The sequence below is a fragment of the Undibacterium sp. WLX3042 genome, from assembly GCF_049544825.1.
Classification (GTDB): domain Bacteria; phylum Pseudomonadota; class Gammaproteobacteria; order Burkholderiales; family Burkholderiaceae_D; genus Undibacterium.
In genome coordinates, this window is the sequence record NZ_CP186698.1 from 3,169,612 (window position 1) to 3,284,954 (window position 115,343).

At 50.7% G+C, this 115,343-nt stretch carries 106 protein-coding genes, 2 tRNA genes and 1 pseudogene (2 of these 109 only partly in view); 55 read left to right on the top strand and 54 right to left on the bottom strand.

Features of this window, described 5'->3' with window-relative positions; translation table 11 throughout:
• The 3 genes from ACPAOP_RS14320 to ACPAOP_RS14330 form a co-directional block, all read left to right on the top strand.
• Positions 1 to 811, top strand: partial view of an efflux RND transporter permease subunit gene (locus ACPAOP_RS14320; RefSeq protein WP_423708467.1) — the 3' end only. 2,276 nt of this gene lie to the left of the window's left edge; only the last 811 of its 3,087 coding nucleotides appear in the window; its start codon lies off the left edge, out of view; the stop codon is at positions 809 to 811.
• Positions 812 to 963: 152 nt separating this feature from the next.
• Positions 964 to 1,341: a hypothetical protein gene (locus ACPAOP_RS14325; RefSeq protein ID WP_423708468.1), complete on the top strand. Its 378-nt coding sequence runs from the start codon at positions 964 to 966 to the stop codon at positions 1,339 to 1,341.
• 544 nt (positions 1,342 to 1,885) lie between these two features.
• Complete coding sequence (locus ACPAOP_RS14330; protein ID WP_423681771.1) at positions 1,886 to 2,197, top strand: high-potential iron-sulfur protein; 312 nt, start codon at positions 1,886 to 1,888, stop codon at positions 2,195 to 2,197.
• 129 nt (positions 2,198 to 2,326) lie between these two features.
• On the opposite strand, the gene ACPAOP_RS14335 is transcribed toward ACPAOP_RS14330, so the two are convergent.
• From ACPAOP_RS14335 to ACPAOP_RS14365, 7 genes are all read right to left on the bottom strand, one after another.
• Positions 2,327 to 2,968 carry a class I SAM-dependent methyltransferase gene (locus tag ACPAOP_RS14335; protein ID WP_423681770.1) on the bottom strand — a complete coding sequence of 214 codons (642 nt, stop codon included), beginning with the start codon at positions 2,966 to 2,968 and terminating at the stop codon, positions 2,327 to 2,329.
• Between the two features lie 6 nt (positions 2,969 to 2,974).
• Positions 2,975 to 3,304 carry a rhodanese-like domain-containing protein gene (locus ACPAOP_RS14340; RefSeq protein WP_423708469.1) on the bottom strand — a complete coding sequence of 110 codons (330 nt, stop codon included), beginning with the start codon at positions 3,302 to 3,304 and terminating at the stop codon, positions 2,975 to 2,977.
• Between the two features lie 14 nt (positions 3,305 to 3,318).
• Positions 3,319 to 4,593: an NAD(P)/FAD-dependent oxidoreductase gene (locus ACPAOP_RS14345; RefSeq protein ID WP_423681768.1), complete on the bottom strand. Its 1,275-nt coding sequence runs from the start codon at positions 4,591 to 4,593 to the stop codon at positions 3,319 to 3,321.
• A gap of 39 nt (positions 4,594 to 4,632) precedes the next feature.
• Positions 4,633 to 5,061 carry a thioredoxin TrxC gene (gene trxC / locus ACPAOP_RS14350; protein WP_423708470.1) on the bottom strand — a complete coding sequence of 143 codons (429 nt, stop codon included), beginning with the start codon at positions 5,059 to 5,061 and terminating at the stop codon, positions 4,633 to 4,635.
• Between the two features lie 87 nt (positions 5,062 to 5,148).
• Positions 5,149 to 5,358, bottom strand: coding sequence for a YgaP family membrane protein (locus ACPAOP_RS14355; protein WP_423681764.1), 210 nt, complete (start codon positions 5,356 to 5,358; stop codon positions 5,149 to 5,151).
• 10 nt (positions 5,359 to 5,368) lie between these two features.
• Positions 5,369 to 8,572 carry an efflux RND transporter permease subunit gene (locus tag ACPAOP_RS14360; protein ID WP_423708471.1) on the bottom strand — a complete coding sequence of 1,068 codons (3,204 nt, stop codon included), beginning with the start codon at positions 8,570 to 8,572 and terminating at the stop codon, positions 5,369 to 5,371.
• 10 nt (positions 8,573 to 8,582) lie between these two features.
• Positions 8,583 to 9,641, bottom strand: coding sequence for an efflux RND transporter periplasmic adaptor subunit (locus ACPAOP_RS14365; protein ID WP_423708472.1), 1,059 nt, complete (start codon positions 9,639 to 9,641; stop codon positions 8,583 to 8,585).
• A gap of 123 nt (positions 9,642 to 9,764) precedes the next feature.
• On the opposite strand from ACPAOP_RS14365, the gene ACPAOP_RS14370 reads away from it, so the two are divergent.
• The 5 genes from ACPAOP_RS14370 to ACPAOP_RS14390 all read left to right on the top strand — a co-directional run bounded on the left by ACPAOP_RS14370 (position 9,765) and on the right by ACPAOP_RS14390 (position 12,659).
• Positions 9,765 to 10,127, top strand: coding sequence for an ArsR/SmtB family transcription factor (locus tag ACPAOP_RS14370; protein ID WP_423681760.1), 363 nt, complete (start codon positions 9,765 to 9,767; stop codon positions 10,125 to 10,127).
• A gap of 117 nt (positions 10,128 to 10,244) precedes the next feature.
• Positions 10,245 to 10,436 (top strand): YgaP family membrane protein, encoded by a 192-nt coding sequence (locus ACPAOP_RS14375; protein ID WP_423708473.1) that lies wholly within the window; start codon positions 10,245 to 10,247, stop codon positions 10,434 to 10,436.
• Positions 10,437 to 10,579: 143 nt separating this feature from the next.
• Positions 10,580 to 10,960, top strand: a complete 381-nt coding sequence (locus ACPAOP_RS14380) for a rhodanese-like domain-containing protein (protein WP_423708474.1) — start codon at positions 10,580 to 10,582, stop codon at positions 10,958 to 10,960.
• Between the two features lie 22 nt (positions 10,961 to 10,982).
• Positions 10,983 to 11,843, top strand: coding sequence for an MBL fold metallo-hydrolase (locus tag ACPAOP_RS14385; RefSeq protein WP_423708475.1), 861 nt, complete (start codon positions 10,983 to 10,985; stop codon positions 11,841 to 11,843).
• A 15-nt stretch (positions 11,844 to 11,858) separates the two neighbouring features.
• Positions 11,859 to 12,659: a sulfite exporter TauE/SafE family protein gene (locus ACPAOP_RS14390; RefSeq protein ID WP_423708476.1), complete on the top strand. Its 801-nt coding sequence runs from the start codon at positions 11,859 to 11,861 to the stop codon at positions 12,657 to 12,659.
• A 102-nt stretch (positions 12,660 to 12,761) separates the two neighbouring features.
• Here ACPAOP_RS14390 and ACPAOP_RS14395 read toward each other — a convergent pair.
• The 5 genes from ACPAOP_RS14395 to ACPAOP_RS14415 all read right to left on the bottom strand — a co-directional run bounded on the left by ACPAOP_RS14395 (position 12,762) and on the right by ACPAOP_RS14415 (position 17,970).
• Positions 12,762 to 12,838: transfer RNA gene (locus tag ACPAOP_RS14395), tRNA-Arg, on the bottom strand.
• 104 nt (positions 12,839 to 12,942) lie between these two features.
• On the bottom strand, positions 12,943 to 14,280 hold the full coding sequence (gene glmM, locus ACPAOP_RS14400) for a phosphoglucosamine mutase (RefSeq protein ID WP_423708477.1): 1,338 nt from the start codon (positions 14,278 to 14,280) through the stop codon (positions 12,943 to 12,945).
• Positions 14,281 to 14,410: 130 nt separating this feature from the next.
• Positions 14,411 to 15,253, bottom strand: a complete 843-nt coding sequence (folP, locus tag ACPAOP_RS14405) for a dihydropteroate synthase (RefSeq protein WP_423681742.1) — start codon at positions 15,251 to 15,253, stop codon at positions 14,411 to 14,413.
• A 61-nt stretch (positions 15,254 to 15,314) separates the two neighbouring features.
• Positions 15,315 to 17,204, bottom strand: a complete 1,890-nt coding sequence (gene ftsH, locus ACPAOP_RS14410; protein WP_423708478.1) for an ATP-dependent zinc metalloprotease FtsH — start codon at positions 17,202 to 17,204, stop codon at positions 15,315 to 15,317.
• A gap of 121 nt (positions 17,205 to 17,325) precedes the next feature.
• Positions 17,326 to 17,970 carry an RlmE family RNA methyltransferase gene (locus ACPAOP_RS14415; RefSeq protein ID WP_423708479.1) on the bottom strand — a complete coding sequence of 215 codons (645 nt, stop codon included), beginning with the start codon at positions 17,968 to 17,970 and terminating at the stop codon, positions 17,326 to 17,328.
• A gap of 99 nt (positions 17,971 to 18,069) precedes the next feature.
• Here ACPAOP_RS14415 and ACPAOP_RS14420 point away from each other — a divergent pair, with 99 nt between their 5' ends.
• On the top strand, positions 18,070 to 18,543 hold the full coding sequence (locus ACPAOP_RS14420; protein WP_423681738.1) for a YhbY family RNA-binding protein: 474 nt from the start codon (positions 18,070 to 18,072) through the stop codon (positions 18,541 to 18,543).
• A 64-nt stretch (positions 18,544 to 18,607) separates the two neighbouring features.
• Here the strand turns inward: ACPAOP_RS14420 and greA are convergent, their stop codons facing one another.
• The 4 genes from greA to ACPAOP_RS14440 form a co-directional block, all read right to left on the bottom strand.
• The gene (gene greA, locus ACPAOP_RS14425) at positions 18,608 to 19,084 is read right to left on the bottom strand and encodes a transcription elongation factor GreA (protein WP_423681737.1); all 477 of its coding nucleotides are present in this window, start codon (positions 19,082 to 19,084) and stop codon (positions 18,608 to 18,610) included.
• A gap of 127 nt (positions 19,085 to 19,211) precedes the next feature.
• A complete protein-coding gene (gene carB / locus ACPAOP_RS14430) occupies positions 19,212 to 22,430 on the bottom strand; it encodes a carbamoyl-phosphate synthase large subunit (protein WP_423708480.1) in 3,219 nt (1,072 codons plus the stop codon).
• Between the two features lie 5 nt (positions 22,431 to 22,435).
• A complete protein-coding gene (gene carA / locus ACPAOP_RS14435; RefSeq protein ID WP_423710028.1) occupies positions 22,436 to 23,590 on the bottom strand; it encodes a glutamine-hydrolyzing carbamoyl-phosphate synthase small subunit in 1,155 nt (384 codons plus the stop codon).
• Between the two features lie 265 nt (positions 23,591 to 23,855).
• A complete protein-coding gene (locus tag ACPAOP_RS14440; RefSeq protein ID WP_423681735.1) occupies positions 23,856 to 24,263 on the bottom strand; it encodes a GlcG/HbpS family heme-binding protein in 408 nt (135 codons plus the stop codon).
• Between the two features lie 177 nt (positions 24,264 to 24,440).
• Here ACPAOP_RS14440 and ACPAOP_RS14445 point away from each other — a divergent pair, with 177 nt between their 5' ends.
• Positions 24,441 to 24,983 carry a C40 family peptidase gene (locus tag ACPAOP_RS14445; protein WP_423708481.1) on the top strand — a complete coding sequence of 181 codons (543 nt, stop codon included), beginning with the start codon at positions 24,441 to 24,443 and terminating at the stop codon, positions 24,981 to 24,983.
• Between the two features lie 124 nt (positions 24,984 to 25,107).
• Here ACPAOP_RS14445 and ACPAOP_RS14450 read toward each other — a convergent pair whose 3' ends face one another.
• Positions 25,108 to 26,004 carry a patatin-like phospholipase family protein gene (locus tag ACPAOP_RS14450; protein WP_423681733.1) on the bottom strand — a complete coding sequence of 299 codons (897 nt, stop codon included), beginning with the start codon at positions 26,002 to 26,004 and terminating at the stop codon, positions 25,108 to 25,110.
• A gap of 411 nt (positions 26,005 to 26,415) precedes the next feature.
• Here ACPAOP_RS14450 and ACPAOP_RS14455 point away from each other — a divergent pair, with 411 nt between their 5' ends.
• A complete protein-coding gene (locus ACPAOP_RS14455; protein WP_423708482.1) occupies positions 26,416 to 28,491 on the top strand; it encodes a bifunctional 2',3'-cyclic-nucleotide 2'-phosphodiesterase/3'-nucleotidase in 2,076 nt (691 codons plus the stop codon).
• Between the two features lie 136 nt (positions 28,492 to 28,627).
• Positions 28,628 to 29,365, top strand: coding sequence for a tetratricopeptide repeat protein (locus ACPAOP_RS14460; RefSeq protein WP_423681730.1), 738 nt, complete (start codon positions 28,628 to 28,630; stop codon positions 29,363 to 29,365).
• Positions 29,366 to 29,431: 66 nt separating this feature from the next.
• Here ACPAOP_RS14460 and ACPAOP_RS14465 read toward each other — a convergent pair whose 3' ends face one another.
• The gene (locus ACPAOP_RS14465) at positions 29,432 to 30,046 is read right to left on the bottom strand and encodes a LysE family transporter (protein WP_423681729.1); all 615 of its coding nucleotides are present in this window, start codon (positions 30,044 to 30,046) and stop codon (positions 29,432 to 29,434) included.
• Positions 30,047 to 30,693: 647 nt separating this feature from the next.
• On the opposite strand from ACPAOP_RS14465, the gene ACPAOP_RS14470 reads away from it, so the two are divergent.
• A complete protein-coding gene (locus ACPAOP_RS14470; RefSeq protein ID WP_423708483.1) occupies positions 30,694 to 33,813 on the top strand; it encodes a bifunctional diguanylate cyclase/phosphodiesterase in 3,120 nt (1,039 codons plus the stop codon).
• 18 nt (positions 33,814 to 33,831) lie between these two features.
• Here the strand turns inward: ACPAOP_RS14470 and bamE are convergent, their stop codons facing one another.
• Positions 33,832 to 34,347 carry an outer membrane protein assembly factor BamE domain-containing protein gene (gene bamE / locus ACPAOP_RS14475; protein ID WP_423708484.1) on the bottom strand — a complete coding sequence of 172 codons (516 nt, stop codon included), beginning with the start codon at positions 34,345 to 34,347 and terminating at the stop codon, positions 33,832 to 33,834.
• A 341-nt stretch (positions 34,348 to 34,688) separates the two neighbouring features.
• Between bamE and ACPAOP_RS14480 the strand changes: the two genes are divergently transcribed.
• Positions 34,689 to 34,943 (top strand): hypothetical protein, encoded by a 255-nt coding sequence (locus ACPAOP_RS14480; protein ID WP_423708485.1) that lies wholly within the window; start codon positions 34,689 to 34,691, stop codon positions 34,941 to 34,943.
• Positions 34,944 to 34,984: 41 nt separating this feature from the next.
• The gene (locus ACPAOP_RS14485; protein WP_423681723.1) at positions 34,985 to 35,203 is read left to right on the top strand and encodes a hypothetical protein; all 219 of its coding nucleotides are present in this window, start codon (positions 34,985 to 34,987) and stop codon (positions 35,201 to 35,203) included.
• Positions 35,204 to 35,382: 179 nt separating this feature from the next.
• Here the strand turns inward: ACPAOP_RS14485 and ACPAOP_RS14490 are convergent, their stop codons facing one another.
• The 4 genes from ACPAOP_RS14490 to ACPAOP_RS14505 all read right to left on the bottom strand — a co-directional run bounded on the left by ACPAOP_RS14490 (position 35,383) and on the right by ACPAOP_RS14505 (position 40,430).
• Positions 35,383 to 36,597: an SGNH/GDSL hydrolase family protein gene (locus tag ACPAOP_RS14490; protein ID WP_423708486.1), complete on the bottom strand. Its 1,215-nt coding sequence runs from the start codon at positions 36,595 to 36,597 to the stop codon at positions 35,383 to 35,385.
• Entirely contained in the window at positions 36,594 to 37,886 is a 1,293-nt protein-coding gene (locus ACPAOP_RS14495; RefSeq protein ID WP_423708487.1) for a DUF459 domain-containing protein, read from the bottom strand. The genes ACPAOP_RS14490 and ACPAOP_RS14495 overlap by 4 nt, the downstream gene beginning before the upstream one ends.
• 24 nt (positions 37,887 to 37,910) lie before the next feature.
• Complete coding sequence (locus ACPAOP_RS14500) at positions 37,911 to 39,302, bottom strand: MBOAT family O-acyltransferase (protein ID WP_423708488.1); 1,392 nt, start codon at positions 39,300 to 39,302, stop codon at positions 37,911 to 37,913.
• 168 nt (positions 39,303 to 39,470) lie between these two features.
• Positions 39,471 to 40,430, bottom strand: coding sequence for a 2-hydroxyacid dehydrogenase (locus tag ACPAOP_RS14505; protein WP_423708489.1), 960 nt, complete (start codon positions 40,428 to 40,430; stop codon positions 39,471 to 39,473).
• A gap of 177 nt (positions 40,431 to 40,607) precedes the next feature.
• Here ACPAOP_RS14505 and ACPAOP_RS14510 point away from each other — a divergent pair, with 177 nt between their 5' ends.
• The 6 genes from ACPAOP_RS14510 (at position 40,608) to ACPAOP_RS14535 (ending at position 48,674) form a co-directional block, all read left to right on the top strand.
• Complete coding sequence (locus ACPAOP_RS14510; protein ID WP_423681717.1) at positions 40,608 to 41,036, top strand: ribonuclease HI family protein; 429 nt, start codon at positions 40,608 to 40,610, stop codon at positions 41,034 to 41,036.
• Positions 41,037 to 41,212: 176 nt separating this feature from the next.
• Positions 41,213 to 43,456, top strand: coding sequence for a YgiQ family radical SAM protein (locus ACPAOP_RS14515; RefSeq protein WP_423710029.1), 2,244 nt, complete (start codon positions 41,213 to 41,215; stop codon positions 43,454 to 43,456).
• A 150-nt stretch (positions 43,457 to 43,606) separates the two neighbouring features.
• Positions 43,607 to 43,897 (top strand): hypothetical protein, encoded by a 291-nt coding sequence (locus ACPAOP_RS14520; RefSeq protein ID WP_423681716.1) that lies wholly within the window; start codon positions 43,607 to 43,609, stop codon positions 43,895 to 43,897.
• 108 nt (positions 43,898 to 44,005) lie between these two features.
• Positions 44,006 to 45,110 (top strand): peptide chain release factor 2 gene (prfB, locus tag ACPAOP_RS14525; protein ID WP_423681714.1). Its coding sequence is split into 2 segments (ribosomal slippage): positions 44,006 to 44,086 and positions 44,088 to 45,110, totalling 1,104 coding nucleotides; the frame shifts between segments, so codons are not numbered across the junction.
• 110 nt (positions 45,111 to 45,220) lie between these two features.
• Positions 45,221 to 46,759 (top strand): lysine--tRNA ligase, encoded by a 1,539-nt coding sequence (gene lysS / locus ACPAOP_RS14530; protein ID WP_423708490.1) that lies wholly within the window; start codon positions 45,221 to 45,223, stop codon positions 46,757 to 46,759.
• Positions 46,760 to 46,868: 109 nt separating this feature from the next.
• The gene (locus ACPAOP_RS14535) at positions 46,869 to 48,674 is read left to right on the top strand and encodes an ABC transporter ATP-binding protein (protein WP_423708491.1); all 1,806 of its coding nucleotides are present in this window, start codon (positions 46,869 to 46,871) and stop codon (positions 48,672 to 48,674) included.
• Positions 48,675 to 48,838: 164 nt separating this feature from the next.
• Here ACPAOP_RS14535 and ACPAOP_RS14540 read toward each other — a convergent pair whose 3' ends face one another.
• Together ACPAOP_RS14540 and ACPAOP_RS14545 are read right to left on the bottom strand one after the other, a co-directional pair.
• Positions 48,839 to 49,831: an NAD(P)/FAD-dependent oxidoreductase gene (locus ACPAOP_RS14540; RefSeq protein ID WP_423708492.1), complete on the bottom strand. Its 993-nt coding sequence runs from the start codon at positions 49,829 to 49,831 to the stop codon at positions 48,839 to 48,841.
• Positions 49,832 to 49,918: 87 nt separating this feature from the next.
• Complete coding sequence (locus tag ACPAOP_RS14545; RefSeq protein ID WP_186885470.1) at positions 49,919 to 50,368, bottom strand: CBS domain-containing protein; 450 nt, start codon at positions 50,366 to 50,368, stop codon at positions 49,919 to 49,921.
• A gap of 153 nt (positions 50,369 to 50,521) precedes the next feature.
• Here ACPAOP_RS14545 and ACPAOP_RS14550 point away from each other — a divergent pair, with 153 nt between their 5' ends.
• Genes ACPAOP_RS14550 through ACPAOP_RS14560 form a run of 3 tightly spaced genes read left to right on the top strand, consistent with a single transcriptional unit; the run spans position 50,522 to position 53,269 of the window.
• Complete coding sequence (locus ACPAOP_RS14550; RefSeq protein ID WP_423708493.1) at positions 50,522 to 51,832, top strand: O-acetylhomoserine aminocarboxypropyltransferase; 1,311 nt, start codon at positions 50,522 to 50,524, stop codon at positions 51,830 to 51,832.
• 1 nt (position 51,833) lies between these two features.
• Positions 51,834 to 52,643 (top strand): alpha/beta fold hydrolase, encoded by an 810-nt coding sequence (locus ACPAOP_RS14555; protein ID WP_423708494.1) that lies wholly within the window; start codon positions 51,834 to 51,836, stop codon positions 52,641 to 52,643.
• 8 nt (positions 52,644 to 52,651) lie between these two features.
• A complete protein-coding gene (locus tag ACPAOP_RS14560) occupies positions 52,652 to 53,269 on the top strand; it encodes a LysE family translocator (protein ID WP_423681707.1) in 618 nt (205 codons plus the stop codon).
• A gap of 81 nt (positions 53,270 to 53,350) precedes the next feature.
• Here ACPAOP_RS14560 and ACPAOP_RS14565 read toward each other — a convergent pair whose 3' ends face one another.
• Positions 53,351 to 53,719 (bottom strand): chemotaxis protein, encoded by a 369-nt coding sequence (locus ACPAOP_RS14565; RefSeq protein WP_423708495.1) that lies wholly within the window; start codon positions 53,717 to 53,719, stop codon positions 53,351 to 53,353.
• 116 nt (positions 53,720 to 53,835) lie between these two features.
• On the opposite strand from ACPAOP_RS14565, the pseudogene ACPAOP_RS14570 reads away from it, so the two are divergent.
• The 16 genes and pseudogenes from ACPAOP_RS14570 to ACPAOP_RS14645 form a co-directional block, all read left to right on the top strand.
• A pseudogene (locus ACPAOP_RS14570) lies at positions 53,836 to 54,453 on the top strand (EF-Tu/IF-2/RF-3 family GTPase); the annotation flags it as partial.
• 73 nt (positions 54,454 to 54,526) lie between these two features.
• Positions 54,527 to 54,602: transfer RNA gene (locus tag ACPAOP_RS14575), tRNA-Trp, on the top strand.
• 38 nt (positions 54,603 to 54,640) lie between these two features.
• The gene (gene secE, locus ACPAOP_RS14580; protein WP_423680566.1) at positions 54,641 to 55,024 is read left to right on the top strand and encodes a preprotein translocase subunit SecE; all 384 of its coding nucleotides are present in this window, start codon (positions 54,641 to 54,643) and stop codon (positions 55,022 to 55,024) included.
• Entirely contained in the window at positions 55,024 to 55,617 is a 594-nt protein-coding gene (gene nusG / locus ACPAOP_RS14585) for a transcription termination/antitermination protein NusG (RefSeq protein ID WP_423680567.1), read from the top strand. The genes secE and nusG overlap by 1 nt, the downstream gene beginning before the upstream one ends.
• 121 nt (positions 55,618 to 55,738) lie before the next feature.
• Positions 55,739 to 56,170 carry a 50S ribosomal protein L11 gene (gene rplK / locus ACPAOP_RS14590; protein ID WP_186886082.1) on the top strand — a complete coding sequence of 144 codons (432 nt, stop codon included), beginning with the start codon at positions 55,739 to 55,741 and terminating at the stop codon, positions 56,168 to 56,170.
• Positions 56,170 to 56,862, top strand: coding sequence for a 50S ribosomal protein L1 (gene rplA / locus ACPAOP_RS14595; RefSeq protein WP_423680568.1), 693 nt, complete (start codon positions 56,170 to 56,172; stop codon positions 56,860 to 56,862). Before rplK ends, rplA begins: the two co-directional genes overlap by 1 nt.
• 293 nt (positions 56,863 to 57,155) lie before the next feature.
• Positions 57,156 to 57,653 (top strand): 50S ribosomal protein L10, encoded by a 498-nt coding sequence (rplJ, locus tag ACPAOP_RS14600; RefSeq protein ID WP_423680569.1) that lies wholly within the window; start codon positions 57,156 to 57,158, stop codon positions 57,651 to 57,653.
• Positions 57,654 to 57,710: 57 nt separating this feature from the next.
• Complete coding sequence (gene rplL / locus ACPAOP_RS14605) at positions 57,711 to 58,088, top strand: 50S ribosomal protein L7/L12 (protein ID WP_423680571.1); 378 nt, start codon at positions 57,711 to 57,713, stop codon at positions 58,086 to 58,088.
• 215 nt (positions 58,089 to 58,303) lie between these two features.
• Positions 58,304 to 62,410 (top strand): DNA-directed RNA polymerase subunit beta, encoded by a 4,107-nt coding sequence (rpoB, locus tag ACPAOP_RS14610; RefSeq protein WP_423680572.1) that lies wholly within the window; start codon positions 58,304 to 58,306, stop codon positions 62,408 to 62,410.
• 228 nt (positions 62,411 to 62,638) lie between these two features.
• A complete protein-coding gene (rpoC, locus tag ACPAOP_RS14615; RefSeq protein WP_423680573.1) occupies positions 62,639 to 66,865 on the top strand; it encodes a DNA-directed RNA polymerase subunit beta' in 4,227 nt (1,408 codons plus the stop codon).
• A 187-nt stretch (positions 66,866 to 67,052) separates the two neighbouring features.
• Positions 67,053 to 67,895, top strand: a complete 843-nt coding sequence (locus ACPAOP_RS14620) for a biotin--[acetyl-CoA-carboxylase] ligase (protein WP_423708496.1) — start codon at positions 67,053 to 67,055, stop codon at positions 67,893 to 67,895.
• 41 nt (positions 67,896 to 67,936) lie between these two features.
• Positions 67,937 to 68,707 carry a type III pantothenate kinase gene (locus tag ACPAOP_RS14625; protein ID WP_423708497.1) on the top strand — a complete coding sequence of 257 codons (771 nt, stop codon included), beginning with the start codon at positions 67,937 to 67,939 and terminating at the stop codon, positions 68,705 to 68,707.
• 18 nt (positions 68,708 to 68,725) lie between these two features.
• Positions 68,726 to 69,409: an SPOR domain-containing protein gene (locus ACPAOP_RS14630; protein ID WP_423708498.1), complete on the top strand. Its 684-nt coding sequence runs from the start codon at positions 68,726 to 68,728 to the stop codon at positions 69,407 to 69,409.
• A gap of 180 nt (positions 69,410 to 69,589) precedes the next feature.
• Positions 69,590 to 70,396 carry an IclR family transcriptional regulator gene (locus tag ACPAOP_RS14635; RefSeq protein ID WP_423708499.1) on the top strand — a complete coding sequence of 269 codons (807 nt, stop codon included), beginning with the start codon at positions 69,590 to 69,592 and terminating at the stop codon, positions 70,394 to 70,396.
• A gap of 80 nt (positions 70,397 to 70,476) precedes the next feature.
• Positions 70,477 to 71,292 (top strand): N-formylglutamate deformylase, encoded by an 816-nt coding sequence (hutG, locus tag ACPAOP_RS14640; RefSeq protein ID WP_423708500.1) that lies wholly within the window; start codon positions 70,477 to 70,479, stop codon positions 71,290 to 71,292.
• Positions 71,289 to 72,650, top strand: coding sequence for a formimidoylglutamate deiminase (locus tag ACPAOP_RS14645; protein WP_423708501.1), 1,362 nt, complete (start codon positions 71,289 to 71,291; stop codon positions 72,648 to 72,650). The genes hutG and ACPAOP_RS14645 overlap by 4 nt, the downstream gene beginning before the upstream one ends.
• Positions 72,651 to 72,857: 207 nt before the next feature.
• Here the strand turns inward: ACPAOP_RS14645 and ACPAOP_RS14650 are convergent, their stop codons facing one another.
• On the bottom strand, positions 72,858 to 73,361 hold the full coding sequence (locus ACPAOP_RS14650) for a GNAT family N-acetyltransferase (protein ID WP_423708502.1): 504 nt from the start codon (positions 73,359 to 73,361) through the stop codon (positions 72,858 to 72,860).
• Positions 73,362 to 73,367: 6 nt separating this feature from the next.
• Between ACPAOP_RS14650 and ACPAOP_RS14655 the strand changes: the two genes are divergently transcribed.
• From ACPAOP_RS14655 to ACPAOP_RS14670, 4 genes are all read left to right on the top strand, one after another.
• The gene (locus tag ACPAOP_RS14655) at positions 73,368 to 73,547 is read left to right on the top strand and encodes a hypothetical protein (protein WP_423708503.1); all 180 of its coding nucleotides are present in this window, start codon (positions 73,368 to 73,370) and stop codon (positions 73,545 to 73,547) included.
• A 349-nt stretch (positions 73,548 to 73,896) separates the two neighbouring features.
• Positions 73,897 to 74,313 carry a BLUF domain-containing protein gene (locus ACPAOP_RS14660; RefSeq protein ID WP_423708504.1) on the top strand — a complete coding sequence of 139 codons (417 nt, stop codon included), beginning with the start codon at positions 73,897 to 73,899 and terminating at the stop codon, positions 74,311 to 74,313.
• 380 nt (positions 74,314 to 74,693) lie between these two features.
• Positions 74,694 to 74,819, top strand: a complete 126-nt coding sequence (locus ACPAOP_RS14665) for a hypothetical protein (protein ID WP_423680585.1) — start codon at positions 74,694 to 74,696, stop codon at positions 74,817 to 74,819.
• Positions 74,820 to 74,838: 19 nt separating this feature from the next.
• The gene (locus tag ACPAOP_RS14670; RefSeq protein ID WP_423708505.1) at positions 74,839 to 77,607 is read left to right on the top strand and encodes a M16 family metallopeptidase; all 2,769 of its coding nucleotides are present in this window, start codon (positions 74,839 to 74,841) and stop codon (positions 77,605 to 77,607) included.
• A gap of 114 nt (positions 77,608 to 77,721) precedes the next feature.
• On the opposite strand, the gene ACPAOP_RS14675 is transcribed toward ACPAOP_RS14670, so the two are convergent.
• Complete coding sequence (locus ACPAOP_RS14675; protein WP_423708506.1) at positions 77,722 to 78,777, bottom strand: 3-deoxy-7-phosphoheptulonate synthase; 1,056 nt, start codon at positions 78,775 to 78,777, stop codon at positions 77,722 to 77,724.
• A 143-nt stretch (positions 78,778 to 78,920) separates the two neighbouring features.
• On the opposite strand from ACPAOP_RS14675, the gene ACPAOP_RS14680 reads away from it, so the two are divergent.
• The 3 genes from ACPAOP_RS14680 to ACPAOP_RS14690 all read left to right on the top strand — a co-directional run bounded on the left by ACPAOP_RS14680 (position 78,921) and on the right by ACPAOP_RS14690 (position 81,310).
• Positions 78,921 to 79,673, top strand: a complete 753-nt coding sequence (locus tag ACPAOP_RS14680) for a phytanoyl-CoA dioxygenase family protein (protein WP_423708507.1) — start codon at positions 78,921 to 78,923, stop codon at positions 79,671 to 79,673.
• Between the two features lie 125 nt (positions 79,674 to 79,798).
• Positions 79,799 to 80,317 carry a superoxide dismutase [Cu-Zn] SodC gene (gene sodC, locus ACPAOP_RS14685; protein WP_423708508.1) on the top strand — a complete coding sequence of 173 codons (519 nt, stop codon included), beginning with the start codon at positions 79,799 to 79,801 and terminating at the stop codon, positions 80,315 to 80,317.
• A gap of 96 nt (positions 80,318 to 80,413) precedes the next feature.
• Complete coding sequence (locus tag ACPAOP_RS14690) at positions 80,414 to 81,310, top strand: alpha/beta hydrolase (protein WP_423708509.1); 897 nt, start codon at positions 80,414 to 80,416, stop codon at positions 81,308 to 81,310.
• A gap of 63 nt (positions 81,311 to 81,373) precedes the next feature.
• Here ACPAOP_RS14690 and lysA read toward each other — a convergent pair whose 3' ends face one another.
• A complete protein-coding gene (gene lysA / locus ACPAOP_RS14695) occupies positions 81,374 to 82,621 on the bottom strand; it encodes a diaminopimelate decarboxylase (RefSeq protein WP_423708510.1) in 1,248 nt (415 codons plus the stop codon).
• A 132-nt stretch (positions 82,622 to 82,753) separates the two neighbouring features.
• Between lysA and ACPAOP_RS14700 the strand changes: the two genes are divergently transcribed.
• Complete coding sequence (locus ACPAOP_RS14700; RefSeq protein WP_423708511.1) at positions 82,754 to 83,209, top strand: Lrp/AsnC family transcriptional regulator; 456 nt, start codon at positions 82,754 to 82,756, stop codon at positions 83,207 to 83,209.
• Positions 83,210 to 83,400: 191 nt separating this feature from the next.
• A complete protein-coding gene (locus ACPAOP_RS14705) occupies positions 83,401 to 83,922 on the top strand; it encodes a TlpA family protein disulfide reductase (protein ID WP_423708512.1) in 522 nt (173 codons plus the stop codon).
• A gap of 19 nt (positions 83,923 to 83,941) precedes the next feature.
• Here the strand turns inward: ACPAOP_RS14705 and ACPAOP_RS14710 are convergent, their stop codons facing one another.
• The 5 genes from ACPAOP_RS14710 to ACPAOP_RS14730 form a co-directional block, all read right to left on the bottom strand.
• Positions 83,942 to 85,546 (bottom strand): cation-translocating P-type ATPase, encoded by a 1,605-nt coding sequence (locus tag ACPAOP_RS14710; RefSeq protein ID WP_423708513.1) that lies wholly within the window; start codon positions 85,544 to 85,546, stop codon positions 83,942 to 83,944.
• Entirely contained in the window at positions 85,503 to 86,537 is a 1,035-nt protein-coding gene (locus ACPAOP_RS14715; RefSeq protein ID WP_423708514.1) for an HAD-IC family P-type ATPase, read from the bottom strand. The genes ACPAOP_RS14710 and ACPAOP_RS14715 overlap by 44 nt, the downstream gene beginning before the upstream one ends.
• A gap of 265 nt (positions 86,538 to 86,802) precedes the next feature.
• Positions 86,803 to 87,927 carry a beta-ketoacyl-ACP synthase III gene (locus ACPAOP_RS14720; RefSeq protein ID WP_423708515.1) on the bottom strand — a complete coding sequence of 375 codons (1,125 nt, stop codon included), beginning with the start codon at positions 87,925 to 87,927 and terminating at the stop codon, positions 86,803 to 86,805.
• 346 nt (positions 87,928 to 88,273) lie between these two features.
• Positions 88,274 to 89,143, bottom strand: coding sequence for an S-formylglutathione hydrolase (fghA, locus tag ACPAOP_RS14725; protein WP_423708516.1), 870 nt, complete (start codon positions 89,141 to 89,143; stop codon positions 88,274 to 88,276).
• Between the two features lie 17 nt (positions 89,144 to 89,160).
• Positions 89,161 to 90,267, bottom strand: a complete 1,107-nt coding sequence (locus tag ACPAOP_RS14730; RefSeq protein WP_423708517.1) for an S-(hydroxymethyl)glutathione dehydrogenase/class III alcohol dehydrogenase — start codon at positions 90,265 to 90,267, stop codon at positions 89,161 to 89,163.
• 193 nt (positions 90,268 to 90,460) lie between these two features.
• Between ACPAOP_RS14730 and ACPAOP_RS14735 the strand changes: the two genes are divergently transcribed.
• Positions 90,461 to 91,465 carry a GlxA family transcriptional regulator gene (locus ACPAOP_RS14735; RefSeq protein WP_423708518.1) on the top strand — a complete coding sequence of 335 codons (1,005 nt, stop codon included), beginning with the start codon at positions 90,461 to 90,463 and terminating at the stop codon, positions 91,463 to 91,465.
• On the opposite strand, the gene ACPAOP_RS14740 is transcribed toward ACPAOP_RS14735, so the two are convergent.
• Both ACPAOP_RS14740 and ACPAOP_RS14745 read right to left on the bottom strand, forming a co-directional pair.
• A complete protein-coding gene (locus ACPAOP_RS14740) occupies positions 91,466 to 92,098 on the bottom strand; it encodes a YitT family protein (RefSeq protein WP_423680602.1) in 633 nt (210 codons plus the stop codon).
• A gap of 135 nt (positions 92,099 to 92,233) precedes the next feature.
• Positions 92,234 to 94,261 (bottom strand): site-specific recombinase, encoded by a 2,028-nt coding sequence (locus ACPAOP_RS14745; RefSeq protein ID WP_423708519.1) that lies wholly within the window; start codon positions 94,259 to 94,261, stop codon positions 92,234 to 92,236.
• 291 nt (positions 94,262 to 94,552) lie between these two features.
• Between ACPAOP_RS14745 and ACPAOP_RS14750 the strand changes: the two genes are divergently transcribed.
• Positions 94,553 to 95,863: a hemolysin family protein gene (locus ACPAOP_RS14750; RefSeq protein WP_423680605.1), complete on the top strand. Its 1,311-nt coding sequence runs from the start codon at positions 94,553 to 94,555 to the stop codon at positions 95,861 to 95,863.
• 82 nt (positions 95,864 to 95,945) lie between these two features.
• Here ACPAOP_RS14750 and ACPAOP_RS14755 read toward each other — a convergent pair whose 3' ends face one another.
• Both ACPAOP_RS14755 and ACPAOP_RS14760 read right to left on the bottom strand, forming a co-directional pair.
• The gene (locus tag ACPAOP_RS14755; protein ID WP_423708520.1) at positions 95,946 to 97,055 is read right to left on the bottom strand and encodes a 6-phosphofructokinase; all 1,110 of its coding nucleotides are present in this window, start codon (positions 97,053 to 97,055) and stop codon (positions 95,946 to 95,948) included.
• Positions 97,056 to 97,102: 47 nt separating this feature from the next.
• Positions 97,103 to 97,441, bottom strand: coding sequence for an ArsR/SmtB family transcription factor (locus tag ACPAOP_RS14760; protein WP_423680608.1), 339 nt, complete (start codon positions 97,439 to 97,441; stop codon positions 97,103 to 97,105).
• Positions 97,442 to 97,629: 188 nt separating this feature from the next.
• Between ACPAOP_RS14760 and ACPAOP_RS14765 the strand changes: the two genes are divergently transcribed.
• The 3 genes from ACPAOP_RS14765 (at position 97,630) to mdcG (ending at position 101,207) form a co-directional block, all read left to right on the top strand.
• On the top strand, positions 97,630 to 98,910 hold the full coding sequence (locus ACPAOP_RS14765) for an HD-GYP domain-containing protein (protein ID WP_423680610.1): 1,281 nt from the start codon (positions 97,630 to 97,632) through the stop codon (positions 98,908 to 98,910).
• Between the two features lie 74 nt (positions 98,911 to 98,984).
• Positions 98,985 to 100,511 (top strand): biotin-independent malonate decarboxylase subunit beta, encoded by a 1,527-nt coding sequence (locus ACPAOP_RS14770; RefSeq protein WP_423708521.1) that lies wholly within the window; start codon positions 98,985 to 98,987, stop codon positions 100,509 to 100,511.
• 12 nt (positions 100,512 to 100,523) lie between these two features.
• Positions 100,524 to 101,207, top strand: a complete 684-nt coding sequence (gene mdcG, locus ACPAOP_RS14775; protein WP_423708522.1) for a malonate decarboxylase holo-[acyl-carrier-protein] synthase — start codon at positions 100,524 to 100,526, stop codon at positions 101,205 to 101,207.
• A gap of 129 nt (positions 101,208 to 101,336) precedes the next feature.
• Here the strand turns inward: mdcG and infA are convergent, their stop codons facing one another.
• The 4 genes from infA to ACPAOP_RS14795 form a co-directional block, all read right to left on the bottom strand.
• Complete coding sequence (infA, locus tag ACPAOP_RS14780; protein ID WP_423680613.1) at positions 101,337 to 101,600, bottom strand: translation initiation factor IF-1; 264 nt, start codon at positions 101,598 to 101,600, stop codon at positions 101,337 to 101,339.
• Between the two features lie 527 nt (positions 101,601 to 102,127).
• Positions 102,128 to 103,120, bottom strand: a complete 993-nt coding sequence (lipA, locus tag ACPAOP_RS14785) for a lipoyl synthase (RefSeq protein ID WP_423680614.1) — start codon at positions 103,118 to 103,120, stop codon at positions 102,128 to 102,130.
• 32 nt (positions 103,121 to 103,152) lie between these two features.
• Positions 103,153 to 103,821, bottom strand: coding sequence for a lipoyl(octanoyl) transferase LipB (lipB, locus tag ACPAOP_RS14790; protein WP_423708523.1), 669 nt, complete (start codon positions 103,819 to 103,821; stop codon positions 103,153 to 103,155).
• A 193-nt stretch (positions 103,822 to 104,014) separates the two neighbouring features.
• Positions 104,015 to 104,338: a DUF2917 domain-containing protein gene (locus ACPAOP_RS14795; RefSeq protein WP_423708524.1), complete on the bottom strand. Its 324-nt coding sequence runs from the start codon at positions 104,336 to 104,338 to the stop codon at positions 104,015 to 104,017.
• A 188-nt stretch (positions 104,339 to 104,526) separates the two neighbouring features.
• Here ACPAOP_RS14795 and ACPAOP_RS14800 point away from each other — a divergent pair, with 188 nt between their 5' ends.
• On the top strand, positions 104,527 to 105,417 hold the full coding sequence (locus ACPAOP_RS14800; protein WP_423680619.1) for a transcriptional regulator GcvA: 891 nt from the start codon (positions 104,527 to 104,529) through the stop codon (positions 105,415 to 105,417).
• Positions 105,418 to 105,538: 121 nt separating this feature from the next.
• Here the strand turns inward: ACPAOP_RS14800 and ACPAOP_RS14805 are convergent, their stop codons facing one another.
• The 12 genes from ACPAOP_RS14805 to ACPAOP_RS14860 all read right to left on the bottom strand — a co-directional run.
• The gene (locus ACPAOP_RS14805; protein ID WP_423708525.1) at positions 105,539 to 105,946 is read right to left on the bottom strand and encodes a hypothetical protein; all 408 of its coding nucleotides are present in this window, start codon (positions 105,944 to 105,946) and stop codon (positions 105,539 to 105,541) included.
• 204 nt (positions 105,947 to 106,150) lie between these two features.
• Positions 106,151 to 106,432, bottom strand: coding sequence for a DUF493 family protein (locus ACPAOP_RS14810; RefSeq protein WP_212677600.1), 282 nt, complete (start codon positions 106,430 to 106,432; stop codon positions 106,151 to 106,153).
• An 83-nt stretch (positions 106,433 to 106,515) separates the two neighbouring features.
• Positions 106,516 to 107,361 (bottom strand): D-amino acid aminotransferase, encoded by an 846-nt coding sequence (locus ACPAOP_RS14815; protein ID WP_423680620.1) that lies wholly within the window; start codon positions 107,359 to 107,361, stop codon positions 106,516 to 106,518.
• A 243-nt stretch (positions 107,362 to 107,604) separates the two neighbouring features.
• Positions 107,605 to 108,753 carry a D-alanyl-D-alanine carboxypeptidase family protein gene (locus ACPAOP_RS14820; protein WP_423680621.1) on the bottom strand — a complete coding sequence of 383 codons (1,149 nt, stop codon included), beginning with the start codon at positions 108,751 to 108,753 and terminating at the stop codon, positions 107,605 to 107,607.
• Between the two features lie 41 nt (positions 108,754 to 108,794).
• The gene (locus ACPAOP_RS14825) at positions 108,795 to 109,442 is read right to left on the bottom strand and encodes an alpha/beta hydrolase (protein WP_423708526.1); all 648 of its coding nucleotides are present in this window, start codon (positions 109,440 to 109,442) and stop codon (positions 108,795 to 108,797) included.
• 9 nt (positions 109,443 to 109,451) lie between these two features.
• A complete protein-coding gene (locus tag ACPAOP_RS14830; RefSeq protein ID WP_423680623.1) occupies positions 109,452 to 109,778 on the bottom strand; it encodes a (2Fe-2S) ferredoxin domain-containing protein in 327 nt (108 codons plus the stop codon).
• A gap of 99 nt (positions 109,779 to 109,877) precedes the next feature.
• Positions 109,878 to 111,050: a VanZ family protein gene (locus tag ACPAOP_RS14835; RefSeq protein ID WP_423680624.1), complete on the bottom strand. Its 1,173-nt coding sequence runs from the start codon at positions 111,048 to 111,050 to the stop codon at positions 109,878 to 109,880.
• A gap of 7 nt (positions 111,051 to 111,057) precedes the next feature.
• On the bottom strand, positions 111,058 to 111,672 hold the full coding sequence (locus ACPAOP_RS14840) for an ABC-type transport auxiliary lipoprotein family protein (RefSeq protein WP_423708527.1): 615 nt from the start codon (positions 111,670 to 111,672) through the stop codon (positions 111,058 to 111,060).
• Between the two features lie 31 nt (positions 111,673 to 111,703).
• On the bottom strand, positions 111,704 to 112,642 hold the full coding sequence (locus ACPAOP_RS14845) for an MlaD family protein (RefSeq protein WP_423708528.1): 939 nt from the start codon (positions 112,640 to 112,642) through the stop codon (positions 111,704 to 111,706).
• A gap of 7 nt (positions 112,643 to 112,649) precedes the next feature.
• Entirely contained in the window at positions 112,650 to 113,432 is a 783-nt protein-coding gene (locus ACPAOP_RS14850) for an ABC transporter ATP-binding protein (RefSeq protein ID WP_423708529.1), read from the bottom strand.
• On the bottom strand, positions 113,432 to 114,556 hold the full coding sequence (locus ACPAOP_RS14855) for an MlaE family ABC transporter permease (protein ID WP_423708530.1): 1,125 nt from the start codon (positions 114,554 to 114,556) through the stop codon (positions 113,432 to 113,434). Before ACPAOP_RS14855 ends, ACPAOP_RS14850 begins: the two co-directional genes overlap by 1 nt.
• Before the next feature lie 328 nt (positions 114,557 to 114,884).
• A protein-coding gene (locus ACPAOP_RS14860; RefSeq protein ID WP_423708531.1) for a phosphoethanolamine transferase crosses the window boundary here: on the bottom strand, positions 114,885 to 115,343 show its 3' portion. The gene runs 1,416 nt beyond the window's last position; the window shows 459 of its 1,875 coding nt (coding positions 1,417-1,875); the start codon falls outside the window, past its right edge — the gene reads right to left on this strand; it ends in the stop codon at positions 114,885 to 114,887.

Sequence of the window (115,343 nt, forward strand, 5' to 3'; positions counted from 1 at the left end):
TATCACGATTCGTCTGAAAGCGGCTTACCGCAATTCCATCGACAGCATCGGCACATTACAGGTTAACTTACCTAACGGCGCGGGAACCATAGACCTTGCCGATATTGCCAAAATCGTTCTAAAACAAGGCGCGAGCCGCATCAGCCGTGAAGCCGGCGGTCGCAATACGTCGGTGAAGGCAAACTTACTGGGTAGGGATCAGGGAAGCTTTGTTGCTGAAGCACAAAAGAAAGTCAGTGAACAAGTGAATTTGCCACCAGGTTACTTTATAACCTGGGGCGGTCAGTTTGAAAATCAACAGCGTGCTGTGAAGCGTCTGGCGATCATTGTTCCAGTGACTATTTTCATGATTTTCGCTTTGTTATTCTGGGCATTCAAATCAATCAGGATGGCCTTACTTGTACTGGTCATGGTGCCATTTACCATGGTTGGTGGCATTGCCGGTCTCGCTGTCGCAGGTCTGCATTTTTCAGTATCTGCTGCAGTCGGTTTCATTGCTGTTGCAGGTATTTCTGTGCAAAACGGCGTCATCATGCTGGAACAAATTCTTGATTTCGAAAGAAAGAACGATATGAATTTCCCCAGCGCGATTGAAGGTGCCGTTGCCCGTTTACGCCCTATTCTGATGACAGCCTTGATGGCAGGACTGGGATTATTGCCTGCCGCACTATCTCATGGAATCGGATCAGAAACACAGCGACCATTTGCGGTGGTGATTGTGGGAGGAATTATTACTGCGACTGTTTTCACTTTACTGTTGTTACCTCTGAGCTATTCGCTGTTTAAAGATAAAGCCAGGGAGGAAGAGTAAAGTTGATGAAGGCACCTCAGTTCACCGCTTTAAGCATTTCTGCTTTTCTTGGCTGTGTTGCTACTATACCTGCGTATAGTACGGATTCAATGGTCGCATGCCGCATATTTGGCTCATGGAGGGAATGTGCGTCCATTGCTCGGGCAGGCGATATGAAGGAAAAACAGGCTAAGGAACTGGGACCTCCATCAGCAGAGAAGGCAAAGCTGTATGTTGTTCGTTCAGGGTTGGTTGCGGCGAGCTTACCAACCAGCGTCAGTCTTGATCAGAAAGACATTGCTTCTCTGGCACCCGATACCTTCATCACACTGGAAATTTCGCCGGGCAAACATCAATTAGATGTTGTCACATTCAGTGGCGATCAGATAGAAAACGATTTCAAAGGTGGTGTAAGCTATTTCTATAAGGTCAACCTCGGGATTAACTTCCATAAAAGAAGCGAACACATTACAACGATAAGTCGATCAGAGATACAAGGTCTGATGGCACAGCTGTATATGGCAAAAATTAAACAACAGACTCCGGAGTGAGCAAGTGAAGAACATATTTAAAATTATTTCCCTGGCTTGTCTGTTGATGTGTGCAGCAGGATGCCAGAAAGCCGTCAGAGAACATGAGCTATTCACATACAAGATCCAAGGTGATAGCAATAGTAACTTGTACCCCCTCGAAGTCAGCGAGGTCAACGAAGATGTTGTGATCAAATTAAAAAAAACGCATCTCGCCCGCAGATATTTTCGCTTGATCAGGCAGGGAGAGCGTCAGAATTTAACTTTGAAGCTGAGGGAAAGACCTTAACTGTTCCGGCGAAATTCAGCCATATCGTTTTACGTCATGCTGGAGACAGTGAAGTCGGAATTATCAGAGAAAAAGCAAGAAATTAATGCCCGGAATTGTGCAAACTGAATTCGTCTTATCAGATGCCACGCATACAATAAAAAGTAAAAAAAATGCATAAGGCAACCACAAATTTTAATCTTTTGTTGATTCAACTCACATCCGGCTTTGATATTAAGAATAGACTTGCAAGAGTAGTTTCAATTTTTTTCTATGAACCAGCCAAAGGACATTGCCATGACGTCACGTCGCCAATTCATTTTCAAAACTATTCCGGTCGTTGCTCTTACCATGTCAGCCAGCGGACTGACGCAGGCGCAAGCGCAAAAGATCGCGGAAACTGATGCTGCTGCAGTAGCATTGGGTTATAAAAACGATGCAACGAAAGTCGATGCCAAGAAGTTCCCTGCCTATGCAGCAGGAAAAACCTGCTCCAACTGCATGCTGTTTCAAGGTAAAGCTACTGACAGCTGGGCTGCCTGTGGTGCCATGGGTAACAAGCTGGTCAACGCCAAAGGCTGGTGCGCAGCCTGGGCTAAGAAAGCCTAAGCAAGGCTGAATCTGCAGGTTTCCGGTTATACATCGGAAACCTGCCTGCATCGTATTGATGTCTTTGCTACATACGGTGCTACACATGGTTCCACTGTGTTTATCAACACCTGCCTTACCGAGCCTGCGCTATTCAGGTTTATAAGCCAGCATACCAACCAAGGCTGATTTGCCCGAGTGTTGCGTTCCTTCATTTAACACTTCTTCGTAAAAACACATCTCCCTGATATCCAGCGCAGAAAAAGAATCACGTAGCAATTCTTCTGTGTAAAGATGAGTAATGTCAGGCGGTCCACCAGTTTTATACTCAAGCTGAGCAGGGCTGTATCCCTGAAGAATCAGAACACCGCCGGGTTTCAGTGCGCGTATCATGTTCGAAAACAGACGTGCTCTCATTTCAGGATCAGCAAACTGGACAAAAATCGCAACGACCGCATCGTAATGTGCAGGCGTCCAGTCAAAGTGATCGCAATCAGCAACAACAAAATTAACATCGACATTTCTCTGCTGCGCCAATTTCTTTGCTTTACTCACGCCGACCGGCGAAATATCAAACGCCGTTGTGATTAAACCTTGCTCTGCAAGCCAGACGCTGTTGCGCCCCTCTCCGTCAGCAACAACCAGTGCATGCATGCCCGGATGGAGCGCACCTTGGCAACGGATAAGGAAATGATTGGCTTCAGTTCCGAAAATATATTCGTCGCAAGAAAATCGTTTGCTCCAAGTTTCCTCAGGGTTGTTGAATCGGGGGGCTGTCGTTTGTATCGTCATGATGAATTAAAAACGGCAAATTTGTTTTTGTAAACGGATCGCCAGACCACCCACTCCACCGCCATTGACCACATTGGTATACCCCATGTCCGACAGCATGTTTTTTGCAGAAGCAGAACGGGCACCTGACTGACAATACACGATAACGTGCGTCCCCTTGTCTGGTACAACGCTGCAAATCCGGTCACTGACCTCACCCAAAGGCAAAGAAACAGCACCAGCGATGTATCCCGACTGATATTCACCAACAGAGCGGACGTCGATCAGCATTGCATTTGTCGGCAATTCCTGCTCAGCACCGGCAAATGCGCCAATTAATTTACCAAATAAATTCATTTTTCAACTTTCCTTTATTTATCCAGACGTTCTATACCGAGTAGTTTCAACACATATTTCTCGTAAATTGGCTCGGATGTACCCGCTTTCATTTTATGCAGAAAATATTTTTCAAAAGCGATTTTAGCGAGATGTACCCATTGCCCTTTTTTAAACCAGGCGACATTCCGGGGGGGGATCTGCGGTAAAGCGACAAAAGCCGCTCCGGTATCCCCCATATCAGCCAGACAAATGGCATTCCAAGAACCCTTGGCATTTGCGGGCGTACCAGCTAGATCAGCCTCAATGTTGTGCACAATCGCGGTAATCATGCTTTCTATCATGTATCCCGTTTTCGGTGCACCTGTGGCCACCGGTGTCACTTCTACCGGTGGAATGGCGACACAGACACCGGCGGAAAAAATATTCCGGTATTTTTTACTGCGCTGATTTTCATCGATAATCACAAAGCCGCGCGGATTGCATAAACCTTCAACCGCCGCGACGGGATCAACGCCGCGAAACGCCGGCAACATCATGCTGTATTTAAACGGTAGCTCATGCTCTTTTTTAAGATTACCCATGTCGTCCATCTCGCTGACAAACATTTTTCCATCTTCAACACGGGTGGTCTTGGCATTACAAATCCACTTAATGTCATGGTTACGAAACTCGCTTTCCAGCATCGATTTTGAGTCACCGACACCACCAAGCCCCAGATGACCGATGTAAGGTTCGCTGGTGACATAGGTAATCGGAACTTTGTTGCGCAATTTACGTTTTTTCAAATCTCTGTTGAAAATAAATGCAAACTCATACGCAGGACCAAAACATGACGCTCCCGGCATCGCGCCAATAATTGCGTGCCCTGGATCTTCCAGGAATTTCTGATATTCCTGGTAAGCATGCTCTGCATGATCGACAGAGCAAATGGATTGAGTATATCCGTTCACCGGTCCGGCACCCGGCACCTCATCAAATGCGAGCTTAGGTCCCGTAGTGATGACTAAAAAATCGTACGCAACAACAGTGCCGTCACTGACGGTCAGCGTATTATTCTCAGGCTCAATACGCACAACAGCCTGCGCAATAAATTCAATACCTTTCTTTTCGAGATAGGGACGAATCGGGAATGTAATTGCATCACGCTGACGCCAGCCAACAGCAACCCAAGGATTTGAAGGTACAAACTGAAAATAATCAACCGCATTAATTACAGTAATGCGATGTGAAGCATCCAGTTTTTCGCGCAATTCATACGCTGCCGGCATACCGCCAGTACCCGCGCCCAATATAACGATATGTGCCATGGTGTCTCCTCCAGAGTGTCGATTATTAATGTGCGCTGATTACTTCTGCGGTAATATGCTGCGCACCCATGCAACTATTTGCGAAGCGGGCATCACTCCGCTCTGCCGTCCGATTTCCTGCCCCTGACACATCAGAAGCAAAGTCGGAATACTGCGAATGCCATAGCGCTGGCTGGCCATCGGTGCCGCATCGCTGTCGACTTTAATAAAACGGATGTCTGGCGCGCTTCTTGCCGCTTCAGCGAATTGCGGCGCCATCGCCCGGCAAGGACCACACCAGTCGGCCCAGAAATCAATCAAGACCGGCAATTCTGTCTTTTCGATGAATTTAGGTAAGGCCTGTTCACTGATTGCGACCGGCGCTCTCGCCATTAACTCGGTACCGCACTTGCCGCAGACCGGATGCTCCTGTAAACGTTCATCTGCAACCCGGTTAGTGGCACTGCATACAGGACAAACTAGATGCATACAATTTCTCCTCGTCAGATAAATGTGATGTCCGACAAACACGAAAATGACTGCCGGATTCGTTTGACATCACTGCACTCAGGGCAATCAGTTACCGCCTTTGACACCTAGTTTGCGCAGAATACTCTCCATCAGACACCATTTAGTCAGGCCGCTCTGAAATAAGTTAATACCGACAAAAGCTGTAAAAGCCAGCCACCACTGATTGACGAAAACGGGGCTACCGGGAATGCCCAGTGCCAGACTTAAGAGGATGAAAAAACCTGCGATAACGCGTACTGCTTGCCAGCTGTTCATAATAAGCTCCTTAGTGAGATTGAGTTTGCGATGAATATTGATGCTGATACGCCGTGAAATACAGCAATGGAATGATCACGAGGGTCAACAATGTTGAAACAAAAATACCGAAAATCAGCGAGATGGCGAGTCCGTTAAAAATAGGATCATCGAGAATAAAAAACGCGCCCATCATAGCGGCCAGACCCGTCAGTGCAATCGGTTGAGCACGGGTGATGGCAGAACTGACCACTGCGTCTTTAAACGCCATTCCCGCTGCAACCTGTACATGAATAAAATCAACCAGAAGGATGGAGTTACGCACAATAATGCCGGCCAGCGCGATCATGCCTATCATGCTGGTGGCGGTATATTGAGCACCAAGCAGCGCGTGCCCTGGCATGACGCCAATGATGGTGAGCGGGATCGGTGCCATGATAATCAGCGGCGTCAGATAGGAGCCGAACTGCGCGACCACCAGCAAGTAAATCAGCACCAGTCCGACCGCATAGGCTGCGCCCATATCGCGGAAAGTCTCATAAGTCACCTGCCATTCGCCATCCCACTTCAGACTGAAGCCGCGATAGGTGTCGGCCGGAGTACTGATAAAGTACTCGTTGATTGCACCACCAACCGGGGTCTGCACTTTGGCAATATCCGAACGCATAGCGAACATGCCATAGAGCGGACTGTCGATAGCACCAGCCATGTCACCGGTCACATAATTCACGGCAGCGCCGTCTTTGTGATAAACCGGCTGCTCTCTTACCGTATCGCTGATCGTTACCAGTTCACGTACCGGAACAATATTGCCCTGTGCATTCTTCACACCGAGAGACAATAGCTGATCAATATTACCCTGATCACTGACAGGCAAATGCAGATTAACGGATGCCGGATATTTACTTTCATCGTGAATATACGTCGTGGCATCACCGGCAAGGCCAGCACGCAGCGTGGTGACGATCGCCATTTGCGAGACACCGAGCTTGGAGGCTTTGCGTTTATCAATCAAAATGAATTTTCGCGGTGCATCAACGATACTCGTGTCATCAACATCGACCACGCCTGTTGTTTTTTCAAACACAGCACGAACAGATTTCGCCACCTGTCGGCGTCCCTCATCGGTCGGGCCATAAATTTCGGCTACGATCGGTGCCAGCACTGGGGGACCGGGTGGTACTTCGATGATTTTCACATTCGCGGAATAGCGTCTGCCGATCTCCTGTAAAGCCGGTCTGACTCGGGTTGCAATGACATGGCTTTTTTCGGTGCGATGATGTTTGTCAGCCAGATTAACCTGTATATCACCAAGCTCACCGGCGGCACGTAAATAATACTGACGTACCAATCCATTGAAATTAATCGGTGCAGCCGTACCGGCATAGGCCTGATAATCTGTGACTTCCGGCACGGTTTGTAAATATGCCCCCAGCTCGTGTAATACTGCTGCCGTTTTTTCCACTGGCGTACCGGCAGGCATATCGACGACAACCTGAAATTCGGATTTATTATCAAAAGGCAGCATTTTCAATTGCACTAAGCCCAGTACCGGCAACAGCACAGAAAGAGCAATCAGAATCGCAACCCCTGCACCCAATTTACGCCGGTTACCCGCACCAGTTTTTTCTTCCAGAAAAGGCCTGAAGGCTTTACTGAATACCGGTGCCAGTTTTGCCGCAATACCATCTCCGCCGTGATAACCCTCTTTCATCCACAATCTAGCCAGCCAGGGTGTGACAACAAAGGCGATCGCTAAGGACAACAGCATCCCCATACTGGCATTGATCGGTATCGGGCTCATGTACGGTCCCATCAGACCAGTCACAAAGGCCATCGGCAACAATGCTGCAATCACCGTCAGCGTAGCAAGAATGGTCGGTCCACCCACTTCATCGACTGCAGCAGGAATAATTTCCGGCAGCGTCTTAGCTGGGAATAAGGCCTGATGGCGATGAATATTTTCCACTACCACAATCGCGTCATCGACCAGTATCCCGATAGAGAAAATCAGGGCGAACAAGGACACACGGTTCAGAGTAAAACCCCATGCCCAGGAAGCGAACAGTGTTACTGTCAAGGTCAGAATCACTGCAGTACCGACGATTGCTGCTTCGCGACGTCCAAGGGCCAGGAATACCAGAGCAACAACGGATGCGGTAGCAAACAGTAATTTCTGAATTAATTTTTTTGCCTTGTCGTCTGCTGTTTGACCATAATTGCGCGTCGCCGTCATTTCTACGTCGCCGGGAATGACGGTATTACGCAAAGTCTCTGCTCGCGCAATTACGGCAGTCGCCACATCGACCGCGTTCTGCCCCGGTTTTTTTGTGACCGCGATGGTGACTGCCGGATATTCAGCTGCATCCTTACCGGCCACGCCATACCAAACAAATTTGCTTGCCGGTAAAGCACCGTCTTCCACTTTAGCGACATCCTGTAAAAACACAGGCTTGCCGGACCTCACCCCGACTACCAGTTCACCTACGCTCTGGGCATCACGCAGAAATGCGCCGGCATCAACCTGAATCGTATGATTGCCTGCGACAAGATCGCCACTGGGCATACCTGAATTAGCTGATTGCAGACTGTTGCGTAAATCAGCGATCGTCAATCCATTTGCCGAGAGTCTTGCAGGATCCAGTTCAACATTGATAGCCCTTCCCGGCCCACCAATCGTCATTACTTCACGCGTTCCTTTAACGCGCTTTAACTCCGCTTCAACACTATGCGCAACACGTTCGATATCAAACGCGCCGCTTTGTTGATTTTTACTCCAGAGTGTCAGTGAAACGATAGGAACATCATCAATACCTTTGGGTTTAATTAAGGGTTCAGACGTACCCAGATTAGCTGGCAACCAGTCGCGGTTACTATGCACCGTGTTATACAGACGCACCAAGGCGTCTGTGCGCGGCACCCCCACTTCGAACTGCACTGTCATAATAGCGATACCGGGACGCGACACCGATGTCACATGTTCGACATTTTCTATCTGGCTTAACACCTGCTCAGCAGGAATAGCCACCATCTGTTCAACATCTTTTACCGAAGCCCCGGGAAAAGGAATCAGCACATTTGCCATCGTCACATTAATTTGTGGTTCTTCCTCTCTGGGCGTTACCAGTACCGCAAACAGGCCGAGTAAAAATGCCACTAACGCCAGCAGCGGTGTGATTTGGGCAGTCTGAAAAAAAGCCGCGATACGCCCGGATATTCCCAATATCTTATTCATACGAAACTCCTTAGCGGGAGACTGCGGTACGTGTTGCGACCAGCGGATCCGCAGCGACTTGTTCGCCTGCCGACACACCGCTGAGTACCTCCTGCTCGTTACCACTGACCGGTCCTAACTTCACTTGTCGCAATATGGGCTTTCCCTTTGAATTGACGACATAAACAGCATTCAGCTCAGCGCGGCGAAACACTGACTTCAGCGGAACATATAAGCGGTTGACTTCGCCGCTCACGGACTTGCTTCTCAGGCTGACACGGGCAAACATTCCCGGCGCCAGACCAGAAATTTTCTGCGGCAATTCCAGCCGGATTTGCGCCGTATGCGTCGCCGCGTCCACCATCGGTAAGACGGTCAATTTGCTTGCGGGTATCAACCGCTGAGAAGCTGGCATCCCGGGAATTTCCACCATGATTTTTTGTTCAGCGGCGATCTCTGCAACTCGTTCCTGCGGCACCGTTGCAGTCACCCGCATCGCAACCGGATCGTAAACCGTCATCAGCGTACGACCGGGCATCGCCATATCCCCCAGCATGACCGGAACTTCAGAGACGACACCCGCATAAGGCGCTGCAAGGACGTAAAATCCAGACTGCGTCTTTACAGCTCCCGCCTGCGCTATTTGCGCACTTGCCTGTGCACTGGCGGTCTGGAATTGCGATTCGGCACGATCTAACTGCGCCTGACTAATATAATTCTTAGCAAAAAGTTGCTTTTGGCGTTCGTAGTCTTTCTGAGCAACAATTAAACTGGCACGTGCTGCATCAACCTGAGCTTGACTCGCTTTTGCCTCCTGGTTCGCTGCCCGTGCGTCCATACGGACAAGCAACTGCCCCGCTTTTACGGTGTCGCCGGCCTTCACCGGTAAGTCAACAATCGCACCGGAGATTTGCGCAGCAATTCCCGTTTGCCTGACAGCCTCAACCACTCCGTCTGCGACAAAACTTGCACCATCATTCGTTGCCCGCACAGGTACGGTCACCAGATTTCCCGCGAACACCCCGACTGGTGCGACACCGCCCGCCAGAGCAATACAAAGGGAAGCAGACATCCATGATTTTCCCATCATGATTCAATTTCCTCATCGAAGATATTAGTATTTGCATTAAGCTTTGATTGATCATATACTTATTTGCGCAGTTACACAAATAAAGATTTAAAACTGTAGCTTTCACTTAGAATTGATATAGCAATGAGCGATAACGAAAAAATATGTTCACAGCTGAATGGATTGCCGGATCAGGCATTGATGCAAATTGCTCAGTACTTCGCAGTACTTGCCGAACCAACCAGGTTAAGGATACTGAACGCTTTAAGAGTACGTGAGCAAAGTGTCGGAGAACTGGCAGTGCTATGCTCTTGCTCTCAGGCAAACGTATCCCGCCATCTTTCAAACTTAGCAAATCATGGAATTATTGCAAGAGAAAGCCGTAAAACTTCCGTGTATTACAAGATCGCAGATCCTTCCATCTACGAGCTATGTGATTTAGTATGCAATTGCCTTACCCGCCAACTGACGGAACAGGTCGCCGCATTGTCAGACCGGTTAAATTGACCTGGGCGCTTTACGCAGGATCAATACACAGCGACAAATTATTTTTTTGAGTTCGCGATAGTTAAAATAATTCTATAGCATTTCTAATATTTTCAAAAAACAAATAAGGAGTAAATCATGCTGAAAGTCAATGTAGGATCCACAGACCGTGTAATCAGAATTCTGGTTGGTTTGCTTTTATTAGCAGCGCATTTCACCGGATATATCGGTGCATGGGGATGGCTGGGTGTTGTTCCATTGTTCACAGGTATTTTCCGCATTTGCCCTGCGTATTTACCATTCGGTATCAATACCTGCAAAACAAAGTAATCACGGTAATTAGCAATATCAGGCCATTGCAGAGCATCAATCATCCATCACCAGGTCTTGCGGCAGAACTTGGTGATGTACATGATCATCTTGCGATGGCCTGTATAAAAAATACCCTTAGTTATTCTGGATTGAAAGAGTATATGAAAACAGCACATGATCTCGTTACCGCTGCAAAATCCCGCATACAGGAAATTTCAGTTACCGAGGCTGAACAGGCAATACAGCAAGCCGATATTCTGATTGACCTCCGTGAGCCGGATGAATATGCAGCTGGTCATTTACAAGGCGCGGTCAATATCCCGCGTGGACTGCTGGAATTCAAAATGAGCGGCAGTCCTGAACTATCCGCGCGTAATCTGGATATCGTGGTCTATTGCAAAACCAGTGGCCGCGCAGCACTGGCAGCAAATACTTTGCATGAGATGGGTTACTTAAAAGTGAAATCGATCGCAGGCGGCTTCGACGCATGGGTACAGAACGGTAACAACATCGTAACCCTTGCGCTTCCAGCGTTTGAGTAAACATTTGCAGTTAAAGAATAATATGAACGAAGCGATCATTCATTCCTTTTTTGATGAAGCGACAAATACGGTCACGCACATCGTCACCGACCCATCAACAAAAAAAGCAGCAGTCATCGACAGCGTACTGGACTTCGACGCGAAATCAGGAAGAACCTCCACCAGCAGTGCGGATAAGTTAATTCAGTATGTGGAGGCAGCAGGACTGACCGTAGACTGGTTACTGGAGACTCATGCGCATGCCGATCATTTGTCAGCTGCACCTTATCTCAAAAAGAAACTCGGAGGAAAAATCGGCATCGGCGCTCATATTTGCGATGTCCAGAAAGTATTCAAAAAAATTTTCAACGCTGAGGACATCAGTACCCGGGGAGAAGAATTTGATCATCTGTTTAATGATGGAGATGAATTCCTGATCGGTGAATTAAAGGTGCGGGTTATACATACACCCGGTCACACACCAGCTTGCGTCACCTATCTGACCGGTAAAGATGCCTTTGTTGGCGACACGTTGTTTATGCCAGATTACGGTACCGCGCGTTGCGATTTTCCGGGGGGAGATGCCGCAACACTTTATCAGTCTATACAACGGCTTTTTCAACTACCTGCAGACACCCGCCTGCATCTTTGTCATGACTATCCGCCAGACAGCCGCTCACCAATGTGGATAACCACGGTAGAAGCGGAGCGTAAACATAATGTCCACGTTCACGACGGCGTCTCACAGTCCGCGTTTATCAGTATGCGTGAAGCTCGCGATAAAACACTGTCTATGCCTAATCTGATTTTGCCATCCGTACAAATAAACATACGAGCAGGACAATTACCGCCAGCAGAAAGTAACGGCATCAGTTATATGAAATTACCAATCAATGCATTGTGAAGAACAACAGCAACTATGGACCTAAGTTTCGTCACAGTTATTTTGGGTAGTATCGTCGGCCTTGTACTCGCGCTGACAGGCGCTGGTGGTGGCATGCTTTCCATACCGTTACTTGTGTATGGCTTACATTTATCAGTACAACAAGCAGCACCGGTAGGTCTGATGGCCGTCGGTTTTGCCGCTGCGCTAGGTAGCATCAGTGGCTTGCGTAAAGGTATAGTGCGTTACCGTGCCGCGATATTAATGGGCATTGCCGGGATGCTGGCTGCTCCGATCGGCGTTTTCTCAGCACAGCACATCCCCAATCAACCACTGTTGCTTCTCTTCGCGTGTATTTTATTACTGATCTCTTTCCGATCATTTCGCAGTAAAAAAATTTCACGCAATGAAGAAGACGTCGCCTGCAGCTTGAATACAGAAAATCATCGTCTTCACTGGACAATGCGTTGCGCGCGAGCGATCGCGGGTACGGGCTTTATTTCTGGATATTTAAGTGGTTTAGTCGGGGTCGGTGGCGGCTTTATCATCATACCTTCACTGGTAAGGCATTCTCATCTCGATATACGCAGCATCCAGGCAACCTCTTTGGCTGTGATCACGCTCGTTTCTATCAGTGGCGTATCTTCAGCTGCACTTCATGGCAGTCTTTTGTGGTCAGTCGCACTGCCATTCACGATAGGCAGCACACTTGGCTTATTGGGCGGAATGCAAATCAGCAGACGATTAAATCAGGCAACAATACAACTCTTATTCGCATGGCTGGTGCTGTTAGTCGCAGTAAGTATGCTATTCAAAGGTAGTGGACTAATGTCCTGAACAGCTTCCGGAAGGGATTTGTGGCAGCTGAATTGCTACCGAACATAAGCCAAGATAAATATACCGGCGACGAATTAAGGATTTTTTTACGGTGCCGGAAGGTGGCCTGCCCAGCAGGAATCGAACCTGCGACCCCGAGCTTAGAAGGCTCGTGCTCTATCCAACTGAGCTATGGACAGCCTTGCTGAAGTCTTCATCAGAAGACATAAAAACTGAAGGCTGAATACTACATGGTATCAGCCAGAGTTTCAAGAATGACTGCACAACTAAAATCAAAATTCATTCAGATTTTATCAATGCAAGCAATCAGTCGGTGTGCGCATGCCGAGGCTAATTCATTATCATCAGCCTCGACCATGACCCGTATCACAGGCTCGGTGCCGGATGCCCGGATCAACACGCGTCCGCGCCCTGCCAGCTCAGCTTCAACTTTTGATTTTTCCTGAACCAGTGCCACGTTCTTTTGCCACTCAAATCCGGGATGCACACGGACGTTCAACAAGACTTGCGGAAATAACTTCAGTTTATCAAAACACTGATCCAGATTTTTCCCTGTGCGGCGCAATGCAGATAAAACCTGTAATGCCGAGACGATACCATCACCAGTTGAGTGCTTATCTAGGCACAAAAGATGTCCAGATCCTTCACCACCAAGTATCCAGCCGCGTTCACGCATTTGTTCAAGTACGTAGCGATCACCGACCTTTGCTCTGGCGAACCCGACACCCAGCTCCTTGAAAGCAATCTCTACAGCCATATTCGTCATCAATGTACCTACCGCTCCGGCGACAGGTCCAAGTGCAAGCCGGTCCTGAACCATTAAATATAATAACTGGTCACCATCGTAAATTACGCCGTGTCTATCGACCATCACCAGACGATCCGCATCTCCATCCAGCGCAATACCCAGGTCGGCATGATTCGCCCTGACTGCAACAGCTAACGCTTCGGGAGCAGTCGCTCCGACCTTATCGTTGATATTCAGACCATTGGGCGCATTACCTATTGCAATAACCTCCGCACCCAACTCATGGAACACATGCGGCGCAATGTCGTACGCTGCTCCATGCGCGCAATCCACCACTATCTTTAATCCACGCAAATCAAGTTCCGGAGGAAACGTGCTTTTACAAAACTCGATATAACGCCCATTTGCGTCGCGTAAGCGTCTTGCCTTACCAAGATACTCAGAACTAACACATTGCATCGGCCTTTCAAGCTCAGCTTCAATCGCCAATTCAACTTCATCTGGTAATTTATTTCCCTCTGCAGAGAAAAATTTAATGCCATTATCATCAAAAGGATTGTGCGAAGCTGAGATAACAACCCCGGCCGACAAGCGCAAAGCTCTCGTCAGATAAGCGATGGCTGGCGTCGGCATAGGACCGCATAGCATGACATCCACACCTGCTGCGGAGAAACCAGCTTCAAGAGAGGCTTCCAGCATATAGCCGGAAATGCGCGTATCTTTACCAATCAGCACGGTAGGTCGCAACTCGGAATCACTTTGCGCAAGCACCTTACCTGCGGCATAACCAAGACGCATGACAAAATCAGGTGTAATTGGCGCGACACCGACTTTGCCGCGAATTCCGTCTGTGCCAAAAAATTTTCTAGTCATTTTATTCATTTTAATTTTAATATTTACACAACTTTATCTGGACAAAGCATAATTGTAAAGTCGGCATCGACTAGCACGTCAGAATCATGAAAATTTTCAAAATTCTGGATAAGTTTCATTCTTTGCAAATTTAATCAGCCAGTGCCTGCCATACTTTGAAAGCGTCGACGGTTTCCTGAACATCGTGAACCCGGACAATTTTGGCGCCACGATCTGCCGCAGCGATTGCAGCAGCGAGACTACCCGCCAGACGACGCTCCACAGGTTTTCCGGTAATTTCTCCGATCACGGTTTTACGTGATATGCCGACCAGCATGGGGAAGCCCAGGCGATTCTGCATGTCGTCGATATTCCGGAACAAGGTTCTGTTATGTTCCAGCGTTTTACCAAACCCAAAACCAGGATCAATACAAATATTTTCTGGCTGTATTCCGGCACTCAACAAAGCATCAATTCGATATTGCAAAAAATCTTCAACGTCAGTGACAACATTTCGATAATCGGGATCCCTTTGCATATTCGCCGGCAGATTCTGCATATGCATCACGCATAACCCCGCATCCGTACCTGCAACAGCGTTGATGGCCTCAGGTGAATTAAAACCTTGAATGTCATTAATCATATCAGCACCGGCAAGCAAAGCTTCTCGCATAACTTCGGGCTTGTAAGTATCAATAGATAAAGGTTTGCCACAGTCGCGCAATGCAAAAATCGCAGGCATCACTCGGCTTAACTCCTCATCCAAAGACAAGGGAAGTGAACCTGGCCGGGTTGACTCCCCTCCAATGTCAATAATATCGACGCCATCATTGATCATCTGCTCCGCCCGTGAGAGCGCACTGTCGAGAGATAAGTAACGCCCACCATCGGAAAAAGAGTCCGGTGTAATGTTTAATATCCCCATCACCAGCGGTTTGACCAGATTGCCTTGAAAAGAAAACCGATAACGGCCACATTGAAAAAAATTAGTCATAAAAATAAAGGCGAGGATTTCTCCTCACCTTTTTATCCGATACCATTAAAAATTTAAACTATCAGGCAGGTGCTGCCGCATTTGGGGAGACCCCACCGGAATTATTATCTGAAGACGAACGGCCTGCAGATTGACCAACCTTAGGCGGACGAGGCTCAAGACCATTCATGATGTCGTTGACCTGATCAGCATCAATCGTTTCCCAGTCCAGCAATGCCTTAGTCATCATTTCGACTTTTTCTCTGTTTTCTTCTAACAACTTACGCGCAAGTGCGTACTGCGTATCAAGAATAGAACGGATTTCAGCATCTACTTTTTGCTGCGTTACCTCAGAAATCGTTTTCGACGATCCACCGAAATAACCCTCTTGCTGGCTATCTTCATAAACCATAACACCCATACTGTCTGACATACCAAAACGGGTAACCATCGAACGTGCGAGTTTAGTAGCGCGTGCAAAATCATTAGAGGCGCCAGTAGACATCTGACCAACGAAAATCTCTTCAGCAATACGACCACCAAATAAGATGGAAATCTCTTCCAACATCTTATCTTTATAGCCACTGATCTGATCATGTTCGGGTAATTGCCAGGTTAACCCCAGCGCAAATCCGCGCGGCATGATCGTCACTTTATGAACAGGGTCAGCTTTAGGCATGAGCTTCGCTACAACCGCATGTCCGGACTCGTGATAAGCAGTATTCCTACGTTCATCTTCACGCATCACCATAGACTTACGCTCTGGCCCCATGAAAATTTTATCTTTTGCATCCTCAAAATCGATCATTTCGACCAGACGCTTATTACGACGAGCAGCAAACAAAGCAGCTTCATTGACCAGATTTGCGAGATCTGCACCAGACATACCTGGTGTACCGCGTGCAAGAATATCTGCCTTCACATCACTACCGATAGGTACCTTGCGCATATGAACATTCAGGATTTGTTCGCGACCACGAATATCCGGTAGACCAACGGAAACCTGACGATCAAAACGACCTGGGCGGAGTAACGCCTTATCGAGAACGTCAGCGCGGTTGGTCGCAGCAATAACGATGACACCGGAATTAGCCTCAAAACCATCCATCTCAACCAGCATCTGGTTCAGTGTCTGTTCACGCTCGTCATTACCACCTCCCATACCTGCACCGCGATGGCGTCCAACAGCGTCAATCTCATCAATAAAGATGATGCAAGGCGCGTGTTTTTTAGCATTCTCAAACATGTCGCGAACGCGGGAAGCGCCGACACCCACAAACATTTCGACGAAATCAGAGCCGGAAATCGTGAAAAATGGCACTTTCGCTTCGCCTGCAATCGCGCGGGCCAGCAAAGTTTTACCCGTACCTGGAGGTCCGACCATCAGGATACCGCGCGGAATACGTCCACCCAACTTCTGGAATTTTGTAGGATCGCGCAGGAAATCAACAACTTCAGTAACTTCCTCTTTTGCTTCATCGCAACCAGCGACATCGCTGAAAGTGACGTTGTTATTTGTGTCGTCCAGCATACGGGCTTTAGATTTGCCGAAGGAAAACGCACCACCTTTACCACCGCCCTGCATCTGACGCATGAAGAAAATCCATACGCCGATCAGCAACAACATAGGGAACCAGGAGATAAATACTTGCGAGAGGAAAGATGGTTCTTCTGGTGGTTTATTGTCAAATTTAATACCATTATTAACCAGATCACCAATCAGACCGCGATCAAAAATCGTCAATTGCGATTTAATTTTCTTACCGTCGTTCGTAATCGCTGTCACTGTGCGGTTGGCATCATCAATCGTAGCCTCTTTAATATGCTTTGCTTTGACCTCTTCCAAAAACTCGGAATAAGGCACAGAAGCCATGCCAGCACCGATACTTTTCCCCTCAAACTGCTTGAAAAGCGTGAAAAGCACCAAGGCGACGACGACCCATATAGCTGCTTTTGAAAACATATTATTCACGAGAACTCCTTGGACGCAATAAACGCCATTTGACACTGTAATCAGTCATTCTACCCCCAATAGGTAGACCTTGCTAGCAAGCATATGCTGACGATATTGAGGATTATCAAGAGGAAAATACTCATTCAGGATGCTTCAGACCTTTTCCCAACAAAAAAATCTCCGATGATTTATCTTTGCTCGCCTTAGGCTTTTTGTTCATGACAACCTTAAACTCATCCTTGAACATATTCACTATATTATTGTAACTGGGTCCATGAAAGCACTTGACCAGCAAAGAACCGCCGGGTTTCAGATGTGCCTTGGAAAAAGCAATCGCCAATTCGATAATGTACTCAACTCTGGCAGCATCGACCGTAGAGTTACCAGACAAATTTGGTGCCATGTCAGATAAAACAAGATCCACTTTTCTGCCGACCAGTCTGCTCTCTAACTTATCCAGCACCTCGTCCTCGCGGAAGTCGCCTTGTATGAACTGAACATCAGCGATAGGCTCCATTGGTAGTAGATCGAGTGCAAAGATCTCGCCATTGATTCCGCCTCCCTCTCTTCCGGCAAGTTTGTTTCTAACATATTGCGACCAACTTCCCGGTGTCGCCCCCAAATCAACGACAACCTGCCCAGAACGAATCAGTTTTTCAGCTTCGTCAATTTCTTTCAGCTTATAAACGGCACGCGCACGATAGCCCTCTTTTTGTGCAAGTTTCACATAAGGATCATTAATATGATCGTGAACCCAATTTTGATTGAATTTATTCTTTGCCATTCGCGTAAAATACTGCTTTTAAAAGAAACTGTGTTTAACCTGGCTGTGCCAGGCGATGTATTTATCGTGCACCAAAAATAAAATGCACAAGGAAAATTTATGTTAAAACTTACACCCGCCGAAAGAAGCGAACTCCGATCCGAAGCTCACGGACTAAAACCTATTGTCCTCATCGGCGACGCCGGACTGTCGTCAGCAGTTCTGAAAGAAATTGATGCAGGACTGAATGCACACGGCTTAATCAAAGTACGCGTTTTCGGAGATGACCGCGAAGCCCGTAGCGCAATGTACGACACGATTTGCGCAGAATTGAATGCTGCTCCGATCCAACATATTGGGAAGTTGCTGGTTATTTACCGCCCGAAATTAGAAGGCATCAAAGAGACCAAGCTGGTTAAGAAAGGTAAAGGTCTGCGTGAAGTCACTATTGTCAAACCAAGTCCCAGCGGCACAAAAAAACCAACTGTTTCCAAAGTAATGGTCAAAGGTAATGAACGTGTCACCCAGGGCGGCAATGTCAAGCGCGCCAAACCCCGTCAGACCAGCGTAAAAAAATCTGCCTTAGCTAAATAATAATCCGGGGTAGTCACTACCCCGAGCGCTGCATCCGGTCGCACATGCGACCGGATAAAGGTTGTCAGATATAACTGACCTCTAAAATTTCATACTCACGCACCCCGGCCGGTGCCTGCACTCCAACGACATCTCCCGAATACTTACCAATCAAGGCGCGAGCTATCGGTGATGTGATTGATACTTTGCTTAATTTAATATCGGCTTCATCTTCCCCGACGATCTGATAACTAACTTTTTGTTCAGTTTCCAGGTCTTCCAGATGCACGGTCGCACCGAATACGACGCGCCCCTCGGCATCCAAAGTCGATGGATCAATAATTTGCGCCGATCCCAGCTTACCTTCTAATTCAGCAATCCGGCCCTCAATAAAAGCCTGACGTTCTTTGGCAGCATCGTATTCGGCATTTTCAGACAAGTCGCCTTGCGCGCGCGCTTCCGCAATTGCATTGATCACGTTTGGGCGCTCTTTTGTTTTCAGGTTGTGCAATTCTTGCTTCAACAACTCTGCACCGAATTTGGTAATAGGTACTGTACTCATATCGTTCACACTTTTAAAAGTAAAAATACAGAGGTCACATCCGACATCAGCTTAAGCAATGTCTTTTGTGACCTCTGTATCGAAGATGCAGTATTGGAAATGCGATTTACCAATACTGTGATTTTTATCAGTTTAAGGTCTTATGCAAACCTTGTAAATCATAAACATGCAATTCATTCAAATGACGCATCCCTTCGACTGCCGCTTCTGCGCCGGCAATCGTTGTGAATGTTGTCGCGCGCGCGATCAGTGCTGAGGTACGGATCGCACGTGAGTCAGTGATCGCGTTACGTTTTTCCTCAACCGTGTTGATGACCATCGCAATCTCATTGTTTTTGATCATATCAACAACATGTGGCCGCCCTTCAACGACTTTATTGACAGTGGAAACTGCAACTCCTTCAGCAGCAATCGCAGCAGCTGTACCACGTGTGGCGACAACAGAAAAACCAAGCTCAACCAGGTCTTTCGCTACTTTTACTGCGCGCGGCTTATCACTGTTTTTTACACTGAGGAAAACCTTACCAGATGTTGGCAATTTAACGCCAGCCCCCAATTGTGACTTTACAAAAGCTTCACCGAAGGTTTTACCAACACCCATAACCTCGCCGGTTGATTTCATTTCCGGACCAAGAATCGTATCGACTCCAGGGAACTTCACAAACGGGAACACTGCTTCTTTAACGCTGAAGTATGGCGGCACAACTTCAGCGCCAATGCCCTGTGAATCCAGAGACTGACCAACCATGCAACGTGCAGCGATTTTCGCCAGTTGTAAGCCTGTTGATTTAGATACGTAGGGCACAGTGCGGGACGCACGTGGATTCACCTCAAGAACGAAAACAACATCCTTGCCGTCTTGTTTTTGTATCGCAAACTGCACATTCATCAAACCGACCACATTCAAGCCCTTGGCCATCAGCGCAGTCTGGCGCTTGAGTTCAGCGATCGTTTCCTGAGACAACGAATATGGTGGCAATGAACATGCCGAGTCTCCGGAGTGCACACCCGCCTGCTCAATATGCTCCATCACTCCACCGATGAAAGTGCGCTGTCCATCAGATAAGCAATCAACGTCCACCTCGATAGCATCGTTCAGGAAGCGATCCAGCAAGACTGGCGAATCATGCGACACCTTGACGGCTTCGCGCATGTAACGCTCAAGATCACGTTGTTCATGCACAATTTCCATCGCGCGACCACCCAAGACATACGACGGACGCACCACCAGCGGATAGCCAATCTCCTGCGCCAGCGCGAGCGCTTCCGCTTCAGTACGTGCGGTACGATTCGGCGGCTGGCGCAAGCCCAATTCCTGCAGCATTTTCTGGAAACGTTCGCGGTCTTCAGCAGCATCAATCATGTCAGGCGAAGTGCCGACGATAGGCACACCATTAGCCTCAAGATCAAGTGCCAGCTTCAAAGGTGTCTGACCACCATATTGCACAATCACACCAACTGGATTTTCTTTGTCGACGATTTCCAAAACATCTTCCAGCGTCAGCGGCTCGAAATACAAACGATCTGATGTGTCGTAATCTGTTGAAACGGTTTCAGGGTTGCAGTTAACCATGATGGTTTCATAGCCATCCTCGCGCATCGCAAATGCAGCGTGAACGCAGCAATAATCGAATTCAATCCCCTGACCGATACGGTTAGGGCCACCGCCCAGCACCATGATTTTCTTCTTATCAGTCGGATTGGATTCGCACTCTTCTTCATACGTCGAATACATGTAAGCTGTATTCGTGGCGAACTCACCGGCGCAAGTATCAACGCGCTTATACACTGGACGCACACCCAGAGCACGGCGTTTTTCACGAATCGCAGTATCGGTTGTTTTCAGCAATTTTGCCAGACGACGATCAGAGAAACCTTTTTGCTTCAGTTGCAGCATCAGCGCTTTATCCACGCTGTCGAGCGACTGCTCATCGAGCCACAACTCAATATCCACGATATCCTTGATCTGCACGAGGAACCACGGATCGATATGCGTCAGCTGATGCACTTCTTCCAAAGTAAAACCCTGCGCAAAAGCGTCGCCAACATACCAGATACGATCCGGACCCGGCTCACCCAGCTCTTTCTCAAGAGTCTCACGATCCTGGGTTTTTTCATTCATGCCATCGACGCCAACCTCAAGTCCACGCAGGGCTTTCTGGAACGATTCCTGGAAGGTGCGACCGATCGCCATCACTTCGCCGACGGATTTCATCTGTGTTGTCAGGCGATTATCTGCCTGCGGGAATTTTTCAAATGCGAAACGTGGAATCTTGGTGACGACGTAATCAATCGAAGGCTCGAAAGAAGCAGGAGTAGCGCCGCCAGTAATTTCATTGCGCAATTCATCGAGCGTAAAACCAACCGCCAGTTTGGCGGCGATTTTCGCGATAGGGAAACCAGTTGCCTTGGATGCGAGCGCAGATGAACGCGACACACGCGGATTCATCTCAATAACGATCATACGACCATCTTTAGGATTGACCGAGAACTGCACATTAGACCCCCCGGTATCCACACCGATTTCACGCAACACTGCCAACGAGGCATTACGCATGATCTGGTATTCTTTATCGGTCAACGTCTGTGCTGGCGCCACCGTAATAGAGTCGCCGGTATGCACACCCATAGGGTCCAGATTTTCGATCGAACAAACGATGATGCAATTGTCGGCCTTGTCGCGCACGACTTCCATCTCATACTCTTTCCAGCCTATCAGCGACTCCTCAATCAGCAGCTCATTGGTGGGTGACGCTTCCAGACCGCGTTTGCAGATGGTTTCGAATTCCTCAGGGTTGTATGCAATACCACCGCCTGTACCGCCCATGGTGAATGATGGACGGATAATGACTGGAAAGCCGACATCTTTCTGCACGGCCCACGCTTCATCCATAGAGTGTGCGACGCCGGAACGTGCAGAACCCAGACCAATTTTGGTCATCGCATTTTTGAATTTCAAACGGTCTTCGGCTTTATCGATCGCCTCGGGAGTTGCGCCGATCAGTTCGACTTTATACTTGTCGAGCACGCCATTACGCCATAAATCCAGCGCGCAATTCAGTGCGGTCTGACCACCCATGGTCGGCAGGATCGCATCCGGTTTTTCTTTAGCGATGATGCGCTCAACCACTTGCCAGGTAATAGGTTCGATGTAAGTCACATCGGCCATTTCCGGATCCGTCATGATGGTGGCAGGATTACTGTTCACCAGAATGACTTTATAACCCTCTTCGCGCAAAGCCTTGCAAGCCTGTGCGCCCGAGTAATCAAATTCGCAAGCCTGTCCGATAATGATAGGGCCAGCACCGATAATTAAAATACTTTTTATGTCGTTACGTTTTGGCATTTTTATTATTCTCCTGTCTTTGCCGTGGTCATCAATGTGATAAAGCGATCAAACAGGTAGGCGATATCATGCGGACCTGGAGATGCTTCAGGATGCCCCTGGAAGCAGAAGGCTGGTTTGTCAGTGCGCGCAAAGCCTTGCAGCGAACCATCAAACAAAGACACGTGCGTGACGCGGCAATTTGCTGGCAACGAAGCCGCATCGACCGCAAAACCATGATTCTGTGATGTGATCAATACCTGTTTCGTATCCAGATCCTGCACCGGATGATTAGCGCCGTGATGACCGAATTTCATTTTCAGTGTTTTCGCACCGGACGCGAGTGCCATGATCTGATGACCAAGACAGATGCCAAAGGTAGGAATACCTTTTTCTATCAATTCTTTTGCTGCAGCAATCGCGTAGTCACAAGGCTCAGGATCACCAGGCCCATTCGACAAAAACACACCATCAGGATTCAGCGCCAGCACGTCGGCAGCACTGGATTGCGCGGGCAGTACCGTAACCTTGCAACCGCGTTCCGCCAGCATGCGCAGGATATTGCGCTTGACGCCGAAGTCGAAAGCAACCACGTGGAACTTTGGATCCTTCAACTGATCATAACCCTGACCCAGCACCCACTCTGCTTCAGTCCATTCATATGCCTGTTTGGCAGAAACGACTTTCGCCAGATCCATGCCTGACAGACCTGGGAACGATTTCGCCAGCGCGATCGCTTTTTCAGCATCTGCTCCAACCAGAATCGCACCACCCTGCGCACCATTTTCACGCAAGATACGTGTCAGCTTACGGGTATCAATACCGGCAATAGCGACAATGTTTTGGGACTGGAGGTAAGCAGAGAGGGATTGTTCAGAGCGGAAGTTGGAAACCAGTTGCGGTAAATCTTTGATAATCAGACCAGCGGCGTGGATTTTGTCGGATTCAACGTCTTCAGAATTAACACCGGTATTGCCAATATGCGGATAAGTCAGGGTGACAATTTGAGAACTATAACTGGGATCAGTCAGAATTTCCTGGTAGCCAGTCATGGAAGTGTTAAAAACGACTTCACCAAGAGTATGACCGGCAGCGCCAATAGAATATCCAGTGAAAATGGTTCCATCGGCAAGAGCAAGTATAGCGGTGTCCTGACCGGAACGAAGAAGGGACTGCGGAATGGGCAGCAAGGGCAACTCCTGTATTGTTACCGCCGCTGCGACGCCCCAAGTTGCGTTATCTCAGGCCGGACAATATACGAGCGGCCTGTCAATAAGAATGGAGCGTTGAGAATTTGGGTAGGCGCTACGGCGAGATTTCGAATTAGTTAAACCCTCGAATTATAGCCTAAAACCACCCCTCAGGCAAATCTTAAACCCACGAAAACCCCGTGTTTTATCTCAGTCTCTCGCCCATCCATGAATAAAAACACGGGAAGCCAGGCGCTTATAAACCCAGGGCGGCGATCCCTGCTTTGGCAATTTGTGCATCTTCCTGTGATTTCACACCGGAAACACCAACCGCACCAACACAATACCCGTCAACGAAAATCGGCACACCGCCTTCCAGCATACCCTCAATCAAAGGTGCGCTGAGGAAAGAATAACGTCCGTTATTAATCAGGTCTTCATAAATCTTTGATTCACGCTTACCCATAGCCGCCGTCATCGCCTTGGCAGGAGCGATATGAGCGGAAACAGGTGCAACACCGTCCAGTCGCTGCAACCACATCAGATGTCCACCGTCGTCAACAATGGCGATCACCACTGCCCAATTATTTGCTTTGGCTTCTGCCTCCGCTGCTGCCGCGATTTTTTTTACATCATCCAGCGTCAGAATAGGTTTGGTTTGCATAGTCAGCTCCGTGTTAAGTAGAGCGGCGATTGTACGCGATGCCAAATTTCACCGGAGTAAAAAGTGTTTTTCAATTTTTCAGCCGGAAAATGGACAAGCAATGAAATCAAGCCCTAAAGGTTTACATTATTGAAGACTTCGCTTAAAGTTGATCCGTTTTCTTCAACAAGTGCCAAGATGCTAATAAACGTTTCCAAATTAAAAAGAAATGCCACATTAGTGCTCGTTGCAGCGGCGTTGCAGTTATCCGTCTGCCATCAGGCTCAGGCAAGCGATAATCCCCTCCCTGAATCATCCACTGCGTTCAGCAAACTACAAGAAATCAAACAGCGCGCCTCCGATCTGACCATGAAAGCCATGGACTTCATGGGCATACGCTACAAACGTGGCGGCAGTACACCTGAAAACGGTCTCGATTGCAGCGGTTTCGTACGCCTCGTGTTTAAAGATGCTTTAGGCACCAATCTACCCCGTACCGCAGCTGAAATCAGCCGTGTTGGCGAAAATATTGATCAGAAAGATCTTCAGCCAGGCGATCTGGTGTTCTATAACACATTGCGTCGCGGCTTTTCCCACGTTGGCATTTATCTCGGGGATAATAAATTTATTCACTCTCCTTCTGCCGGCGGTCAGGTACGGATTGAGAGTATGGATATTGCCTACTGGAAAAATCGTTTCAACGGTGCCCGTCGCATTAATGAAAACGACGCCAAGCAATAATCGCAGAAACAGTCGCTTCCATATACTCCCCCTTATTTATCAATAAAAAAGCCTGGTGTCCGCATGAATACCAGGCTTTAAGAGATACTCCCCGGGAGTATCTTTACACTCAATACGGCTGCAGTTATCGCTCCTGCATTGCCCTTAATTTTTGCTTCAGTTCTGGCATTGCCGCCATCGCGGCACGTTCACCCGCCAGTATCGCCAGATTACGTCCGGCAAAATCACTACCCTTCATACTGGGCAATTCAGGGCGTATCACGACATCCGCCTGTTTCAACTCGAACTGATTGATGCTCTGCCCCATAATCGTCACTGTCTGCAGCAAAATATCAATGGTGCTACTGCCGTTTTGTGCTTCTGGCTGCTGAGAGATATTGACGGCAATCACCAGATCTGCACCCATATCCCTGGCAAAACGCACAGGCACAGGAGCCACTAAACCACCATCGACATATTGCCGGTCATTGATGCGCACAGGTTGAAACACTGCCGGCACTGCAGACGACGCACGCACAGCCGTTCCGGTATTTCCCCGCTGGAATAAAACGGCCTGCCCAGTCGAAAGATCAGTTGCAACTGCGCCGAATGGTTTCTTGAGCTTTTCGATAGGCGTCTGATGCACCATGCGATTCACGTACGCTTGCAAAGCATCGCCTTTCAACACGCCACTCGATTTGGCAAACAAAGGCAAAGACCAGTCAGAGATGGTTGCCTCATCCATTTCCAGCGCCATCTTCTGCAACGCGAATCCATTGTTGCCGGCAGCGTACATCGCACCCACAACGCTACCTGCACTTGTGCCTACGACGATATCGGCTTGTATTCCCTGCGATTCCAGCGCTTTAATGACGCCGATGTGAGCAAACCCGCGCGCAGCTCCACCGCCCAGTGCCAGACCGATTCTGACAGGGCGATTCACTTTCACCGCAGGCGTTGCCGTGACCGGCGCCGGCACAACAGTTGGCTGCGTGCTGATACAGGCAGTCAGCAGGCTCAGCGCCGGGACCGCTACAAGCATCGCTGTAAATTTTTTTAATGTTGAAAGATGTTGATTCAGTGCAGAGATGGGAAATGCTGAGAAAGTTGGCATGTGATCAGTCAAAAACAGAAAGGTGAATTACCTCAGAAAAACAATGAAGCAGAATACTTCAATAAATTTAAGTTTCTAGAGCAGAATTATATTTCCAAACGAGGGCTCACGTCCCCGCAACAGAAAACGAGTGAATGATGAACGGACTTCTGCCAGCAACCATAAATTAATAAAAAGAAATTGTTGCTCTGTCATATCATTGACATATTAACCACGGATAATTCCCCGGTCTTTTTGGGAATGAAGACAAAGAATAAAAATTTGTATCTTTGAATGAAATAAGCAATCTATTGCGCAAACGCTGGCAACCGTTTGGATAACTATATTGAGAAAGAGAACATGAAAACAATTTATTGGCTTCCGCCACTGACGGCACTGGCACTGACTGCCTGCGGCACCAGTTCAAATACAGTCAGCGTCATTCCGGAAGGAACTGTATTGAAAGTTGCCTTACTTGAAACGACAGATCTGCATCAGAATATTCTGAGTTATGACTACTACGGTTTAAAAGCAGATACCAGTCTCGGTCTTGAACGCACTGCCGCTCTGATCAATTCGGCTCGCGCAGAAAATCCTAACACCGTGTTACTGGATGACGGCGACGTGATTCAAGGCACCTTGCTGGGCGACTATCAGGCAGTTGCCTCTCCGGTTCCTTGCAGTGGCACAATGGCGATCCACAAAGTAATGAATGCGCTGAAATATGACGGCGCTGGTGTTGGTAATCATGAATTCAACTATGGACTGAACTTCCTCAGCCAGATCACCAACACCGATTTCGGTATGAGTGACGTCACAAAGCCAGTTAACTGCGGCGCGCCAAACTTTCCCGTCGTTCTTGCTAACGTTGTCGGCGTCAGCAGCCAGAAACCTATTTTCAATCCTTACTCCATCATTCCTAAAAAATTCACTGCCACGACACCGGATGGCTCGCCACTGAATGTCACACTGAACGTCGGCATCATGGGTTTTGTTCCGCCACAGATTCTGGATTGGGATCAAAAATATCTGGCAGGCAAAGTCATGGTCAATGGCGCAGTCGAAACAGCGAACAAATACATTCCTGAAATGCGCAACAAGGGCGCAGACCTCGTCGTCGCCTTGTCTCACGGCGGTCTGGACGCGTCTGCCTACAGCCCGAAAATGGAAAATGCGAGCCTGCATCTGACCAATACCGGTATTGATGCCTTAATGGTTGGCCACTCCCACCTGATCTTCCCGAAAGCCAAAGAAGCCAACGGCCCTGCGATCGACGCTTCATTAGCAGCGCTGCCAGCAAGTCAGGTTGATACAGTCAAAGGACTGGTCAATGGCGTTCCTACCGTCATGGCACAAAGCTGGGGACGTCGTCTCGGCATTATTCAGATGGTATTAAAATACCAGGGTGGTAAATGGGTAGTGCAAAAAGATCAGACAAATGTCGAAGCACGTGGCTTTAAATACAAAGACGGCACAACGATCGTTGATGCTGACGCTTCCGTCGCACCACTGGTCGATACTGAGCATAAAGCGGCATTGTCCTACGCGACTCAGCCACTGGGAACAACGACTGACTTTGAAATGTCTGCCTATTTTGCTTTAGTCGGCGACGTCAGTGCGATTCAAATCGTGAATCAGGCACAAATCGATTACGTCAAGAATTTCATTGCTAATTCGACTGACGCGACGATCGCCAGCTACAAAACGATTCCTGTGATTTCCTGCAGCGCGCCATTTAAAGCTGGTCGTAACGGCGCGACAGACTTTACCGATGTCGCACCGACAGCAACAGCCGCTGCACCAGTTGGCCTGCAAGTCCGTAACCCGGGCGACCTGTATTTGTACGGCAACAATAACATTCAGGCAGTCAAGATCAAAGGTTCCGATCTGAAAGCCTGGCTGGAAACCGTGGCAAAACAATTCGCACAAATTAATCCAGTCCTGACCACAGAGCAAGATCTGGTGCCATCTTATGGAACGATCTATAACTACGATGTGTTCTATGCCGAAAACAATGCGCTGACCTATCAGATTGACGTAACGAAAGCCGTTGGCAGCCGTATCGTGAACCTGACCTACGCAGGTAAGCCTATTGCTGACACCGATGATTTCATCGTTGCCACTAACGACTATCGTGCAGCAGGCGGTGGTAATGTCCCCGGCATTGACGGTAGCAAAACCATCATTAAATCACCAGACGCAAATCAGGCTGTCGTCAGTGACTATGTTAAAAAACAAGGCAAACTGACACTGGCTAAAAATGGTTCAGGGAAAAGCTGGAGTTTCGTTAAAACCACAACTGCTGGCCCTGTCATTTTGCGCTCTGCACCTGGCAAACTGGCAATCGCAAGCAATTCAGGTTTAAGCCTAGTGAAATCTGAAGGCGCGCTCGATGCTAATGGTTTCGCCAAATACACGATTGACCTCAGCAAATAATCTCCAGGTCATCTGCACCTGGCAGTATTGCGCGATATAAGCAGTTATGAGCAGTTATGAGCAGTAAGTATGAAGCTGTAATTTAAGCGCTAACCTGCTCCTGGCAACAGGAGCAGGTTTTAATGATCCGAACACCATGAAAAATATTTCCCCCCTCGCTGCCCTCGCCTGCTGCATCTTCCTCGGTGCATGCACACCCGGCATCAATTCCCATCCCGCGACTGCTGAAATTGAATCGACAGGCATGCGTGCGATACAAGCGCAACACCCTGATGCTATCAAAACCCTCAGAGCGTGGGCGAACCAGGGAATAGTCACAGCACAAAGAGAACTCGGCCTGGCGCTTGCAGTACAGGCGGACAAACAGGCAGAAGCAGCGCAATGGCTGGAAAAAGCGGCTCAGGCGGGCGATACCGAGGCGCAATTTGCGTTTGCTGAAGCTAATTACAAAGCCAGGCTCGGTCTTCCGCAAAACCTGAAGCTTGCCTGGAAATGGTATGAAGCGGCCGCAGCAAAAAACAATGCCAAGGCAAGCTTCATGCTGGCACGGATGGCAAAATACGGCGAAGGCACGACGCTGGATCTGCAAAAATCAGTGCACTGGTTACAAGTTGCCAGCAATCAGGGGAATGCACAGGCAATGTTTCTGCTGTCGAATGCATACGCGGATGGCGAGGGTATTGCCAAAGATCCGGTCAAAGCCAGAGCCTGGCTGGAGCGCTCAGCAGAAGGCGATTTTCCACCGGCGATACAGTCACTTGCAATGGAACTGGAAGGCGGGAAAGAACACCACGATCCTGACAAGCTCAGCGCGCGTCACCTGCTGAAAGAAGCGTCAGATGAACGCATGCTGCGCTGGAACAAATTCCAGTAAGCACTGCAAATATTTTCCGAAAAAAAAAGCCTGCAACATGCAGGCTTTTTAATTCACAGACAAAATCTAGCGCGAAGAAACAAGTTTCAAGCCAAAACCGATCAGCGATAAACCTGCCAGCTTTTCGAGAATACGGGTCACAGTCGGATTAGCACGCAGGCGCTCCGCCAGAAAATGCGTCAGCAAGACCGCGGTCAGGCCGTAAATAAACGTCAGAACGGCAATCGTCGTTGCCATGAATCCGAACGTGATGAGCCCCTGATGACGTACAGGATCGACAAATAAAGGGAAAAAAGCCATATAAAACACGATGGCTTTGGGATTCAGCAAAGTGATGGTCAGCGCCTGCTGCATGTAATGATGTGGCTTGATATTTAACACCGGTGCCACGCCCGGTTTTGCCAGCAACATCTTGCCGCCCAGCCAGACAAGATATGCCGCTCCAAGCCACTGCACCGCCTGAAAAGCGGCCGGATAGGAATGCAATACCGCAGCTACACCGGCAACAGCCATCCAGAGCAAGACCTGATCACCGAATATCACGCCAAACGTCGCCGCCAGCCCGCCTTTGATGCCGCCCTTACTGGTCGATGTGATCAAAGCCAGATTACCGGGTCCGGGAATAATCAGTAAGACAATAAATGCGACAACAAACGAACCATAATCAGTAACGCCAAGCATGATAAATCCTTAAATTGAACGAATCAGACCAATATTGCTCTGAACTACGACACATAAACTCATACAGTAAGAGAAAACCTGATCGGCAATCAAGTATTTCTTTGAAGGTCACACGTCACCGACTATCTTCAGGTATTACCTGAACGAACGAATACAGACAGGGGTTCCGCGAAAAAGAGAATGGATAGCCTAGGATAGTTATATGTTTTGTGAATAATTATTATCTAAATATTTGATTTTACGTATTTATTGCAGTGCAGTATAGTTACTCCTGTCTCCTCCAACACCGTCAAGGTTTGGATTTAAGCCCGCCGATGCGGGCTATTTTTTTATCTGCCGCGGTTCCCTCAGTCGTCAATCTTTTGCTGAGTTGCACACAGTTTGATAGCAGCGCAGCGTCCCTGCACTGAGCAATCGCAAAAAAAAAAAACACCCGCAGAGCCAAAGCGTAACGATGTGACCGATATCAGCCGCCCCCCCCCATATTGATTACGACTCAGGTTTTCTGAAAAAAATATCGGTTTGCTGGTTTCTTTCCCTTCTGATTCCACTACTATTCCTACTTTAATTAAATAACGTTAATCAGTCTTTCATCTGTTTTTATCGGAACCTGAGTTTATTTGTCGTACCGACATTACCGTTCACCCATGCCAAGCACTGTTAACTCCTATTCGTTTCAACGTCACATCTGGTACACCCTGTCCTTACTGGTTATTCTGGTCTGCACGTTCACCTTGTCTGTCATATCAGAGAAAACAATAGACGCAGAAAACGAACAGCGACTGATGTCATTTATGCTGGCAGATGAGTTGCGGCAGTCTTCCGATGACCTGACGCGCATGGCGCAGTTGTATGTTGCTTCCGGCGATCTGCGGGAGCAACAGTACTATCAGGACATACTCGATATCCGCGATGGTAAAAAGCCACGGCCGGTGAATTACGGTGGAATATATTGGGATCTCGTGCTTGCAACCGGGAAATCGCCGACACCGGACAGCCCCCAGAAAAAACCCCTGCTGGAACTGATGCGTGATGCGGGTTTCACGATCGAGGAACTGAATACTCTGTCAGAGGCCAAGGTTTTTTCAGACCGGCTGACACAAACCGAGCGCGAGGCGATGCGCTTACGTCAATCAGAGAACGGGAAAGAGAGAGCGATTCAGATGTTGCACGACGCCGCTTACCTGAATGCCAAGGCTGACATCATGAAGCCGATTGAGCATTTTTATGATCTGATGACAACACGAACAAATAATGCAGTCCGCAGTGCAGAGCGTCGTGCTTTATTCATCCGGATTGTATTCATTGGTCTGGCTCTGTTATTGCTTCTAATGCTGTACCGCACGTCACGTGCACTCAGAATCATTATGGGTGGCGCAGTCAGTGAGGTACATGCTGAAATCACACGTATCGGCACCGGCGACTTCAGCAAACCATTGTCTGTGAAGGAGCGAATTCCCGGCTCTGTGCTCAGCCGGCTGGCCGAAATGCAAAATAAGCTCAAACAGATTACAGATCAGCATCAGCAGGCGCAGGCAGAATTAAGTCAGAGTGAAGCCAATCTGAAAATCGCCCAGCAACTGGCTCAGATAGGAAACTGGGATATCAGCCGGGATACAGGGCTGGTTTTCTGGTCAGACGAGGTCTACCGTATTTTCGAAGTCAGCCCCGATACCTTTACTCCTTCGGAATCGTCCTTTGTTGAGGCTACCCATCCGGACGACAGGGCTTTGCTCAGCACTACTTATAACGATGTCATTCAAAACAAGACCGCGTATGAAATAACCCGGCGTCTGTTATTGAAAAACGGACAGATTAAGTACATTAACGAACGTGGTAAGCCTGTTTATCAGGAGGACGGGCATCTGCTGCGCCTCATCGGCACGGTACAGGATGTCACAGCCAGTAAGCTCAGTGAACTGGCGTTAAAACGACTCAATCGCGATTTGCGCTTGCTCAGCGACTGCAACATGGCGCTCGTGCGCGCCGAAGATGAGCATACATTGCTCAATGAAATCAGTCGCTTGTGCGTCGAGAGTGGCGGTTATCTGATGGCATGGGTTGGATACGCTGAGTATGACGATGCACGCACAGTGAAACCTGTAGCACGCTCTGGTTACGAAAATGGCTATCTCGACGGTATCACTATTTCCTGGGGCGACAATGCATTTGGCAGCGGCCCGGTCGGTTCTGCGATCAGAAACGGTTTGCCGACGACAATTCAGAATGTATTGACGGACGACAGAATGCAGCCATGGCGTTCAGCAGCGATGCAGCGAGGTTATCAGTCTAGTATCGGCCTGCCACTGATACATAACGAGCATACGATAGGCGCGCTCACCCTGTATTCCAGCGAGGCCAGTGCTTTTGACGCGGAGGAAATCCGGCTCTTGATGGAACTGGCGAACGATCTGGCATTTGGCATCATTAACCTGCGCACCCGCGCGGCGCATGCAGAAGCCAAGTTGAAACTGGATTTTCTGGCCAACTTCGACTCCCTGACCCACCTGCCGAACCGCACATTACTGCAAGACCGCTTTGAACATGCGGCGATCATCGCCGCCAGTGAAAACACGATCGTTTCGCTGCTGTATCTCGATCTGGATCACTTTAAACATATTAATGACAGCCTCGGCTACGCGACTGGCGACCGGGTACTGATCAAGGTCGTTGAACGCCTGCGTCAGTGCATACCGGAAACTGCCACCATCAGCAGACTGAGCGGGGACGAATTCGTTGTTCTTCTGACTGGCAAACGCGATGCGATCGGTATCGCGGGAGTGGCTAATGCGATCAGTGATATCTTTGTCGATCCCATCGATATCGACGGCAATGTGCTGAATGTTTCCTGCTCTATCGGTATCGGTCTGTTCCCTGAGGACGGCAAAGATTTTGACACCCTGCTCAAAAACACACATGCCGCGGTCGATAGCGCAAAAGATGCCGGGCGCAATACCTATTGCTTTTTCTCGCACGAGATGAATGCCGGTCTGACAGAGCAAATCAGACTGACCGGCGGATTGGTCCATGCGTTACGCAATCAGGAATTCCGCATTTACTATCAACCGCAGTCTGATATCCATAGCGGAAAAATCATCGGTGCTGAAGCACTGCTGCGCTGGCAGCATCCGGTCGATGGCTTGATTTCACCGGGTAAATTCATCAATCTGGCGGAGCGTAGTGGTCATATTATTCCCATCGGCGAATGGGTGCTGAATGAAGCCTGCCGTCAGGCCGCTACCTGGTTACGCGACTATCCGGATGCACCGGTCGTCGCCGTCAATCTGTCTGCCTTACAGTTTAAACGCGGCAAAATCCTCGATGTGGTTGCCAATGCACTGACGCAATCGGGTTTACCTCCACAACAACTGGAGCTAGAGCTGACGGAATCGATCTTATTGCAGGACGTGGGCACCACCATAAAAATCCTGCACGGCCTGAAAAATCTCGGCGTCAAACTCTCAATTGATGACTTCGGCACCGGTTATTCCAGTCTGTCTTACCTGAAGCAGCTGGCCGTCGATAAACTGAAAATTGATCAGTCGTTTGTCCGCGACATGCTGACCAGCAGCGACGGTGCGGCTATTGTCAAAACCATCATCCAGCTCGGACACAACCTGCAACTGACCGTCATTGCCGAAGGCGTTGAAACGCAGGAACAACTCGCATTCCTGACTGAATACGGATGCGACGAAGTACAGGGATATTTACTCAATCATCCTTTACCATTCAGCGAATTCAGCCGTTTGCTCGCCGGGCGTTCCTGATTCTGACGAATCAATCGCTCAGAAACGCCGGTGTTCACGCGGCTCAAACACGGGGTCCGGGCCGTTTTCCAGTTTGCGCACGATGCCATCCTGATCGAAATAAACCGCCATCAATGAATTCCAGACGCCGCTCTCCTTGTACGGATATGACCATGCTTCCAGCCCGACTCTGGAGTAATACACATGTTCGTACGGCGCCCCCAGAATTTTTAAGACCGCAGCTTTATCGGACACGCCCAGTTTGATTTCGGCAAATTTCTGCTCCGTCAGGACTTGCTCATAGGAGATCACTTTGCCATCAGCAGCAACCCTGACCATATGCGTCGCCTGCGCTCTGCGGCCATGCATATACTCGAGCAAATGCGTTGCACCATCCTGATAAACATCGGTCGGATTACCCAGTCTGGTCGTCACTTCGCTTTCCGTTTGCAACGCGGCGACATCCACCGAGCGCCAGCTTGCACAAGAACTTAAAACAGCGACAAGGCTGATTGCAGCGAGCCTGATCATGGTGTTCATTTTGAGTGTTTTCATCTTCAATCGAAAATAGTGAATCTGATTGCGGTGCTACTCAGCAAAATCATGCAACAGGTGAATCGTACACCTTTACGCCATTCGCTTCAGCTTGCCATTCCCCCGAGACACCGCTGACTCTGCGAGAGCGGCGCAATCAGCGCCGGATTTTTCGCTACTGATATGGCAAATCAATGTGAGAAAAAATCAACAACTGTAATAAAAATCCACAGATCACCGGCAAAAATGCTAATTTACCCAACTGAAGATCAGATGACATGATTTCAGTCTGCAAGAGATCAGTAACGACGGTATGCAGTATTTCAGAATGGCTCCAGTAGTTCATCATTCGGCGAGGTCATATGCAAATCGACATTTATCAAAGCGTCACTCAACCAAAAAAGCACCTGTCTGTCGCCGCGGATACCGACGTCAAGCTGCTCAATCTGGAAGATCATGACTATGCCAATGTCAGGCTGATACAACGTGGTTTTGACACGCTGGGGTTGGCCAGACCTGCCGGTCTCGATATTTCCGCTGCCATCGCGGGCATAGAGAGTGAAGGTTATTATCTGCACAGCGCCGATATCGAAATCGGCTGGGAACAGCAATCCTGACACTAACGCCAACAGGCTTGAGCACCTGAAAGGAGACCATCTTGAGAACGTTTAAAACCGGTAATTTCGAGATCACCTTTGAGCACGATATTCAGGATAACGCGATCATCGCCCCTTATGCCACGATCAGGAATTTACTGACCGGGGAAGAAGGCGGTGTGCTGGAGCTTGACATGATCTGTCAGACCGAGCCGCAAGCGGATGAAGAAGTCATCCGTGAAGCAAAACACAGAATCGCCACGGGTCAATGGCGTGACTGAGCCGGAACACATTTGATTGCCACCCGAAGTAAAAATGCAAAAAACAAGAAAATATACTGGGGGGAGTATATTTTCGTGCCCTTTATTTATGCAGACATGAAGCCGAAACCGGCGGATACTCCCCTGTTTTTACTAAATCGCTGATTCAGGCGATGTCTGTGGCAACGCTCTGAATACGATCATCTGGCAGCGCGGAATTGCTGATATTTCTGCATCAGGGCATCATATAACGCGCTGCCGCTGCGGGCGTAACCCTCTTCCGTAAAATGCACCAGATCAGGCCGCGCCAGTGGCGGGTTGGCCTCCGCATAGCGCTGTATCGCGCAATCACTGCCCATCGCCGCCGCCCAATCCCAGTACAATAATTTTTCAGCGACCGCGGTTTCACGCTGTATGGTTTGTACGGTACGTAATGCCATCGGTAATTTATAGCGGCACCCTGCACTTTCACCCGGCCCGATCTTTTTCGCTGAATTCGGCGCACCGATCAACAAAATCGCCGCCTCAGGCGCAGCGCTGCGTAATTGCCGTATGGTTGTTTGCAAATCCAATCGGTAAGCGTCAAAGTCAGGTTTGCTATCAAACGCTTCGTTGGTTCCATACGACAAAATCAACAACTGCGGACGACGCCAACGCAACTGATCGCGCACCGCCTCTGGTTGCCAGCGGCTGATTACCCGTTGCGTCGCCCCGACGATGCCCAGCGCATCAACACTGATTCCGGGCGCAATCGCATCAATCGCAATACCGCCCAGCTCCGCTGGATTGCCCTCGGAACGCAGAAATAAACTATTGAGTTCCGCTCCGCTGCCGATCACATAGCTGACCTGCCAATCATTGCCAACTGGTGGCGCCAGATCGCGGATATCGCCATCTGGAAAAGCCAGTTTCCAGCCGCCTGCGGCTTGATCAGACACTTTGCGTGACCAGATGCTGACGCGATAGATACCGTTCAGTGGCTGTTTCGGTACAATTTCCATGTAAGCACCTGAGGACGGCATGCTGGCAACACCGCCAAGCGGAAAATTTTCCGGATTCGCACGGCTGATACGGGTATTCCACTGTCCAGCCATTTTCATCAAGACCTGCGCAGAACGCTGGTTTTTCACATAACCTGGCGTGATCCAGCCTATGCCCGCGTTGCCGAAACGCTGCTGCAGACGCTCGCGATACGCCTGGGTAAAATAATCGCCGCCGGTATGAGAATCGCCCAGTTGCAGAATGTGAATGACATCCTTACTTTCGCCGCGTTCCAGCGCCGCCAGTTGACGCCACAGCCGCGCCGCATTCGGATCACCGTAATCATGCAAGACGCTGGCACTGGCCACGGATGACAAAAGAAAGAGCGGCAATAGTGCTGATGCCAGACGCCGCCATAAAAAAGGGATGATCACAAAGGCTTACTCACGATTGGTAGAGCAAATTGACGCAAAATCAGATCACTCAGAATTTTCTGTCCGGCACGGGTGAAATGGATGCCGTCTTCATTGCGGACAGTCACGGTTTTCCCGTCCTCTTTCGTAATCGATTTCTGATAGGTGTCGGCATTATCGCTTAATAGTTCACGGGTCGATAAATAACGCGAAGCACTGTCTTTGATCGCCGCAGAAAACAGCTGGTTCAGGACTTTAACACCACGGTTGATATTTTCCCGCCCCATATTCGGCGCACCCAGCCAGATCACGCGGATATGCTGAGCATGGGCGTATCTGATGATACTCTCCACTCTGGACGCGTAGGTCGATTGCCATTTCTCGCTGCCGAAGCGTTCATATTTGTTGCCAAACACCATATCCCAGGTATCGTTCGCACCAAGAAATACCACCAGCACCGAAATGCGCTCTTTGCTGATTGTGTTCTTAATCGTCGTTGGCCAGTCAAAATAACCAGGATAAGTCAGTCCGGTACTCTGACGACTCAGATCCAGTGACTTCACATTCCCATTTTGCAGCGCCCGCGCAACGTGCGGGGCCACGCCCTGCATCATGGAGTCCCCGACCAGCAGCACTTTATCGCTGGGGCTGAGTACAATACGCCCCTCCTCATCCAGAGACGCAAACTGACTTAAAGGCGTAACGCGATTTTCTTCCGTCCCAGCCTGGGCTGGCGCTGTATTCTGTGTATCCGGCTTTGCACCCTGTAACGCCCCAGTGCTCAGCCCCGCCGTTTTTTCTCTTTCTTTTGCACCCAGCCCGGCAAGGCTGTCAGGTTCCGCATCGCTATTCTTACCCGCTTTTCTGACTTCGTCTGGGGTGGTCGATAACCTGGATGAAATTCCATCAGTATGTGTCTTCAGAGCCAGTCCATTTGTTGCCTGTGCCTGTTGAACCGGCTCTTCCTTTTGTACGAGAGCAGATTTGCCCAGCCACAGCACATTCGTGGCAAGCATCAGACGCTCGTGCGTCTCCGCCAGTGTATCGATCTGCTGCTCTAAGGTTCGTGCCACGATGCGGGTGATGTCCATTCCGCTGCGCCATAATTCATGATCTGACATACGGCTCAGTCCTAATTCACTGTGCCGCGTCTGCTGCCAGTAGGTATCGAGCGCATCTTGCCGCAACCAGAATAATAAACCCAGTGTCAGCGCAATCACCGCCAGTGTCGGTACCGCAGCGGTATCGGCCTTCTTCGCTTTCAGCGGTGTGCCCGCTTGTGTTTTTATTTTTGTTTTCACCTTCGCCATCATGCGAACTCTTCTTCAGAATACTCAGTAGGAATAATATAAAAATGCCGGCACCCCTGATGGCCCAAGCAAATTGATCAGTAATACCAGAAACGCGAGTAGCACGGGTTTCAGGATCAAAGGCGTTTTTTCCAACAAACCCAGACTGCTGTCACGCACTTGTTCAAAGTAATACGAGCCCCAGAAAAAGAGCAATAACAAGGCACATCCGCCAAGCACATTGAGCTCGATAGCACCATCGTGACGGGTAAAGCCGGACAGATAATTCAGTGCTTCCTGCCAGCCATCGGCACGAAAAAATATCCAGGCGACGCAGACGAAATGGAAGGTAATCACACCACTGAGAAAGCCGTCCGCTTTGCGTTCGGTGATTTTCTCCAGCACGTTTTGTGCAACCATACCCAGCCCGTGCAATGCCCCCCAGATCAGGTATTTAATGGCAGCGCCATGCCATATGCCGCTGATCAGCATGGAAGTGAGAATCGTCATCTGCGTCATCCACCAGCCGTGACGATTACCTCCCATCGGGATATAAACGTAATCCCGTATCCAGGTCGAGAGTGAGATATGCCAGCGCCGCCAGAATTCACGCAGATTAACCGCCAGATACGGTAAATTAAAATTCTGATTCAACTGGTATCCCAGCAGCATTGCCATTGCAATCACCAGATCGGAATAACCGCTGAAATCAAAATAAATCTGAATCGCAAATGCGTACATACCTAACAGCAGCTCGATCCCCTGATATGCATCGGGGTTCGCAAACAAAGGATTGACCCAGGTTGTCGCAATCCAGCTTGCCAGCCAGACTTTTTTAATCAATGCGGAAAGTAATAACCAGAAGATACGGTCAGGCTGCCGGATCTGACGCACTGATTGTTGTTCAATCTGCGTCAGCAGTGTGCCCGGCCTACAGATGGGGCCCGCCATCAGTGTTGGGAAAAATGCGAGATACAGTGCGCTGTCGAGCGGACTCGCAGGTTCACGCTCACCGTGGCCAACGGCGACAATATAAGCAATGGCTTGAAACGTATAAAACGAAATACCGACCGGCAGAATAATATCGAGTGCAGGAATCAGCCAGTCTGACTGCAGGGCGCTGGCGGCGAGCTGAAAACCTTCGCGAAAAAAATCAAAATATTTAAAAACCGCCAGATTGAGAACAGAGGCAGTAATGCCGGCAACAGTCAGTTTTTTTCTATGCTGCGGCCAGCGCCGTACCACTGCAAACAGCAATAGTAACGACACCGTATAACACGTCAGCGTCGCGCTGAAACGCCAGTCCAGCGATGCATAAATGGCGTAAGAAGCGAGCAGCAAAGCGAATTTTTGTGCGGAACTCCAACGTGCCAGCGCCCAGTAAAGTAATAGAAACAACAAAAAGCAAACAGCAAATTCGGGCGACAGGTAACTCATGCTAGCTTAGGAGACAAAATACGCAAACGAAAATCAAACAACCGCCAGCAATGACAACAAGCAGCGGAAAACAAAGAGAAAGACTTTACATTATCTCAATATTTTTGCGCAATGCATTTCCCTCTGTCGATGCGCGAAATGAGGCAATTGTGTCTCATCAGGATTAAATTAATATCCCCGACCGACGTCCACCAATACCGGCAAACGCCCCTCATCACGATAACGGCGGATATTACCGGCAACAATCGCCGATGCGGTTTGCTTATCGGTCGGCGCGGAAATATGCGGCAACACCGTCACCTGAGGATGCTGCCAATGCCAGCTGGCGGCGGGCAATGGTTCCGTTTCAAATACATCGAGCACCGCATGCTGCAGATGACGGCAATCAAGTGCGGCCTGTAAATCGGCGTCCGACACAATCGCACCACGCGCAAAATTGATCAGCGACGCTCCCTTTGGTAACTGTGCCAGCCGCGCCGCATTCAGCAGACCTTTGGTGTCCGGCGTCAGAGGTAAGAGGCAAACCAGAATACTGGTTCTGGCCAGCATCTCAGACAAGCCCGATTCGCCCGAAAAACAATCAACTCCGGCAATATGTTTCTGACTGCGACTCCAGCCACACACCTGAAAACCGGCCGCCAGCAAGCGTTTCACGGCGGCTTCACCGAGTGCGCCCAGTCCCAGCAAACTGACCGTCTTAGATTGCGGCCGCACATATTCCAGTGGCAGCCACTGACTGCATTTTTGCTGTTGCGCGTAAGCCGGCATATTCCTGTGCAGGAACAAAGTCCAGGCGAGCACGGCTTCTGCCATCGTCTCCGCCAGCTGCGGATCGACCAGACGCACGATCTTTAAGTGACTCTGACCAAGGTCGGCTACCAGCCGCTCCACACCAGCCCAGACACTATGTACCCACCTCAACGCCGGCATTTGCTGTAAATTTGCAGGATCCGGATTCGCCACAATCGCTACCGTTACAAGTTGTTTTTCGAGCTCGGATAATTCATCAAATGCGACGATACGCTCGTCTGGCATCGCCTGCTGCAAGGCATGCACCCAGGCATGGGTTTGCGCGTAACCGGATGCGGCGACAAAAGGAACCGGCGTTCTGAGAAGTTCTTGTTTCATCGTATGGCACTTCTTTGAAATATTCAGAAGACGGGATCATACCCCGACCCGCTGCACTACAGCCGTAAGATAGCCTTAATAAACCAATTGCGTCGTAATGATCTGTCCGCAGAATATAATGAGCGATGACACGACCTTTCAGGCTTCAGCCTTATTTAGACACTCAGTTTCCTTTATATGCCCCCTACTTCTGGACTGAAAAATTCCCGCGAAGCCGACTGGCTGGCCTGGTTTGACGGTTCTGCAAAACCGAACCCCGGCAACTGTAAAATCGCCTGCGTACTGCACAGCCCCGACGGCAAAGTCACACAACATGCCGCCTCGATTGGTTATGGTGATAGCAGCGACGCCGAATATCAGGCCCTGATTGCCGCACTGACGATGCTGACCCAACAAGTGATGCAACCCGAAACACAAACCATACTGCTGCGCGGAGACAGTCAGGTCGTGATCAACGACGTACTCGCCGGCGAGTTACAGGCCTCCAGACTACTATCGGCTTATCGTCAACAGGCGCAAACGCTGATGTCGGCTTTACCGGGTTTGCGGCTGAAATGGGTTCCGCGCCATAAAAATACTGAAACCGATCAGCTTTTACGGGTCTGAATCAACGCTTAAGACACGCAAGCGTTTGATTATTCAGCATAAATTCATCTGACGCCAGGCAAGGATGAAGGCTTTCCGGTACAATCGCGCCCATGAATCCTTTGCCTAAAAATCTCTTCTCACGTCCTCGCTACCGACCTGAAGTCGGCGGCGATAACGCAGCTCCTTTTCTTCCCATGTCACGCGCCGAAATGGATGCACTTGGCTGGGACAGTTGCGACGTCATCCTTGTCACCGGTGATGCCTATATCGACCATCCAAGCTTTGGCATGGCCTTGATCGGTCGCGTACTCGAACATCAGGGTTTTCGTGTCGGCATCATCAGCCAGCCAGACTGGCATTCAGCCGAAGCATTCCGCGCTCTTGGTAAGCCGAATCTGTATTTCGGTGTCACTGCCGGCAATATGGATTCTATGGTCAATCGCTACACTGCCGACAGAAAAATCCGCTCGGAAGATGCTTACACGCCGGATGGTGATCGCAGCAAACGTCCGGACCGTGCGCTGGTTGTGTATGCGCAGCGCGCGCGCGAAGCTTTTCCGGATGCCAACGTTGTCATCGGCAGTATTGAAGCCAGTCTGCGCCGGATCGCACATTACGATTACTGGTCAGATAAAGTGCGGCGCTCTGTTTTGCCTGATTCTAAGGCTGACATACTGTTATTCGGTAATGCTGAAAGAGCACTGATCGACCTGACACACAGATTGGCAGAAGGTGAACCAATCAAAGAAATTCGCGATTTGCGCGGAACCGCGTTTATGGTGCCGCGCGGCTGGTTGCCAGATGAAGAATGGGTGGAAATCAACTCAGTTAAAATTGATACACCGGGAAAAATTGATGCGCACACTGATCCGTACGCGATGACACCCCAAGAAGGCGCGAAATGCGCGACTGGTGAAGGTGAAAGCGCAACGAACGCAAATGTGGCACAAACTGCGGCGACAACGGAAGTGAAGACGGATGTTGTTAAGCAGCAGGCAATTCGTATGATGAGCCGCGAAGAACGTCAATTGATGCTAAAGAATAAACAGCACAAATCGGTAATACGTCTGCCATCGTTCGATGAGGTCAAAGATGATCCAGTGATGTACGCACATGCATCGCGCGTGTTTCATCTGGAAGCGAATCCCGGCAATGCCAAAGCGCTTCGGCAAGGCCACGGGGACCGTGATGTCTGGCTGAATCCGCCACCGCTGCCACTGGCAATGGACGAAATGGATGGTGTCTATGACCGAGCCTACGCGCGTGCACCGCACCCGTCTTATGGTAAGGCGCGTATCCCTGCCTGGGAGATGATACGTTTTTCCGTCAACATCATGCGCGGTTGTTTCGGTGGCTGCACTTTCTGTTCTATCACCGAACACGAAGGCCGCATCATACAAAGCCGCTCAGAACCTTCTATTCTTCGTGAAATTGAAGAAATCCGCGACAAAGTTAAAGGCTTTACAGGCACGATTTCAGATCTCGGCGGTCCAACGGCAAATATGTACCGGCTTGCCTGCAAAGATAAAAAAATCGAAGAATCCTGCCGCCGGCTTTCCTGTGTCTATCCGTCAATTTGTACAAATCTCGGCACCGATCACAGCAAACTGATCTCGATTTATCGCAAGGCTCGTGCGATACCCGGCGTGAAGAAAATTCTGATCAGCTCTGGTCTGCGTTATGACCTCGCCGTCCGTTCGCCGGAATATGTCAAAGAACTGGTGACACATCACGTCGGTGGTTTATTAAAGATCGCACCGGAGCACACTGAAACGGATACTTTATCAAAAATGATGAAGCCCGGTATCGGCAGCTATGATGAATTCAAGCACATGTTTGACAAATATTCGCGCGAAGCGAATAAGGAACAATATCTGATTCCTTACTTCATCGCAGCACATCCTGGCTCTACCGATGAAGACATGCTGAATCTCGCGATCTGGCTCAAGAAAAACGACTTCAAGCTCGATCAGGTGCAGACGTTTATGCCAACACCGATGGCACTGGCAACGACCATGTACCATACGCGCAAAAATCCGCTCAAAAAAGTCACCGCGGATTCGGAAATTGTAGAAACTGCGCGTTCAGGAAAAATCCGGAAACTGCACAAAGCACTGCTACGCTATCATGCGCCGGAAAACTGGGAAATCATCCATGAGGCGTTAATACGCATGGGGCGGCGCGACCTGATCGGTAACAGCCCCCGTCATTTGATCCCGCCTCGCCAGCCTGTCATACCTGTCACCGTGGACGAAAGCGGTGTTGCCAACGGACGTCGCATTGCGGCTCCAAAAATCAATACTTATGGCAAAAAGCCCGTCGTACGCAGCAATGCAGCAACAACACCGAGAGCAACCTCATCGGCAGCACCGCGGCCGCCACTGGCGTACAAGTCAGCCAAGCCCAAGCTTAACCCGGCAAAGTCAGGCCGGCGCTAAGAGCCCGGTACAATTCTCAGTAAGGTAATTCAAAAGCCGCGGGCATTTCTGCATCGCGGCTTTTTTCTTTTTCTGACACTTCATCACAATCAGCTGTTGTAGAATCAACTGACCACTGCCTCGATTCCAATACTATCCGAAGGAGGAAATATGAAACACATGAAAACGGTTCTGATTCTCGAGCACACCGAAGAAGTATTTGACAAACTCACCTGTGATGTTTGTGGCGCCGAGTCTCTGTGGGATGAAAACTGGGGCACCAAAGAATACGAAAAAATCAATACCACCATTTCACTCGAGGAAGAAGAATCTTTTCCGAACGGCGGACAATCAAAGCTCACGCAATACCATATTTGTCCTTCTTGTTTTAAAGAGCATCTGACAAAATGGTTTGAAAGTCATCGTCAGGCAAAACCAACGATCACCACCTCGGTCTGGTAACCACAGCGCAAGCGCATCAGATAATGACCGGCAAGCAGGCAAATTCAGTATTCTTGGCGCACTACAAGGTATAATGCAAGGTTTGATTGCATAAGAAAAGCTAAAATTATGGAAGCCGAACGCCTCAACAGTCTGTCCTCCCTGCTCGCCGATCTGACGGTCCGTGAAGCTGAACTACGGAGGTATCTTTGACTTCGATATCAAGTCAGAGAAACTCGAACAAGTTAATGCTGAATTAGAAGATCCCGCCGTCTGGAACGATCCTAAGCGCGCGCAGGATCTGGGCAAAGAAAAAAAATCACTGGAAGCCGTCGTCAACACGCTGACCGAAGCCGAATCTGGCCTGCGTGATGCAAACGATCTTCTCGCCATGGCGAAAGAAGAAAACGACGACGATACACTGGAATCCATCGAGGCCGACGCACAGCATTTGCGCGGCCTGATCGAAGGCATGGAATTCCGCCGTATGTTCAATAATCCGATGGATCCGAACAACTGCTTCATTGACATCCAGGCCGGCGCCGGCGGTACCGAAGCGCAGGATTGGGCATCGATGCTGTTGCGTCAGTATCTGCGCTATTGCGAACGCAAAGGCTTCAAGGTTGAAATTCTTGAACAATCCGATGGTGATGTTGCCGGTATCAAGACAGCGACCCTGAAAGTCGAAGGCGACTATGCATACGGCTTCCTGCGCACCGAAACAGGCGTACATCGCTTGGTGCGCAAGTCACCATTTGACTCAAATAATGGCCGTCACACCTCGTTTTCAAGCTTGTTTGTTTACCCGGAAGTTGACGATTCATTTGAGATCGACATCAATCCGGCGGACGTGCGTACCGATACCTATCGTGCCTCTGGCGCCGGTGGTCAGCACATCAATAAAACGGATTCCGCTGTTCGTCTGACACACGGCCCATCAGGCATTGTTGTTCAATGTCAGAACGATCGCAGTCAGCATCGCAACCGCGCGGAAGCCTGGGAAATGCTGAAAGCGAAATTGTTTGAACTCGAATTGCGCAAACGCATGAGCGAAAAACAAAATCTGGAAGATTCCAAAACCGATGTTGGCTGGGGTCATCAGATCCGCTCTTACGTGCTCGATCAGTCTCGCATCAAAGATCTGCGCACCGGTTTTGAAACAGGAAATACCAAAGCAGTGCTGGACGGCGATCTGGATGAATTTATCGCTGCCTCACTAAAGCAAGGCGTTTAATTAAGACGAGCAATCACAACGACGTGATGTCGTCTGCAGGACATTGCGCCGACATACCAAACAGGCGGGCACGCTGCCCGGACAACTGAGAGAAATCTGAGAGAAATCTTATGTCAGAACTGAATAATCAAACTGCTGCCAGCGAATTGCCGGTTGATGAAAATTCCATCATCGCGGAACGCCGTGCCAAGCTCGATGCCATCCGCGCCAAAGGCGTCGCCTTTCCGAATGACTTCCGCCCGCAACATAAAGCCGCCAGTCTGCATGAACAGTATGGCTCCATCGGTCGCGAAGAACTGGAAGCCATGAATGTGGAAGTCAGCGTTGCTGGCCGCATGATGCTCAAACGCGAAGCGGGTAAAAAAGCTGCTTTCGCAACCTTGCAAGATGCATCCGGCCTGAAGGCTGATGGCCGCATACAGTTGTATGTGACACTGGATAAAACCGGCGAGGAAGCGATGGAAGCCTTCCGCCATTACGATCTGGGCGACATCCTCGGCGTTGAGGGCGTGTTGTTCAAAACCAAGACGGATGAGCTGACAGTTAAAGTCACAACTTTGCGTTTGCTGACCAAGTCACTGCGCCCTCTGCCAGACAAGTTCCACGGTCTGGCGAATCAGGAAACCAAATACCGTCAACGTTATGTTGATCTGATCATGAGCGAAGATACGCGCCGCACTTTCAAAGCGCGTACTGCAGCAATGACATCGATCCGTAACTTCATGGCCAGCCATGAATTCATGGAAGTCGAGACGCCAATGCTGCACGTGATTCCCGGCGGTGCAGCAGCCAAGCCTTTCATCACGCATCACAATGCGCTGGACATGGAAATGTATCTGCGTATCGCACCTGAACTGTATCTGAAGCGCCTGGTCGTCGGCGGCTTTAACCGCGTATTCGAAGTGAACCGCAATTTCCGTAACGAAGGCGTATCGCCACGTCACAACCCTGAATTCACAATGATGGAATTCTACGCAGCCTATGTCGATTACAAATGGCTGATGGATTTCACCGAACAAGTCATCCGCAAAGCCGCAGAAGACGCTCACGGCACGGCAGTGCTGACTTATCAGGGTAAAGAACTTGATCTGTCAAAACCTTTCGAACGTCTGACTATTGTCGGCGCGATCAATAAATACGCACCGCAATACACGCAAGAACAATTGCACGATGCTGAATTCATCAAAACTGAATTGCTGAAATTCGGCGTCAAACCGTTTGCGACCGCTGGCCTTGGCGCCTTGCAGCTGGCACTGTTTGAAGAAACTGCCGAAGCACAGCTTTGGAATCCGACTTACATCATCGACTATCCGGTTGAAGTGTCACCACTCGCGCGTGCTTCTGATACTGTTCCCGGCATCACCGAGCGTTTCGAGCTATTCATGACTGGCCGTGAAATTGCTAACGGTTTCTCGGAATTGAACGATGCCGAAGATCAGGCAGCACGCTTCCAGGCCCAGGTTGCCGCCAAAGATGCGGGCGATGAAGAAGCGATGTATTACGACGCTGATTATATCCGCGCACTCGAATACGGTCTGCCACCAACCGGCGGTTGCGGTATCGGTATCGATCGTCTGATGATGCTGATTACCGACTCGCCGAATATCCGTGACGTGATTCTGTTCCCGCATCTTCGCCGCGAAGATTGATCTCAGGGCAGCGAAGCGAAACCCGAAATAGCGAAAAGGGACTGTCATCTGCAGTCCCTTTTTTTGTTTCTTGCATTTACCTGATTTATTCAAATTGAGCCAAAACACTATGTCAGCAACACATCCGCTAAAAAAATTACTGCACTATGCCAGTGCTTACAAAACTGATTTACGGCTGGCGACACTGTATTCGATACTGAATAAATTCTTTGATGTGCTGCCGGAAGTGCTGATCGGTGTCGCGGTCGATATCGTCGTCAATGGCGAAAAAAGCTTTCTCGCCAAACGCGTGCTGGGCGGCTTCGGCATTACGGAAACCTGGCACCAGTTGGTGTTTCTGGGCGTGGTCAATGCGTTTATATGGATGGGTGAATCCTGGTTTGAGTATTTGCTGTCGCTGAAATGGCGCAAGCTGGCGCAGAATCTGCAACATGATTTACGGCTGGACACTTACGATCACGTACAAAAACTGGAAATGGCGTATTTTGAAAATCAGCGTACTGGCAATCTGATGTCGGTGCTGAATGAAGACATCAATCAGATGGAACGTTTTCTGAACGGTGGCGCGAACCAGATCATTCAGGTGATCTGCTCTTCCATCATGGTCAGCGCGGTCTTCTTTGCGCTGCAACCTTCGTTAGCAATCATTTCCCTGCTGCCGGTACCGGTAATTTTGTTCGGTGCATTCTGGTTCCAGAAACGGCTGGCACCGCGTTATGCCGAAGTCCGCGAGGCCGCTGGCGATGTCAGTGCCCGCCTGAACAACAACTTGCTCGGGCTGGCCACGATCAAAGCGTTTGCCACCGAAGATTTTGAAAAAAATCACATTGCCGAAGCCAGCAATATTTATCGCCAAGCCAATGCGCGGGCGATTGCGGTCAGCGCAGCCATTACCCCGGTTATCCGCATGGCGATCCTGGCAGGCTTTACCGCAACACTGGTGTACGGTGGCTGGCTAACCTTGCATGACGAACTGGCGGTCGGTGCATATTCTGTACTGGTCTATCTGACACAACGTCTGTTATGGCCGATGACCAGCCTGGCAGAGGTTGCGGATATGTATCAGCGCTCGATGTCAGCGATTGACCGCGCCATGAATTTGCTCGATACGAAAATCAACATTAGCTACGAAGGACAACACTTGCCGGCTAACAGAGTAAAGGGACATATCCGTTTCGATGCGGTCAATTTTTCTTACGGGGAGCAACAGACTTTGCACAATATCAGCCTCGACATACCTGCTGGCAAAACCATTGCCTTTGTAGGTTCGACGGGATCGGGCAAATCAACGCTGGTCAAACTTCTGCTGAGATTTTACACTCCACAAAGCGGCAAAATTTTTCTCGATAACGTTGCAACTGATAGTGTCAATCTGCAAGATTTACGTCGTCTGATCGGTTACGTTGCACAAGACAGTTTTTTAACCGATGGCACTATTGCTGAGAATATTGCCTATGGCTTGGACAACGTGCCGGAAGAAGCGATTGCCGCGGCGGCACAGGCGGCGGAAGCGACTGAATTTATCAGCAAGCTGCCTCTGAGTTTTGCCACCCGTATCGGCGAGCGCGGACAAAAATTATCCGGTGGTCAGCGCCAGCGACTGGCACTGGCGAGGGCCATCTTAAAAAATCCGCCAATTCTGATACTCGATGAAGCAACCAGCGCAGTGGACAATGAAACAGAAGCAGCGATACAACGCAGCCTTGATGTCGTCAGTCGTGACCGTACCACCATCGTCATCGCGCACAGGTTGTCAACGGTGAGACAGGCCGATTGCATCTATTTACTGGAAGCTGGTCAGATTATCGAAAGTGGCACCCATGACGATTTACTGAAATTAAATGCTGGCTATGCGGCACTGTGGCGTCTGCAAACAGGCGAACGCGCACAAGGTCAAACACAATCAGCCACGTAATGCTGTCTGCTTAAATTTAATTTTTTTTCGGCATGATGCATGCACCCAGCATTTGCGAGCAGCCGACTTTTTATTTGCAACAATAATGATGAAGTCACTTTGAAGCAGATTAGATATCGATATTGACAACCCTTGCAATAGGGGTTGTCAGCACTCTCAACACATCAGGAAATTGTTTTTGCCAGCGCAAGTGCACTGAGGAAAGCATGCTCTACTCTGCCATTGCCTTCCAGCCCGGTCGCAAACCAATCGCCACAGACACCGATTCCCAGTTTGGCATCCCATAGACAATCCCGCGCCAACGGATGCTCTGCCTGCGCAAAACGCCAGCGATGAACGACCGCATAAATAGGCTGTACCCACGAGCCTGTGGCTTCATGGAAGGCTTTTAATAATTTCTCTTTCGCACGCTCAGGATCTTCCTCCAGATGTTCCACACTCCATGCCGGCGTAGCGTGTGCTACCCAGCGTTCACCTACGCGGTGCTCCGGCTTGGAAGTATCTCTGGCAATCCAGCCCAGGCGCGAATGATTAACCCACGCGCCATCGTATGGCAATTCCAGGGAATTCTGGAAGCCCAGCATCATCGTCCAGCATGGTGCCAGCTTTGCCTGGTAAGCTTGTGTTGAGAATTCAGGAGCAACATCAAGTAAAGGCGCAGCCTGATCGGCCGGAATCGCCAGTACAACCGCATCAAACGGACCGGCAGTCGCTGGAATCACAACCGTATTTGACTGAATTTTGAGTAACCATTGTTTATCGTGACGCTCCAGCGCCAGCACTTGCTGTTCTTTCCTGACATCCAGGCCATGTGCGAGTTGCTTGCCGAGCGCATTCATACCAGGTACTGCGACATAGCGCGTCGAACTACGTCCTGCAGGTTTGGCAATACCCGCGTCCAGCGTCACCAGACGTGCATTCCAGGCGGCAATCCAACCCAGCTTTTTCCAGTCAGCGACTTCTTTTTTAAAGCGGTCAGATGTCGCCGTAAAATACTGCGCTCCGTGATCGAAACCGCCGACTTCCGTTTGCCGCGTACTCATGCGTCCGCTGACGCCCAGGCTTTTTTCGTACACGGTGACATGATGTCCCTGCGATTGCAATTGACGAGCTGCGGTGAGTCCGGATAATCCGGCACCTACGATGGCGATATGCATAATTTCCCCTTTTCCAGACAATAAAAAACGCCCGCATCTGATTATTTGCGGGCGTTATTTCGAATCAAACCGGCATCAGGCGGTTACCTATTCTTCATTTTCGGCAACAGGCCAATCGCGGATATACGCTTTCAGCATTTTATTTTCAAAACTCTGCGCTTCGAGCACTGCACGCGCCACGTCGTAAAACGAAATCACGCCCATCAGCGTTTTTGCATCCATGACAGGCAGATAGCGTGAATGTTTTTCCAACATCATGCGACGTACTTCGTTAACTTCGGTTTCCGGCGTGACCGTCATAGGATGGTCGTCCATATATTTACGTACGGTACCGCTTCCCAACGAACCCTTATTCGTATGAATCGCGCGAATGACTTCGCGGAAGGTCAGTATGCCAACCAGATCACCATATTCCATTACAACCAGAGAACCGATGTCTTTTTCTTCCATGACACTGATCGCATCTGCAATCGGCGTATCAGGTGTGATAGTGAAAAGGATGTTGCCTTTGACTTGAAGAATTTCCGAGACTTTCATGGGGCTCCCCTCCTATGTATTCTGTTTTTTTAAAACTGTTTTCAATGTATCGCAAGCCATGCAAAAAATCCAGCAAGTTCATCGTAAAAACGGCATTTCATTTTGCGATCTTAATGGTAGCATTGGCTGATCACAATACGGAGACCAGAGTTTATGAGTGCCCCCCACTATCCCGGATTCGACACACTTTCTTTGCATGCTGGCGCAACACCCGACCCGGCAACAGGTGCACGTGCGACGCCTATCTATCTGACATCCTCATTTGCGTTTAAAGATTCAGATCACGCCGCTTCACTGTTCAATATGGAACGCGCCGGACATGTCTATTCGCGCATCTCGAATCCGACCAATGCAGTCCTGGAAGAAAGGATCGCCGCTCTTGAAGGCGGAGTTGCCGGCATTGCCGTCGCCAGCGGACAAGCCGCATTGCATCTGGGTTTAACGACCATCGCCGGTGCCGGATCACATATCGTTGCTTCCCGTGCTTTGTATGGTGGCTCACAAAACCTTCTCGCCTATACTTTAAAACGCTTTGGCATAGAAACCACCTTCGTTGATCCGCGTGACCCGGACGCTTGGCGCGCGGCGATACGTCCAAATACTAAAGCCTTGTTTGCTGAAACTCTCGGCAATCCCGGACTGGATGTTCTGAACATACCTTTGATCGCAGAAATTGCCCACGCACACGATTTACCGCTGATGCTGGATTCAACGTTTACCACGCCGTATTTATTACGTCCGTTTGATCATGGTGCTGATCTGGTTTTTCACTCCGCAACTAAATTTTTGTGCGGGCATGGCACTGCGATTGGTGGCTTACTGGTCGATGGCGGCACATTCGACTGGCAGAAAGCGTATGACCGAACCGGACGTTTTGCCGAGCTTTGCGAACCCTATGACGGCTTTCACGGCATGGTGTTTGCCGAAGAGTCGACTGTCGGCGCATTTTCCTTACGGGCACGACGCGAAGGATTGCGCGACTTCGGCGCCTGCATGAGCCCACATAATGCATTCGCTATCCTGCAAGGCGTAGAAACACTGGGCTTGCGCATGGACAGACATGTCGCCAATACCCGTAAAATCGTTGATTTCCTGGTAAAACATCCTGCTGTTGCTGCCGTTTCTTACCCGGAATTAGAAACACATCCTGACTACGAACTCGCAAAAACCCTGCTGCCCAAAGGTTGTGGGGCGGTTTTCTCATTCAATCTGAAAGGCGATCGCGCCGCTGGCCAGCGTTTTGTTGAATCACTGAATGTGTTCTCGCATCTGGCGAATGTAGGCGATGCGAAATCGCTGGTGATACACCCGGCATCTACCACGCATTTCCGTGTTCCGACAGAACAGTTGCAGGCCTCCGGCATCACAGAAGGAACACTGCGCTTATCAGTCGGTCTGGAAAATGTTGAAGACCTGATTGAAGACCTGACACGCGGCTTGAAAGCTGCTCAGAAAGGAGCCTGAGATGCTGTTTCAGATTCAAGGAAAAGACGCTTATTGCTACACCGGAGGTAAAACCTTCAATCCTGCTCTGCCGAGCATCGTGTTCATACACGGCGCACAGAATGATCATTCTGTCTGGGCCTTACAGTCCCGCTATTTTGCCCATCATGGTTATAACGTCCTCGCTGTTGATTTACCGGGGCATGGCCGCAGCAAAGGCCAGGCGCTGAATAGCGTAGAGCAGATGGCGACCTGGCTGATTGCTTTGCTTGATGCTGCCGGTATTGAGCGCGCCGCTCTGGCAGGACACAGTATGGGCTCGCTGATTGCTCTGGAAGCCAGTTATCAGGCGTCGGACAGAGTCAGTCATCTCGCAATGATAGGTACAGCCTACCCGATGAAGGTATCAGACCTGCTTTTGAATGCAGCGCGCGACGACGAGCAGGCTGCGATAGATATGGTGAACATCTGGTCACACAGCAGTATTGCGCATAAACCGTCCTGCCCTGGACCTGGATTTTCCGTCCTTGGCGGCAGCAAGAGGTTGATGCAACGCATTTCTGCGATCAACCCCGATTTGGTTTTTTATACGGATTTCTTCGCCTGTAACGCTTACAGCAATGGCGAAATTGCTGCGCAATCAGTCAGGTGTCCGACCTTATTCCTGCTCGGCAAAAAAGATCAGATGACCCCGCCGAAAGCGATCGCCGGCTTGCGTAGTCTGATTTCTCATAGCAAAACTTCCGTTATAGACAATTGTGGACACGACCTGATGGCAGAACAGGCCGATGCCGTGCTGGATACCTTATTCGATTTCGTGCGAGGTAGCTGAGTGTGGCGATGAATCTTGAAAGCTGGGCCTTGTTCACCGCGACAGAAGCGGCAATGTCACTCTCTCCCGGCCCGGCAGTCATGATGGTGGTTGCGTATGGCATTGCGCGGGGCTGGAAAACATCCTTGTTTGTCACGTTGGGGATTTTAACGGCGAATGCGATTTACTTTGCGCTCTCGGCAACCGGTATCGGCAGCCTGCTGCTGACATCGCCGATGCTGTTCATGGGAATCAAGTATCTTGGTGCAGCCTATCTGGTCTATCTGGGCTTATCAGCAATACTGGGGAAACCCTCACCCATCAGCATATCCAGACTGGATGGGCCGCCACAAAAAGGAAGCCGCATCTTTTTCAGCGCTCTTAGCCTGCAATTGACCAATCCCAAGATCTTGCTTACCTTTGTAGCCATCCTGCCGCAGTTTATCGATCAGCATGAAGCCGTCGGTTTGCAAATGCTGATTCTGGCCATCTGCTCCATGATTCCTGAATTTTTTATTTTGCTGGGATACGGTGTGTTGGCAAGCAAAGCCAGCCATTGGGCGACACAAGAAAAATATGCAGTAATGACAGAGCGTATCGCAGGTGTACTGATATTGTGTGCTGCCACGCTGGTTGCCGCCGTCTGAAAAAAGGGAGAATACCCTCTCCCTTTTTTCAGACATCTATTTCAATTCATAATCAACTGATTCTCAACTGACTCCCGACCATCAAAACTCTTCCCAGGCATCTGATGCCGCTTTTTTCTCAGGAGCAGTATCATTCACCTGCCTGAGTCTTTTAATACTTGAGGTCTGCGCCCTCACCACAGCAGCTTTTTTACCAGGCAAAGTCGTTGTTACACGCTTTGTGACGGGTTCAGTGCCCGCAAGCGGGATCGCTGTCATATTAGCGAGCTGAAATGTACTGACAAGCTGGCTGAGATGATCCGCCTCATTCTGCAACGCCGACGCTGAAGCTGCAGCTTGCTCCACCAGTGCAGCATTTTGCTGCGTCACATCATCCATCTGAACGATTGCCTCATTGATTTGTTCTATACCTGAAGTTTGCTCTTGCGTTGCCATCATGATTTCACTCATGATGCTGGACGTGTAAGAAATTCTGTGTGTGCGGGGCCGGGTTTTAGTTAATCGCGTTGGTGAAGCGTTCGCCAAACATGATGGCAAACTGATTGGCCGCCAGCTTCCAAGTGCGCCTGAAACTGGCTGACGCACTGGATACTTACATCCCAACACCAGAACGCGCTGTTGACGGTGCCTTCCTGTTGCCAGTTGAAGACGTATTCTCCATCTCCGGTCGCGGTACTGTGGTAACTGGTCGTGTTGAACGCGGCATTATCAAAGTCGGCGAAGAGATTGAAATCGTTGGTATCAAAGAAACAGTAAAAACAACATGTACTGGCGTTGAAATGTTCCGCAAACTGCTCGACCAAGGTCAGGCAGGCGATAACGTTGGTGTACTGCTGCGTGGTACAAAACGTGAAGATATCCAACGCGGTCAAGTGTTGGCAAAACCAGGTTCGATCAAGCCACATGCACATTTCACTGGCGAGATCTATGTTCTGTCGAAAGACGAAGGTGGTCGTCATACACCATTCTTCAACAACTATCGTCCACAGTTTTACTTCCGTACAACGGACGTCACTGGCTCGATCGAGTTGCCAGCAGATAAAGAAATGGTGATGCCAGGTGATAACGTCTCTATCACAGTCAAACTGATCAACCCGATTGCGATGGAAGAAGGCTTGCGCTTTGCGATTCGTGAAGGTGGTCGTACTGTTGGTGCAGGTGTTGTTGCTAAAATTATCGATTAATTTTTAAAATTCATTCGAAATAAGTGGTGTGACTGGCCAAAGTCGCATCACTTATCAAATGGTTCTAAGATGTAGGGGTGTAGCTCAATTGGCAGAGCGTCGGTCTCCAAAACCGAAGGTTGTAGGTTCGATTCCTACCGCCCCTGCCACCGTCAAGGCCGCAGGGCACCGAAAGTAAATCAAAAGTATGTCTAATCATTCCGTACAAACAGTAAGTACCTCCAATGACAAATATAAAGTCATTCTGGCGGGTGCTGCAGTCGTTTCTGGAATTGCTGCTTTTTACATTCTTGCTGGTCAGTCAACCTGGATTCGCGTTGTTGCTCTGGTAGCTGGATTGATTGTTGCTGTCGGTCTGCTCGCGATCTCGGAGGTTGGTCGTAATTTTGTCGATTTTGCGAAGGAGTCTGTTCGCGAGACAAAAAAAGTAGTCTGGCCTACACGTAAAGAGGCTGGTCAGATCACGGCAGTCGTATTTGGTTTTGTATTGGTCATGGCGATCTTTCTCTGGGGAACTGATAAGTTTCTCGAGTTTCTGCTGTATGACGTAATCCTTGGATGGAAAAAATAATGAACGATAACATTCAGGAAAACGAGCAAGGTACAGCGCCTCAGGTGTCTGTACCTAAAAGCGCTAAAAAATGGTACGCCGTCCATGCTTATTCCGGTATGGAGAAAAGTGTTCACCGTGCTCTGGTGGAACGTATTGAACGCGCTGAAATGCAGGATATGTTTGGTCGTATTCTCGTGCCAACAGAAGAAGTGATTGAAGTTCGCAATGGTCGTAAAGTAGTTACTGAACGTCGTTTGTTCCCAAGTTATGTGTTCGTTGAGATGGATATGACAGACGACACATGGCATTTGGTAAAAAACACCAGTAAAGTGACGGGTTTTATCGGTGGTAAATCAAATAAACCTGCCCCGATTCCTCAGCATGAAGTGGATAAGATTCTGCAGCAAATGCAGGATGGTGTTGAGAAGCCAAGACCAAAAGTATTGTATGAAGTTGGCGAGGTCGTGCGCATTAAGGAAGGTCCGTTCACTGATTTCAATGGTAACGTTGAAGAAGTAAATTACGAGAAATCTAAAGTGCGTGTGACAGTGACTATTTTTGGTCGCGCTACTCCCGTTGAATTGGAATTCGCTCAGGTTGAAAAAGTCTGAGAGTAGTAATCGTCGATCAGTACGAAAAGACGCAATCTTTGAAACTGATAATCAAGCAGAGGAGCCTGACTTAGTGAATATTTTTGTCAGGCGCTAATACTCAATCAATGAAGGAGCCAACATGGCAAAGAAAATTATCGGTTTTATCAAGCTGCAAGTGCCAGCTGGTAAAGCAAACCCATCCCCACCAATCGGTCCAGCTCTGGGTCAACGTGGTTTGAACATCATGGAATTCTGTAAAGCATTTAATGCGCAGACTCAGGGTGTTGAACCAGGTATGCCAATTCCTGTTGTGATCACTGCGTTTGCAGATAAGTCTTTCACTTTCGTGATGAAGACTCCTCCAGCAACTTACATGATCAAAAAAGCTGCAGGTATCACTAAAGGTTCAGCTAAGCCTCACACTGATAAAGTTGGTAGCATCACACGTAAGCAAGCTGAAGAGATCGCGACTACTAAACGCGCAGATCTGACAGCAGCTGATATGGACGCAGCAGTGCGTACTATCGCTGGTTCCGCTCGCTCTATGGGCATCACGGTGGAGGGTCTGTAATGGCTAAGTTATCTAAAAAAGCAAAGTTGCTCGCAACTAAAGTAGATCGTCTGAAAGTGTACCCATTCGACAATGCGATCGCACTGATCAAAGAATGCGCTACTGCAAAATTCAACGAGTCTATCGACGTTTCCGTTCAACTCGGTGTTGATCCTAAGAAATCTGATCAGGTTGTCCGTGGCGCAGTAGTGTTGCCAGCGGGTACAGGTAAGACAGTACGCGTAGCAGTGTTTGCTCAAGGTGCGAAAGCCGAAGAAGCAAAAGCGGCTGGTGCGGACATCGTTGGTATGGAAGATCTGGCAGAGCGCGTTAAATCTGGCGATATGCCATTTGATGTCGTGATTGCATCTCCTGATACTATGCGTATCGTTGGTACTCTGGGTCAGGTTCTGGGTCCACGTGGTCTGATGCCAAATCCAAAGGTCGGTACAGTGACTCCAGATGTTGCGACAGCAGTTAAAAATGCAAAAGCAGGTCAGGTACAATACCGTACAGATAAAGCAGGTATTATTCACACAACGATCGGCCGTAAATCTTTCTCCGATGGTGACCTGAAATCGAATCTGGTTGCTTTGATCGATGCACTGAACAAAGCTAAACCTGCGACAAGCAAAGGTGTTTACCTGCGTAAGATTTCTATCTCATCTACGATGGGTGCTGGTGTGCGTGTTGATCACGCTAATCTCGGCTAAGTAAAAAATTAAGTCCTCATGCTGTATTGCATGAGGCGTATCTTTGGGCTAGATATGCTGAGTAATCAGTATATCCAGAGTGTCAAAGACCGTTGGGCTTGTGACTTTGTTTCAAGTTAAACATCTGTAAAGAAAATTAACAGAACCCAACGCAGATGGTGTACCCGAACAAGTTTTGTAGTGATTACTGGTCCCCCAGTGAAACTCCTAACTTCGGACGCCGTGTTCGAAACGATGTGAGGGAAGTGCATCATCCTGATGTGCAGACTGAATATCATTAATGGAGGTTGACCGTGAGTCTCAATCTGAATGACAAAAAAGCCGTCGTCGCTGAAGTCTCTGCAAAAGTAGCAACTGCTCAGACTATCGTCGTGGCTGAATATCGTGGCATCCAGGTCGGTCATTTGACGCAATTGCGTGCTAGCGCGCGTGCTCAGGGCGTATACATGCGCGTGTTGAAAAACACACTCGCACGTCGCGCTGTTGAGGGAACTGCATTTGCCAGCCTCGCTTCTGAAATGACAGGTCCACTGATCTATGCGATCTCGGACGATGCTGTTGCTGCTGCTAAAGTTGTTCAAGACTTTGCAAAAGGCAATGACAAACTGGTTATCAAAGCGGGTAACTATGCAGGCAAATCGCTGGATAAAGCTGGCGTTGTTGCATTGGCAAGCATCCCAAGCCGCGAGGTCTTGTTGGCGCAAGTCGTAGGTATGATGCAGGCTCCTGTATCTGCTTTCGCACGTGCTCTGGCAGCCGTGGCAGCAAAGAAAGAAGCAGAAGCTGCTTAATGCAGTGAAGTTTCCGTCAAATACCGTATCAATGTAATTAATTAATTGGAGTTTCAAATGGCAATTAGCAAAGACGATATCCTGGAAGCCGTAGGCGCGATGTCCGTAATGGACCTGAACGATCTGGTAAAAGCTTTCGAAGAAAAATTTGGTGTGTCCGCTGCTGCAGTTGCAGCTGGTCCAGCTGCTGCCGGCGGTGGCGGCGGTGCAGCTGCTGAAGAACAAACAGAATTCAACGTAATTCTGGCTGACGTTGGCGCAAACAAAGTTGGCGTCATTAAAGCAGTTCGCGAAATCACAGGTCTGGGCTTGAAAGAAGCTAAAGATCTGGTTGATGGCGCACCAAAAGCAGTTAAAGAAGGTGTTGCTAAAGCTGACGCTGAAGCTGCTAAGAAAAAGCTTGAAGAAGCTGGCGCTAAAGTCGAAGTTAAGTAATACAGTATTAAGGCAAATCTCCGGATTTGCCGAAGTCAAAGGCAGGAATCCTCTTGAAAGAGAGGGTTCCTCTTTGGCTTCTTTGTCGTTCAGGGTTGTTTAGCTGTTTATTAAGACCGAGGGCTGAGACTTGAGGTTTTTTGTCGCAGAGTTGAATGAATTTTGTGACAGGAATCCTGAATTCTCCATCCTTCCTTGTCACTCACGGAGTGTCCATGCACTACTCATTTACTGAGAAGAAGCGTATTCGTAAATCTTTTGCGAAGCGCGCCAACGTCCACAACGTTCCGTTCTTATTGGCGACTCAAATCGAGTCGTATCAAAGCTTTTTACAAGAAGACAGAACAGCGGCAAACCGTAAAAATGAGGGCCTGCAGTCTGCCTTCACTTCGATTTTTCCTATCGTTTCACACAATGGATTCGCTCGTCTTGAATTCTTGTCCTATGTTTTAGGTGATCCGGCTTTTGACGTCAAGGAATGTCAATTGCGTGGTCTGACCTATGCTTCCCCACTGCGCGCAAAAGTGCGTCTGGTGATCCTGGATAAAGAGTCTCCGACCAAGCCTGTCGTTAAAGAAATGAAAGAACAGGAAGTCTACATGGGCGAATTGCCTCTGATGACGACGACAGGTTCTTTTGTCATTAACGGTACCGAGCGTGTGATCGTTTCCCAGTTGCATCGTTCTCCGGGTGTGTTCTTTGAACATGACCGCGGCAAAACGCATTCTTCCGGTAAATTGTTGTTCTCTGCGCGTATCATTCCTTACCGTGGCTCGTGGCTGGATTTCGAGTTTGATCCGAAGGATATCCTGTTCTTCCGTATTGACCGCCGTCGTAAGATGCCTGTCACTATTTTGCTGCGTGCTATCGGCATGAGCAACGAACAGATTCTGGCGAACTTCTTCGTTTTTGATAACTTCAATCTGCATGCTGACGGCGCAGAGATGGAATTTGTCGCTGAACGTTTGCGTGGCGAGGTCGCCCGTTTTGATATTACGGATAAATCCGGCAAAGTCATCGTTGCGAAAGACAAGCGTATTAATGCCAAGCATGTGCGTGAAATCGAGGCAGGCGGAATCAAACATATTTCCGTGCCAGAAGACTATCTGCTCGGCCGTGTATTAGCGAAAAATATCATCGACGCTGATACCGGTGAAGTGATCGCGAATGCGAATGATGAGTTAACAGAAGAGTTGCTGACTCGCTTACGCGAAGCGCGCGTGACAGATATTCAGACGCTGTACACGAATGACCTTGATCAGGGTGCATACATTTCTCAGACTTTGCGTACTGATGATACATCTGATCAGATGGCAGCCCGCGTCGCGATCTATCGTATGATGCGTCCTGGCGAACCACCGACAGAAGATTCTGTCGAAGCATTGTTCAATGGTCTGTTCTACAGCGAAGAACGTTACGATCTGTCTGCGGTCGGCCGTATGAAGTTTAATCGTCGCATTGGTCGTGATGAGCTGACCGGTCCGATGACTTTGTCGAACGAAGACATACTGGCTGTAATTAAAATTTTGGTAGAGCTGCGCAATGGCCGCGGTGAAGTCGATGATATCGATCACTTGGGTAACCGTCGTGTTCGTTGCGTCGGTGAGCTGGCTGAGAATCAGTTCCGTGCCGGTCTGGTGCGTGTTGAACGTGCAGTCAAAGAGCGTCTGGGTCAAGCAGAAGCCGACAACCTGATGCCGCATGACCTGATTAACTCCAAACCTATCTCTGCAGCGATTCGTGAGTTCTTCGGTTCATCACAATTGTCCCAGTTTATGGATCAGACCAACCCATTGTCAGAAATCACGCATAAGCGTCGTATTTCCGCTCTGGGACCCGGTGGTCTGACACGTGAGCGCGCCGGCTTTGAAGTCCGCGACGTGCATCCAACCCACTACGGTCGTGTTTGCCCGATTGAAACTCCTGAGGGACCAAACATTGGTCTGATCAACTCGCTGGCTCTGTATGCGCGTCTGAACGAATACGGTTTCCTGGAAACACCATACCGCAAAGTGGTTGACAGCAAAATTACCAATCAGATCGATTACCTGTCCGCGATTGAAGAGGGTCGTTACATCATCGCTCAGGCGAATGCGACGATCGATGGCGAAGGCAAACTGATTGATGAACTGGTGTCCGCACGTGAAGCTGGCGAAACTATCCTGGTATCCCCGGAACGTATCCAGTACATGGACGTGGCAACTGGTCAGGTCGTTTCTGTTGCGGCATCGCTGATTCCGTTCCTCGAACACGATGATGCGAACCGTGCGTTGATGGGTGCCAACATGCAACGTCAGGCGGTTCCTTGCTTGCGTCCGGAAAAAGCATTTGTCGGTACAGGTATTGAACGTACTGTTGCAGTTGACTCCGGTACGACAGTACAGGCATTGCGTGGCGGTAAAGTTGATTACATCGACGCGGGCCGTATCGTTATTCGTGTGAATGATGCTGAAGCACAGGCTGGTGAAGTCGGTGTGGATATTTACAACCTCATCAAATACACACGTTCTAACCAGAATACCAATATCAACCAACGTCCTATCGTGAAGGTTGGTGATGTGGTTGCAAAAGGTGACGTACTTGCTGACGGCGCATCGACAGATATGGGTGAGCTGGCTCTTGGTCAGAACATGCTGGTCGCGTTCATGCCATGGAACGGTTATAACTTCGAAGATTCGATTCTGATCTCTGAAAAAGTAGTGGCTGATGACCGCTACACGTCAATTCATATCGAAGAATTGTCCGTGGTTGCGCGTGATACCAAATTGGGTGCTGAAGAAATCACACGCGATATTTCGAATCTGGCTGAAAACCAACTGGCTCGTCTGGATGAGTCCGGTATTGTCTACATCGGCGCTGAAGTCACCGCCGGTGATACTCTGGTCGGTAAAGTGACACCAAAAGGTGAAACTCAGCTGACTCCGGAAGAAAAACTGCTGCGCGCGATTTTCGGTGAAAAGGCGTCCGACGTAAAAGATACGTCTTTGCGCGTACCGTCCGGCATGGTTGGTACGGTCATCGACGTGCAAGTGTTCACTCGCGAAGGTATCCAGCGCGACAAACGTGCTCAACAGATTATCGACGATGAACTGAAGCGTTATCGTCTCGATCTGAACGATCAGCTGCGTATTGTTGAAGGCGATGCATTTGAGCGTCTGGAACGTATGCTCGACGGTAAGATTGCTGACGGTGGCCCGGCTAAACTGGCTAAAGGCAGCAAGATCACCAGAGAATATCTGGCAAGCATAGACAAATACCACTGGTTTGATATTCGTCTGGCATCCGATGAAGCCGCGAATGCGCTGGTTGCGATCAAAGATTCTATCGCTGAAAAGCGTCACCAGTTTGATCTGGCTTTCGAAGAAAAACGTACCAAACTGACACAGGGCGATGAATTGCCACCGGGCGTTCAGAAGATGGTTAAAGTTTACCTTGCCGTCAAACGCCGTCTGCAACCAGGTGACAAGATGGCTGGTCGTCACGGTAACAAGGGTGTGGTTTCCCGTATCGTGCCTATTGAAGATATGCCATACATGGCCGACGGTACACCGGCAGACATCGTGTTGAACCCATTGGGTGTTCCTTCCCGTATGAACGTTGGTCAGGTTCTGGAAGTACATCTGGGCTGGGCAGCTAAAGGTCTGGGTCTGCGTATCGGTGAAATGCTGAAGGCAAAAGCCAAAGTCGAGGAACTGCGTGAATTCCTGAAAAAGATTTACAACGAATCCGGTAAGACCGAAGATCTGGACAGCTTCACTGATACAGAAATTCTCGAACTGACGAATAACCTGAAAAATGGTGTTCCGTTTGCAACGCCGGTGTTTGACGGTGCAGATGAAGAAGAGATCCGTCGTATGCTGGATCTGGCTTTCCCTGACCATATCGCGCAGCATCTCGGTATGACACCATCAAAGAATCAGGTGACGTTGTATGATGGCCGCACCGGTGAAGCATTCGAACGTAAAGTCACACTGGGTTACATGCACATGCTGAAACTGCATCATCTGGTTGATGATAAAATGCATGCCCGTTCGACTGGTCCTTACTCTCTGGTTACTCAACAACCATTGGGCGGTAAAGCACAGTTCGGTGGTCAGCGTTTCGGTGAGATGGAGGTTTGGGCTCTCGAAGCGTACGGCGCGTCTTACGTCTTGCAAGAGATGCTGACCGTCAAGTCCGATGACGTGAATGGACGTACCAAAGTGTACGAAAATCTCGTTAAAGGCGATCACGTTATCGACGCCGGTATGCCGGAATCGTTCAACGTACTGGTCAAAGAGATCCGCTCTCTGGGTATCGATATCGATCTCGAACGCGATTAATTGTAATTAAGTAGTAAAACCATCGCCCGAACGAGTTTCGGGCGTTGGTCATTAAGCTGGCCAGCAGTTTAGAAGCGAGTTCGTTCCCGGTATGAGCGGAACCAGTGTCGTCAGACCTGGCTCTCCCGCTGATGCGAACAGGGTCAGGCGAAACCTTCTGTTGCAGCACCATTCAGCCACCAAGCGTGAATTTCAAAATGAATTGCGCGCTTTAATGGAGTGATATACATGAAAGCCCTGCTCGATCTATTCAAGCAAGTCCAACCTAACGAACAATTCGACGCGATCAAAATTGGTCTGGCGTCTCCTGAAAAAATTCGTTCCTGGTCCTACGGTGAAGTTAAAAAGCCGGAAACGATCAACTATCGTACTTTCAAACCTGAGCGTGACGGTCTGTTCTGCGCCAAAATTTTCGGACCGATCAAAGATTACGAATGCCTGTGCGGTAAATACAAACGCCTGAAGCACCGTGGCGTGATTTGCGAAAAGTGCGGCGTCGAAGTCACACTGGCGAAAGTACGCCGCGAACGTATGGGTCACATTGAGCTGGCATCGCCAACAGCGCATATCTGGTTCCTGAAATCCCTGCCATCCCGTCTGGGTATGGTGCTCGACATGACATTGCGCGATATTGAACGCGTTTTGTATTTTGAAGCATACGTTGTGACCGATCCAGGCATGACGCCGCTGAAAAAATGCCAGATCATGTCGGAAGACGACTACGCTGCTAAATACGAAGAGTACGGTGATGAATTCACCGCGTTTATGGGTGCAGAAGGCATCCGTGAACTGCTGCGTTCTATCGATATCGATCGTGACGCTGAAACTTTGCGTGTAGAACTCAAAGAGTCCAAATCCGAAGCGAAGATCAAGAAATATGCGAAACGTCTGAAAGTGCTGGAAGCGTTCCAACGCTCCGGCATCAAGCCAGACTGGATGATTATGGAAGTGTTGCCAGTGTTGCCGCCAGAGTTGCGCCCATTGGTACCACTGGATGGTGGTCGTTTTGCGACTTCCGATCTGAATGATCTGTATCGCCGCGTCATCAATCGTAATAACCGTTTGAAGCGCCTGATGGAATTGCGCGCTCCGGAAATCATTACGCGTAACGAAAAGCGGATGTTGCAAGAAGCGGTCGATTCATTGTTAGACAATGGTCGTCGTGGTAAAGCAATGACTGGTGCGAACAAGCGTCCATTGAAATCTCTGGCTGAGATGATCAAAGGTAAAGGCGGTCGTTTCCGTCAGAACTTGCTGGGTAAGCGCGTCGATTACTCTGGTCGTTCCGTTATCGTGGTTGGTCCGCAACTGAAATTGCATCAATGCGGTCTGCCAAAATTGATGGCCCTGGAACTGTTCAAACCTTTCATTTTCAATAAACTGGAATTGATGGGTCTGGCAACAACGATCAAGGCAGCGAAGAAACTGGTTGAAATTCAAGAGCCAGTCGTCTGGGATATCCTGGAAGAAGTGATCCGCGAACATCCGATTATGCTGAACCGTGCGCCAACTTTGCACCGTTTGGGTATTCAGGCGTTTGAACCAGTCTTGATCGAAGGTAAAGCGATCCAGTTGCACCCACTCGTCTGCGCGGCTTTCAATGCCGACTTCGACGGTGACCAGATGGCGGTTCACGTTCCTCTGTCTATCGAAGCGCAGATGGAAGCCCGTACGCTGATGCTGGCGTCTAACAATATTCTGTTCCCGTCTAACGGCGAACCGTCTATCGTGCCTTCTCAGGATATCGTGTTGGGTCTGTACTACGCATCGCGCGAAGCCATTAACGGCAAAGGCGAAGGCATGATGTTCCCTGATGTTTCAGAAGCGATCCGCGCCTGGGACAATAAGGAAGTCGAGCTGGCGACACGCGTGACGGTCCGTATTACGGAATATCCGAAAGATCCGGCAACTGGTGAATTCGTTAAAACGATCAAACGTTACGAAACTACCGTTGGTCGCGCCATTTTGTCAGAAATTCTGCCAAAAGGTCTGCCATTCACGGTACTGAACCGTCCGCTGAAGAAAAAAGAAATTTCCAAACTGATTGATACATCTTTCCGTAAGTGCGGTCTGCGCGCGACGGTTGTGTTTGCCGATCAGCTGATGCAAATGGGTTTCCGTCTCGCGACACGCGCTGGTATTTCCATCTGTATCGACGATATGTTGGTACCACCACAAAAAGTGACCTTGCTTGCAGCGGCTGAGCAGGAAGTCAAACAGATCGAGCAGCAATACGCATCCGGTCTGGTGACTGCGGGTGAACGTTACAACAAAGTGGTTGATATCTGGGGTAAGACCGGTGATGAAGTCGGTAAGGCGATGATGGAACAACTGAAAGTTGAACCAGTCACCCGCCGTGACGGCACTGTTGGTACGCAAGAATCGTTCAATGCGATTTACATGATGGCCGACTCCGGTGCGCGCGGTTCTGCAGCACAGATCCGTCAGCTTGCGGGTATGCGTGGTCTGATGGCGAAACCGGATGGCTCGATTATCGAAACACCGATTACCGCGAACTTCCGCGAAGGTCTGAACGTTCTGCAGTACTTTATTTCCACGCACGGTGCGCGTAAAGGTCTGGCCGATACGGCGTTGAAGACAGCGAACTCCGGTTACCTGACTCGTCGTCTGGTTGACGTTACCCAGGATCTGGTTGTGGTTGAAGACGATTGCGGTACAAGCAACGGCTCTTCCATGAAAGCGCTGGTCGAAGGCGGTGAAGTGAACGTTCCTCTGCGTGATCTGATTCTGGGTCGTGTCTGCTCTAACGACATCGTCAATCCTGAAACTCAGGAGACATTGTACGCAGCGGGCACTCTGCTGGATGAGGTTGCCGTAGAACGTATCGAAGCACTGGGCATTGATGAGGTGAAAGTCCGTACGCCATTGACATGTGACACACGTTACGGTCTGTGCGCGATGTGTTACGGCCGTGATCTGGGCCGCGGTATGATGGTCAATGCCGGTGAAGCTGTCGGTGTTATCGCTGCGCAGTCTATCGGTGAACCAGGTACACAGCTGACGATGCGTACGTTCCACATCGGTGGTGCGGCGTCGCGTGCTGCAGTGGCATCTTCTGTTGAGGCGAAATCCAACGGTACTATCCGTTTCACAGCAACGATGCGTTATGTAACGAATGGCAAAGGCGACCAGATCGTTATTTCCCGTTCCGGCGAAGTGCTGATTACGGATGATCATGGCCGTGAACGTGAACGTCATAAAGTACCTTACGGCGCGACGCTGATTGTGAAAGACGGCATGGTGATCAAGGCAGGTACTGCACTGGCAACATGGGATCCGCTGACACGTCCTATCATCACCGAATACACAGGTACCGTGAAATTCGAAAACGTCGAAGAAGGCGTGACTGTTGCGAAACAGGTTGATGAAGTGACCGGCTTGTCCACACTGGTAGCGATTGACGCGAAACGTCGCGGTGGTGCGGGTGGCAAAACACTGCGTCCACAAGTCAAATTGCTGAACGAGCAAGGTGAAGAGGTCAAGATCTCCGGTACAGAACACGCTGTAACGATCGGTTTCCAGGTTGGCGCGCTGATTACAGTGAAAGACGGTCAGCAAGTACACGTTGGTGAAGTGCTGGCGCGTATTCCGACTGAATCGCAAAAAACCCGTGATATTACCGGTGGTCTGCCACGTGTTGCGGAACTGTTCGAAGCCCGTTCTCCGAAAGATGCCGGTATGCTGGCAGAAGTGACAGGTACGGTTGCGTTTGGTAAAGAAACCAAAGGTAAACAACGTCTGGAAATCACCGACATGGACGGTCAGAAACATGAGTTCCTGATCACCAAAGATAAACAGGTTCTGGTGCATGATGGCCAGGTGGTGAACAAGGGTGAAATGATTGTGGACGGCCCGGCTGACCCGCAAGACATCCTGCGCCTGTTGGGTATCGAAGCGCTGGCACGTTATATCGTTGACGAAGTGCAGGACGTCTACCGCTTGCAGGGCGTTAAGATCAATGACAAGCACATTGAAGTGATCGTGCGTCAGATGCTGCGCCGTGTTGTGGTTGTGAACCCTGGCGATACTAACTACATCGTTGGTGAACAAGTTGAACGTTCTGACTTGCTCGGTGAAAATGATCGTGTGGTCGCTGCTGGCGGTATTCCTGCAACGTATGAAAATATTTTGCTGGGTATTACCAAAGCGTCTCTGTCGACCGATTCCTTCATCTCGGCAGCGTCCTTCCAGGAAACAACCCGCGTTCTGACAGAAGCAGCGATCATGGGCAAGAAAGATACCCTGCGCGGCCTGAAAGAAAACGTGATCGTTGGTCGTCTGATTCCTGCTGGTACCGGTCTGGCATTCCACCGTGCCCGCAAGTTGAAAGAAACCTGGGAAGCGGATGAACGTCATGCCCTGTTGGAAGCAGAAAAAGCGGCTTTTGCTCCTGCTCCTGAAGCAACAACGGATGTGCACGAAGGCGACGCGTAAGCGTAGCTGAAAGAACAAAAACGGCACCGAAGCTTAGTCTCCGGTGCCGTTTTTTTATAGAGAATCAGATATCGCACAGTTTACCGCTGTGCTGATAATCAGATGTCACTGCAATGCTTCAGAGATGATGTGTTGACCCGGTCACGCATCTACATCTACATCTGAATTGAAATGACGAAACGTATCTATGTCCGATCCATGTTTTATCCCAGCGCTGACAGCTTATCGCGCTGATGAAGTTACGGTGAATATCACCGCGGAACAGATACGCACTATGTGCGATGCATCTGGCATGCTGGCAGCGATCGAAGTGGTGGCTGAGACCGGTTCGACGAATGCAGATCTGTTATCCAGACTGAATGAACTGACCCGGCCGCTGTTGCGCGTGGCCTTGCATCAGACTGCGGGGCGGGGGCGTGCAGGTCGCAGCTGGCAGTCGGTACCCGGTGGCATGCTGATGTTTTCACTGGCGTGGCCCATGGCGCGGGCGGCACATGAACTGATGGGTTTTCCATTGGCCGTCGGTGTTGCGATCGCTGAAGTACTGCATGCGCTGGATCTGCCGGTGCAACTGAAGTGGCCGAATGATATCTTGCGTGATGGGAAAAAGCTTGCCGGTGTGCTGATAGAAAGTGCTGCGAACAAGGAGGGCGGCACCTGGATTGTCGCCGGCATTGGTCTGAATCTGCAACTACCGGACACATTCGAAGCCAGTCTGGGACGCACCGTTGCTGATGCGCCGTGGCTTGCCAGGATGGATAGAAATGTCCTGCTCGCACGCTTGCTGAACGCTCTCGCAAAAGCGTTCGGGCAATTTGACCAATATGGTTTTTCTGCGTTTCAGGTGCGCTGGAATACGCTGCATGCATACGCGAATCAGGAAGTGCAGATCCTCGATCATGGCCAGATATTGCAGCAGGGTATCGCGACTGGCGTCGATGTCAGCGGTCGTTTGTTATTGCAGACGCCTGCCGGGCAAATACCTGTTCTGGCTGGAGATGTTTCGCTGAGACCGGCTGCTACGGACTGATTTCCGCGCAGTGACTGTACAAAAAAGAAAGAAGAAGACCTATGTTATTACTGATTGATGCCGGCAATACCCGCATCAAATGGGGGGTTCCGCAACTGGCGACAGCATTGACTAATGCCTTGCCCGACTGGCAGCAAGTGGACTCTGTCACACACGCAGAAATTGCGACTCTGGGAGAGCGCTGGAAACAATATCCGGTCACCCGGGTGTTGATTTCGAATGTCGCCGGTGAAGCAGTGAAAGCGCAGCTCAGCGATATCTTAGCGCGTATTTTTCCAGCACTGCAGCCTTACTGGCTGACGTCGCAGGCGCAACTGGCTGGCCTGAAAAATCAATATCGCCAGCCACAGCGGCTCGGTTGTGATCGTTTTGCATCGGCGATTGCTGCGCATTACTTGTATCCGCAGCAGAATCTGATTGTGGCTACCTGCGGTACAGCAACGACAGTCGATGCGGTCAGCGCGGACGGGGTGTTTACCGGCGGCATGATTTTGCCGGGCCTGAAACTGATGGCGGAGTCGCTGGCACGTAATACCGCACAATTGCCACAGGTCGCAGAAAGTATCGGGGTCAATCAGCTGTTTGCGGACAATACCGATCAGGCGATTGTCAGCGGTTGCATACATGCGCAGACGGGTGCGATCACACTGGCTTATCAAGCCTTTGCCGCGGAACAGAAAACGGCAGTAACCTGTCTGATCTCCGGCGGTGCAGCGCCTTATCTGTTACCGCATCTGAGCTTTGATTCCCGGCATATCGCCAATCTTGTCTTGACTGGCTTGTACGTCGTGGCACAATCGAGCCCGGACTGAATTCATTTATTTATCATCATGCTGCGATTTTTTTTCTGGAGTTTGCTGGTCTTGAACGCATTTGTGCTAGCGTTTAATCTGGGCTGGCTGGGATCCTGGTCGTTGGATACGCGCGAGCCGGAGCGTATGAAAAAACAGTATCATGTTGATGAACTGGTACAGATTTCCGCAAGTGCTGCAATGACTGCAGCAGAGCCACCGGTGCCAGAAAAAAAAACTGACATCATCGCTTGTCTCGAAATTGGTAATTTCCCTCAGACTGAGGCCCCGAAGATAGAAGAAAAATTAAAAACACTGGCATTGGGTGACAGGCAGTCACGACTGAATGTCAGTGATGTCGGTACTCACATGGTCTATATTCCTTCGCAGGGCAGTAAGGAAGGTGCCGATAAAAAAGTGGGGGAATTACGTCGTATCGGCGTGACTGATTTTTTTGTCATTCAGGAGCAGGGAAGCTTGCACTGGGGCATTTCACTCGGTATTTTCAAGACAGAAGAAGCGGCAAAACAGCACCTCGCGAATCTCAATAATAAAGGCGTGCGCACTGCCCGTATCATGCCGCGTTCGGTAACGACGAGCAAATTTGCCTATCAGTTACGGGCTCTGACCGGAGAAGAGAAAAGCCGGTTTGATGCGATCAAGGCACAATTCCCGGCGCAGGAAACCCGCAATTGCCAGAACACTGCGTACAGCAAAAGCTGAACATTATCTGGATTCTGAGATAGCCGAAGTCACCAGATCAAGCGCCCCTTGTGGCGCTTTTTTTCTTGCTGCTAAAAATCTGACACTCTGTTCTCATGAAATGAGAATACCTGCTTGATATTCCGGAGTCTGCTGTTAGCATGGCAGAGCTTATGTTGAAACGTCTGCAATGAATCAGCGATGAATAATTTATCTTCCTCTGCTCCTGTATCCGCTGTCGTTAGCGGGAGTGATGTGCCATCCGGAGAACGTGTACTGCAGGTGCTGGCTTGCGTTGCACGCGCAGGGCAGGCTGTTACTGCCCGGGAATTGGTGGCACAGACCGGCATACCGCTGAGCAGTTTGTACCGGCACATTGCTCTCCTCAAAAAATGGGGACTGCTGCAGGAACATGCGAACAGCGGACAGAGAGCCCAGAACGGATTATATGAACCCGGCCCGATGGCGGTGCAGCTTGTGTGGGGCTTTGATCAGCATTCGTTCCTGATGCAGCAGTCGCGCGAAGAAATGCAGCAATTGCTGGAGCGTTCCGGTGAGAGCGTAGGCTTACTGATTTATCTGCATGGGCAGGTAATTTGTCTCGATATGCTGGAAAGCCCGCAGGCTTTACGCTGTTCGTTCACGCGTGGCAGTACAGGGCCGACGGCGCGCGGCGCATCGGCTAAAGCCTTATTAGCCAGCTTGCCGCCGGCCGTGCTGGATGCCGAACTGGCTGCTCAGCAATTAGATGAGGCCAGCGTGGCTGAGCTGAAACAACAACTGCAAGAGATCGCCCGGCAAGGATATGCGGTCAGTCAGGATGAAGTTGACCTTGGCGTCTGGGGCGTCAGCGTGCCGGTCATGTCGGCAACGGCCAAGGCCGAGGCGACCCTGTCACTGATGGCACCGACCAGCCGCGCCCTGCCGCGTAGCAATGAATTGATACGGCTGACGCAGGCGGCTGCGGCCAAGATCAGTCAGCGTCTGCGACTCGAAAGCCGCCTCTGAATCTGAACAAACTATATCGACAGTGCCCTTGCCATCGCTAACATTATTTCTATCGTCTTAGCCATTTTTGAAAGCGTCCCATGTATCCCGCATTCCATTTTCAACAAGGCCGCGTGCCCTTACTGATTTCCATGCCGCATGTGGGAACGACGATACCGGCCGACATCGCCGCGCAGATGCTGCCCGTGGCGCAAGAGAAAGCTGATACCGACTGGCATTTGCCTTTGCTGTACAACATGGCGCAAGAGCTCGGTGCATCAACGCTGATCGCGGAATATTCTCGTTACGTGATCGATCTGAACCGCGCACCGGATAATGCCAATCTGTATCCGGGGCAGGATACGACTGGTCTGTGTCCGGTGGATACGTTTTCCAAACAGCCTTTGTATCTGGCGGACCAGCTGCCGACGGAGAGGGAAATTCAGCGGCGCATCAGCGCATACTGGCAACCATATCACCAGCAATTGCAGGCGGAACTTGCGCGTTTGCGGCGACAGTACGGCAGAGCGGTGTTGTGGGATGCGCATTCGATTGCATCGGTCGTGCCGCGCTTTTTTGATGGCACATTACCTGATCTGAATTTTGGTACTGCCGATCAGAAATCCTGTGCGGCGGCACTGCAACAAAGGCTGGCCGATTGTCTGCAATCAGCAGGCGATGCACAAAGCTACAGCCATGTATTCAATGGTCGCTTCAAAGGTGGCTACATCACGCGGCAGTATGGTCAGCCAGCACAGAACATACACGCGGTGCAACTGGAAATGAGCCAGCGCGTATATATGAACGAAGCGGCGCCGTATGCGTATCGCCCCGATCTGGCGCAGCAGGTGCAAGGGCTGCTGAGGCAATTACTGCAGCAGTGCATAGACTGGGCGAATGAAACGGAGGCGGCATGACGACGCTGTTTGCGCACAACGCGTTTTTGCCGCAAGGCTGGGCAAAGAATATCCGCCTGCAGTGGGATGCGCAGGGCGATATTCAAAGCATAGAAAATGATGTCACCGTCAGACCCGGTGAGCCGCAGGCGACTTACGTTTTACCGGGCATGTGCAATCTGCATTCCCACGCATTCCAGCGCGCGATGGCGGGTATGACTGAAATCGCGGGCGACAGCAAAGACAGTTTCTGGACCTGGCGCGATCTCATGTATCGCTACGCGCTGCACATCACGCCGGAGCAGATACAGGCAATTGCCGCACAACTGTATGCCGAATGTCTGCGCCACGGTTATACCGCAGTGTGTGAATTCCATTATCTGCATCGCGACCCTGCAGGCAAGATGTATGAGCATCCAGCGGAAATGGCGCAACGCCTGATCGCTGCTGCCAAGCAGAGTGGCATAGGCATGACCATGCTGCCGGTGCTATACAGCTATGCCGATTTCAACGCGACGCCGCTGCGTGATGATCAACGTCGCTTTGCAACGAGTGTCGATGACATACTGCTGCTGGTACAAAATCTGGAAGCCAGCCGCAGTCATCAGGTGGAAGTTGGCGTGGCGCCGCATTCACTGCGCGCGGTCAGCATAGGCCAGATACGCGAGCTGCAACTGGCGCTGCCTGCCGGGCGGCCCGTGCATATCCATATCGCTGAGCAGATCAAAGAAGTCGAGGCATGTCTTGCTGCCAGCGGCCAGCGCCCGGTTGAATTGTTGCTCGATAGCGGTCTCGTCGATCAGCGCTGGTGCCTCGTGCATGCCACGCATCTGACGCCTGTTGAAGTGTCAGGCATTGCAAACAGTAGCGCCGTGGCCGGCATTTGCCCGACCACCGAAGCGAATCTGGGTGATGGCTTTTTCGATTTGCCGGATTACATCGCCGCCGGTGGACGTTTTGGTATCGGCAGCGACAGCCATGTTTCGCACAGCGTGGTCGAAGAATTGCGCTGGCTGGAATACGGTCAGCGTCTGCGTTTGCAAGGCCGCAATATTGCCGGCAATGCACAGCAAAAAAAGGTCGGTGATTTTCTGTGGCAGTCCGCGCTGCGGGGCGGCGCGCAAGCCAGCGGGCGCAGGCTGGGCAAACTTGCCCCCGGTTATCGTGCCGACTTCATTGTGCTGGACGATGCGCATCCGAATCTGGCCGGAATTTCCAGCAGCGATGTCCTCAATACCTGGATCTTTGCCGGTAACGATACGCTGGTGCGCGACGTTTATGTTGGTGGAAAACAAGTCGTCAGTAATGGCCGCCACTGCCAGCAAGCGCAGATAGAAAGCGCCTATGTCGACTGCATGCGCGAGTTGCGCAAGCTGTGATTTGGTATTTTCCGCGGTTTGAAGCGAAAAATATACTGGGGGGAGTATTTTTAAACCTCCTTATTTTCTGCTGAGATTAAGGCGATTTTTGTGCATACTCCCCTATTTTCAGAAAATAAATAAGGTCAGCGTGCAACCACTATGCCATTATTTTCCAGGGAAAATATCCTTGGCGGCAGGCGTTTGCTCCAGTACCAGACGCATTGTTTATGCCAGTAAAGCGGAATCCGGGCGCAGCGGTTCAGGTGTCCCGATAGCCCGAAATCCCTCGCGGAGGTAAAGTCGCATTGCGGCGCTGTCACCGCATGTCACCCCTAATTGAACCAGCTTGGCGCACCTTGATCTCGCCCAGAGAATTGCTGCTCTGAGCAGCTCCGTGGCAACACCTTGTCCGCGATATTCCGGTGCTACCCACATCTGAAAAATATGGACGATGGAGGTATCAGTGGCATCCTCTTTCACCCACAGCAAGCCAGCAAATTCATTACTAACGTCCGGAATTTCCGCTACTAACGGGTGATCTTTGCCTGAGCTTGTTGCCAGCAAGAGCCGTGTTGCCCACGCTTCGTCAGACCTGTCTTTTTCTGCTGCAAAGGTGCTGCCAAAGGCATTTGGAGAGTCAACAAGAGAACGCAGTCTGGTTTGCCGGTATTGTTGCCATTCGTCTGCTGTTAAATTCCGTACGGTGATAGATGCGGGCGAGGATGTCATTGGCTGATGTCAAAAAAAGGAAGCGTCATTGGCAGGATCGTCACAGAAAAAGTTGTGCAGGCAGAGGGAAATACTTTGCTGCCAGATACCAGTAATCTGATGGCAGGCAGTGCAGCCGAACTAAGGAAAAGTCCGGTAAATGAAGCCGCTGCCGGCTCACCTGTGACTCACTTGTTTCTTTGTTAAAGCTAAATATACTCCCTCCGGGTATTTTCAGACACCCTTATTTCATCGCGAGATAACAGTGAAAATCGCGGATACTCCCCTTATTTTTATAAAAAGGAATATGAATACCGGCTGCATTTGAAATGTCATGGCGACTGGAATACGCCGCGTACGAGTTGGGAAAAAGCCGATCATCTGCTACAGATCAGCGCGCGGATGTCATGCGTCATGGTGGGGTAAGACGATGTCAGCGCCGACATATCTGGCTGACCTCAGCGACCTTTTCCATAACTCTCTATAATCGGCGGCAGCTGCACTGTTGCCCTCTTGTTTCCGGACTGACTCTTGATGATGAAAGTGTTTGATTATTATGATGATTCGTTTAATTTATGCCAGCCGCGCGGTGAATCTTGGCCCAGCAGACGTGAAAGATATCTTGTCCAGTTCGCGGAAAAATAATCAGCAACTGGCCATTACCGGAGCGCTGAGTTTATCGAACGGCATCTTTCTGCAATGCCTTGAAGGCGAGCGTTCTGCAGTCAATGCGCTTTACCATCATATTCTCAAAGACAAGCGTCACACCCGGCCCGAAATACTGGTGCTCGAAGAGATCACACAACGCCAGTTCACCAGCTGGAATATGGGACTCATTGCTGCAACAGCTGAGAACTCGGCCATCTTCCTGAAGTATTCACCGACCTCTGAATTTGATCCTTTCCTGCTCCCCGCGCCGGCGCTGAAGGAATTTTTTACCGAGGTCATCAGTAACGCCAGGCTGTTAAGCTGAGGTTCTGCCAGCCTTCACGCTGAGCGGTGTTGTCCAGCCTGTGATGCGCACTGTCACACTCAGGAGCGCTCACACCACCGATGCGCGGTGAGCCTGCATTCGTTTCTGGCCTCGTAAGATACTCCCCGGAGTATTTTATGAGATCCTTATATCATCGGGACATCAGTGCGAAAATTTCACATACTCCCCGTTTTTATTGTTATTACCGGTGAACATCAGGGTTCTTGCCGCAAAGAATTCGTGTTGTTTCATCGACCATATTCTGCATTCCGTCGGTGTATTCATCATTTCGTCACAAACTCTCGCAAAACAATGAAAATTTGTTATGCTTCTTTTCTCGTTTAATAAGAGAACGATAATTTTCTTTCATAACGGGATACATGCAAAACAGCCTTGACGGTGTGATGGTGTCCGTTGTTCTGACTGCTGCGACCGGCCTCGGGCTGGTATCAGAGATCAAAGAAACAGAAGAGAAAAGTTCTGAAGTAGTGAAGCTGACCGTTTAACGACTAATGGAATAAATCAATGAAACTCAAACCAATCTGCCTTGCATTTGCCCTCGCGTTCACTGCTGCGACTGCAATGCCTACCCTTGCAGCAGCGCCAAAAGCGGTTGTTGCAGCAAAAGCGACTGCGTACACCAGTGTGGAAGGCATCACGGAATACCGTTTGCCGAACGGTCTGCGCGTCTTGCTGGCACCGGATGCATCAAAACCAACCACCACCGTCAATGTGACTTACCTCGTTGGTTCACGCCATGAAAGTTACGGCGAAACCGGTATGGCGCATTTGCTTGAGCACATGGTGTTTAAGGGGACCAAAGACCGTGGCAACATCATGCAAGAGCTGGGCAAGCGCGGCATGCAGTTCAATGGCACCACGTCTTACGATCGCACCAACTACTTCGAAACTTTTCCTGCCAGTGAAGATAATCTGAAATGGGCGCTGGAAATGGAAGCCGACCGCATGGTCAATTCCAAAGTGGCGCGGGTTGATCTCGATACCGAATTTTCCGTGGTCCGCAATGAAATGGAAATCGGTGAAAACAATCCGATTGGCGTACTCTGGAAGCAGTTGAGTGCCGCTACTTTCGACTGGCACAACTATGGTCACAGCACCATCGGTGCCCGCTCTGACGTCGAAGGCGTAAAGATCACTAACCTGCAGGCGTTTTACCGTAAGTTCTATCAGCCGGATAATGCTGTGCTGATGGTGGCCGGTAAATTCGATCCGGCAAAAACGCTGGCGCTGATCGAAAAATCCTTTGGTGTCATCGCCAAACCGACACGTGAACTGAGCAACACCTGGACCCGCGAAGCACCACGCGACGGTACGCGTGAGGTAACAGTACGCCGCGTCAGCGATCAGCAACTGGCTGCCGTACTGTATCCGACATCATCAGGCAGTCATACCGATGCTGTTGCAGTATCTGCGTTAGGCGAGATTCTTGGTTCGGCACCCAATGGCCGTTTGTATAAAAAACTGGTGGAAAGCAAAAAGGCGGTGAGTGTCGAAGACGTGCCTTTCCAGCTGGCAGAGCCTGGCTACATCATGTTCCTCGGTATCATGAGCAAAGATCAGAATGTGGCTGACGTTAAAGCAGGTCTGATTGAAACAGTCGAAGGGCTGGCGCAAGAACCAGTCACCGAAGCTGAATTGAAACGGGCGAAAACCAATCTGCTGAATACTTTGGAAAAAATCAACAATGATCCGCAACGTCTGTGCGTCAGTATGTCTGAATCGATCGCGCTGGGTGACTGGCGCATGTTTTTCGTAAAACGTGATCGCATTGAGGCGCTGACAGTGGCTGATGTACAGCGTGTCGCACAAAATTACTTCAAACCCGATAACCGCAGTTATGGTCAGTTCCTGCCAGTGGCAAAACCTGATCGCGCCGAAATTCCGGCGGCACCGGATGTCGCTAAACTGGTGGAAGGCTATAAAGGCCGTGCGACTGTGGCAGCAGGTGAAACCTTCGATGCGACTGCAGCGAATATCGATAAACGCACAGAAAAACTGACGCTGAAAAACGGTGCGAAAGTCGCACTGTTAAGTAAAAAAACGCGCGGTGAAACTGTGAACGGCAATCTGAGCCTGCATTTCGGCGATGAAAAATCCCTGTTCGGCAAAGTCGCTGTTGCCGATCTGACGGCTGATATGCTGATGCGCGGTTCGGGCAAATTCACCCGTGCCGAACTCGATACTAAACTTGGTGAGCTCAAAGCCAAATTACGTATCTCCGGCTCCGGTCAGAATCTGAATGTCAGCTTCGATACTGTGCGCGCCAATCTGCCGGCATTGCTGGATCTGCTGCGTGAAGTGCTGCGTGCGCCGACTTTCCCGCAATCGGAATTCGATTTGCTGGTCAAAGAAAATCTGACGCAGATAGAAGCCGGTAAAAATGAGCCTCAGTCGGTAGCAACACGGGCGATGGGCGCGTTGAAAAACAGCCTGTATAAAAAAGGGGATATTCGCTACCAGAATTCTTTCGATGAAGCGGCGGAAGAGTACAGCGCAGCGAAACTCGACAGCGTTAAAGAGTTCTACAAAACCTTCTATGGCGCAAACAGTGCCGAGTTTTCTCTGGTCGGTGATTTTGATGCAGCAGAAGTCAAAACCAAACTGGCGACCGTGCTCGGTGACTGGAATAGTCCGACGAAGTTTGTGCGCGTTCCAAGTCTGAATCTGAATGCAGTCGGACAAGCGAAGACCATAGAAACACCGGACAAAGCGAATGCGTTCTATCTCGCATCACTGCCGTTTGAACTCGATGACCAGTCACCTGATTATCCGGCGCTGCGTGTTGCCAATAATATTCTCGGTGGCGGTATTAAATCTCGTCTGTTCAATCGTCTGCGTCAGAAAGAGGGCATTAGTTACGGTGCCGGCAGTTCACTGAACGTGCCTAGCATCGACAAAAATGCTTCGGTTGCTTTATACGCAATGTACGCACCACAAAATCTGGCGAAATTACAAACCGGCGTGAAAGAAGAGCTGGCTTTGCTCGTCAAGGATGGTGTAACTGCTGCGGAACTGGCCGATGCAAAACAGTCTATTGCTCAGGAAAGCAATATTCGCCGTGCGCAGGATCCGGCACTGGCTGGCAACCTGCGCAGCCAGTTATTTGTCGGCCGCACCATGGCGTTTGACGCTGAGGTTGAAGCGAAAATTGCCGCACTGACGCTGGACGATGTCAATGCTGTGATTCGCAAATACGTGAAACCAGACAGTTTTGCGCATTTCTATGTCGGTGATTTTGCCGGTGCAGCGAAGAAAGCAGCGGCTGCGAAGTAATTGTTTTTGCAGGCACAACACGGCAGAAAATTTTGCTTGCGTTGATGTCTGCTGAAATATAAAAAAAGCGCAGTGTGATCATTCACACTGCGCTTTTTATTTCTACTGAATCGATTATTTCTGACGCAATCTCGCAGCGGCTTCTCGCAACATTGTCTCTGTCGTGCTCCAGTCCACACAGGCATCGGTCACAGAACAGCCGTATTTCAGTTGCGATAAATCGGCAGGAATTGCCTGATTGCCCGCGACGATATTTGATTCGATCATCACACCGACGATAGCATCGTTGCCATTCGCTATCTGGTTCACCACATCGGCCATCACCAGCGGTTGCAATTCCGGTTTTTTGAAGCTGTTGGCATGTGAGCAGTCAACCACGATATTCGGCGGCAGTTTGGCTTTCACCAGCGCCTGTTGTGCCATCGCGACCGACACCGTATCGTAGTTCGGACGATCACCACCACCACGCAACACGACATGGCCATACTGATTGCCACTGGTGCGCACTATCGATACCTGGCCCTGACTGTTGTAGCCGAGGAAGGAATGCGGATGCGAGGCGGACAGAATCGCATTAATCGCGATACTGATGTCACCATCGGTACCATTTTTGAAGCCCACCGGTGTTGAGAGACCGGAGGACATTTCACGGTGCGTCTGCGATTCCGTCGTCCGCGCGCCTATCGCCGTCCAGGCGATCAGGTCGCCGAGGTATTGTGGTGAAATCGGGTCGAGTGCTTCGGTACCGGTTGGCAAGCCGAGCTCGCAGACGTCCAGCAAAAACTGACGGGCTTTTTCCATGCCTTCATCGACACGGAAAGAATCATCCAGATACGGGTCGTTGATATAGCCTTTCCAGCCGGTCGTGGTACGTGGTTTTTCAAAATAGACGCGCATCACCAGCAACATCACATCGCTGACTTCCTCTTGCAATGCTTTCAGCCGGCGTGCGTAATCCAGACCGGCCACCGGATCATGAATCGAGCAAGGTCCGACAACGACGAACAGGCGTTTGTCTTTGCGGTCCAGGATATTGCGCAGGGCTTCCCGGCTTTGTTCAACGACATTACCTGCCGTTTCCGTGAGGGGCAAGCGGGCGTGCAGCTCTTCCGGCGCAGGCATGTGATCAAACGAGACGATGTTGATATTTTCGAGTGCGGTAGTGGTCATGTTGGGAGTCTGAAGTGAAAAACCTGGTTCCTATTATGACTTAATTTGCTGCTGTGCCGCAAAACTTGCCATTTTTTGCGGCAACGCGAAGTGGAGCGCGTGGCACAATAGCACTTTGCACTTTTTGAAAATTGGCAATAACAATGCTTAGTCTTGATCAGATTCAGGAGTTTCAGACTCAGGGTTTTTTAGTTTTACCAGGATTGGCCACGCCGGATTTTTGCGAACAGGTGATTCACTTTGCAGAGCAACAATTAACGGACGACGTACAGCCCATAGAATATGAGGCGGATACCCGCTATCCCGGCTCACCGGCGTCGCGCGAGGCCGAAGGTGGGCATACCGCACGCCGCTTGTTGCAGGCGTATGCACGTGATCCAATACTGGCAAAGTGGGCGACCGGCGCGGCACTGGCGCAGCCATTATTGCAATTACTCGGTGACGGTGCACTGATGTCGCAAGCGCATCACAATTGCATCATGACGAAGCAACCACAGTATTCCACCGCGACTGGCTGGCACCGTGACAGCCGCTACTGGCATTTTGCGCGGGCTGAGCTGATTTCAGCGTGGCTGGCTTTGCGCAATGAAACGGTAGAAAACGGTTGTCTGCTGGTGATACCGGGCTCGCATCAGCTTCCGATCGAGGCATCCCAATTAGACACTGCCCAGTTTTTACGCACTGATTTGCCGCAGAATCAAGCCTTGCTGGCACAGGCGCGACCGGTCGCTTTGCAGCAAGGCGATGTCTTGTTGTTCCACAGTAACCTGTTTCATGCCGCGGGGAAAAATCAGACCACGGCGGGCAAATTTTCTATGGTGTTCACTTACCGGGATGCGGCAAATGTGCCGGAAGCAGGTTCTCGTTCGGCGGGTTTGCCTGAAATTCCTTTGTGATATAAAAAGTGTATAGTCAGTCTTTGCTGTGTTTCATAGTCCATTGCAGATAAAGTTGCAGAACGTTGTTACATGCATGCGGGCAATGGTTTCGTTTCACCTGTCATTCAACCTGAGGAGACACCATGTTATCGAAAATGAAGCTGAGTCTGATAGCAGCAAGCCTGATCACTGGAATAGCGCAGGCACAAACTGTGGAATTGCATTTTGTCGATGCGAGCGGCAATCTAGGTTCTGCTGGCAAAGTGACACTGGAAGATACTGCCTACGGTTTGCTGATCACACCGGATTTAACCGGGTTACCAGCAGGTGTACACGGCTTTCACGTACACGCGAATCCTTCTTGCGCACCTGCGGCAAATAATGGCGTGGCAACCGCCGCTCTGGGTGCCGGAGGGCACTGGGACCCGGAAAAATCAGGTGCGCATCTGGGGCCGTATGGCAAAGGACACAAAGGTGATTTGCCGGCTTTATATGTGAATGCGGAAGGCAAGGCGAATTATCCGGTGCTGGCACCGCGTCTGAAAGCGGCCGATCTGAGCGGACATGCGCTGATGGTGCACGCGGGCGGCGATAATCACAGCGATCATCCTGCGATGCTGGGCGGCGGCGGTGCTCGCATGGCGTGTGGCGTGGTTCCATAAACATGCAAGCATGTGAACAGCTTTTGTGTCGTGATATAAAAACCTTGCGTCTGACGTGAGGTTTTTTTCTTTGTAGTTTATTTTTAATGGTTTTTTATGCTTCTGCGTCTTTGTTTCACTTTGTTGATTCTGATGATATTCATTTATCCGGCACAGGCTGTAACACCCGCAGCAATGCCTGTATTGCAAACCGTCACCGCTTGCGGCAATGACGTACCGCTGAAATTTGATGTGCTGCCGGCGACCAATGCATCGCCGCCGTACTCTGCGGTGGTGGTGGTGCATGGCGGTGGCTGGCTCGGTGGTTCCCGTACGGATTTACACGGTTTGTTGCAGCAATTATCACGCATGGGTTTTGTCGCGATGAGTGTCGATTACCGCCTGGCACCAGCAGCACGGTTTCCTGCGCAGATAGAGGATGTGAAATGTGCGGTGCGCTGGTTACGCAGCCATGCAGTTGAGTATCAGATCAATCCAGAGAAAATTGGTGCATTTGGTGTTTCTGCCGGTGCGCATTTGCTCGCACTGGCAGCGGTCACGCCGGGGAGGTGGGACAGCGCTGGTGGTTACAGCGGCGTCAGCAGTCAGTTGCGGTGTGCAGTGTTACATGCGCCCCCGCTGGATTTCCCCAATTGGTGGCAGACTGCCGACCCTGCAATACGTGGCCCCATGTCACCGCGGGTGATGCTGAAATCGTTGCTGGGTGAGGATTTTTCTGCGTCGGCGAAGATATTCCAAGACGCCAGTCCCATCAGTTATGTCCCGGCATCAGGTAAGCTGAAAAATAAGTTGCCGCCATTATTGCTGTTGCAGGGCGAGCTGGATGCGACGGTACCTGTGCAGCAGGCAAGGGATTTTACAAAAAAAATGAAAGCAGCTGGCGCATCGGTGGAGTTAATGACGATTGCCGATGCTGATCATTTTACTTTTGGTTCTCAGGGGCGTCAGGTGTCCGCAAAAATTCAGGAGTTTCTCAGCGCTTGTCTGAAATAAAAAAAGGCGCAACAGCATCAGCTGTCTGCGCCTTTCGTTTTCATCGCAATGGAATGTCAGGTATTACAGCTCTAAAGCGATGAGTTCCTGTATGGTCTGACGACGGCGGATTTGTGTGATTTTATCGCCATCGACCAGCACTTCCGGAATCAGCGGGCGTGAATTGTAATTCGACGACATGCTGGCACCATACGCGCCGGTATCGTGAAAGACAAACAGATCGCCGATCTCGCAGGCGGGTAAATCCTGCGTTGTCACGACGCCGCCATCTTCCTGCGTAAACACATCACCGGATTCGCACAAAGGACCCGCCACCACGGTTGGCTTCAATGCGGTCGTGCGCGGTGTTCCGTCTGCGGCGTGTGCCGAAATGCGATGGAAACTGCCATACATAGCAGGTCGTGCCAGATCATTGAAGCCGGCATCGACCAGTACAAAGAAATTACTGCCGACCTGTTTTTGCGCACGTAATTCAGAAATCAGGATGCCCGATTGCGCAACCAGAAAGCGTCCCGGTTCAATTTCCATACTGATTTTGTGGCCGAGATGCGCTTCAATTTCTTTGCGCGCTTTATCCCAGATCTGGAAATAATGATCGGTGTCGACCACAGCTTCGTCGCCACGATAAGGAATCGATAAGCCGCCGCCGATGGAGATCGCCTGCAAGTCACGATTTGCGGTTTTTACCTGCGCGATCATTGCATCGCAGACGCTTTGCAAATGATCATAATCAACGCCTGAGCCTATGTGCATGTGCAGACCCACCAGTTGCAAACCATACTGGTCAATGATGTCGAGCGCATCCGGCAATTCTTCAAACCAGATGCCGTGTTTGCTTTGTTCGCCGCCGGTATTGGTTTTGCGGCTGTGACCATGACCAAAACCGGGATTGATACGCAGCCAGACCGGATGCCCGCGATGTGCCTGTCCAAGCTGTTCCAGCATTTGCGGCGAACCGCAATTCACCGGAATATTCAGCTCGACCACGCGTTTCAATGCATTGCGATCCAGCAGGTCGGCAGTGAACACGATAGGGGCATGTGTCTGATCGGCATAGTCGGTTGGCGCATAACCGGCCGCCAGTGCCCGTTCAACCTCACCGAGAGAAACAGAATCCACCATCACACCTTGTTCGCGCATCAGGCGCAGCAGATGAATATTACTGGACGCTTTCTGTGCAAAACGGATCACGTCAAACTGTTTCAACCGGGCGATTTGCTGACGGATGATGCTGGCATCGTAAGCCCAGCATGGTGTGTGAAATTCGTTGGCGATCTGCGCGATCTGGGCATTGCTGATAGTGGTTGTCATGATGACCTCTTGAACCTTAGCGGGTATAGTGTAAGCTCTACTCTAACAAGCACTTCGTGATGCTTAAATAGGATTCCATAAGCAATTCAGCCGTGATGGATGGAATTCAACGGAAAATTCTCTTGTCTCCTTATGAATCCCAAAATAGATAATTTTGATCGGAAAATCCTGAATTTATTGCAACAGGATGCGCGCATGTCGCATGCGGAAATTGGCCGTCAGGTGCATCTGAGTCAGCCTGCCGTCTCAGAACGTATCAAGCGTCTTGAGGCCAATGAAGTCATACGCGGCTACCGCGCAGACGTGAATCCCAGGGCGCTTGGTTATCAGATCACGGCCATGATACGTTTATCGACACAACAGGGCAGACCTTATGCGCAGTATGTCGCGTCCTGTCCTGAAATTATCGATTGCTACACAGTGACCGGTGAAGACGGCGCAGTGATGCGAGTGCTGGCAACCGATGTCGAACATTTACAGCGCATTATCAATGAACTCAATGCTTTTGGCTCAACTTCGACAGCGATTGTGCTGACAACGCATGTGGCTGGCAAGACCATTACTGCGCCTGCCAGCGAAGACGTCTGACATGCCAGCGGCTGTTTTCTGATGACCTCTTTGTGTATACAAGTAGCGCTAAGCTTCTGTTGCCGGTGTCTGTTTATTTGATAAAAGTCAGGAGCCGGGCAGTCAGTGCGGCACGGCGAGAGTGGCTTGCTACCGCTGTCACGCATTAACCGTATAATGCGCGCTTATCACTGAACTAATGAGGAAGTCCTATGCTTGCTCCGTCTTCTCCCCGTAAATTCGCTATCTTTGCCGTCGTCGCAGCCATTGCACTGGCTGTGCTAGGGTTTCTTTTTTATCAGTCAGTTGTGGCCAGACCCTCCATGCCGCAAGTCACATTCACTAATCTGAAAGGCGATAAATTCTCGACTCAGGATTTGCGTGGAAAGGTAGTGATGGTCAATTTCTGGGCAACCTCCTGTTCTACCTGTATCGCGGAAATGCCGCGCATGATAGAGACCTACAAGAAGTACAACAAACAAGGTCTGGAATTTGTGGCGGTGGCGATGAGCTATGATCCGCCGAATTATGTCGTCAATTACGCAGAAACCCGGCAACTGCCATTTCATGTCGCACTGGATGTGCAGGGCAGGCTGGCGCAGGCTTTCGGCGATGTCAAACTGACGCCGACCACCTATGTGATTGACAAACAGGGCACTATTTTAAAACGCTATGTCGGTGAACCTTCGTTCACCGAACTGCACAGCTTGCTCGAAAAAGCTCTGGCCGCCTGAGGTTTATTCACAACCTCGCTCAGTAAAGACGGCGCTGGCGATAACGGTAAGCTTTGCCTGCGGCAATCAAGCAGATGCAAAGCAGAGCCGTTGCAGCGCTGATCAGCACTTCCGATAACGCAGGTTGCCCGAAGTGGAACAGTGCACTGATGGCCGGTACGGTCAGTGCCAGCAGTAAGATGACCGAGGCGATAGCAACCACCCACCACAATGCCGGATTCGGCAGCCGCAGATTGTGCATGATGTCCGATGACACGCTGCGATGAATAAAAATCAGACCGATATTTCCTATCACCATCGCCGTGAACGCCAGCGCGCGGGCTTCTCCGGTGTCTGGATAATGTTGCAAGGCATACCAGTAAATACCGGCAACTGTCAGCAGCAATGCAGTCCCATGCAGCAGGCCGGTGCGTAACACTGCGGTACCAAAAATACTGGCATTCACGGAACGTGGCGGTCTGCGCATCACATCAGGTTCTTCTGACTCCGCCTCAAACACCAGTGAACAGGTCGGATCTATGATCAGTTGCAACACCATGATATGCACGGGCATCAGCACCAGCGGCCAGCCTGCCAGCACCGGAATCAGTGACATACCGATCACAGGAATATGCACCGCAATGATAAAGCGTATCGTTTTGCGTAAATTATCGAAGATGCGCCGTCCTGAGCGTATGGTCGCAACAATCGCTGTGAAGTCATCATCCAGCAAGACCAGCGCTGCTGATTCGCGCGCCACATCCGTACCACGCTTGCCCATCGCAATGCCGATATGTGCGGCCTTTAATGCAGGAGCATCATTGACGCCGTCACCGGTCATCGCGACGATCTCACCATTTTTTTTCAGTACATTGACCAGCCTTAGTTTCTGCTCTGGCGATACGCGGCAAAAGATACTGCTTGTCTTCACACGTTCGCTGAGTACGGCATCGTCAATGGCGTTTAATTCAGCTCCGGTCATGATGCCGGTAGCTGCCGCAAAGCCACATTGCTGAGCAATATTCTGCGCGGTGGCCGGATAGTCGCCGGTAATCATGATCACGCGGATGCCGGCATTCTGGCAATCCTGTATCGCTGCTGGTACGCCAGCCCTGATCGGGTCGGCCAGCGCGATCAGACCGATGAACTCAAACTCGAAATCATGCTGGATAGGCGGCAGTTTTTTACCCGCATTTTCAGCCTCAGGCAAAGATATTGTTTCCGGGCTGAATCGTGCCTTGGCGACACCGAGCACACGCAAGCCCTGTTGCGCCAGCAAATCGACTTCTTTGTGTAAAGCGTTTATCTGCTCAGTACTGAGATGACAGAGATCCGCAATCGCTTCGGGCGCCCCTTTGCTGGCGATCACAAAATGCGTGTGATCGGCGGATTGCCATACACGTGACATCGCCAGTAGTTCTTTTGAGAGCGGATATTCATCGACCAGAGTCCAGCTATCGTGCAGGTGTTCAGTCTGCCCCAGCATTGATTTTCCGAATTCCTGAATCGCCACTTCCATAGGATCAAACGGCGAGCGATGACTGGCCAGAATCGCGTATTCCAGTACCTCGTGAAATTCCTCCGCCAGTTCCTGAGGCTGTTCATGGCCGGGCTTGATGGCATAGTGGCTGCCTTGCGCGAACAAGCGCGACCGCCATTTTATTTTGTGTCAGTGTGCCGGTTTTATCGACGCACAGCACTGTTGTTTCTCCCAGCATCTCGATCGCTGGTACGCGCCGGGTCAGCACTCGTTGCCGCGCAATTCTCCATGCACCTAAGCCGAGAAACAGTGCCAGCACGACTGGTAATTCTTCCGGTATCAGTGCCATGGCAAACGTGATACCGACCAGAATACCGTTCAGCCAGTCGTGGCGGCTGGCGCCGTAGAATATTGTGAGTAGCAGCGCAACGGCGAGACTGGCGGCGGCGATCATTTTGACGACCTTATCCGTCTCTGTCTGCACACGTGTCGGCTCCTGCTGCACGCTGGCCAGCGCCTGACCGATTTTTCCTATCGCTGTGCGGCTGCCGGTTGCCATCACGCGTGCGAGGCCTTTACCTTGCACCACCAGCGATCCGGAAAACACAAAGGGCATGTGTTCACCGCCAGCTTGTCCCATCGTCAGTGGTGCGGGGTCTGTCACTGCCTTCTCAACGGGTAAGGATTCCCCCGTCAGCAAGGACTCGTCGACACTCATGTTCATGCACGACAGTAATATGGCATCAGCGGCGATGCGGTCGCCTTCAGATAACACCAGCAGATCGCCGCAAACAACTTCCCTGCTGGGGATGTTTTGCTGTGTGCCGTCGCGTATTACGATGGCTCTCGGGCTGGATAAATCACGCAGCGCTTCGAGCGCACGTTCAGTTTTATGTTCCTGAAACAGACTGATGCTGACGATAATCAGGATAAAAAATACCAGTACGACAGCACCATGTGTATCGCCAAGAACCAGATAGATGCCGCCACACGCAAACAGCAACAGCAGCATGGGTTCACTGACGACTTTCCATATCATGCTGCCGATGTTGCGCGGTTGTGCCGACGCCAGTTCATTCGCTCCATCGGTCCGGAGTTTTTCCTGCGCGCTCAGTGTCGTTAAACCCGAGTTAATGAATGTATCTTCTGCAGCCATATTGTTGAACCTGTCACTGGTGGTCGTGCGCGACGCTGTACAAGCGAAACGGGATAAATCGCAATGCAGAATACAGTGTAACAGCCATACTTCAGTGGAAAAAAATGAAGATGCTGAACTTGATGTGGCGCAGAGAGCGGGCTAAGCCGTATCTCTGGCAAGCCACCGCAGAGTGTTTCAGTCAAAAAAATGGCTGCCGGTATCAGCGGCAGCCACGGATATTATGTCAGACAGCGCATTCCGCACCGGCAGACCTCAGTTGGCCTTACGGCAGTTTTCTGACCACAACACAACCAATCGAATAACCCGCACCAAATGAGCAGATGACGCCAACCGTACCAGCTGCCAGATCGTCCTGATATTTATGGAAAGCGATAATCGAACCGGCAGAGGAAGTATTGGCGTAGGTGTCGAGTATCGTTGGCGACTCTTCCGGTGTCGCATCACGACCCAGTATCATGCGGGAAATCAGCAGATTCATATTCAGATTTGCCTGATGCAGCCAGAAGCGCTTGACATCCGGAATTGCGATGCCGGACGCTTCTACGGTCGAGGTGATCATGGCTGCTGCCATCGGGCAGACATCTTTGAATACTTTACGACCTTGCTGACGGAACAGTTTGTCAGGTTTACCGATGCCGGATTCGTCAGCACGGTTCAGAAAACCGAAATTATTGCGAATGTTATTGGAGAACTGGGTTTTCAGTTTCAGTCCAACGATTTCAAACTGATGTTTCGATGTTGCCAGATCAGCGCGCTCCAGCAAAATGGCGGTGCAGGCGTCACCAAAAATAAAGTGACTGTCGCGGTCACGCCAGTTCAGATGACCACTGGTGATTTCCGGGCTGACAACCAGCACCGCACGGGCTTGTCCGCTTTGTATCGCACTGACTGCTGCCTGAATACCAAACGTGGCGGACGAGCAGGCAACGTTCATGTCAAAGCCATAACCGTCAATGCCCAGCGCATTCTGAATTTCGACCGCCATCGCCGGATAGGCTCTTTGCATATTCGATGCAGCACAGATGACGGCATCCACATCTGCCGCTGTGCGGCCTGCGCGTTCCAGCGCCTGCTGGCAAGCGTTGATCGCGATTTCGCACATGACGGAGGGTTCGTCGTCACTGCGCTCTGGAATACGCGGCACCATGCGGTCAACATCGAGCACGCCGTCTTTGTTGATGACATAGCGAGATTTAATGCCGGATGCTTTTTCTATGAATGCGACAGACGATTCTTCCAGCGCTTTGACTTCACCGGCAGCGATCGCTGCGGCGTTTTCCTGATTGAATTTTTGTACGTAGGCGTTGAAACAGGCGATCAGTTCTTCGTTGGAGATGGATTGGGAAGGGGTGTAAAGGCCGGTGCCGCTGATGACTACTTTGTTCATCGTTTTCTTTCTTGTGCCGGGCACTGCATTTCCGCTACGTGATCATGTACAGAGCGCACTGGGCGCACTGAACCGGTGACGTTGATCGGAATATGAGGGATAGCGGTGCCCTGATGTTGGTCATGTGATGCGCTGTCAGCGCCTCGTTGTCGCCCAATTTTACACAAAACTGGGCGGTATTGACCGAAGCGGCGACAGAAATAGCATTTTTATGCTGGTTGATGGTGCAAAAGCATAAACATGAAACAAGTATCTTCAAGCCGGAAATCGCACAGACTGACTACTCCGGGCCGCAGCTCAGGAATGGCTGAGGTAAGGATTTTGCCGTACCTCAGCCGCAACCGGATCAAGCCGAAAGCTGGTTTTTATGATGCAACAGATGATCTTCAATCAGGCTGCTGATGAAGTAATAACCGTGATCATAGCCGGCATGCCAGCGCAGATTCAGTGTCTGTCCCACTTGCTCGCAGGCTGCCACGAACAGTTGCGGGTATAACTGAGTCGCCAGAAACTGATCTGCTTCACCCTGGTCGATCAGGATGCCTTGCGGATACGGAGCGTGTTTTTGCTGTGTCATCAGCGCACTGGCATCATGTGCCGCCCAGCTTGTCTGATCGGAGCCGAGGTAAGCAGTAAACGCTTTTTGTCCCCACGGACATTGGCTAGGCGCTGCGATTGGTGCAAATGCGGACAGGCTTTTGTAGATGCCTGGATGACGCAAAGCCAGTGTCAGTGCGCCATGTCCCCCCATAGAATGCCCCATAATACCGATACGTTCCTGATCGACAGGCAAGAACTGATTCAGCAACTTGCGCAGTTCATGGACGATGTAACTTTCCATGCGGTAGTGTGCACTCCACGGTGCTTCGGTTGCATCCAGATAAAAGCCCGCGCCGACGCCGAAATCCCAGGCATCACTGTCACCCGGAATATTCGCACCACGCGGACTGGTATCCGGCGTGATCAGTATCAGCCCTTCACGCGCCGCGACGCGTTGCGCCCCGGCTTTGATCATGAAGGTTTCTTCGGTGCAGGTCAGACCTGCCAGAAAAAATATCGCCGGGCATACAGCGCCTGTCAGTGCCTGCGGTGGCAGAAAAACTGAAAAGCGCATCGGCAGCCCGATTTCTGTGGACGCATGACGATAAAACTGCTGCAGCCCGCCAAAACACGCGTGTTGGCTCAGCAGTTCCACACCTTCAGGCAGCGCCTTCATCGTGACGTCCGCCATCATCAGTACAGCACAACAGAACGGATAGATTCGCCGCTCTTCATCAGATCAAAACCTTCATTGATCCGTTCCAGCGGCAGACGATGGGTAATCAGATCGTCGATATTCAGTTTGCCTTCCATATACCAGTCAACGATCTTCGGCACGTCGGTACGACCACGCGCACCGCCGAAGGCAGAGCCTTTCCATTCACGTCCAGTCACCAGTTGGAAGGGACGGGTGCTGATTTCTGCACCGGCTTCCGCCACGCCGATGATGAAGGATTGTCCCCAGCCTTTGTGGCAGCATTCAAGCGCCTGGCGCATGACTTTGGTATTGCCTATGCATTCAAACGAATAATCGACACCGCCATCCGTCAGTTGCGTGATGTGATCCACCACGTTGTCAACTTCATTCGGATTCACAAAGTGCGTCATGCCGAATTTGCGTGCCATTTCCTGACGTTTAGGATTGATATCGACACCGATGATTTTGTCTGCACCAACCATTTTGGCTGCCTGAATCACGTTCAGACCGATACCGCCCAGACCAAATACGGCGACATTCGCGCCGGCTTCCACTTTGGCGCTGAATACAACAGCACCGACTCCGGTGGTCACGCCGCAGCCGATGTAGCAGATTTTGTCGAAAGGCGCGTCTTCGCGGACTTTGGCGACGGCAATTTCCGGCACGACGATGTAGTTGGAGAATGTCGAGGTGCCCATGTAGTGGAACAGCGGTTGGCCATCCAGAGAAAAACGTGATGTAGCATCTGGCATCAGGCCGCGACCCTGAGTCGAGCGTATCGCCTGACAAAGATTAGTTTTGCGTGACAGGCAGAATTTGCATTGACGACATTCTGGCGTGTACAACGGAATCACATGATCACCTTTGCGCACGCTGGTAACGCCCGGGCCGGTATCAACAATGATGCCGGCACCTTCATGGCCCAGAATCGCCGGAAACAGACCTTCAGGATCAGCGCCGGACAGTGTGTAGTAATCGGTGTGGCAGATACCGGTGGCTTTGACTTCAATCAGCACTTCACCTGCGCGTGGTCCTTGCAGATCAACTTCTTCGATGGTCAATGGTGCTCCAGCTTTCCAGGCAATGGCGGCTTTGGTTTTCATGTTAATCCTTTAAAGAGGGAACGCCGGGAATGGCGCTCTTCAGATGATGTGATGCCGCAGATTGTCGCGGATAGCACGTGCGCTTGCATCGCTTATCGCGTAGTGTGGCGCAAAACGTCTGAAGAATGGCTGAAAATGACGGGCGTCCTGATCGCGTTTATCATGTCGTTGTTAATTTAGCCGGATGTGTTTGATGAAATCAGAAAAGCACCACTTGCCGAGAACCGTAGATATTGTGATTTACCCCGGTTTTAAATCACTGGAGGCCATTGGTCCTATGTCCGTTTTTGAATATGCGAATATTCATTTGCAGCGCCAGGGCAAGCCCGCGGCATATGACGTAAAAATCGCTGCAACGCAGATCGGTATGGTGCGCTCCGATACGCTGATGTGTCTGGAGGCGACCAAGGCGCTGAGTACACTGGCGTTACCCGACGATGCGATTATCGTCGGCTCCCGTCACATCAATGCCGCATTGGCCGACAACCCAGAAATCATCGATTGGGTGTCGGCGGTCGCACCGAAAATTAACCGGCTGGCGGCCTTGTGTTCTGGTGCATTTTTTCTGGCGCAGGCGGGGCTGCTGGATCGCAAACATGCAACGACGCATTGGAGCGTTGCCGCACAATTACAGCAGGATTTCCCTGCGGTTCAGGTCGATGCAGATGCGATTTTTATCCGCAGCGGCAATCTCTGGACCTCAGCGGGCGTGACCGCCGGTATTGATCTGGCGCTGGCATTTGTTGAAGCCGATTGCGGCCATGCGCTGGCGCTGGAAGTCGCGAGTGACATGGTCGTGTATCTGAAGCGGCCGGGTGGACAATCCCAGTTCAGCACGCATTTATTGAGTCAGAAAACAGCGCAATCGAATATCCGCGATGTGCAGCAATGGATCATGGCGAATCTGCATCAGCGTTTGCCGGTGGTGCAACTGGCGAAAATGGCCGGCATGAGTCTGCGCAATTTCAGTCGCCTGTTTCATCAGGAAGTCGGTGTCAACACGCTGGAATTTATTGAAGCGGCAAGGGTCGAATTTGCCTGTCAGTTATTGGCAGACAATGCGGAAAAAAATGCGCCCGTTAAGGCCATTGCAGCGCGTTGCGGTTTTTCCAGCGATGATCATCTGCGCCGCGTATTTCAAAAACGTTTACGCTGCTCACCGACCGATTATCGCGCCAGATTGCGTGCGATAAAGTGATCACATCGCCATATAGCGACCGGGGCGGTGATTCAGGCTGATCGCCAGATTCAGTGCAAAAGCCCCGAGTATCGAGGCTGCCAGTGCGAGCGGTGTGACGACGGCGAGAGACGCCAGCACAATCACGAAGTCCAGCCCCATTTGTATTTTTCCAGCGCGGATACCGCGCGTCTGTTGCAGGTACAGCGCCAGAATATTAATCCCGCCCAGGCTGGCCTGATGGCGGAACAATACGATAAATCCAACGCCCATCAGTAAGCCACCAATCAGGGCAACATAAAACGGCGTCAGCATATTCACATCGACCAGATGTACCAGTTTCGGATGCAGCCCGGAAAATAAAGACACCAACGCGACCGAGCAAAATGTCTTGAGCGTAAAACGCCAGCCCATACGTTTCCAGGCGAGCCAGTAAAACGGCAAATTCACCAGAAAAAAGACTGTGCCGAACGACAAGCCTGTACGGTAATGAATCAGGAATGCCAGACCTGCCGTACCTCCTGTCAGTAAGCCGGCCTGATTGAAGAGCGCGACCCCGAGCGAGACAAATAGCGTGCCGGTCAGAATTGCCAGCACGTCTTCCAGCAAACTGTGCGGAATAAAGCGTTTGGATGGTGTGGGCTGCGTTGACATGATGGGAAGCGTCGGAACCGGAAAGGACGCTTATTGTACCTGTTGATCTGGCGCGCGCAGCAGCTTCACGATGCTTGGAAACTGCTGTGAGCCAGAGACTTGAGTTGCATCAATAACAGACCCAGAAGAGACGCCTTAATGTTGCTGATCGCGTTGTTCTGGCGCTGGATTTTCCGCATGTGGCTCTTTGCCGGGAAAGAAAAAATCCCTGCCACCGGAACGGAACCTGCGCCACAACAAATGTACCAGCGTACTGCCGCGACCAAAGCTGACGCGACGTGAGCGCAGAGCAACCAGCATCGCCAGACTGAAACTGACGCCAAGATTAACGACACCAATCAACAAAATGCCGAGTAATGAATACAATGCCAGTTGCCAGCTGATCTGATGATCCAGACCGACTAATGCAAAAGCAAAATTGGCACTGGAAAAAGTGATATGGCGGATATCGACCGGCAGTCCGAAGAAAACGCCTAACTGACCAATGGTGCCCAGCATAATACCGAAGAAAAAATTCCCCGCCAGAGCGCCCAGATTGTCGCCGATATAATCGGTAACGCGGTGCAGACGTTCTTCGCCCAGTATTTTTCCTGGCCAGGTGAGTTGTCGTAAGCGTGCGGGAATATGTCCGTAGCTGGCTTTGTTATCGTAGTAGCCTGAAATTAATCCCGATAAAAATAAGCAGACGCCGGCAATCGCGGCATGCGGCAGTGCAAGACTGTTGATCGGATCAAGATCGTGCAGAAGATGTTCAGCTTTTTCCGGCGTGACTAAATGGCTGCCGGTCATCCACAGCCAGACCCACGCAATGACGTAGGCCGTCGGTATCGCTAAGCCGATATTGCCTATGATGGCAATGAACTGTGAGCGGAACACGCGTACGATCAGTTCGACCAGTTCATCAAGTTTCTGCTTACCTTCATCGATTGCACGGGCAATCAGTGCGGCAGTCATCGCCGGTTGTTTGGTCGCAATCGTAAAATGCAGTACATGTACCAACATGAAACCCGTTGAATAATTCAGACTGAAGAGAACCGCATACCCAAATGGGGCAAGTGCTAATTTACTGAACAGGATTTTGATCGTTGCCATGAAGCCGACGATAAAGCCAGCACCGAGCGCCGAGCGCAGCATCGCCATCCATTCACTGCGATTATTGGTCACATAATGTTCACCGCTTTTCCCTGCACGCTCTGTGACTTGCAGCGATAGTAATTCGGTGTTGGTCTGCATCAGGTCGGTCAGGCTGTGACGTTTGTTGTCGGCACTGACGAGTTCTTTGAATAAGCATATGGCTATTGAGGACACTTCGTTGGCGTCCGTGCTGTCGAGTAAATCCAGCAGACTGCGTAACCTGTGCATGCTTTGCGTCAGGCGCAACAGCAAGCGGGTCAGGCTGACAGAAACCCCTGCAACAGCGGCGGTTTTGCGTATCCGGTTGACGATATCGTCACACTGCGACAATAAGACTTCGATATGTTTATTGTCTTCACGTGCTGTTGTGCAGTCGTTTAACCACGTGCGATAACTGATCACGTAATTATTGATCTCATCATTTTGCCGGAGAAACGGCGACTCGAATCTTTCGATCTCAGGATAATTGCGTACCAGCTCCGCTTCCAGTCCGATATTGGTTATCCGGTATGACAATACCTGTACGGCGCTCAGAATTTCGTTGGTCAACGCCGCATGCGCCTGTCGTGCTTTTGAGGTACGAAAACCGATACTGTCGATCAGATCTTGCCAGGTACTTTCATCCAACTCGTTGACCCAGATGTGATCGGAAGGGTGATCAAAGATTTGCCCGAAAATGTCTTTCACATAATCGTTATTGACTAAGGGCGGCAGAAATTTATTGATCAGTCTTTGCCAGGCAGCACCCCAGAAGCCATTGTTTAAGGTGATGCCGGTATCTGTCAGTAAATGAACCAGGGTGCGGGTGCTGATAACTTGCAGCATATATTCACGCAGCGCCTTGCGCCATGCCGGATGCTGGCGTAACACAAAGCACAATGCCCTTATGTTATCGGTCGCTCTTTGCTTGTCGGTCGCTTGCCGGGGCCGTATTTGTGCTACCAGACGGCGCAGAGGACTGATGTCGTTATATGCCGGTGTTAATGCAAGGCTGGACTTTATTTCTGCCAGAATCATATCGAAAGACATGTGATTCTCCTTAGTTTTTACTGACAACTTGTAGCGTACTTTGCACGATTTGTCATGGTGCCGGGTTCATTTCTTGCTATTCACGATGAACGCCAGGTTATGGAGGAGGAAGATGCCGGTGCCGGCTGCAGGTTCAATACCTGAATGAACCTGCTTTACCTGTGAGGTGTGACAAGATTGACCGGGGAAAACCAGGAAAAGTTCCAATTTTTGTCTCACTCACGGCCATTTACATGCAAATGTAAGTAAATTAGTCTAAAGTAATGCCGTGTTCATAACCAAGGTTTCGTGTTGGATAATTTATTGTTAGTGATCGCTGCGCTGTTACTGGTCCTGTTAAACGGTTTTTTTGTGGCGGCTGAATTTGGACTGGTGAAATTGCGCCAGACCCGTATCCGCAGTATCGCCAAAACGGCTGGCTTGCGCGGCAAACTGCTCATCAAAGTACATCAGCATCTGGATACATACCTTTCCGCGTGTCAGCTGGGGATTACTCTGGCCTCACTCGGCCTCGGCTGGATAGGCGAACCCGCATTTGCACGTTTGCTGCAACCCTTGTTCCACATACTCGGGGTGACTTCGGTTGATGTTATCCACGGCGTTTCCTTCTTTTTTGCATTCTTCGTTATCTCTTTCCTGCATATTGTGGTGGGCGAACTGGCACCGAAATCGATGGCAATCCGTATGCCGGAAAAAGTGTCTTTGTGGACGGCTCCCGCTTTATATGCATTCTACTGGCTGATGTATCCGGTGATCTGGGTGCTCAACAGCAGTGCGAATCTGGTACTGAAATGGGTGGGGCTGGATGTTGCTCACGGTAGTGACAGTCATTATTCACCGGAAGAGCTGAAGCTGATTTTGCGCGGCAGTCACGGCGGCAGCAAAGAAATCCGTGATGAATGGAGCATCATGGCGCAGGTGCTCGATTTCGGTGGCCTGGAAATTTCCGATCTGATGCGCCCGATCAATGAAGTGGTGGCGATGTACAAAAGCGCCAGCCTGGAAGAAAACATGGAGACGGCTGCACGCAACCGTTTCAGCCGCTATCCGTATTTTGATGAAGATGAAAAAACGGTGCTTGGCATGCTGCACCTGAAAGATTTATTTCTGGCGCAGCAATCTGGTAAGCCGTTGGATGATCTGAGTAAACATTTGCGCCAGGTAGAATTTGTGCCGCCGAATATGCCAGCGCTGGAGCTGTTCCGTCGCTTTCGCAAAGGGGCACCACATTTCGCGATTGTCGGACACAAAGGCAGTAAGCCAGTTGGTTTCTTAACGCTGGATAATTTGCTGGGTGCGCTGGTCGGTCAGATCCGTGACGAGTTCCGGCAGAATGAAAACGACTGGACATTGCTGGACGATGGCACCCTGATAGGCAAAGGCAGCTTACCTTTGTACACGCTGGGCATGGCGCTGCGCTTTGATCTGGACAGTGACGAAGTCGAATCAATCGGCGGTCTGATTATGCAGAAATTAGGTGACTTGCCGGTTGAAGGACAGAAAGTGGAATTCGACCGTTTTGACGCCGTGGTCAAAAAGATGAACGGCCCGCGCATCGTTCTGGTCAGGATTTACCCTAAAAAAGAAATAACAACGACCTAGTCTTATCGTCGTTCACTTTTGGGGACAGTGAGTCAGCATGCCGGGATGACATCTGATTCACTGCCGTCAGAGGCTTGAGCGATCAGTCGCCGAGACAGATATTCAGGTCGCGCGCGGTCTGCACAATATCACCATTGAGCGGCACACTTTTCATCCGTCCCGCCACGTCTTCCAGTGCGACATAATTCACGTCCGGATAGGCCAGTGCCACCATGATGCCGGAATGGCCTTCATCTAACGCCCTGACTGCGGCGGTACCAAAGCGCATTGCTGAGACGCGGTCAAAGGCACTCGGACTGCCACCGCGTAACAGATGGCCAAGCACGACGGCGCGCGCTTCTTTGCCGGTCTTTTTCTGTAATGCCTGCGCCAGGTTTTCTCCTATGCCACCAAGTCTTTCCACATAGCCTGCTCCGGCTTTTTCATGCAGCACACGCTCACCACCCAGCGGACTGGCGCCTTCAGCTACGATCACGATGGAATAGTGATGACCTGCGCGGTCTCTGGCAGAAAGATGGGCGGCCAGTTGATCAATATCGTAAGGAATTTCCGGGATCAGGATTGCATGTGCATTTGCCGAAATGCCGGTGTGTAATGCGATCCAGCCGGCATAGCGTCCCATGACTTCGACCACCATGATGCGCTGATGGCTGGCAGCAGTACTGTGCAGCCTGTCTGTACATTCGGTCGCAAAGGCAACGGCGGTATCAAAGCCAAACGTGGTAAAAGTTTTGTCGAGGTCGTTATCTATCGTTTTAGGAATACCGACAACACGCATTCCTTGCTGGTGCAGCACATTGGCAATCGTTAATGTACCGTCGCCGCCGATGCAGACCAAGGCGTCGATATCCATCGCCTTCAGTGCCGCGTGTATTTCGCTGCTGCGGTCTGTCTCCGTCACACTGCCATCTGGCATGGTGGTGGCGAACTTAAGAGGATTGCCGTGATTCGTCGTTCCCAGTATCGTTCCGCCGAGATGACCGATATGATCGACCTGCGCCATCGTCAGTCTGGTAATGCCATCCACCGGATAGCGATCGGGTCGCAATATGCCGTTGAAACCTTCGCGGATACCGAAGCATTCCCAGCCACGTTTGGCTGCAGCGAAAACGACGGAGCGTATGACCGCATTTAAACCCGGGGCGTCGCCACCACCGGTACTGATGGCAATACGTCGTATAGGATGTGACATGAATTCCTCTGAGTGATAGCAATGAAGCGGATCAGATTCCGCTCAGGTCACGATTTGCCTCTGATTGATCCCAGCAATGCGGCTTGCGCATCAAGTTGTCTGGCGACATTGCCGCAAACCAGATCGCATAGGTCGTAGACGGATTGATCGGCAATCCGGTAGAGCGCTGTTGTGCCACGGCTATGGCGCTCTACCAGGCCGTGTTTTGCCAGCGTCGATAAATGGCGTGACGCATTTGCCTGCGAGCACTGGCAGCGTTCTGCCAGTTCGCCGACGTTCAGTTCTCCCTCGCGCAGACAATTCAGAATACGCAAACGTGTCGGCTCAGCCAACGCCGAAAAATACTGCGCGACTTGCGTCAGCGCCTGATCAGACAAGCCTTCCATCAAAGTAGCAAGCTCCGCTTCTAAAGTATGAATAATACCATTTCAGCGCCTGGCTCAGGCACTGTTACAACCGTGTGACAGCTCCTGCGCGTTGTGGCTTGCATATTTCGCCACAACAAGATTGTGCTGCGGTCACTCACCTCCGACAGACTGTTAAAATAGTCCGATTCCTACTTTTCATCTGCAACATGTGTGCTACACCAATTACCGTGAACGTTCCCGTCGAGCAGCTGTGCGTCGGTTTGTATGTTCATCTCGATATTTCCTGGCTTGATCATTCGTTTGCATTAAATAGTTTTAAGATAAAAAACGAGCAGGAAATTCAGGCACTGCGTCAGCTGGGATTAAAAACGATCAGGGTGAATCCGTCAAAATCAGATCGCCGTCCATTGCCTCCGCCACCGGCCGACGCACCCGTTGTGGAAGTAGCGCAGCCGACCCCGCAAGAGCTCGAGAAAATCAAAGAAAAGCGCGAACGTATTGATCGACTGCTGAAAGAGCGTAACGCCATTGCCCAGTGCGAAAAAGAATTGCTGAAAGCAGCAGGCACTCTAAAAAATATTACCCGGAATCTATTTGCGCGTCCGCAGGAATCCGTTCGACAAGCAGACGAGCTGGTACAGCAGATGCTGGAGTCACTGCTCGTCGATAAAGATATCGCTATCCATCTGATGAATGACAAAATCGCTGGCGAGGAGGCGTATTACCATTCGCTGAATGTGACTGTACTGACGATGATGCTGGCGAAAGAACTCGCTTTTTCTGCCGATGATATCAAGCTGATGGGGATGGGATGCCTGTTTCACGATATCGGCAAAATCGAGATTCCTGACCGTATCATTCACAAAACATTCGAACTCACGCGCGCAGAGCAGAATTTATTCCGGCAGCATGTTTTTTATGGCCAGCAAATCGCCGAAAAATTACATTTGCCTAAACAAGTGGTGGACATTATCAATCAGCATCATGAATACATGGACGGCAGTGGTTACCCTGCTGCTTTGCCTGGCGATAAAATTTCTCCGCTCGCGCGTATCGTAACGATAACGAATGCTTACGATAATTTGTGTAATCGCCCTAACCCAGCAGATTCTATGAGCCCTTACGAGGCGATGGCACATATGTTTGGTCACATGCGCAAACAGTTTGACCCGGCTGCTCTGAATATTTTTATTCGCAGCATGGGTATCTATCCTCCCGGAACGATCGTCAGGTTATCTGACGGTACGTTCGGTATGGTTGTTTCCGTCAATTCCGGAAAACCTTTACGCCCCAGTGTCCTGATTTACGATCCCAGTGTACCTAAATCGGAGGCGATTATTCTCGATCTGATTCACGAGCCCGCGCTGGAGATTGAGGCGAGCCTGAAGCCTTCGCAGCTGGCACCTGAAATGTATGACTATCTGAGTCCGCGCAAGCGCATGACTTATTTCTTCGACACGCAAAAAAATCCCGGCCAGTCATCGTGATTCATTTGCACGGTAAGGCTGATTGACCATAGCTCTTATCGTGCAAGGAACGGCAAATTTATCCGGATAAGGACATGATCAGTTATCTGCAGGCGACTGCCCGGCAACGTATTGACGGCATCATCGAACATTTTCAGGAATGGTTGCCAGCATCGCCAGCATGGGGGAGTCCGCATTTGCCACTGCTCCATGCCCCGGTCGCATTTGATGACGGTGTCATTATTGGTTATGGCTATCTGTCCGGAAAAATAGTGTTTGCCGCCGCGCAGGATGGCAATTTCATGGGTGGTGCGATAGGGGAAGTTCACGGCGCCAAATTAGTTGGCTTATTGCGCAAAGCGCTGCAAGAGCGGCCCGCAGCGGTGATACTTATGGCGGAGTCGGGGGGGGTGCGTTTACACGAAGCCAATGCAGGCCTGATCGCAGTCTCTGAGGTGATGCGCGCCCTGATGGCTGTGCGTGCAGCTGGGATTCCAGTCATCATACTGAATGGCGGCAGGCATGGCTGTTTTGGCGGCATGGGCATCATTGCCAATTGTGCCGATACGCTCATCATGTCAGCAGAGGCAAGGCTGGGTATATCCGGACCCGGCGTCATTGAAACGGTGCATGGTGTTGCTGAATTTGACGCCAGCGATCGCGCATTGGTATGGCGCGTGAATGGTGGCCTTCATCGCTACCGGAGTGGTGATTGTCAGATGCTGGTGGCCGATACGATGGCCGCATTCAAAGTAGCTGCGGCGCAGGCAATGGCATTTTCGCCGCAGTCTGTTGCGGACGTAAACGCACTCGAAGCCGAACATGCAATGTTGACGCAGCGTTTGGCAACATTTCCTGCATCGGGCAGCGATACTGACGTTGCTGATACTGGCAGAGCAGAACAGCCTGCGCTGGAATGGCAGCCTCTGGCAGCACAGCTTTTCCCGGAAGGATATGACATCACCGAAGAAAATGCGGTGCTATCCGGCGCTGCGCAAATGCATGGCTCCACCATCAGCATTATCGGTACGACGAATCATACCGAGATCGGTGTGGAAACAGCGCTGAAACAAGCGCAATTGCTGCTGCGGACGATACGCGATTTTCCAGGGCGACCAATTTTTTTACTGGTCGATACGACGGGACAGCGTTTGCGGCAGAGGGATGAAAAGATGGGTATCCAGCGCTATATGGCGCATCTCGGAAAATGTATAGAATCAGCGCGGTGTCGCGGGCATAAGATCCTTGCTCTGGTTTACGGACAGGCATTGTCCGGCGGTTTTGTCAGTAGCGGAATGATGGCTGACGCCTGTTATGCATTGCCATCATCAATCATCAGAGTGATGGATTTGTCGGCGATGGCACGCATTATTAAGATTCCCGAGGAAACGCTGGTACTGCTCGCACAATCTCATCCGGTGTTTGCGCCCGGCCCGGAAAACTATCAACGTATGGGCGGCATAAAAGATATATGGAGGCAGGATCTGGCATCCTGCCTGTTCACCGCTTTCGCAGATCTGTCTGCCGAAGATGTACGGATGTCGCTAGGAGTAGCGAGAGGCGGGCGTGTCATGGCACAAAAGGTCGTTGATGCCGTATTATTCGCGGATATTAAACACTAAGGCAGTATTGAATTGGATCAGATTGAACAATTTCAGCGTCACGATCTGGTGTGGTTATCTGATCAGGCATGGCGCGAGATTTTTTCCAGAGAAAAGCAGAACAGCGAGGATTTACAACGCTGGCAACGCGAGGAGTGGCCAGCTGTGGTGTTACGCCGGGATGCAGAAGCTGGCGATGATGAAGTCTGCATAGGTTTTTATTTTTCTCAGGCAGACGGGCGTCAGTCTCGCTTATTTGCCCGAACCCGGGTCGAGAACATCATAGAGCATCAGTCAAGCTTGGCGTTGAGCACTGTGATTCCGGTCGCACCGGCTGACTGGCAGCCGGCATTACGGGAGCTGAACCTGGAAGCCACTGCTGCCGGCGTGCGTCTGCGCGTATACGGTGCACTTGCATTGCAGTTTCTGACGGGATTAAATTATCTCGATACGAATGCCAGAATTGATGTCCTGTTTCGACCACAGGACTACGAACATCTTGTTGCTGGCCTGACTTTATTGCAGCGCTATCGTGAGCGGATGCCACTGGACGGCGAAGTTATTTTTCCACGCGGGCAGGCGGTCAGCTGGAAAGAGTGGTTGTTATCTGATTCGGTACCTGAGCCGGTGCAGGAGCAGCTTGTTCTTGTCAAAGACATGTATCAGGCGCGGCTGCTTCCCAAACATCTGCTGACAGAAAGTCTGCGTGAACCTTAGCGCCGTTGTAGTGCACAAAAGACAGGCAGAGTGAAAGTCAGAGTGGCATCAGTATTGGACTCCTCGTCCGCAGATGAATTACTCATCCGGAGCAGTCCGGACTCTGGATACCGCTGCGCAGCCGAAGAACTAAGCGCGGCGCCGTGGTTGCGCAGAACCTGAACCACTGTGTTTTTCAATATGACGGAAAGTGATGCGACCCTTAGTTAGATCATAAGGCGACATTTCCAGCGTGACTTTATCTCCCGCCAGAATGCGGATGTGATGCTGACGCATTTTGCCTGAGGTGTATGCGATCAGTTGGTGTCCATTATCCAGATTCACTCTGAAGCGGGAATCCGGTAAAACTTCTTCAACCAGACCGCTCATTTCTAACAGTTCTTCTTTTGCCATTGTGGGTTCACATTCATGTTGATTGTTGGGCACTGCTGCTGTGGCGACAGTGGATATAGTCCCGCAACGTCATTGCGGGAAGTGATTTTACTTACTGTTCGTGCAGCACATTCGCCGCATGAGAGAGAAAAAGATCGTTTTGCTGATGGTATTTTTATATGGCATTCACGTCGTCGCGTAATGACATACACGGAAAATCAGCACAGGCAAGAGCCATCAATTGACGCAAAATTACTCAGCGGACGGAAGAGGACAACAGATGCCGGAATAATCGTTTGATAAGTAGATTAATTCACTTTAATCGCAAATTATACTCTGATTAAGCAATAGCCGTCGTTTTGTCTGCGAATGGATTGACTCGTTAGTACAGCATATGATGCTGCGTAACACAAAAAAACAGGTCTCGTTGATGTCTGGATGTCAGTCGCACAGTCGGCGACATTGCTTGCGTTGCAAATTTTTGAAGGACGTAAAATGACTGGTGCCGGAAATTCATGTCCGCCGACACCATGAGCTCCGCAGTATTTTTAACTCTTATCTGTACCAACGCCATGCGCCTGCTGATCTGCGTGGTACGAGGAGCGCACCATCGCGCCGACGGCGGCGTGGGCAAAGCCCATTTTGTAGGCTTCTTCCTCATACATTTTGAAGACGTCAGGATGCACATAACGGCGCACCGGCAGATGATGTCCGCTTGGTGCAAGGTACTGGCCTATGGTCAGCATATCGACATTGTGGGCTCGCATATCGCGCATGACCTGCAGCACTTCTTCATCGGTTTCACCGAGGCCCACCATAATGCCTGATTTGGTCGGTGTGTCCGGATGTTGTTCTTTGAAACGCTTGAGTAAGCTCAGTGAATATTCGTAATCTGAACCGGGGCGGGCTTCTTTGTAGAGGCGTGGTGCGGTTTCCAGATTATGGTTCATGACGTCAGGCGGAGCCATGTTCAGAATTTCCAGTGCGCGATCCATGCGGCCACGGAAATCCGGTGTCAGGATCTCGATACGTGTGGATGGTGATAGTTCGCGGATTTTTGTAATGCATTCAGCAAAATGGGCAGCGCCGCCGTCGCGCAGATCATCACGGTCCACCGAGGTGATGACGACATAACTGAGTTTGAGATCGGCAATAGTTTTCGCCAGATTCAATGGTTCATTGACGTCGAGCGGATCCGGGCGGCCATGACCGACATCGCAGAACGGGCAGCGGCGTGTGCATTTGTCGCCCATGATCATGAACGTTGCCGTACCTTTACCGAAGCATTCGCCGATGTTCGGGCAGGATGCTTCTTCGCAGACAGTGACGAGCTTGTTGGCGCGCAGGATGTCTTTGATTTCATAGAAGCGGGTCGTTGGCGAGCCGGCTTTAACACGTATCCAGTCAGGCTTGGGCAAGCGTTCCATCGGCACAATCTTGATCGGGATACGTGCAGTTTTACTCGCACCTTTCTGTTTTTCAGTCGGATCGTAAGCAGCAGTCGTGGTATCTGGAGATGCGGGTGTGTTGTCGGTTGTCATGATACGGATCAGTTCAGAAAATCAGAAAACGTTTATTGAGTAACAGTCAAAAGATGCTGCAAATGTTGTGCGAGTGCAGTTTGTACCTCAGCGAGTGGAACGCTGACTCCCAGCGTCTTCATATCCACCGTGGCCAGCCCCGCATAGCCGCAGGGATTGATCCATGAAAATGGTGTCAGATCCATAGCTACATTCAGTGAAACACCATGGTAAGTGCAGCCATTGCCGCGCACTTTAAGTCCCAGTGCGGCGATCTTCGCGTCTTTGTACTGGCCGTCGGAAACATAAATTCCCGGCGCGCCGGCTTTGCGTTCGCCGACGAGATTATACGCTGCCAGTGTGTCTATCACTGCCTGCTCTATCCGGTGCACAAATTCACGCGCAAACAAGCGCGCTTTCGGATGGCTGCGGCGCAGATCCATCATCAGATAAATCACGACCTGTCCCGGGCCGTGAAAGGTGACTTCGCCGCCGCGATCGGTCTGCACCACCGGAATATCATGCGCTGCCAGTACATGCGACTGATCTGCGCCGAGACCGAGTGTGAAGACGGGAGGATGTTCAACGATCCAGAATTCATCCGGTGTCTGCGCATCACGTGCATCGGTGAATGCACGCATCGCGTCAAAAGTGAGCTGATAAGACTCGACGCCGCGATGGATGACGCGAGGGGAGAGGGAAGTGGGCTGAGCTGCTTGCATAGAACGTTAGTGTAACATTGCTGCGGGTTGAATTCTGCTTTTAGCGTGGACTGCAGCGGTGCAATTCAGTGAGTGGCCTGGCATGCTGCGGCATCCCGGCGGGCGCGTTTGGGCAAGTTAATGTGTTCCCCAAAAAAATAAAGATCACGCGGATTTCCCGGTGATCTTTATGCTTGAACAATGGCGACCTTGATCAGGCGAAGACGTGGCTGATTTTTTGTGTCAGTTTTTGCCATTGGAACGGGAAGCTTGCATTTTTTGCTGGCGCTTGTTGTGGCTGGATTGCTGCCACGGAGGCGACGCTGCTATTCTGCTGATCGGCTTCTATCACGACCAGACGGTGTGCTGGCACCGTCACAGATTCGCCCGCGCTCAGCCAGAAATCTTCATCTTCCCCGGCGATCGTCAGCCAGACCCGGCCACTTGTGACGGTGAATGTCTGTGCCTGTTCGCTTTGTCCCGAAACGGTGCTGCCAGCAGCGACCGTGAATGATAGATTTGTGAAATTAATTGTCATTTCCAGACTCCTTGCCATATTTGCATTAATTGCCTGTGCAGCGATTTATCTCTCTGAAAGACACATACTGCATTACGATGTCGGAATTGTAGTCTTTGGTAATACAGAAACAAAATGAGTAATTTTGTCTTTTCTTGCTAATTAAATTCACAGTAATATGCGTTATCGAAATACGAGATATTACGCAAATGGATTTTCGTCGCCTGCCCAATCTTGCTGCTTTGCGTGCGTTTGAAGCGGCGTCCCGCCATGAAAATTTCTCGCGTGCTGCCGATGAGATCCATCTGACGCATGGCGCGATCAGCCATCAGGTCAGGTCGCTGGAAGAAGAGCTCGGCGTGGCGTTGTTCGTCAGACATGGCAAGCGCATCCGTATCACGCCGGATGGCGAGCGTTTTGCCAGCGCGATACGGCGTTCCCTGCAAGATCTGGCGGAGGCGGCCGATCTGCTGCGTGACCGTAACAAGCAAAAACGACTCGGGATTACTTCACTGCCTTCATTTGCGGCGCGCTGGTTATCGCCGCGGCTGGGGCGTTTCATCGAACATCATCCAGATCTTGAAGTCAGTCTGCAATCGAGTTCATCGCTGACCGATTTCAACCGTGAACAGGTCGATATCGCGATTCGTTTTGGTCTCGGTCATTATCCCGGGCTGGTCAGTGAATTACTGATGGGCGATGAATATTATCCGGTTATCAGTCCTACGTATCCGGCCGATAAAGTGCCGCAGACGCCGGCCGAGCTGGTGGGTGCACATTTGTTGCGTTGTGAAGAGGAACCCTGGCAACCCTGGTTTCGCGCGGCCGGTCTCGATGCCGATGAGCCCAGTGGCGGTCTGATTTTTCAGGATTCATCTATGCTCGCCAGAGCGGCGGTCGATGGACAGGGAATTGCGCTCGGCAGGCATGCGATCGTTGAGTCAGATATCCAGTCCGGTCTGCTCAGGCGCTTGTTCGACATCAGTATTCCTTGCCCGGTGTCGTATTACCTCGTATATCCGGCCAGCGCGATGGATAAGCCGCAGGTGAGGGCGTTCAGAGAATGGCTGCTGGCAGAAGTACGCTCCGCCAGAACCTGATTTCGGATACTCCCCCTCGTTTTAATGAAAAAGCCCTTTATGTCCTCAGAAATAAAGGGCTTTAAAATATACTCCGGGGAGTATAAAAAGCTTGTTTTCTGACCGGTGTCGAATTTTCATCTTATGCCGGTATCAGCCTTGATTTATGTCCTGATCGCTTTATATCGAAGAGGTAACCTGCACCTCCGTATATCAGGAACCAGAAAATGGCACTCAACTGCAGTGAATAGTAATAAGGCATCCCTTGGCTGATCACTTCATTGCCGCTATAAAGTCCAAGCCATATTCCTAACTGATAACCAGGCGCTTCATGAAATATCAATAACAGCATCCCGATAATTTCCATTGGCATACCAATCGAAAAGACAGGAATATGGTACGCGGCTATATTCATTCCATAGCTGATCGGCACAATCGTCAAACCGGCTATTGCTCCAAAAATACGCCAGCGCCAGCCTTGTTTTGAGCCAGTTTTTAATATCAGGACAGCAACTGGAACAGCGATTATTAACAGCGGCAATATCCACATATCCGGCCCTGTATTAGTTAAGTGATAATTTTTATCTCAGTATGCTTCATTCGTTGTTACCTCGCAAGAGACTATTGTCCGGCAGACGCGGAAGTCAGTTATAAGTACATACTCCCCCTGTTTTTAATTAAAAAGCCCTTTATGTCCGCAGAAATAAAGGGCTTTAAATATACTCCGGGGAGTATGTTTGATGCGAAAAACAGCTTACAGCACGACCTTGACCATAGGATGACCTGAGAGCTCGCGGTACAGATTGTCGAGCTGTTCGCGGCTGGTCGCGCGGACCGTGACGGTTAATGACAGATACGTGCCTTTACTGGAAGGGCGCATATCCATTTTACCGGCGTGAAACGTCGGGTCGTGCAGCGTGACGACTTCCACCATGGTCTGTGCAAAGGCGTCGTGCATCGCGCCCATGATCTTGATCGGAAAATCACTCGGATATTCGATCAGGCTTTCTTCTGGCGGGATAGGTCTCATTTCCATGGTCGTTCCATTTCTTCATAGTGCCGGCAGGCGCTGCGTATGTCGGTATTCCGGATTCATGCAGAAATGGAAATACGCTACGCTCAGGCTGCTTTGGCTAATTGGTATGCAGCATACAGTTTGTTGTAGATGGGGCCGGGCTGGCCATTTCCAATAGTCTGATCGTCAAGTTTGACCACGGCAAGCACTTCTTTAGTAGCGGACGACAACATGACTTCGTCTGCCGCGAATACTTCTTCACGCGTGATACGGCGAGCCTGGAACGGAATATTGTTGGCGGCGCAGATTTCTTCGATCAGCGCATAACGTATGCCTTCCAGAATCTGATTGTCTTTCGGTGGTCCCATCAGCACGCCGTCTTTGACGATCCAGACATTCGCCGACGAGGCTTCGGTCAGATAACCGTTACGGAATTGTATGGTTTCTGTGACGCCATGTTCAGCAGCATTCTGCGCCGCAAAAACATTGCCGAGCAAAGAAATCGATTTGATCTCGCAGTGCAGCCAGCGCAGGTCTTCCATCGAAACACAGGCGACGCCGTGTTCGCGTGCTTCTGCTGATGGCATCACGATAGGATTAGTCATGATGAACACGGTCGGTGTCACATCTTTCGGATAGGCGTGGGCGCGCTTGGCAACACCGCGTGTAATCTGCAGATACACCATCTGATCATCGGCGTCATGCGCATCCATGACCTTGGCGATCAGTGCCAGCCATTCTTCCTTGCTGTGCGGATTTTTGATGCCGATCGCATCGAGGCTGCGGAACAGGCGCGCCAGATGCTGGTCAGCGCGGAACATTTTGCGACCATAGACGGGAATGACTTCGTAAATGCCATCGCCGAAAATAAAGCCGCGGTCGAGTACGGAAATTTTAGCTTCGGAGAGGGGCGTCATTACGCCGTTCAGATAAACCAGAGGATCATTCATGATGACAGTGCCAGTGAGAGGAAAAAATTCATTCTTACACAAATTGTGCCGACAGATTATGCAAATATCGCATACAAGGATGCCTGAGGGTTATCTGTCAGCCGCTGTATTTGTCGGACTGGCAACGCAAGCGGCGAGGCTGCAGAAGTAAAAAAGCCACGCAAGCCGGGCTGGCAAACGTGGCTGGCGAATGTGGCTTTCGACAGGGCATGATGAACGATGCCCGCGTTGGCCTGATCCGGTTTATTTGAACATCAGGCGCACTGAATCCCAGGCGCGGCCAAAGATGCTGGCCTGATCAACTTTTTCTAAAGCGAGTACCGGGAATTCAGCAATCGCTTTACCATCGAGCATCATTTTCACGGTGCCGACCTTGCTGTTCTGGGCAATCGGTGCCACCAGTGGATCTTTGCGTTCCAGCGCTGGCTTCAGTTTAGCTGCCGAGCCTTTTGGCAGCGTCACGTACAGGTCGCGGTCGAAACCGATCTTGATCTGTGCCTGCGAACCTTTCCAGATCACCGGCGTATCGATGGCCTGACCTTTGGCATACAGTTTGACCGTATCGAAATTCAGGAAGCCCCAGTTCAGCAATTTCAGGCTTTCCTGTGCCCGCACCTGATCGCTGGCGGTGCCGGTGACAACGGAAATCAGGCGGCGCTGACCTGTGCCATTCGGACGATTCGCCGAAGAGATCAGGCAATAGCCCGCTGCTTCGGTATGGCCGGTTTTCATGCCATCGACGGTTGGGTCCAGCCACAATAAACGGTTGCGATTCGGCTGGGTGATTTTGTTGTAGGTGTAACTCTTGGTGCTGTAATAGGTTTTGTAATACTCAGGAAAATCGCTGATCAGACGTGCCGCTAAAGTGGAAAGATCGCGCGCAGTCGCATAGTTTTCAGGGCTGGGCAAACCATGCGGGTTACCGTAGTGGCTGGATTTCATGCCTATGCGTTCAGCTTCGCGGTTCATCTGTACGACGAAGGCTTCTTCGCTACCCGCGACGGCTTCCGCCAGTGCAACCGCTGCGTCGTTACCGGATTGCACGATCAGTCCGTACAGCAATTCATTAATGGTGACTGGCTTGTTCGGCTCGATGAACATCTTCGAGCTGCTGGCATCGACCTTCCAGGCACGAGTGGAAACATTCACAGTCTGATTCAGATCGAGCTTTTTCTCTTTGAGCGCAGAGAACACCAGATAGGCGGTCATGATTTTCGTCAGTGACGCCGGTTCTATGCGCAAATCAGCGTCCTGAGCGGCGATGACCTGATTACTGGTGGCATCCACCAGTATCCAGGATTTTGCAGCAACTGTCGGTGCGGGCAGTGTTTGTGCCATCGCCACGGACATCGTCAGCAGTGAGGCGGCAATAGTAGCAAGGAATTTTTTCATTGGATGAGACTTAAAAAAACAAAAATAAAAGCAAAAAGATATCAGCAACCGGCAGGCTTATCCCACATGCTGGTAACCAGCTGTTTGATATGGTGCAGGCGACGATGGAAAAAATGATCGGCACCGGGAATCACAGTGACCGGAATATCTTGCGGGCGCAGCCAGTCGAGCACGGCCGACAGCGGTATCGTGTCGTCCTGCTCGCCGTGAATCAGGATGGTGTTTGCCGGAATCTCAGGCATCGCCCATTTACCGGCGGCGGCACCGACTAACACCAGACGTTCGGCGGGCGTACCCGCCTGTATCAGCCTTTGTTGCAGACAGGCTTGTACGAAAGTACCGAAAGAAAATCCCGCCAGCGCTAATGGTAATGCAGGATAACGTGTGCGCATGTGTGCCAGTAACAATGCCATGTCATCGGTTTCTCCGATGCCTGCATCATGGGTTCCGGCAGACTGGCCGACGCCGCGGAAATTCATACGCACGGCGGCATAGCCCAAGCCAGTGAAGGTACGCGCCAGCGTTTGCGCGACTTTGTTATCCATCGTACCGCCGTACAGCGGATGCGGATGCGCGACCAGTGCCAGACCGACAGGCGCCGCAAACACTTCAGGATCAGGTAAATCGAGCGCACATTGCAAAGAGCCGACGGCGCCGGGAATCAGAAAATGTTCAGTTTGAGCGTTCATGCGGATAAATCAGGTGTTCGGTAATTGCAGGCGTTTGACGATGCCACCGCCGATCAGATCCACGTCTATGATTTCATCAATATCTGTCTGATCGACGAAGGTGTACCAGGTGCCTTGCGGATAGACCACCATCACTGGCCCTTCATCGCAGCGATCCAGGCAGCCGGCTTTGTTGATGCGGATTTTGCCCTGACCGTTCATGTCCATCTGTTTGATGCGGCGTTTGGCGTGTTCCTGCGCTGCTTGTGCGCCGTGATCGGTACAGCACGGCCGACCATCGTCGCGCTGATTCATGCAGAAAAACACATGTTTTTGAAAATAGAGAGGTTCAGACATGATGAGGACTTTATTCATTTCAGACAGTGGCTGTGACCCCGGAACGACATCGGTAAATGCTTGCCGGATGAGCGCGTGGGTCGCATTGCCGGTAAGCCGCTATGATACTGCAACTTGCGCAGCAGCCGGTTTCGGCTTTCGTAACAAAGTCCACAAGGCCATCCACGGCCAGCACAGCGATAAGAATTGCGCAGCACCGTTAAAGTTCAAAAATTTCCCCTGCACCCAGGTTTGCATGGTTGCGGCGAAGTAGGGATTGTCCGGTAACAGATTCAGCACCACGAGCGAAATCAGCAGCAGTAAAAATGCCAGTCGCTTCTGGGCCCGCACCGGCGCGAATGAAAAACCGTACAACATGATGGCGCTGATCAGTAAGCCGCCGATCGCGCCGGGCGTCATCCACGCATACGCATATTCGGGCTTGAACAGCAAAGCGCTGGCGAGTGTTTTGGCGATCAGTGTCATACTCAGCAGCAGCATACCCAGCGGGAATTTCGGCGCGTGACGATTGAATATGCTCAGGCAAATCAGTATCGCGCCGGTACAACCGCTGGCAGTGATGAAAGTTTCCGCCAGCAGATATTCATCGGCACTGAATTCCATGCCTTGCAGAACAAATGCACCTATGTCGATATCCATGTCAAACAAATCGCTGAGTTGTTGCGACAGGATGGGAAACAATTGTCCCAGCCCGAACAGATAGGCCTGCGGATACAGCTGTGCCATTGGCCATAAACCCAGCAAGACGATTTCCCAGCTCGAATCCTGATACGTCCATTGTTTGCGCAATAATTGCAGGCGTCCTTTTTCCAGTATCAGCGGCGTCAGCAGCGCACCTAAGATCGCGCCCAGCACCGCGCCGCTGGTATTGGTCAGAAAATCGAGCAGAGACGTGACCCGGCTCGGCAGAAAATATTGCACCAGCTCGGCCACCGCAGAAATCAGCGCGCCGCCAAAACAGGCAATCAGCGCCGCCCACCAGCGATTCACCAGCGGGTACAGCGCAAAGACGATCAGGGTTCCGAATGGGATATAACCAACAATATTGATACCGGCATCAAATTTGGTCCAGTAACGTGGCCACTGCCGTATCACGTCAGGCAATGCCGACAAATTATTTGCCTGCCAGCCGGTGAACGGATACCAGCTCGCGTACAGAATCAGTACGGTATAGGCGAGCAGGCATACCCGTGCAAAAGGGGAACTATGTAAGTGACTGGCCGCACCTGTGTCTGGCGACGCATCGCGGCTGGCCGGCAGGGGCTCACTCATGGCGGCGTTAATTCAGGGCTAAGCTGGTAAGCCATTGCTGCATGTCGCTGATCATATTGTCGACCGCTGTCTGCATAGCCTTTGCACCACTGGCAGCATCCGGGCTGGCAGCCGGTACCTGCAGAAGGAAATTCCGCGTGCCGATGATGTTGCGTCCTTTCACAACAATGCCGCGCGCATAAATGTGTGCATGGCTGGTGCTTGGCGTGGTGAATACCTGAGAAAATTCATCGAGTTCCAGGCGTAAGACCGGCAAACTTCCCGCGCTGTCAGCGGTGTTGGTGACGACAGCGCCGCGCGAGTTCAGCACCAGCTTGATTCTTTGCGCGACTAACTGTGCGGGCGGCATACTCCAGCGCGCCTGCGCATACGGCTTTAACTGCTGTGCGTTGTCGTATTGCAAGCGGTACAGCATGGCATTGCTGTCGAGCGCTGCCGGTACCTGAATTTCGGCGAGCGCAATTTGCATTTTTGTATTCGGCAGCGAGACCGTATTGAACGGGCCGAAATCGTATTGCTGGCGTTGTGCCGGAGCCGTGCTGCTGCAGGCGCTCAACAGACTGATACTGAATATCATCAGCGGCAGAAAACGGTAGTGAGTAATGCGGTAGAGTCGTTGCATACGATGTCCTCAGATAGTCTTCTCTGTGTCTTTATTTGGGCGCGACAAAACCGGCTTCGCCCGGGCCGGGCGCTGCTGGCGGATTGCCGAACAGGATACTTTGTGGCCTGTCGTTCAGATTTTCCGTTGCGCGATTCAGGGAGCGCATACTGCTGCGGGCTTCGCCGGTCAGACTCTGAATACGCGGCAGCGTTTCCACGGCGACACCGTTTGTCAGCTGGTCTATCGCCAGATTAAAGCGTGCGACAGGACCATCGACCGCCTGTAATTGTGTACTGAGTTGGTTCAGATTATTGGTGAAGCGTGATGCATCTTTGGATAAGACACCGACGGTGTTGAGCGTATTTTGGGTCTGATCGATCAGACCGGGCAACTTATCCAGGCTCGGGTTGAGTTTATTTGGCAATGCCTGCCACGCTTCAGCCGCTTTGTTGATATTTTCGACGGCGCTGATCATGGTCTGACGATTTTTCGGATCAAGCAGGCTATTGATACGACGCGTGAGTTCTTCTGTTTGTTTCATGATCGCCAGTCCGCGCTCTTCCAGATTCTGCATCACACCGGGACGCAGCGGAATCCGTTGCGTCGTACCGTCCGGCACTAACGGGACAGAAGTGCCCGCTGTTTTGTCTTCATCGAGCTGCACAAATGCAATCCCGGTCACACCCTGATAGGCGAGGGTGGCGAAGGTGGCGCTGGTGACCGGCGTATCCGGAATCACTTCCAGGCGCAGTATCAATTGTCCCGGATTTTTGTCATCAAAATCGATATCGGTCACATTGCCGACTTTAATCCCTTTGTAGCGGACTGCCGCTTGCAGGTTGAGGCCGGAGACCGCTGATTTGGTCACGATCTCATACGGCGTGCGCTGAATTTTGTCGCGTCCCAGCCAGATCGCGATAAAAATAGCGAGGATCAATAAGGCGATGGTGAAGAATCCGGCGATTAAGGCGTGCGATCGGTTTTCCATGGCTTTCCTATTGTGAGGCAGGTGTCAGCACTTCCATGGCGCGCTTGCCACGACCACCGAGGAAGAAGCTGCTGATGAACGGATGCTGGAAGCGGACGACTTCCTGCGGTGTGCCGACGACGATGACTTTTTTTTCAGCCAGCACCGCAATACGATTCGACAGTGCAAACAGGCTGTCGAGATCATGCGTGACCATGATGACTGTCAGGCAGAGTTGCCGGTGAAGTGACTGTATCAGTTCGACGAAACTGTCGGAACGATCCGGATCAAGTCCAGCGGTCGGCTCGTCAAGGAACAATAATTCAGGGTCGAGTGCTAAAGCGCGAGCAAGCGCGATCCGTTTGATCATGCCGCCGGATAAATCTGCCGGCATTTTCGGTGCATGTTCAAAGGCGATATTCACCATCTGCAATTTCAGATACACCAGATCGGTGATCAGCGATTCCGGCAATTTTCTGAGTTCGCGCATCGGCTGGGCGATATTATCGAACACGCTCAGCGCCGAATACAAAGCGCCATGCTGGAACAACATACCCGAACGTTTGCGCAGATAATCAAGATGACGGCTGTCGGACACCTGGATGTCTTCACCGAAGACTTTGATGCTGCCGCGACGCGGCGTTTCCAGCCCCAGCATCTGGCGCACGAGCACGGTTTTACCGGTACCGGAGCCGCCAACGATAGACAAAATCTCACCGCGCCTGACCGATAATTCCAGATTATCGTGAACGACGGCACGCCCGAACTGCGTGCGTAAGCCCTGAATTTCGATCACGTTATCGGTCGTCATCAATAGCCCACTTTACTGAAAATAATCGCAAAAATCGCATCGGCAATGATCACGACGGTAATCGCAATCACCACAGAATTGGTGGTGCCGTGGCCCAGGCTTTCCGTATTCGGTTTGATGCGCAAACCATAATGGCAGGCAATCAGTGCGATCAGAATACCAAAGGCAACACCTTTACCCAGACCTATCCAGTAATTCAGCAGCGGCACCGCATCCGGTAATTTAAAGACAAAAAATTCCGGACTCATACCGAGTAGCGCTTGCGCTGAAATCATGCCGCCTATCAGTGCCATCACATCGGTCCAGATCACCAGCAGTGGCATGGCAATCGCGAGTGCCAGCACCTTGGGCAGGATCAGGCGCGAACCATGCGGTATGCCCATCACCAGCATCGCATCGAGCTCTTCGGTGACCCGCATCACACCGAGCTGCGCCGTGATGGCTGAGCCCGAGCGACCGGCAACCAGAATTGCGGCCAGCAAGGGACCGAGTTCGCGGATGATGCTCATACCGAGTATATTGACGATAAATAAATCACCGCCAAACGTCAGTAATTGTTGTGCTGAAAGATAAGAAAGCACGATCCCGATCAGGATGCCGACCAGCGCGGTAATGCCCAGCGCCTGCGCGCCCATGCGATACAGGTTGGCGGATAATTCTTTCCACGGGCCTCGCAGCGGATGGCGTAGAAAACCGGCCAGATCGATCATCAGTTGACCGAGCAGGATGCTGAAGCCGTACAAATGCTCAAAGAAGCCGAGCACGATGTCGCCCAGTTGCATGATGCTGTAAAAGCGCGGACGTTTTGCTTCGACTAAATTGACCTGACCGGCTTCCGCCACGCGCTGAAACAGACCTTCATGTACCGGTTGCAGGATCAGGTGTCGCGGCTTTTTCTTGCCCCAGGCGCGCCACAATATTTGCGCACCGACGTGATCGAGCGCACTGATCTGGCTTAAATCCCAATGAATATCGTCGCGCTGGGCCAGGTGGCCCATTTCGGCCTGCAAATCATGCAGGCGTCGGCCTTCGGATAAGGCATGCACCAGCCATGCGCCTGCCACGCGGATCGTGGTCTGATCTGCATGATGGACGGTCAGAGTGGGAGGGCTAACTGAGGGCATGTCGTCAGTGTAAACGAGATAACTGTTTTGCTGCAATGAAGCAAAGCATACAGTGACTGATGTTGATCTTCATTAAAAGAATGGGCAGATCCCGCAACTGAGAGCGATTGTCAGCGGCTGTCTGAGGCAGACGTTTTGCAGTCGGTAAATGGCCTTATTTGGCCTGTTAAAAATGAGATATAGGGGGAGTATATTCAAAAATCGCGTTATTCTCACCATAAACATTGAGCTTTTAAATATACTCCACCCAGTATATTTTTGCTCCGCAGGCGCTCGTCAGTACATTCTGACAGGATGGTGCGCTGGCGTTTTCAGAGTTATGCCGCGCTTATTTTTCCTGCCGTACCGGTGTTTTTTTATCGATCACCTCGCGGCAATCGCCCTTCAGCGTCGCATTATCGTAATCTGACCAGCCGTAACTATCGACATAGCGCGTGTGTGCAACCAGTTGCGGACTAAGGATGCTCCAGTTCAGCCTTTCATCAGGATAGCGAATATTGCCCATGTCGAGCAAAGTATGAAAAACATTTTCCGTCGACAGGCGGAATTTCTGGTGGCGTTTGAGCTGGCGAATTTTCTCTGGAAATAATTGCTGATAGTCGTCCGAATACCAGATGAAGGCAGGGATATGGAATTCATATTGCGTATTGTGGCCATGAAACGCGAGGCCGCAACTGCCGTCATACAAGGTTTGCCCATGATCGGAGATATACATCATTGAGGTAATCTGTTTGCTCGCTTTCAGGCGCTGTATGACTTCCGACAACATCCAGTCGGTGTATAAAAT

What these genes read in the sequence shown, in the direction of transcription:
- ACPAOP_RS14325 (WP_423708468.1), top strand. Translation starts at nt 964, where the DNA reads ATGAAGGAAAAACAGGCTAAGGAACTGGGACCTCCATCAGCAGAGAAG.
- ACPAOP_RS14330 (WP_423681771.1), top strand. Translation starts at nt 1,886, where the DNA reads ATGACGTCACGTCGCCAATTCATTTTCAAAACTATTCCGGTCGTTGCT.
- ACPAOP_RS14335 (WP_423681770.1), bottom strand. Translation starts at nt 2,968, where the DNA reads ATGACGATACAAACGACAGCCCCCCGATTCAACAACCCTGAGGAAACT.
- ACPAOP_RS14340 (WP_423708469.1), bottom strand. Translation starts at nt 3,304, where the DNA reads ATGAATTTATTTGGTAAATTAATTGGCGCATTTGCCGGTGCTGAGCAG.
- ACPAOP_RS14345 (WP_423681768.1), bottom strand. Translation starts at nt 4,593, where the DNA reads ATGGCACATATCGTTATATTGGGCGCGGGTACTGGCGGTATGCCGGCA.
- trxC (WP_423708470.1), bottom strand. Translation starts at nt 5,061, where the DNA reads ATGCATCTAGTTTGTCCTGTATGCAGTGCCACTAACCGGGTTGCAGAT.
- ACPAOP_RS14355 (WP_423681764.1), bottom strand. Translation starts at nt 5,358, where the DNA reads ATGAACAGCTGGCAAGCAGTACGCGTTATCGCAGGTTTTTTCATCCTC.
- ACPAOP_RS14360 (WP_423708471.1), bottom strand. Translation starts at nt 8,572, where the DNA reads ATGAATAAGATATTGGGAATATCCGGGCGTATCGCGGCTTTTTTTCAG.
- ACPAOP_RS14365 (WP_423708472.1), bottom strand. Translation starts at nt 9,641, where the DNA reads ATGATGGGAAAATCATGGATGTCTGCTTCCCTTTGTATTGCTCTGGCG.
- ACPAOP_RS14370 (WP_423681760.1), top strand. Translation starts at nt 9,765, where the DNA reads ATGAGCGATAACGAAAAAATATGTTCACAGCTGAATGGATTGCCGGAT.
- ACPAOP_RS14375 (WP_423708473.1), top strand. Translation starts at nt 10,245, where the DNA reads ATGCTGAAAGTCAATGTAGGATCCACAGACCGTGTAATCAGAATTCTG.
- ACPAOP_RS14380 (WP_423708474.1), top strand. Translation starts at nt 10,580, where the DNA reads ATGAAAACAGCACATGATCTCGTTACCGCTGCAAAATCCCGCATACAG.
- ACPAOP_RS14385 (WP_423708475.1), top strand. Translation starts at nt 10,983, where the DNA reads ATGAACGAAGCGATCATTCATTCCTTTTTTGATGAAGCGACAAATACG.
- ACPAOP_RS14390 (WP_423708476.1), top strand. Translation starts at nt 11,859, where the DNA reads ATGGACCTAAGTTTCGTCACAGTTATTTTGGGTAGTATCGTCGGCCTT.
- glmM (WP_423708477.1), bottom strand. Translation starts at nt 14,280, where the DNA reads ATGACTAGAAAATTTTTTGGCACAGACGGAATTCGCGGCAAAGTCGGT.
- folP (WP_423681742.1), bottom strand. Translation starts at nt 15,253, where the DNA reads ATGACTAATTTTTTTCAATGTGGCCGTTATCGGTTTTCTTTTCAAGGC.
- ACPAOP_RS14415 (WP_423708479.1), bottom strand. Translation starts at nt 17,970, where the DNA reads ATGGCAAAGAATAAATTCAATCAAAATTGGGTTCACGATCATATTAAT.
- ACPAOP_RS14420 (WP_423681738.1), top strand. Translation starts at nt 18,070, where the DNA reads ATGTTAAAACTTACACCCGCCGAAAGAAGCGAACTCCGATCCGAAGCT.
- greA (WP_423681737.1), bottom strand. Translation starts at nt 19,084, where the DNA reads ATGAGTACAGTACCTATTACCAAATTCGGTGCAGAGTTGTTGAAGCAA.
- carB (WP_423708480.1), bottom strand. Translation starts at nt 22,430, where the DNA reads ATGCCAAAACGTAACGACATAAAAAGTATTTTAATTATCGGTGCTGGC.
- ACPAOP_RS14440 (WP_423681735.1), bottom strand. Translation starts at nt 24,263, where the DNA reads ATGCAAACCAAACCTATTCTGACGCTGGATGATGTAAAAAAAATCGCG.
- ACPAOP_RS14445 (WP_423708481.1), top strand. Translation starts at nt 24,441, where the DNA reads ATGCTAATAAACGTTTCCAAATTAAAAAGAAATGCCACATTAGTGCTC.
- ACPAOP_RS14450 (WP_423681733.1), bottom strand. Translation starts at nt 26,004, where the DNA reads ATGCTTGTAGCGGTCCCGGCGCTGAGCCTGCTGACTGCCTGTATCAGC.
- ACPAOP_RS14455 (WP_423708482.1), top strand. Translation starts at nt 26,416, where the DNA reads ATGAAAACAATTTATTGGCTTCCGCCACTGACGGCACTGGCACTGACT.
- ACPAOP_RS14460 (WP_423681730.1), top strand. Translation starts at nt 28,628, where the DNA reads ATGAAAAATATTTCCCCCCTCGCTGCCCTCGCCTGCTGCATCTTCCTC.
- ACPAOP_RS14465 (WP_423681729.1), bottom strand. Translation starts at nt 30,046, where the DNA reads ATGCTTGGCGTTACTGATTATGGTTCGTTTGTTGTCGCATTTATTGTC.
- ACPAOP_RS14470 (WP_423708483.1), top strand. Translation starts at nt 30,694, where the DNA reads ATGCCAAGCACTGTTAACTCCTATTCGTTTCAACGTCACATCTGGTAC.
- bamE (WP_423708484.1), bottom strand. Translation starts at nt 34,347, where the DNA reads ATGAAAACACTCAAAATGAACACCATGATCAGGCTCGCTGCAATCAGC.
- ACPAOP_RS14480 (WP_423708485.1), top strand. Translation starts at nt 34,689, where the DNA reads ATGCAAATCGACATTTATCAAAGCGTCACTCAACCAAAAAAGCACCTG.
- ACPAOP_RS14495 (WP_423708487.1), bottom strand. Translation starts at nt 37,886, where the DNA reads ATGGCGAAGGTGAAAACAAAAATAAAAACACAAGCGGGCACACCGCTG.
- ACPAOP_RS14500 (WP_423708488.1), bottom strand. Translation starts at nt 39,302, where the DNA reads ATGAGTTACCTGTCGCCCGAATTTGCTGTTTGCTTTTTGTTGTTTCTA.
- ACPAOP_RS14505 (WP_423708489.1), bottom strand. Translation starts at nt 40,430, where the DNA reads ATGAAACAAGAACTTCTCAGAACGCCGGTTCCTTTTGTCGCCGCATCC.
- ACPAOP_RS14510 (WP_423681717.1), top strand. Translation starts at nt 40,608, where the DNA reads ATGCCCCCTACTTCTGGACTGAAAAATTCCCGCGAAGCCGACTGGCTG.
- ACPAOP_RS14515 (WP_423710029.1), top strand. Translation starts at nt 41,213, where the DNA reads ATGTCACGCGCCGAAATGGATGCACTTGGCTGGGACAGTTGCGACGTC.
- ACPAOP_RS14520 (WP_423681716.1), top strand. Translation starts at nt 43,607, where the DNA reads ATGAAACACATGAAAACGGTTCTGATTCTCGAGCACACCGAAGAAGTA.
- lysS (WP_423708490.1), top strand. Translation starts at nt 45,221, where the DNA reads ATGTCAGAACTGAATAATCAAACTGCTGCCAGCGAATTGCCGGTTGAT.
- ACPAOP_RS14535 (WP_423708491.1), top strand. Translation starts at nt 46,869, where the DNA reads ATGTCAGCAACACATCCGCTAAAAAAATTACTGCACTATGCCAGTGCT.
- ACPAOP_RS14540 (WP_423708492.1), bottom strand. Translation starts at nt 49,831, where the DNA reads ATGCATATCGCCATCGTAGGTGCCGGATTATCCGGACTCACCGCAGCT.
- ACPAOP_RS14545 (WP_186885470.1), bottom strand. Translation starts at nt 50,368, where the DNA reads ATGAAAGTCTCGGAAATTCTTCAAGTCAAAGGCAACATCCTTTTCACT.
- ACPAOP_RS14550 (WP_423708493.1), top strand. Translation starts at nt 50,522, where the DNA reads ATGAGTGCCCCCCACTATCCCGGATTCGACACACTTTCTTTGCATGCT.
- ACPAOP_RS14555 (WP_423708494.1), top strand. Translation starts at nt 51,834, where the DNA reads ATGCTGTTTCAGATTCAAGGAAAAGACGCTTATTGCTACACCGGAGGT.
- ACPAOP_RS14560 (WP_423681707.1), top strand. Translation starts at nt 52,652, where the DNA reads ATGAATCTTGAAAGCTGGGCCTTGTTCACCGCGACAGAAGCGGCAATG.
- ACPAOP_RS14565 (WP_423708495.1), bottom strand. Translation starts at nt 53,719, where the DNA reads ATGAGTGAAATCATGATGGCAACGCAAGAGCAAACTTCAGGTATAGAA.
- secE (WP_423680566.1), top strand. Translation starts at nt 54,641, where the DNA reads ATGTCTAATCATTCCGTACAAACAGTAAGTACCTCCAATGACAAATAT.
- nusG (WP_423680567.1), top strand. Translation starts at nt 55,024, where the DNA reads ATGAACGATAACATTCAGGAAAACGAGCAAGGTACAGCGCCTCAGGTG.
- rplK (WP_186886082.1), top strand. Translation starts at nt 55,739, where the DNA reads ATGGCAAAGAAAATTATCGGTTTTATCAAGCTGCAAGTGCCAGCTGGT.
- rplA (WP_423680568.1), top strand. Translation starts at nt 56,170, where the DNA reads ATGGCTAAGTTATCTAAAAAAGCAAAGTTGCTCGCAACTAAAGTAGAT.
- rplL (WP_423680571.1), top strand. Translation starts at nt 57,711, where the DNA reads ATGGCAATTAGCAAAGACGATATCCTGGAAGCCGTAGGCGCGATGTCC.
- rpoB (WP_423680572.1), top strand. Translation starts at nt 58,304, where the DNA reads ATGCACTACTCATTTACTGAGAAGAAGCGTATTCGTAAATCTTTTGCG.
- rpoC (WP_423680573.1), top strand. Translation starts at nt 62,639, where the DNA reads ATGAAAGCCCTGCTCGATCTATTCAAGCAAGTCCAACCTAACGAACAA.
- ACPAOP_RS14620 (WP_423708496.1), top strand. Translation starts at nt 67,053, where the DNA reads ATGTCCGATCCATGTTTTATCCCAGCGCTGACAGCTTATCGCGCTGAT.
- ACPAOP_RS14625 (WP_423708497.1), top strand. Translation starts at nt 67,937, where the DNA reads ATGTTATTACTGATTGATGCCGGCAATACCCGCATCAAATGGGGGGTT.
- ACPAOP_RS14630 (WP_423708498.1), top strand. Translation starts at nt 68,726, where the DNA reads ATGCTGCGATTTTTTTTCTGGAGTTTGCTGGTCTTGAACGCATTTGTG.
- ACPAOP_RS14635 (WP_423708499.1), top strand. Translation starts at nt 69,590, where the DNA reads ATGAATAATTTATCTTCCTCTGCTCCTGTATCCGCTGTCGTTAGCGGG.
- hutG (WP_423708500.1), top strand. Translation starts at nt 70,477, where the DNA reads ATGTATCCCGCATTCCATTTTCAACAAGGCCGCGTGCCCTTACTGATT.
- ACPAOP_RS14645 (WP_423708501.1), top strand. Translation starts at nt 71,289, where the DNA reads ATGACGACGCTGTTTGCGCACAACGCGTTTTTGCCGCAAGGCTGGGCA.
- ACPAOP_RS14650 (WP_423708502.1), bottom strand. Translation starts at nt 73,361, where the DNA reads ATGACATCCTCGCCCGCATCTATCACCGTACGGAATTTAACAGCAGAC.
- ACPAOP_RS14655 (WP_423708503.1), top strand. Translation starts at nt 73,368, where the DNA reads ATGTCAAAAAAAGGAAGCGTCATTGGCAGGATCGTCACAGAAAAAGTT.
- ACPAOP_RS14660 (WP_423708504.1), top strand. Translation starts at nt 73,897, where the DNA reads ATGATGATTCGTTTAATTTATGCCAGCCGCGCGGTGAATCTTGGCCCA.
- ACPAOP_RS14665 (WP_423680585.1), top strand. Translation starts at nt 74,694, where the DNA reads ATGCAAAACAGCCTTGACGGTGTGATGGTGTCCGTTGTTCTGACTGCT.
- ACPAOP_RS14670 (WP_423708505.1), top strand. Translation starts at nt 74,839, where the DNA reads ATGAAACTCAAACCAATCTGCCTTGCATTTGCCCTCGCGTTCACTGCT.
- ACPAOP_RS14675 (WP_423708506.1), bottom strand. Translation starts at nt 78,777, where the DNA reads ATGACCACTACCGCACTCGAAAATATCAACATCGTCTCGTTTGATCAC.
- ACPAOP_RS14680 (WP_423708507.1), top strand. Translation starts at nt 78,921, where the DNA reads ATGCTTAGTCTTGATCAGATTCAGGAGTTTCAGACTCAGGGTTTTTTA.
- sodC (WP_423708508.1), top strand. Translation starts at nt 79,799, where the DNA reads ATGTTATCGAAAATGAAGCTGAGTCTGATAGCAGCAAGCCTGATCACT.
- ACPAOP_RS14690 (WP_423708509.1), top strand. Translation starts at nt 80,414, where the DNA reads ATGCTTCTGCGTCTTTGTTTCACTTTGTTGATTCTGATGATATTCATT.
- lysA (WP_423708510.1), bottom strand. Translation starts at nt 82,621, where the DNA reads ATGACAACCACTATCAGCAATGCCCAGATCGCGCAGATCGCCAACGAA.
- ACPAOP_RS14700 (WP_423708511.1), top strand. Translation starts at nt 82,754, where the DNA reads ATGAATCCCAAAATAGATAATTTTGATCGGAAAATCCTGAATTTATTG.
- ACPAOP_RS14705 (WP_423708512.1), top strand. Translation starts at nt 83,401, where the DNA reads ATGCTTGCTCCGTCTTCTCCCCGTAAATTCGCTATCTTTGCCGTCGTC.
- ACPAOP_RS14715 (WP_423708514.1), bottom strand. Translation starts at nt 86,537, where the DNA reads ATGGCTGCAGAAGATACATTCATTAACTCGGGTTTAACGACACTGAGC.
- ACPAOP_RS14720 (WP_423708515.1), bottom strand. Translation starts at nt 87,927, where the DNA reads ATGAACAAAGTAGTCATCAGCGGCACCGGCCTTTACACCCCTTCCCAA.
- fghA (WP_423708516.1), bottom strand. Translation starts at nt 89,143, where the DNA reads ATGAAGGCGCTGCCTGAAGGTGTGGAACTGCTGAGCCAACACGCGTGT.
- ACPAOP_RS14730 (WP_423708517.1), bottom strand. Translation starts at nt 90,267, where the DNA reads ATGAAAACCAAAGCCGCCATTGCCTGGAAAGCTGGAGCACCATTGACC.
- ACPAOP_RS14735 (WP_423708518.1), top strand. Translation starts at nt 90,461, where the DNA reads ATGAAATCAGAAAAGCACCACTTGCCGAGAACCGTAGATATTGTGATT.
- ACPAOP_RS14740 (WP_423680602.1), bottom strand. Translation starts at nt 92,098, where the DNA reads ATGTCAACGCAGCCCACACCATCCAAACGCTTTATTCCGCACAGTTTG.
- ACPAOP_RS14745 (WP_423708519.1), bottom strand. Translation starts at nt 94,261, where the DNA reads ATGTCTTTCGATATGATTCTGGCAGAAATAAAGTCCAGCCTTGCATTA.
- ACPAOP_RS14755 (WP_423708520.1), bottom strand. Translation starts at nt 97,055, where the DNA reads ATGTCACATCCTATACGACGTATTGCCATCAGTACCGGTGGTGGCGAC.
- ACPAOP_RS14760 (WP_423680608.1), bottom strand. Translation starts at nt 97,441, where the DNA reads ATGGAAGGCTTGTCTGATCAGGCGCTGACGCAAGTCGCGCAGTATTTT.
- ACPAOP_RS14765 (WP_423680610.1), top strand. Translation starts at nt 97,630, where the DNA reads ATGTGTGCTACACCAATTACCGTGAACGTTCCCGTCGAGCAGCTGTGC.
- ACPAOP_RS14770 (WP_423708521.1), top strand. Translation starts at nt 98,985, where the DNA reads ATGATCAGTTATCTGCAGGCGACTGCCCGGCAACGTATTGACGGCATC.
- infA (WP_423680613.1), bottom strand. Translation starts at nt 101,600, where the DNA reads ATGGCAAAAGAAGAACTGTTAGAAATGAGCGGTCTGGTTGAAGAAGTT.
- lipA (WP_423680614.1), bottom strand. Translation starts at nt 103,120, where the DNA reads ATGACAACCGACAACACACCCGCATCTCCAGATACCACGACTGCTGCT.
- lipB (WP_423708523.1), bottom strand. Translation starts at nt 103,821, where the DNA reads ATGCAAGCAGCTCAGCCCACTTCCCTCTCCCCTCGCGTCATCCATCGC.
- ACPAOP_RS14795 (WP_423708524.1), bottom strand. Translation starts at nt 104,338, where the DNA reads ATGACAATTAATTTCACAAATCTATCATTCACGGTCGCTGCTGGCAGC.
- ACPAOP_RS14800 (WP_423680619.1), top strand. Translation starts at nt 104,527, where the DNA reads ATGGATTTTCGTCGCCTGCCCAATCTTGCTGCTTTGCGTGCGTTTGAA.
- ACPAOP_RS14805 (WP_423708525.1), bottom strand. Translation starts at nt 105,946, where the DNA reads ATGTGGATATTGCCGCTGTTAATAATCGCTGTTCCAGTTGCTGTCCTG.
- ACPAOP_RS14810 (WP_212677600.1), bottom strand. Translation starts at nt 106,432, where the DNA reads ATGGAAATGAGACCTATCCCGCCAGAAGAAAGCCTGATCGAATATCCG.
- ACPAOP_RS14815 (WP_423680620.1), bottom strand. Translation starts at nt 107,361, where the DNA reads ATGAATGATCCTCTGGTTTATCTGAACGGCGTAATGACGCCCCTCTCC.
- ACPAOP_RS14820 (WP_423680621.1), bottom strand. Translation starts at nt 108,753, where the DNA reads ATGAAAAAATTCCTTGCTACTATTGCCGCCTCACTGCTGACGATGTCC.
- ACPAOP_RS14825 (WP_423708526.1), bottom strand. Translation starts at nt 109,442, where the DNA reads ATGAACGCTCAAACTGAACATTTTCTGATTCCCGGCGCCGTCGGCTCT.
- ACPAOP_RS14830 (WP_423680623.1), bottom strand. Translation starts at nt 109,778, where the DNA reads ATGTCTGAACCTCTCTATTTTCAAAAACATGTGTTTTTCTGCATGAAT.
- ACPAOP_RS14835 (WP_423680624.1), bottom strand. Translation starts at nt 111,050, where the DNA reads ATGAGTGAGCCCCTGCCGGCCAGCCGCGATGCGTCGCCAGACACAGGT.
- ACPAOP_RS14840 (WP_423708527.1), bottom strand. Translation starts at nt 111,672, where the DNA reads ATGCAACGACTCTACCGCATTACTCACTACCGTTTTCTGCCGCTGATG.
- ACPAOP_RS14845 (WP_423708528.1), bottom strand. Translation starts at nt 112,642, where the DNA reads ATGGAAAACCGATCGCACGCCTTAATCGCCGGATTCTTCACCATCGCC.
- ACPAOP_RS14850 (WP_423708529.1), bottom strand. Translation starts at nt 113,432, where the DNA reads ATGACGACCGATAACGTGATCGAAATTCAGGGCTTACGCACGCAGTTC.
- ACPAOP_RS14855 (WP_423708530.1), bottom strand. Translation starts at nt 114,556, where the DNA reads ATGCCCTCAGTTAGCCCTCCCACTCTGACCGTCCATCATGCAGATCAG.